Annotated in this window: 121 protein-coding genes and 9 pseudogenes (2 of these 130 cut by a window edge); 65 read left to right on the forward strand and 65 right to left on the reverse strand. The window is 24.2% G+C overall.

The features are described 5' to 3' along the window. Together ACI2WJ_RS02145 and ACI2WJ_RS08105 are read left to right on the forward strand one after the other, a co-directional pair. Positions 1-1,354, forward strand: partial view of an ABC transporter permease gene (locus ACI2WJ_RS02145; RefSeq protein ID WP_400254696.1) — the 3' portion only. The gene continues 1,874 nt to the left of window position 1, outside the view; the window shows 1,354 of its 3,228 coding nt (coding positions 1,875-3,228); its start codon lies off the left edge, out of view; the stop codon is at positions 1,352-1,354. 267 nt (positions 1,355-1,621) lie between these two features. Beyond that, positions 1,622-2,298: pseudogene (locus tag ACI2WJ_RS08105) on the forward strand (ABC transporter ATP-binding protein); the annotation flags it as partial. Positions 2,299-2,303: 5 nt separating this feature from the next. Here the strand turns inward: ACI2WJ_RS08105 and ACI2WJ_RS02160 are convergent. From ACI2WJ_RS02160 to ACI2WJ_RS02180, 5 genes and pseudogenes are all read right to left on the reverse strand, one after another. Then, positions 2,304-3,092 (reverse strand): annotated as a pseudogene (locus ACI2WJ_RS02160) (IS5 family transposase). Positions 3,093-3,347: 255 nt separating this feature from the next. Then, on the reverse strand, positions 3,348-4,448 hold the full coding sequence (locus ACI2WJ_RS02165) for a hypothetical protein (protein ID WP_400254698.1): 1,101 nt from the start codon (positions 4,446-4,448) through the stop codon (positions 3,348-3,350). Positions 4,449-4,732: 284 nt separating this feature from the next. Next, entirely contained in the window at positions 4,733-5,140 is a 408-nt protein-coding gene (gene rpsI, locus ACI2WJ_RS02170; RefSeq protein ID WP_252319874.1) for a 30S ribosomal protein S9, read from the reverse strand. Between the two features lie 6 nt (positions 5,141-5,146). After that, entirely contained in the window at positions 5,147-5,587 is a 441-nt protein-coding gene (gene rplM, locus ACI2WJ_RS02175) for a 50S ribosomal protein L13 (protein ID WP_400254699.1), read from the reverse strand. A 350-nt stretch (positions 5,588-5,937) separates the two neighbouring features. Next, positions 5,938-7,060, reverse strand: a pseudogene (locus ACI2WJ_RS02180) (IS3 family transposase). A 137-nt stretch (positions 7,061-7,197) separates the two neighbouring features. On the opposite strand from ACI2WJ_RS02180, the gene ACI2WJ_RS02185 reads away from it, so the two are divergent. Continuing rightward, on the forward strand, positions 7,198-7,563 hold the full coding sequence (locus ACI2WJ_RS02185) for a BspA family leucine-rich repeat surface protein (RefSeq protein ID WP_400254700.1): 366 nt from the start codon (positions 7,198-7,200) through the stop codon (positions 7,561-7,563). Here ACI2WJ_RS02185 and ACI2WJ_RS02190 read toward each other — a convergent pair. Then, positions 7,546-8,335 (reverse strand): IS5 family transposase gene (locus tag ACI2WJ_RS02190; protein ID WP_400254701.1). Its coding sequence is split into 2 segments (ribosomal slippage): positions 7,546-8,073 and positions 8,075-8,335, totalling 789 coding nucleotides; the frame shifts between segments, so codons are not numbered across the junction. The two genes, ACI2WJ_RS02185 and ACI2WJ_RS02190, sit on opposite strands and share 18 nt — an antisense overlap. Positions 8,336-8,374: 39 nt before the next feature. Between ACI2WJ_RS02190 and ACI2WJ_RS02195 the strand changes: the two genes are divergently transcribed. The 4 genes from ACI2WJ_RS02195 (at position 8,375) to ACI2WJ_RS02210 (ending at position 11,877) form a co-directional block, all read left to right on the forward strand. Then, positions 8,375-8,899: a BspA family leucine-rich repeat surface protein gene (locus tag ACI2WJ_RS02195; RefSeq protein WP_400255231.1), complete on the forward strand. Its 525-nt coding sequence runs from the start codon at positions 8,375-8,377 to the stop codon at positions 8,897-8,899. Between the two features lie 334 nt (positions 8,900-9,233). Continuing rightward, positions 9,234-9,845, forward strand: a complete 612-nt coding sequence (gene rpsD / locus ACI2WJ_RS02200; protein WP_400254702.1) for a 30S ribosomal protein S4 — start codon at positions 9,234-9,236, stop codon at positions 9,843-9,845. Positions 9,846-10,080: 235 nt separating this feature from the next. After that, on the forward strand, positions 10,081-10,422 hold the full coding sequence (locus ACI2WJ_RS02205) for a hypothetical protein (RefSeq protein ID WP_338958972.1): 342 nt from the start codon (positions 10,081-10,083) through the stop codon (positions 10,420-10,422). A 216-nt stretch (positions 10,423-10,638) separates the two neighbouring features. After that, complete coding sequence (locus ACI2WJ_RS02210) at positions 10,639-11,877, forward strand: IS256 family transposase (RefSeq protein ID WP_400255232.1); 1,239 nt, start codon at positions 10,639-10,641, stop codon at positions 11,875-11,877. A gap of 69 nt (positions 11,878-11,946) precedes the next feature. Here the strand turns inward: ACI2WJ_RS02210 and ACI2WJ_RS02215 are convergent, their stop codons facing one another. From ACI2WJ_RS02215 to hprK, 10 genes are all read right to left on the reverse strand, one after another. Continuing rightward, a complete protein-coding gene (locus ACI2WJ_RS02215) occupies positions 11,947-12,474 on the reverse strand; it encodes a hypothetical protein (protein WP_400254703.1) in 528 nt (175 codons plus the stop codon). Positions 12,475-12,720: 246 nt separating this feature from the next. After that, a protein-coding gene (locus ACI2WJ_RS02220) for an IS5 family transposase (RefSeq protein WP_400254448.1) occupies positions 12,721-13,510 on the reverse strand; the annotation gives its coding sequence in 2 pieces (ribosomal slippage) (positions 12,721-13,248 and positions 13,250-13,510; 789 coding nt in all). 37 nt (positions 13,511-13,547) lie between these two features. Further along, positions 13,548-14,606 carry a hypothetical protein gene (locus ACI2WJ_RS02225; protein WP_400254704.1) on the reverse strand — a complete coding sequence of 353 codons (1,059 nt, stop codon included), beginning with the start codon at positions 14,604-14,606 and terminating at the stop codon, positions 13,548-13,550. Between the two features lie 16 nt (positions 14,607-14,622). After that, positions 14,623-16,239, reverse strand: a complete 1,617-nt coding sequence (gene tyrS, locus ACI2WJ_RS02230; RefSeq protein WP_400254705.1) for a tyrosine--tRNA ligase — start codon at positions 16,237-16,239, stop codon at positions 14,623-14,625. An 8-nt stretch (positions 16,240-16,247) separates the two neighbouring features. Then, a complete protein-coding gene (locus tag ACI2WJ_RS02235; RefSeq protein WP_338958961.1) occupies positions 16,248-16,706 on the reverse strand; it encodes a hypothetical protein in 459 nt (152 codons plus the stop codon). A 236-nt stretch (positions 16,707-16,942) separates the two neighbouring features. Then, a complete protein-coding gene (locus ACI2WJ_RS02240) occupies positions 16,943-17,239 on the reverse strand; it encodes a helix-turn-helix domain-containing protein (RefSeq protein WP_252319896.1) in 297 nt (98 codons plus the stop codon). 34 nt (positions 17,240-17,273) lie between these two features. Continuing rightward, the gene (gene whiA, locus ACI2WJ_RS02245) at positions 17,274-18,221 is read right to left on the reverse strand and encodes a DNA-binding protein WhiA (protein WP_338958958.1); all 948 of its coding nucleotides are present in this window, start codon (positions 18,219-18,221) and stop codon (positions 17,274-17,276) included. A 23-nt stretch (positions 18,222-18,244) separates the two neighbouring features. Beyond that, positions 18,245-19,210, reverse strand: coding sequence for a thioredoxin-disulfide reductase (gene trxB / locus ACI2WJ_RS02250; protein ID WP_400254706.1), 966 nt, complete (start codon positions 19,208-19,210; stop codon positions 18,245-18,247). Continuing rightward, complete coding sequence (locus ACI2WJ_RS02255; RefSeq protein WP_400254707.1) at positions 19,194-20,396, reverse strand: prolipoprotein diacylglyceryl transferase; 1,203 nt, start codon at positions 20,394-20,396, stop codon at positions 19,194-19,196. Before ACI2WJ_RS02255 ends, trxB begins: the two co-directional genes overlap by 17 nt. Positions 20,397-20,429: 33 nt before the next feature. After that, positions 20,430-21,185 carry an HPr(Ser) kinase/phosphatase gene (gene hprK, locus ACI2WJ_RS02260; RefSeq protein ID WP_400254708.1) on the reverse strand — a complete coding sequence of 252 codons (756 nt, stop codon included), beginning with the start codon at positions 21,183-21,185 and terminating at the stop codon, positions 20,430-20,432. On the opposite strand from hprK, the gene ACI2WJ_RS02265 reads away from it, so the two are divergent. Further along, a protein-coding gene (locus tag ACI2WJ_RS02265; RefSeq protein WP_400254448.1) for an IS5 family transposase occupies positions 21,167-21,956 on the forward strand; the annotation gives its coding sequence in 2 pieces (ribosomal slippage) (positions 21,167-21,427 and positions 21,429-21,956; 789 coding nt in all). The genes hprK and ACI2WJ_RS02265 overlap by 19 nt on opposite strands. A gap of 92 nt (positions 21,957-22,048) precedes the next feature. On the opposite strand, the gene ACI2WJ_RS02270 is transcribed toward ACI2WJ_RS02265, so the two are convergent. From ACI2WJ_RS02270 to ACI2WJ_RS02280, 3 genes are all read right to left on the reverse strand, one after another. Then, entirely contained in the window at positions 22,049-23,110 is a 1,062-nt protein-coding gene (locus ACI2WJ_RS02270; RefSeq protein WP_400254709.1) for a hypothetical protein, read from the reverse strand. Positions 23,111-23,600: 490 nt separating this feature from the next. Beyond that, positions 23,601-24,839, reverse strand: coding sequence for a rod shape-determining protein (locus tag ACI2WJ_RS02275; RefSeq protein WP_400254710.1), 1,239 nt, complete (start codon positions 24,837-24,839; stop codon positions 23,601-23,603). A gap of 30 nt (positions 24,840-24,869) precedes the next feature. Further along, the gene (locus tag ACI2WJ_RS02280; protein WP_400254711.1) at positions 24,870-26,009 is read right to left on the reverse strand and encodes a rod shape-determining protein; all 1,140 of its coding nucleotides are present in this window, start codon (positions 26,007-26,009) and stop codon (positions 24,870-24,872) included. A 178-nt stretch (positions 26,010-26,187) separates the two neighbouring features. On the opposite strand from ACI2WJ_RS02280, the gene rsmA reads away from it, so the two are divergent. The 3 genes from rsmA to pth all read left to right on the forward strand — a co-directional run bounded on the left by rsmA (position 26,188) and on the right by pth (position 28,889). Then, positions 26,188-27,033, forward strand: coding sequence for a 16S rRNA (adenine(1518)-N(6)/adenine(1519)-N(6))-dimethyltransferase RsmA (gene rsmA / locus ACI2WJ_RS02285; protein ID WP_400254712.1), 846 nt, complete (start codon positions 26,188-26,190; stop codon positions 27,031-27,033). A 263-nt stretch (positions 27,034-27,296) separates the two neighbouring features. After that, positions 27,297-28,304, forward strand: coding sequence for a ribose-phosphate diphosphokinase (locus ACI2WJ_RS02290; RefSeq protein WP_286641660.1), 1,008 nt, complete (start codon positions 27,297-27,299; stop codon positions 28,302-28,304). 21 nt (positions 28,305-28,325) lie between these two features. Further along, positions 28,326-28,889 carry an aminoacyl-tRNA hydrolase gene (pth, locus tag ACI2WJ_RS02295; protein WP_338958416.1) on the forward strand — a complete coding sequence of 188 codons (564 nt, stop codon included), beginning with the start codon at positions 28,326-28,328 and terminating at the stop codon, positions 28,887-28,889. Between the two features lie 19 nt (positions 28,890-28,908). On the opposite strand, the gene ACI2WJ_RS02300 is transcribed toward pth, so the two are convergent. After that, on the reverse strand, positions 28,909-29,166 hold the full coding sequence (locus tag ACI2WJ_RS02300) for a hypothetical protein (RefSeq protein WP_400254713.1): 258 nt from the start codon (positions 29,164-29,166) through the stop codon (positions 28,909-28,911). Positions 29,167-29,285: 119 nt separating this feature from the next. Between ACI2WJ_RS02300 and ACI2WJ_RS02305 the strand changes: the two genes are divergently transcribed. The 5 genes from ACI2WJ_RS02305 (at position 29,286) to metG (ending at position 35,334) form a co-directional block, all read left to right on the forward strand. After that, positions 29,286-30,848 (forward strand): adenylosuccinate synthase, encoded by a 1,563-nt coding sequence (locus ACI2WJ_RS02305; protein ID WP_400254714.1) that lies wholly within the window; start codon positions 29,286-29,288, stop codon positions 30,846-30,848. Positions 30,849-30,850: 2 nt separating this feature from the next. Then, positions 30,851-32,152: an adenylosuccinate lyase gene (gene purB, locus ACI2WJ_RS02310; protein WP_400254715.1), complete on the forward strand. Its 1,302-nt coding sequence runs from the start codon at positions 30,851-30,853 to the stop codon at positions 32,150-32,152. Positions 32,153-32,289: 137 nt separating this feature from the next. After that, positions 32,290-33,045, forward strand: a complete 756-nt coding sequence (locus tag ACI2WJ_RS02315; RefSeq protein WP_400254716.1) for a hypothetical protein — start codon at positions 32,290-32,292, stop codon at positions 33,043-33,045. A gap of 68 nt (positions 33,046-33,113) precedes the next feature. Further along, entirely contained in the window at positions 33,114-33,650 is a 537-nt protein-coding gene (locus ACI2WJ_RS02320; RefSeq protein ID WP_400254717.1) for a hypothetical protein, read from the forward strand. A gap of 100 nt (positions 33,651-33,750) precedes the next feature. Then, on the forward strand, positions 33,751-35,334 hold the full coding sequence (gene metG / locus ACI2WJ_RS02325; protein WP_400254718.1) for a methionine--tRNA ligase: 1,584 nt from the start codon (positions 33,751-33,753) through the stop codon (positions 35,332-35,334). A gap of 562 nt (positions 35,335-35,896) precedes the next feature. On the opposite strand, the gene ACI2WJ_RS02330 is transcribed toward metG, so the two are convergent. The 4 genes from ACI2WJ_RS02330 to ACI2WJ_RS02345 all read right to left on the reverse strand — a co-directional run bounded on the left by ACI2WJ_RS02330 (position 35,897) and on the right by ACI2WJ_RS02345 (position 38,733). Next, positions 35,897-36,418 carry a ferritin-like domain-containing protein gene (locus ACI2WJ_RS02330; protein ID WP_174481292.1) on the reverse strand — a complete coding sequence of 174 codons (522 nt, stop codon included), beginning with the start codon at positions 36,416-36,418 and terminating at the stop codon, positions 35,897-35,899. A 111-nt stretch (positions 36,419-36,529) separates the two neighbouring features. Next, complete coding sequence (locus ACI2WJ_RS02335) at positions 36,530-37,057, reverse strand: hypothetical protein (protein ID WP_400254719.1); 528 nt, start codon at positions 37,055-37,057, stop codon at positions 36,530-36,532. After that, positions 37,032-37,841, reverse strand: a complete 810-nt coding sequence (locus ACI2WJ_RS02340) for an IS3 family transposase (RefSeq protein ID WP_400255233.1) — start codon at positions 37,839-37,841, stop codon at positions 37,032-37,034. Before ACI2WJ_RS02340 ends, ACI2WJ_RS02335 begins: the two co-directional genes overlap by 26 nt. A gap of 102 nt (positions 37,842-37,943) precedes the next feature. After that, positions 37,944-38,733 (reverse strand): IS5 family transposase gene (locus ACI2WJ_RS02345; protein WP_400254677.1). Its coding sequence is split into 2 segments (ribosomal slippage): positions 37,944-38,471 and positions 38,473-38,733, totalling 789 coding nucleotides; the frame shifts between segments, so codons are not numbered across the junction. Between the two features lie 240 nt (positions 38,734-38,973). Between ACI2WJ_RS02345 and ACI2WJ_RS02350 the strand changes: the two genes are divergently transcribed. From ACI2WJ_RS02350 to dnaB, 9 genes are all read left to right on the forward strand, one after another. After that, positions 38,974-39,300, forward strand: a complete 327-nt coding sequence (locus ACI2WJ_RS02350) for a hypothetical protein (protein WP_400254720.1) — start codon at positions 38,974-38,976, stop codon at positions 39,298-39,300. Between the two features lie 22 nt (positions 39,301-39,322). Then, positions 39,323-40,443, forward strand: a protein-coding gene (locus tag ACI2WJ_RS02355; RefSeq protein ID WP_400254721.1) for an IS3 family transposase whose coding sequence is annotated in 2 segments (ribosomal slippage) — positions 39,323-39,566 and positions 39,566-40,443 — 1,122 coding nt in all. Because the reading frame shifts where the segments join, the coding sequence is not laid out codon by codon here. 527 nt (positions 40,444-40,970) lie between these two features. Continuing rightward, positions 40,971-41,441 carry a deoxynucleoside kinase gene (locus ACI2WJ_RS02360; protein WP_400254722.1) on the forward strand — a complete coding sequence of 157 codons (471 nt, stop codon included), beginning with the start codon at positions 40,971-40,973 and terminating at the stop codon, positions 41,439-41,441. Between the two features lie 320 nt (positions 41,442-41,761). Beyond that, a complete protein-coding gene (gene rpsF / locus ACI2WJ_RS02365; RefSeq protein WP_400254723.1) occupies positions 41,762-42,289 on the forward strand; it encodes a 30S ribosomal protein S6 in 528 nt (175 codons plus the stop codon). A gap of 30 nt (positions 42,290-42,319) precedes the next feature. Beyond that, positions 42,320-42,823 (forward strand): single-stranded DNA-binding protein, encoded by a 504-nt coding sequence (locus ACI2WJ_RS02370; RefSeq protein WP_400254724.1) that lies wholly within the window; start codon positions 42,320-42,322, stop codon positions 42,821-42,823. A 12-nt stretch (positions 42,824-42,835) separates the two neighbouring features. Then, complete coding sequence (gene rpsR, locus ACI2WJ_RS02375) at positions 42,836-43,066, forward strand: 30S ribosomal protein S18 (protein ID WP_174481285.1); 231 nt, start codon at positions 42,836-42,838, stop codon at positions 43,064-43,066. 190 nt (positions 43,067-43,256) lie between these two features. After that, on the forward strand, positions 43,257-45,254 hold the full coding sequence (locus tag ACI2WJ_RS02380; RefSeq protein WP_400254725.1) for a DHH family phosphoesterase: 1,998 nt from the start codon (positions 43,257-43,259) through the stop codon (positions 45,252-45,254). Between the two features lie 31 nt (positions 45,255-45,285). Further along, entirely contained in the window at positions 45,286-45,729 is a 444-nt protein-coding gene (gene rplI / locus ACI2WJ_RS02385; protein WP_338980262.1) for a 50S ribosomal protein L9, read from the forward strand. Between the two features lie 2 nt (positions 45,730-45,731). Next, positions 45,732-47,072 (forward strand): replicative DNA helicase, encoded by a 1,341-nt coding sequence (gene dnaB, locus ACI2WJ_RS02390; RefSeq protein WP_252320077.1) that lies wholly within the window; start codon positions 45,732-45,734, stop codon positions 47,070-47,072. A gap of 75 nt (positions 47,073-47,147) precedes the next feature. On the opposite strand, the gene ACI2WJ_RS02395 is transcribed toward dnaB, so the two are convergent. From ACI2WJ_RS02395 to ACI2WJ_RS02405, 3 genes are all read right to left on the reverse strand, one after another. Further along, positions 47,148-47,396 (reverse strand): hypothetical protein, encoded by a 249-nt coding sequence (locus tag ACI2WJ_RS02395; RefSeq protein ID WP_400254726.1) that lies wholly within the window; start codon positions 47,394-47,396, stop codon positions 47,148-47,150. Beyond that, positions 47,386-47,655, reverse strand: coding sequence for an IS3 family transposase (locus ACI2WJ_RS02400; protein ID WP_400254727.1), 270 nt, complete (start codon positions 47,653-47,655; stop codon positions 47,386-47,388). The genes ACI2WJ_RS02395 and ACI2WJ_RS02400 overlap by 11 nt, the downstream gene beginning before the upstream one ends. A 119-nt stretch (positions 47,656-47,774) precedes the next feature. After that, positions 47,775-48,032, reverse strand: a complete 258-nt coding sequence (locus tag ACI2WJ_RS02405; protein ID WP_400254728.1) for a transposase — start codon at positions 48,030-48,032, stop codon at positions 47,775-47,777. Between the two features lie 433 nt (positions 48,033-48,465). Between ACI2WJ_RS02405 and ACI2WJ_RS02410 the strand changes: the two genes are divergently transcribed. Both ACI2WJ_RS02410 and ACI2WJ_RS02415 read left to right on the forward strand, forming a co-directional pair. Then, on the forward strand, positions 48,466-49,050 hold the full coding sequence (locus ACI2WJ_RS02410) for a hypothetical protein (protein ID WP_400254729.1): 585 nt from the start codon (positions 48,466-48,468) through the stop codon (positions 49,048-49,050). Positions 49,051-49,401: 351 nt separating this feature from the next. Next, on the forward strand, positions 49,402-49,971 hold the full coding sequence (locus ACI2WJ_RS02415; protein WP_400254730.1) for a hypothetical protein: 570 nt from the start codon (positions 49,402-49,404) through the stop codon (positions 49,969-49,971). Positions 49,972-50,086: 115 nt separating this feature from the next. On the opposite strand, the gene ACI2WJ_RS02420 is transcribed toward ACI2WJ_RS02415, so the two are convergent. Further along, the gene (locus tag ACI2WJ_RS02420; protein ID WP_400254731.1) at positions 50,087-50,890 is read right to left on the reverse strand and encodes a hypothetical protein; all 804 of its coding nucleotides are present in this window, start codon (positions 50,888-50,890) and stop codon (positions 50,087-50,089) included. A gap of 350 nt (positions 50,891-51,240) precedes the next feature. Between ACI2WJ_RS02420 and ACI2WJ_RS02425 the strand changes: the two genes are divergently transcribed. The 7 genes from ACI2WJ_RS02425 to prmC all read left to right on the forward strand — a co-directional run bounded on the left by ACI2WJ_RS02425 (position 51,241) and on the right by prmC (position 58,548). Continuing rightward, entirely contained in the window at positions 51,241-51,426 is a 186-nt protein-coding gene (locus ACI2WJ_RS02425) for a hypothetical protein (RefSeq protein WP_400254732.1), read from the forward strand. A gap of 577 nt (positions 51,427-52,003) precedes the next feature. Then, on the forward strand, positions 52,004-52,333 hold the full coding sequence (rpmE, locus tag ACI2WJ_RS02430) for a 50S ribosomal protein L31 (RefSeq protein WP_368862541.1): 330 nt from the start codon (positions 52,004-52,006) through the stop codon (positions 52,331-52,333). A 178-nt stretch (positions 52,334-52,511) separates the two neighbouring features. Further along, entirely contained in the window at positions 52,512-54,482 is a 1,971-nt protein-coding gene (locus ACI2WJ_RS02435) for a hypothetical protein (protein WP_338958345.1), read from the forward strand. 14 nt (positions 54,483-54,496) lie between these two features. Further along, a complete protein-coding gene (locus ACI2WJ_RS02440; RefSeq protein WP_400254733.1) occupies positions 54,497-55,522 on the forward strand; it encodes a bifunctional oligoribonuclease/PAP phosphatase NrnA in 1,026 nt (341 codons plus the stop codon). Positions 55,523-55,546: 24 nt separating this feature from the next. After that, positions 55,547-56,137, forward strand: a complete 591-nt coding sequence (locus ACI2WJ_RS02445; RefSeq protein WP_281749194.1) for a thymidine kinase — start codon at positions 55,547-55,549, stop codon at positions 56,135-56,137. A 15-nt stretch (positions 56,138-56,152) separates the two neighbouring features. Then, complete coding sequence (prfA, locus tag ACI2WJ_RS02450) at positions 56,153-57,250, forward strand: peptide chain release factor 1 (RefSeq protein ID WP_338958338.1); 1,098 nt, start codon at positions 56,153-56,155, stop codon at positions 57,248-57,250. A gap of 452 nt (positions 57,251-57,702) precedes the next feature. Continuing rightward, positions 57,703-58,548 (forward strand): peptide chain release factor N(5)-glutamine methyltransferase, encoded by an 846-nt coding sequence (gene prmC, locus ACI2WJ_RS02455; RefSeq protein ID WP_400254734.1) that lies wholly within the window; start codon positions 57,703-57,705, stop codon positions 58,546-58,548. 12 nt (positions 58,549-58,560) lie between these two features. Here the strand turns inward: prmC and ACI2WJ_RS02460 are convergent. Next, positions 58,561-59,681, reverse strand: a protein-coding gene (locus ACI2WJ_RS02460) for an IS3 family transposase (protein WP_400254735.1) whose coding sequence is annotated in 2 segments (ribosomal slippage) — positions 58,561-59,438 and positions 59,438-59,681 — 1,122 coding nt in all. Because the reading frame shifts where the segments join, the coding sequence is not laid out codon by codon here. Positions 59,682-59,805: 124 nt separating this feature from the next. Continuing rightward, positions 59,806-60,024 (reverse strand): annotated as a pseudogene (locus ACI2WJ_RS02465) (transposase); the annotation flags it as partial. 166 nt (positions 60,025-60,190) lie between these two features. On the opposite strand from ACI2WJ_RS02465, the gene ACI2WJ_RS02470 reads away from it, so the two are divergent. Further along, positions 60,191-61,486, forward strand: a complete 1,296-nt coding sequence (locus ACI2WJ_RS02470; protein WP_400254736.1) for a hypothetical protein — start codon at positions 60,191-60,193, stop codon at positions 61,484-61,486. Between the two features lie 140 nt (positions 61,487-61,626). On the opposite strand, the gene ACI2WJ_RS02475 is transcribed toward ACI2WJ_RS02470, so the two are convergent. Next, on the reverse strand, positions 61,627-61,917 hold the full coding sequence (locus ACI2WJ_RS02475; RefSeq protein ID WP_252319341.1) for a hypothetical protein: 291 nt from the start codon (positions 61,915-61,917) through the stop codon (positions 61,627-61,629). A 255-nt stretch (positions 61,918-62,172) separates the two neighbouring features. On the opposite strand from ACI2WJ_RS02475, the gene ACI2WJ_RS02480 reads away from it, so the two are divergent. The 5 genes from ACI2WJ_RS02480 to ACI2WJ_RS02500 all read left to right on the forward strand — a co-directional run bounded on the left by ACI2WJ_RS02480 (position 62,173) and on the right by ACI2WJ_RS02500 (position 65,133). Continuing rightward, a complete protein-coding gene (locus tag ACI2WJ_RS02480) occupies positions 62,173-62,718 on the forward strand; it encodes an L-threonylcarbamoyladenylate synthase (RefSeq protein WP_338958325.1) in 546 nt (181 codons plus the stop codon). 36 nt (positions 62,719-62,754) lie between these two features. Continuing rightward, positions 62,755-63,363, forward strand: a complete 609-nt coding sequence (locus ACI2WJ_RS02485) for a hypothetical protein (RefSeq protein WP_338958323.1) — start codon at positions 62,755-62,757, stop codon at positions 63,361-63,363. Between the two features lie 83 nt (positions 63,364-63,446). Next, entirely contained in the window at positions 63,447-63,695 is a 249-nt protein-coding gene (locus tag ACI2WJ_RS02490) for a hypothetical protein (protein WP_400254737.1), read from the forward strand. Positions 63,696-63,755: 60 nt separating this feature from the next. Continuing rightward, positions 63,756-64,454 carry a hypothetical protein gene (locus ACI2WJ_RS02495; protein WP_400254738.1) on the forward strand — a complete coding sequence of 233 codons (699 nt, stop codon included), beginning with the start codon at positions 63,756-63,758 and terminating at the stop codon, positions 64,452-64,454. A gap of 82 nt (positions 64,455-64,536) precedes the next feature. After that, on the forward strand, positions 64,537-65,133 hold the full coding sequence (locus ACI2WJ_RS02500) for a hypothetical protein (protein WP_400254739.1): 597 nt from the start codon (positions 64,537-64,539) through the stop codon (positions 65,131-65,133). Positions 65,134-65,203: 70 nt separating this feature from the next. Here the strand turns inward: ACI2WJ_RS02500 and ACI2WJ_RS02505 are convergent, their stop codons facing one another. Continuing rightward, on the reverse strand, positions 65,204-65,611 hold the full coding sequence (locus tag ACI2WJ_RS02505; RefSeq protein ID WP_338980295.1) for a hypothetical protein: 408 nt from the start codon (positions 65,609-65,611) through the stop codon (positions 65,204-65,206). Between the two features lie 449 nt (positions 65,612-66,060). Between ACI2WJ_RS02505 and upp the strand changes: the two genes are divergently transcribed. The 10 genes from upp to ACI2WJ_RS02555 are packed head-to-tail and all read left to right on the forward strand — an operon-like array spanning position 66,061 to position 73,744. After that, positions 66,061-66,705, forward strand: a complete 645-nt coding sequence (upp, locus tag ACI2WJ_RS02510; protein ID WP_308699596.1) for a uracil phosphoribosyltransferase — start codon at positions 66,061-66,063, stop codon at positions 66,703-66,705. A 53-nt stretch (positions 66,706-66,758) separates the two neighbouring features. Then, positions 66,759-67,115, forward strand: coding sequence for a hypothetical protein (locus ACI2WJ_RS02515; RefSeq protein ID WP_174480965.1), 357 nt, complete (start codon positions 66,759-66,761; stop codon positions 67,113-67,115). Next, on the forward strand, positions 67,116-67,922 hold the full coding sequence (locus tag ACI2WJ_RS02520) for a F0F1 ATP synthase subunit A (RefSeq protein WP_400254740.1): 807 nt from the start codon (positions 67,116-67,118) through the stop codon (positions 67,920-67,922). It abuts the gene before it with no gap. A gap of 26 nt (positions 67,923-67,948) precedes the next feature. After that, positions 67,949-68,242: an ATP synthase F0 subunit C gene (atpE, locus tag ACI2WJ_RS02525; protein WP_281749185.1), complete on the forward strand. Its 294-nt coding sequence runs from the start codon at positions 67,949-67,951 to the stop codon at positions 68,240-68,242. A 33-nt stretch (positions 68,243-68,275) separates the two neighbouring features. Further along, positions 68,276-68,803: a F0F1 ATP synthase subunit B gene (gene atpF, locus ACI2WJ_RS02530; RefSeq protein ID WP_281749184.1), complete on the forward strand. Its 528-nt coding sequence runs from the start codon at positions 68,276-68,278 to the stop codon at positions 68,801-68,803. 12 nt (positions 68,804-68,815) lie between these two features. Continuing rightward, on the forward strand, positions 68,816-69,358 hold the full coding sequence (locus tag ACI2WJ_RS02535; RefSeq protein WP_400254741.1) for a F0F1 ATP synthase subunit delta: 543 nt from the start codon (positions 68,816-68,818) through the stop codon (positions 69,356-69,358). An 11-nt stretch (positions 69,359-69,369) separates the two neighbouring features. Continuing rightward, a complete protein-coding gene (gene atpA, locus ACI2WJ_RS02540) occupies positions 69,370-70,953 on the forward strand; it encodes a F0F1 ATP synthase subunit alpha (protein ID WP_281749182.1) in 1,584 nt (527 codons plus the stop codon). Between the two features lie 27 nt (positions 70,954-70,980). Continuing rightward, entirely contained in the window at positions 70,981-71,832 is an 852-nt protein-coding gene (atpG, locus tag ACI2WJ_RS02545; protein ID WP_400254742.1) for an ATP synthase F1 subunit gamma, read from the forward strand. Positions 71,833-71,849: 17 nt separating this feature from the next. Next, positions 71,850-73,412: a F0F1 ATP synthase subunit beta gene (gene atpD, locus ACI2WJ_RS02550; RefSeq protein WP_338958299.1), complete on the forward strand. Its 1,563-nt coding sequence runs from the start codon at positions 71,850-71,852 to the stop codon at positions 73,410-73,412. Between the two features lie 14 nt (positions 73,413-73,426). Beyond that, complete coding sequence (locus ACI2WJ_RS02555; protein WP_174480958.1) at positions 73,427-73,744, forward strand: F0F1 ATP synthase subunit epsilon; 318 nt, start codon at positions 73,427-73,429, stop codon at positions 73,742-73,744. Between the two features lie 95 nt (positions 73,745-73,839). Here the strand turns inward: ACI2WJ_RS02555 and ACI2WJ_RS02560 are convergent. Beyond that, positions 73,840-74,630, reverse strand: a pseudogene (locus ACI2WJ_RS02560) (IS5 family transposase). A 585-nt stretch (positions 74,631-75,215) separates the two neighbouring features. On the opposite strand from ACI2WJ_RS02560, the pseudogene ACI2WJ_RS02565 reads away from it, so the two are divergent. The 5 genes and pseudogenes from ACI2WJ_RS02565 (at position 75,216) to ACI2WJ_RS02585 (ending at position 82,236) form a co-directional block, all read left to right on the forward strand. Then, positions 75,216-76,432 (forward strand): annotated as a pseudogene (locus tag ACI2WJ_RS02565) (PTS transporter subunit EIIC). 39 nt (positions 76,433-76,471) lie between these two features. Continuing rightward, a pseudogene (locus ACI2WJ_RS02570) lies at positions 76,472-77,596 on the forward strand (IS3 family transposase). A gap of 40 nt (positions 77,597-77,636) precedes the next feature. After that, complete coding sequence (locus ACI2WJ_RS02575) at positions 77,637-78,173, forward strand: hypothetical protein (RefSeq protein ID WP_400254743.1); 537 nt, start codon at positions 77,637-77,639, stop codon at positions 78,171-78,173. A gap of 334 nt (positions 78,174-78,507) precedes the next feature. Next, complete coding sequence (gene secA / locus ACI2WJ_RS02580; protein WP_400254744.1) at positions 78,508-80,892, forward strand: preprotein translocase subunit SecA; 2,385 nt, start codon at positions 78,508-78,510, stop codon at positions 80,890-80,892. Between the two features lie 103 nt (positions 80,893-80,995). Then, positions 80,996-82,236 (forward strand): annotated as a pseudogene (locus ACI2WJ_RS02585) (IS256 family transposase). 83 nt (positions 82,237-82,319) lie between these two features. Here the strand turns inward: ACI2WJ_RS02585 and ACI2WJ_RS02590 are convergent. The 4 genes from ACI2WJ_RS02590 to ACI2WJ_RS02605 all read right to left on the reverse strand — a co-directional run bounded on the left by ACI2WJ_RS02590 (position 82,320) and on the right by ACI2WJ_RS02605 (position 85,104). Beyond that, positions 82,320-83,330 carry a hypothetical protein gene (locus ACI2WJ_RS02590; protein WP_400254745.1) on the reverse strand — a complete coding sequence of 337 codons (1,011 nt, stop codon included), beginning with the start codon at positions 83,328-83,330 and terminating at the stop codon, positions 82,320-82,322. A gap of 82 nt (positions 83,331-83,412) precedes the next feature. After that, complete coding sequence (locus ACI2WJ_RS02595; protein ID WP_281748502.1) at positions 83,413-83,562, reverse strand: hypothetical protein; 150 nt, start codon at positions 83,560-83,562, stop codon at positions 83,413-83,415. A gap of 514 nt (positions 83,563-84,076) precedes the next feature. Beyond that, positions 84,077-84,985, reverse strand: a complete 909-nt coding sequence (locus tag ACI2WJ_RS02600) for an IS3 family transposase (RefSeq protein WP_400255234.1) — start codon at positions 84,983-84,985, stop codon at positions 84,077-84,079. Next, positions 84,919-85,104, reverse strand: coding sequence for a transposase (locus ACI2WJ_RS02605; RefSeq protein WP_400254746.1), 186 nt, complete (start codon positions 85,102-85,104; stop codon positions 84,919-84,921). Before ACI2WJ_RS02605 ends, ACI2WJ_RS02600 begins: the two co-directional genes overlap by 67 nt. 225 nt (positions 85,105-85,329) lie before the next feature. Between ACI2WJ_RS02605 and ACI2WJ_RS02610 the strand changes: the two genes are divergently transcribed. After that, positions 85,330-85,950: a ribonuclease H family protein gene (locus ACI2WJ_RS02610; RefSeq protein ID WP_339039162.1), complete on the forward strand. Its 621-nt coding sequence runs from the start codon at positions 85,330-85,332 to the stop codon at positions 85,948-85,950. Positions 85,951-86,076: 126 nt separating this feature from the next. Further along, positions 86,077-86,361, forward strand: a complete 285-nt coding sequence (locus ACI2WJ_RS02615; protein WP_400254747.1) for a hypothetical protein — start codon at positions 86,077-86,079, stop codon at positions 86,359-86,361. A gap of 11 nt (positions 86,362-86,372) precedes the next feature. Here the strand turns inward: ACI2WJ_RS02615 and ACI2WJ_RS02620 are convergent, their stop codons facing one another. Next, entirely contained in the window at positions 86,373-88,007 is a 1,635-nt protein-coding gene (locus ACI2WJ_RS02620) for a DEAD/DEAH box helicase (RefSeq protein WP_400254748.1), read from the reverse strand. Between the two features lie 257 nt (positions 88,008-88,264). On the opposite strand from ACI2WJ_RS02620, the gene ACI2WJ_RS02625 reads away from it, so the two are divergent. Both ACI2WJ_RS02625 and ACI2WJ_RS02630 read left to right on the forward strand, forming a co-directional pair. After that, positions 88,265-88,414 (forward strand): hypothetical protein, encoded by a 150-nt coding sequence (locus tag ACI2WJ_RS02625; protein ID WP_338958239.1) that lies wholly within the window; start codon positions 88,265-88,267, stop codon positions 88,412-88,414. Between the two features lie 161 nt (positions 88,415-88,575). Continuing rightward, positions 88,576-89,238: a hypothetical protein gene (locus ACI2WJ_RS02630; protein WP_400254749.1), complete on the forward strand. Its 663-nt coding sequence runs from the start codon at positions 88,576-88,578 to the stop codon at positions 89,236-89,238. A 409-nt stretch (positions 89,239-89,647) separates the two neighbouring features. Here the strand turns inward: ACI2WJ_RS02630 and ACI2WJ_RS02635 are convergent, their stop codons facing one another. From ACI2WJ_RS02635 to pepF, 3 genes are all read right to left on the reverse strand, one after another. Further along, positions 89,648-91,042 (reverse strand): hypothetical protein, encoded by a 1,395-nt coding sequence (locus ACI2WJ_RS02635; protein ID WP_400254750.1) that lies wholly within the window; start codon positions 91,040-91,042, stop codon positions 89,648-89,650. Positions 91,043-91,516: 474 nt separating this feature from the next. Next, on the reverse strand, positions 91,517-92,506 hold the full coding sequence (locus ACI2WJ_RS02640; RefSeq protein ID WP_400254751.1) for a GMP reductase: 990 nt from the start codon (positions 92,504-92,506) through the stop codon (positions 91,517-91,519). A 129-nt stretch (positions 92,507-92,635) separates the two neighbouring features. Continuing rightward, positions 92,636-94,474: an oligoendopeptidase F gene (gene pepF / locus ACI2WJ_RS02645; protein WP_400254752.1), complete on the reverse strand. Its 1,839-nt coding sequence runs from the start codon at positions 94,472-94,474 to the stop codon at positions 92,636-92,638. A gap of 145 nt (positions 94,475-94,619) precedes the next feature. On the opposite strand from pepF, the gene ACI2WJ_RS02650 reads away from it, so the two are divergent. After that, positions 94,620-96,014: a M17 family metallopeptidase gene (locus ACI2WJ_RS02650; RefSeq protein WP_400254753.1), complete on the forward strand. Its 1,395-nt coding sequence runs from the start codon at positions 94,620-94,622 to the stop codon at positions 96,012-96,014. Positions 96,015-96,084: 70 nt separating this feature from the next. Here the strand turns inward: ACI2WJ_RS02650 and ACI2WJ_RS02655 are convergent, their stop codons facing one another. The 3 genes from ACI2WJ_RS02655 to ACI2WJ_RS02665 all read right to left on the reverse strand — a co-directional run bounded on the left by ACI2WJ_RS02655 (position 96,085) and on the right by ACI2WJ_RS02665 (position 98,798). Further along, positions 96,085-97,164, reverse strand: a complete 1,080-nt coding sequence (locus ACI2WJ_RS02655; protein WP_400254754.1) for a hypothetical protein — start codon at positions 97,162-97,164, stop codon at positions 96,085-96,087. After that, positions 97,145-97,678, reverse strand: coding sequence for a hypothetical protein (locus ACI2WJ_RS02660; protein WP_400254755.1), 534 nt, complete (start codon positions 97,676-97,678; stop codon positions 97,145-97,147). Before ACI2WJ_RS02660 ends, ACI2WJ_RS02655 begins: the two co-directional genes overlap by 20 nt. Positions 97,679-98,036: 358 nt before the next feature. Next, positions 98,037-98,798: an Mbov_0401 family ICE element transposase-like protein gene (locus ACI2WJ_RS02665; RefSeq protein WP_400254756.1), complete on the reverse strand. Its 762-nt coding sequence runs from the start codon at positions 98,796-98,798 to the stop codon at positions 98,037-98,039. Between the two features lie 131 nt (positions 98,799-98,929). Between ACI2WJ_RS02665 and ACI2WJ_RS02670 the strand changes: the two are divergent. Then, a pseudogene (locus tag ACI2WJ_RS02670) lies at positions 98,930-99,950 on the forward strand (IS3 family transposase). Here ACI2WJ_RS02670 and ACI2WJ_RS02675 read toward each other — a convergent pair. After that, entirely contained in the window at positions 99,906-102,344 is a 2,439-nt protein-coding gene (locus tag ACI2WJ_RS02675) for a hypothetical protein (protein ID WP_400254757.1), read from the reverse strand. The pseudogene ACI2WJ_RS02670 and the gene ACI2WJ_RS02675 sit on opposite strands and share 45 nt — an antisense overlap. A gap of 128 nt (positions 102,345-102,472) precedes the next feature. Beyond that, the gene (locus ACI2WJ_RS02680; RefSeq protein WP_400254758.1) at positions 102,473-102,916 is read right to left on the reverse strand and encodes a hypothetical protein; all 444 of its coding nucleotides are present in this window, start codon (positions 102,914-102,916) and stop codon (positions 102,473-102,475) included. 170 nt (positions 102,917-103,086) lie between these two features. Here ACI2WJ_RS02680 and ACI2WJ_RS02685 point away from each other — a divergent pair, with 170 nt between their 5' ends. Beyond that, entirely contained in the window at positions 103,087-104,325 is a 1,239-nt protein-coding gene (locus tag ACI2WJ_RS02685) for an IS256 family transposase (RefSeq protein ID WP_400255219.1), read from the forward strand. Between the two features lie 120 nt (positions 104,326-104,445). On the opposite strand, the gene ACI2WJ_RS02690 is transcribed toward ACI2WJ_RS02685, so the two are convergent. The 17 genes from ACI2WJ_RS02690 to ACI2WJ_RS02770 form a co-directional block, all read right to left on the reverse strand. After that, positions 104,446-105,435, reverse strand: a complete 990-nt coding sequence (locus ACI2WJ_RS02690; RefSeq protein WP_400254759.1) for a hypothetical protein — start codon at positions 105,433-105,435, stop codon at positions 104,446-104,448. Between the two features lie 14 nt (positions 105,436-105,449). Further along, complete coding sequence (locus tag ACI2WJ_RS02695; protein WP_400254760.1) at positions 105,450-106,634, reverse strand: hypothetical protein; 1,185 nt, start codon at positions 106,632-106,634, stop codon at positions 105,450-105,452. 18 nt (positions 106,635-106,652) lie between these two features. Beyond that, positions 106,653-107,027, reverse strand: a complete 375-nt coding sequence (locus ACI2WJ_RS02700) for a hypothetical protein (protein ID WP_400254761.1) — start codon at positions 107,025-107,027, stop codon at positions 106,653-106,655. Between the two features lie 16 nt (positions 107,028-107,043). Continuing rightward, the gene (locus ACI2WJ_RS02705) at positions 107,044-107,232 is read right to left on the reverse strand and encodes a hypothetical protein (RefSeq protein ID WP_174480113.1); all 189 of its coding nucleotides are present in this window, start codon (positions 107,230-107,232) and stop codon (positions 107,044-107,046) included. 40 nt (positions 107,233-107,272) lie between these two features. Further along, positions 107,273-107,431 (reverse strand): hypothetical protein, encoded by a 159-nt coding sequence (locus ACI2WJ_RS02710; protein WP_338959470.1) that lies wholly within the window; start codon positions 107,429-107,431, stop codon positions 107,273-107,275. Positions 107,432-107,447: 16 nt separating this feature from the next. After that, positions 107,448-108,263, reverse strand: a complete 816-nt coding sequence (locus ACI2WJ_RS02715) for a hypothetical protein (RefSeq protein WP_400254762.1) — start codon at positions 108,261-108,263, stop codon at positions 107,448-107,450. Between the two features lie 119 nt (positions 108,264-108,382). Continuing rightward, positions 108,383-108,580 (reverse strand): hypothetical protein, encoded by a 198-nt coding sequence (locus ACI2WJ_RS02720; protein WP_400254763.1) that lies wholly within the window; start codon positions 108,578-108,580, stop codon positions 108,383-108,385. Positions 108,581-108,592: 12 nt separating this feature from the next. Next, positions 108,593-108,829, reverse strand: a complete 237-nt coding sequence (locus tag ACI2WJ_RS02725; protein ID WP_400254764.1) for a hypothetical protein — start codon at positions 108,827-108,829, stop codon at positions 108,593-108,595. After that, on the reverse strand, positions 108,829-108,966 hold the full coding sequence (locus tag ACI2WJ_RS02730; protein ID WP_338959467.1) for a hypothetical protein: 138 nt from the start codon (positions 108,964-108,966) through the stop codon (positions 108,829-108,831). The genes ACI2WJ_RS02725 and ACI2WJ_RS02730 overlap by 1 nt, the downstream gene beginning before the upstream one ends. 308 nt (positions 108,967-109,274) lie before the next feature. Continuing rightward, positions 109,275-109,424, reverse strand: coding sequence for a hypothetical protein (locus ACI2WJ_RS02735; protein ID WP_338987125.1), 150 nt, complete (start codon positions 109,422-109,424; stop codon positions 109,275-109,277). Positions 109,425-109,444: 20 nt separating this feature from the next. Next, positions 109,445-109,597: a hypothetical protein gene (locus tag ACI2WJ_RS02740; protein ID WP_400254765.1), complete on the reverse strand. Its 153-nt coding sequence runs from the start codon at positions 109,595-109,597 to the stop codon at positions 109,445-109,447. 3 nt (positions 109,598-109,600) lie between these two features. After that, entirely contained in the window at positions 109,601-109,894 is a 294-nt protein-coding gene (locus ACI2WJ_RS02745; protein WP_339047687.1) for a hypothetical protein, read from the reverse strand. Continuing rightward, positions 109,884-110,321, reverse strand: coding sequence for a hypothetical protein (locus ACI2WJ_RS02750; protein ID WP_400254766.1), 438 nt, complete (start codon positions 110,319-110,321; stop codon positions 109,884-109,886). The genes ACI2WJ_RS02745 and ACI2WJ_RS02750 overlap by 11 nt, the downstream gene beginning before the upstream one ends. Positions 110,322-110,323: 2 nt before the next feature. Beyond that, positions 110,324-110,554 (reverse strand): hypothetical protein, encoded by a 231-nt coding sequence (locus ACI2WJ_RS02755; protein WP_400254767.1) that lies wholly within the window; start codon positions 110,552-110,554, stop codon positions 110,324-110,326. Between the two features lie 134 nt (positions 110,555-110,688). Further along, positions 110,689-110,883, reverse strand: coding sequence for a hypothetical protein (locus ACI2WJ_RS02760; protein ID WP_400254768.1), 195 nt, complete (start codon positions 110,881-110,883; stop codon positions 110,689-110,691). Positions 110,884-110,898: 15 nt separating this feature from the next. After that, a complete protein-coding gene (locus tag ACI2WJ_RS02765) occupies positions 110,899-111,207 on the reverse strand; it encodes a hypothetical protein (RefSeq protein ID WP_400254769.1) in 309 nt (102 codons plus the stop codon). A 2-nt stretch (positions 111,208-111,209) separates the two neighbouring features. After that, a complete protein-coding gene (locus tag ACI2WJ_RS02770; protein ID WP_400254770.1) occupies positions 111,210-111,461 on the reverse strand; it encodes a hypothetical protein in 252 nt (83 codons plus the stop codon). Between the two features lie 675 nt (positions 111,462-112,136). Here ACI2WJ_RS02770 and ACI2WJ_RS02775 point away from each other — a divergent pair. The 3 genes from ACI2WJ_RS02775 to ACI2WJ_RS02785 all read left to right on the forward strand — a co-directional run bounded on the left by ACI2WJ_RS02775 (position 112,137) and on the right by ACI2WJ_RS02785 (position 113,976). Further along, a protein-coding gene (locus tag ACI2WJ_RS02775) for an IS5 family transposase (RefSeq protein ID WP_400254771.1) occupies positions 112,137-112,926 on the forward strand; the annotation gives its coding sequence in 2 pieces (ribosomal slippage) (positions 112,137-112,397 and positions 112,399-112,926; 789 coding nt in all). A gap of 81 nt (positions 112,927-113,007) precedes the next feature. Then, complete coding sequence (locus ACI2WJ_RS02780; protein ID WP_400254772.1) at positions 113,008-113,673, forward strand: ETX/MTX2 family pore-forming toxin; 666 nt, start codon at positions 113,008-113,010, stop codon at positions 113,671-113,673. Between the two features lie 123 nt (positions 113,674-113,796). After that, entirely contained in the window at positions 113,797-113,976 is a 180-nt protein-coding gene (locus ACI2WJ_RS02785; protein ID WP_400254773.1) for a hypothetical protein, read from the forward strand. Between the two features lie 29 nt (positions 113,977-114,005). Here the strand turns inward: ACI2WJ_RS02785 and ACI2WJ_RS02790 are convergent. Together ACI2WJ_RS02790 and trmB are read right to left on the reverse strand one after the other, a co-directional pair. Further along, positions 114,006-114,795, reverse strand: a protein-coding gene (locus ACI2WJ_RS02790; protein WP_400254774.1) for an IS5 family transposase whose coding sequence is annotated in 2 segments (ribosomal slippage) — positions 114,006-114,533 and positions 114,535-114,795 — 789 coding nt in all. Because the reading frame shifts where the segments join, the coding sequence is not laid out codon by codon here. Positions 114,796-114,912: 117 nt separating this feature from the next. Then, on the reverse strand, positions 114,913-115,343 hold the 3' portion of the coding sequence (gene trmB, locus ACI2WJ_RS02795) for a tRNA (guanosine(46)-N7)-methyltransferase TrmB (RefSeq protein ID WP_400254775.1). 226 nt of this gene lie beyond the right edge of the window; 431 of the gene's 657 nt are visible here — the last part of the coding sequence; its start codon lies off the right edge, out of view; its stop codon occupies positions 114,913-114,915.

A 115,343-nucleotide genomic window follows, 5' to 3' on the forward strand; every position in this document is an offset into this window, starting at 1 on the left:
AGCTAAAAAAATTGAAAGTGTTATTATTAATAATAATTTTAAAGATTATTTTATGAATAGCGAAGAAATTAATATCCTTTATCAAAAAACTAAGACTAAATCTGATTGTGAAGATTTTATTAATCCAAAAAAGATACTACCTGAACCATTAATGGAAATTATTTGTCAAAATATTCATCAAATATTTAATTATATTTCAACAAATACAGGTATTAATCCAGAAATAAACCCGTTGCCTGGTATTAGTTTAGGTTTAAATATTTATAATAATAAGTATTATCCAACTATTGAAATAAATTTAAGACCTCCTAATGAATGAAAAGGACATAATCAAGGCCGCATGCTCACAAAAAAAAATAAAGCAACAGGACTTTATAATGATCCATATCAAGATTTAGTTTGAAAAAATTGATTTAACTTTAAAGAAGCAAAAAATCGTGATATTGATCCTATTTTTAATAATTCTCATAATTTACAAGCACAAAAAGTTACTTATACTGATAATCAAGGACAAAATATAACAACTACAGCTTATATTTTACCAGCAGTTATTTCAAAAACATTATCAATTTTAAATGATTATAAAATTGATGATCACTTTTTAATGTTAGCAAGTTGATATAATTATACAATTCCAGTAATTTATCAAGTTAAAGGAATTATTGAAAATAATTTAGACAATTCGAATGTTTATATTAATCTTGATGATTTACGAACATCTATTGGATTAATAAAACCTTCCCCGTCAGAAGATCCAAAACCAATATCAGATTCTTTTAATCATTGATTATCTAAAGAGAGCAATATTTTTCCATTAAATTATATAAATATTTTGCAACCATCTGCAGAATATACTAAAGAACAAATATTAGCAAAAAATTTAGAACCTATTAATAAAATACCTTTTATTAATGATTTAGTTAAAAGATTATTAGTTGAAATATTTGATGGAATTAGAACAATTATAAATATTACAAAAATTTTAACATTATTTGCTGTAGCTTTTGTATTGGTAATTATTGTTAATATGATTTTAGATAATAATTTATTAATTATTGCAATGATGAAATCTTTGGGTTATCGTGTAAATGAAATTAACAGATTGATTATTGGCTCCTATATTATTGCTTTATTGGTTGCTTTTATTTTAGGTACTATTATTTCTTATGTTGTGTGAAATATTATTACTTTAATTATTGCAACTAAAGCAGGCGTTGTTTTTAATGTGGCTGCTAATCTAGTTACAATTTTATCTTGTTTTGGAATGGTATTTTTAATAATGGTTATTGGCTATGCTGTTGGGTTATATTTAATTAAATACAAACCAGTAACAGCTTTATTACAAGGAAGTTAAAATATTTTTTAAGCATTTCTATATAAATAAGATAAAGTAATTGATAAAATGAGTGTGTTATTTATAAAAGCATGGAATTAAAAAGGAAAAATGATTATGAAAAAAGATAATAAGGAAATTAAAAAAGATGATAAAGACATTGGAAGTAAACAAGTAACTAAAAATAAGTTAGAATCTAGTTTTATAAAGAAGTCAGTATCTAAAACCAAAGGTACAATACCACCAGTAACTCATAAATCTCATGATAAACCAGAATCAAAGGAAGAAATAGAAACTAATAAAGCTAAATTACAAGCTTTTAAAGATAATCAAAAAGCAATTAAAAAATTAACAAAAACTCATTCAAAAGAAATTTTAGCAGATAAAATTATATCAATGACTAATAATACTCCTGATACTCAAACTAATGTTATTGAATTATTTGATGTTAAAAAATCTTACTTAACTGGAGACTTAGAATATGAAGTATTAAAAGGAGTTAATTTAAAAATTAAATTAGGTGATTTTGTTGTTATCTTAGGACCATTGGGAAGTGGTAAGACAACATTATTAAATATTATTTCGGGATTGGATAAACCTAATACTGGTGATGTTTTTGTGGCCGGATACAAAATTTATCTTTATTAAAAGATAGTCATTTAACTAAATTTAGACGAGATAATGTTGGTTTTATTTTTCAACAATACAATTTATTAACTAACTTAACTGCTCGTGAAAATGCTGAAGTTGGTGAAAATCTTGCTAAAAATAAAAATATGAGTATTGATGATATTTTTCAAGTTATTGAAATGGATGAACATATGAATAAGTTTCCAAGTCAATTATCAGGTGGACAACAACAAAGAGTATTGATTGGTAGAGCACTAGCAAAAAATCCGACAATTTTATTTTGTGATGAGCCAACAGGAGCACTTGATGAGGAAATGGGGCGTAAGGTGTTAGAACCTGTTTAAAATCTTTTCAATAAAATTGAAATAAAGGCAAGAACAACCATTTGTAAGCTAGTATTTAATTTTTTTTCACAATTTTTTCATAATCTTCTGCATTTTTCTAATCATGCAAAACTTCGTTCTACAACTCATCTTTTTGGTAATACTACAAAGAATGTAATTCATTACGTTTTATAACTTCAACATTTGCATTTATAATTGTTTTAATTTTAGAAGCAAATTTTTCACCAGTATAACCAGCATCTACTAGTATTTTTTGAACTGCAGAAAGATTCTCTTTTTCATTTTCAATCATTATTATAGCACTGTTACGATCTGTTTTTTCTGCTGTGGTTATGTAAATTGCATGTGGTAAACCTTGAGAATCAACAGCAATATGACGCTTTATTCCTGAAATCTTTTTACCAGCATCATAACCTTTGTTTTTAGTAGTATCTGTATTTTTAACACTTTGTGAATCAATTATACAAAAACTAGTTTGTTCTTTTCTACCATTATTGATACGAAATGCCATGACTAATTTTTTTTAAAACTAATTGTAATACACTAGGTTCTTTACCATTATTTTTACTTCAAACTTGAAAATAATAATATACAATTTGTCATTTTGGAAAATCTTTTGGTAACATTCTTCATTGACAACCACTTTTTAATACATATAAAACTGCACAAAATACTTCATATAAATCTAAGCTTCTTGGTTTAGTTCTCTTTTTAGTATTTTCTAAAATTGATTTTATATTTTCAAATTGCTCTTTGCTAACATTACTAGGATAATTTTTACGCATATATACCTCTTATCTTAAAATATATAATCATTTTACCCTATTTCTCTAAAAGATTTTAAACAGGTTCTAATAAGACTATATAAGATTTAATTTATTCCGGATTTTTGACAACCGCCCTTAAGGTGAAATTATTAATAATTACTATGTTCATTAATTTTTATTAATATACTTTATCTTATTAATAATTTAAAAACTAAATATTTTCTAAATATTATAATATTTTTATTATAATGTTTTTTATTTTTTTTAATAATTTTATTTTATTCTTTTAAAAAATAACTTCCCTTGATAATTTTGATTAGTTTTATCACTATAGTTTTTGCTTCCAATATATAAATTATTATCTGCAAGTAATAAACTTACTACCGCACCATAATCTTTATTTCAACCAAATACTTCAGTAAAAGTAATACCACCATCAGATGACTTATATAATCCACCTTTAAAAAATTTATTATCAATAACTTGAACTCTACTTCCAACATATAAATCATTATTAACAACAGCTAAACTTCAAATCTCACCATAATTTTTATTATTTCTTCAACCAATAGTTTCTGTTATTTTTTCTCCTTTAAGAGAAAGTTTAAATAGTCTACTTTCATATAGTTGATTTCTACTTCCAATATATAAATCATTACCAAAAACTATTAAACTCCAAACTTCACCATTATTTTGATTTCATTTTTTTAACAATTCTAATATTCCATTAGGCTTAAATATTAATAAATTTCCAGTATATGTACCAGTTTTAGTACCAATATACAAATCATTATCAATAACCGCTAAACTTCTAACTTCACCATATGTTTCAATTCAATCCTTAATTTCTGATACTTTTTTATTAGATTCAATCATAAATAACTTACCATAACAATCAGAAGTTCTTGTTCCAACATATACATTATTACCCATAGCTACTAAACTATAAACTTCTCCTGTTATTTTTGATATTTGTGTCAAAATATTTTGTTCAGGAGAATATCTAAAAAGTTCATTAGCAAAAGTTGCTACATAAACAGTTCCATCATTAGTAACAACTAAACTAGAAATATAACCATTAATACCACTAATTGGTGTTATTATTTTGTCTTTTGTATTACTTGCATTATCTTTAATTTTATATACACCATTACTAGTTCCGACATATAAATCATTATTTATATTTAATAAAGTTGATATTGCACCATAAGATTCAGGTCAATTAAAAATATTTAATTTTTCTTGATATACCCCCTCATTTTGAACTAATATTTCAGAAATTGCTATAATACCCCCGATTAATCCACCAGCCAAAACTGCCCCACCAACCATTCCTACAATAACTTTTCTTTTTCTTTTAATTTCTTTTGGCATAAATTAAAATCTCTCCTTAATTTTATTAAATTTTTTGTAAATTAATTTTACATTATTATTAAAACAAATTATTGATATTCTTATTTTACACATATATAGTGTTTATAATAAAAACACCTCTAATTTATTTAAAGAAATACAAATTTTAAAAAAAAGAAAGTTATATAAATAAAAAAGTAAATTATAAACAAAAATAATATATAAAATTCTAGTAATACTATAATAATAAAAAAATATTAGATAATAGTAATAAAAAAAGAGTCTCAGACTCTTTTTTTATTATATTAACGTTTTGAAAACTGCGGTGCTTTTCTGGCTGCTTTTAAACCATATTTTTTACGTTCTTTTTTACGTGCATCACGAGTTAATAATCCAAATTGTCTTAATAATACTCGATAATCTTCTGACACCTTAACTAAAACATTAGATAAAGCTAAACGTGCTGCACCAGCTTGACCAGTTCTTCCGCCACCTTCAACTTTGATATTAATTTCAAAGTTTTCTAACGTATTAGTTACTTTTAAAGGTAATAACATATCTTGAACTAAGATTTCTTGTTCTAAATATTTTAAAGGCTCAAAACCATTAATTAATATTTTTGATTGACCAGTATTTTTTAAATGAACACGGGCAGTTGACGTTTTACGTCCGCCTGAACTTGAATAAGTTACGGGTTTATTAGATGTTGTCATAAAAGTCTACTCCTCTTGGCCTAATATTAAAACTTCGGGGTTTTGGGCTTGATGTTGATGTTGATCATGGTTATAAACATGAAGATGTGTAAATTGCTTACGACCTAAGGTAGTATTTGGTAGCATACCTTTAATCGCTATCTCTACTAATTCAGAAGCATCATTAGCAATCATACTTTGTGCATTACGTACACGTAATCCACCAGGATATTGTGAATGGTTATAATACTTCTTATCTTGTAATTTATTACCTGTTAATTTAATTTTGTTTGCATTAATAATAATGATATAATCTCCACAATCTAAATGTGGTGTAAATGAAGGTTTATTTTTACCACGCAATATCATTGCAACTTTAGTTGCAAGACGTCCTAAAATTAAACCACTGGCATCAATAACATATCACTTTTTTTCAATGTTACTGAAATTCATTGTTGTTTGACGCATTTTTTTCTCCTTACAGTGTAATTTTTACCGGGACTACATTGCTTAAAGCATTAATAATTATATAGAAACTTATTTAAAAAAACAAGTATTATCAAATAATTATTTTTACACAAAATTATCGATTACAAAATAAATAATTAAAAGTTATAACTAACTCTTATAAAAATATTTATTTTTTAAAAATATAGTATTATTTTCTAAAAATAATTACATTAAACATTTTTTTATTATATATTATTTTTTTCAATTATAAACTTAAATTAAGACTTATTTAAAATACTTTTTAAATAAGTCTTAATTTAATTCTACAAAAATACAAATTAAAAATGGAATGGCAACCCTTTTTAGGACTATTTTTTGGTAGACATTTTTTCATGATATTTAACTGGAGTTAGGTAGTTTAAAGTACTGTGGATTCGTATGTTGTTGTATCAATTGATATAATCAAATAATTCTAATTTTAATTGGATTAATGATGTAAAATTTTTATCATTAATAAATTCAGTTTTGAAAGTTTTGAAAGTTGCTTCAGCAACAGCATTATCATAAGGACAACCTTTTTTGCTTAAAGAACGGGTAATATTGAATGTTAATAAAAGTTTATCAATAGTTTTATTATTGAATTCATTACCGCGATCACTATGAAATATTTGAATATCTTTTAAACAGCGATTTGATTGCATAAATGCTTGATATACTAATGATGCATCTTTTTTAGTACCTACACACTATGTCCAATAATTTCGCGGTTAAATAGGTCGATTAATAAGCAAATATAGTTTCACTTACCATTAACTTGAACATAAGTTAAATCACTAACAATAACTTCATTTTTAAGCCTATTATTAAAGTTTCTATTCACAAGATTGCTTATTTGGCTATCATTGACTTTGTTATGATGATTTTTAAATGATAATTTAGTGTATTTTGATATTAAATTATGCTGATTCATAATTTCTTTAATTTTTTTGCGTGATAAATAAATTTCTTTATTTTCTAGACTGACTTTTAATCTTCTTGTTCCATAAACTTCTTTATTTTGTTTAAAAGCACTAATAACAGCTTCATCATACATATTATTTTTGATTTTATCTTCTTTTTTCTTTAAATTAAAATAATATGTTGATTTAGAAAGTTTTAAAAAACGACAAATTGGACGAATTTTATATTTAGATTTATTATTTGTAATAATCTCTACTTTCTGCCTATTATTAGTGCTGCTTGCTTTAAAATATCATTCTCCATTCTTAATTGTTTTAATTCTTTATTTGCTTGAATTAATTGTTTTTCTAAATCCGAAAGATTATCTTTAGTTTTAAAACTGCCTGAATTTGTAAATTGCTTAATTCATTTATAAGTAGCTGCTCTTGTAACGTTGTATTCTTTAGCAAGGCAAGATACTGATTTGCCATTTTGATATAAAGATACTATTTGTTTTTTAAATTCATCATTATATGAGTTAATATTGGCCATAATTATATTTCCTTTCTTTTAACTAATTTGTTCACTTGTCTACGTAATTAGTGTCCAATAAAGTGTAACCCATCCAAAATAATTAAGATTTATCAAAACTAAATCATCATTATAAAAATCACTATGTTGTTTTATTAATGAAAATATTATTAAAAACATACAAAACACAACAAGATACAATTTACAAAAATAAAAATGGAGAAGAAATAAAAACTAATATAGAAGATTTGTCAAATATAGAAAGTAAAGAGGTTGTTCAAATTGGTTTTTATAAAAATCAACAAGGTGAAATTCAAGTGGTTAAAATGCCAAGAATAATTGAAAAAGTACCTGACAAACTACCATCAGAAATAACATCATTGCAAGAAATGTTTTCTGGTAGCTCAAAATTCAACCAAGACATTTCAAACTGAGACACTTCAAAAGTGACAAACATGACATCAATGTTTTCTCTTAGAACCTGTTTAAAATCTTTTAGAACCTGTTTAAAATCTTTTCAATAAAATTGAAATAAAGGCAAGAACAACCATTTGTAAGCTAGTATTTAATTTTTTTTCACAATTTTTTCATAATCTTCTGCATTTTTCTAATCATGCAAAACTTCGTTCTACAACTCATCTTTTTGGTAATATTACAAAAGAATGTAATTCATTACGTTTTATAACTTCAACATTTGCATTTATAATTGTTTTAATTTTAGAAGCAAATTTTTCACCAGTATAACCAGCATCTACTAGTATTTTTTGAACTGCAGAAAGATTCTCTTTTTCATTTTCAATCATTATTATAGCACTGTTACGATCTGTTTTTTCTGCTGTGGTTATGTAAATTGCATGTGGTAAACCTTGAGAATCAACAGCAATATGACGCTTTATTCCTGAAATCTTTTTACCAGCATCATAACCTTTGTTTTTAGTAGTATCTGTATTTTTAACACTTTGTGAATCAATTATACAAAAACTAGTTTGTTCTTTTCTACCATTATTGATACGAAATGCCATGACTAATTTTTTTTAAAACTAATTGTAATACACTAGGTTCTTTACCATTATTTTTACTTCAAACTTGAAAATAATAATATACAATTTGTCATTTTGGAAAATCTTTTGGTAACATTCTTCATTGACAACCACTTTTTAATACATATAAAACTGCACAAAATACTTCATATAAATCTAAGCTTCTTGGTTTAGTTCTCTTTTTAGTATTTTCTAAAATTGATTTTATATTTTCAAATTGCTCTTTGCTAACATTACTAGGATAATTTTTACGCATATATACCTCTTATCTTAAAATATATAATCATTTTACCCTATTTCTCTAAAAGATTTTAAACAGGTTCTTACACAATCATTCAATCAAAATATTTCAAAATGAAATGTTTCAAATGTAACAACTATGCATAATATGTTTGGTGGTGCTTCAAAATTCAATCAAGATCTTTCAAAGTGAAATACTTCTAATGTAACAAATATTAGTTACATGTTTTACTATGCAAAATACTTTAATGGAAATATTTCAAACTGAAATACTTCTAAAGTAACAGATATGAGTTACATGTTTTGTAACGCTCTTGAATTTGATAAAGAGCTTTCAACATGAAATGTAGAAAAAGTAACAGACATGCGTAGTATGTTTGCTGGTGCCAAAAAATTTAATCAAAACATTTCCGGTTGAAATGTTTCAAATGTAACAGATATGAATTTTATGTTCTATGACGCAAAAAAATTTAATCAAGATATTTCACAATGAAATGTAGAAAAAGTCATAGAATATATTGACTTTTTCTGGAATTCAGGAATAACTGATGACAAAAAAATACCAAAATTCAATAACTAACTTTTTTAAATTAAATACTAAATTTTATTATATAAATTTAAATTATTTTTTAAAAAAATAATAACTAAAATTTAATGATATTTAATTGCAAAAATGAAAAATAATATTTGACAAATAACATTACTTATCCTATAATTAACAAGCATTCACGAAAGCAGCAAATAAGTATTATTAAGTTGCAAATAGTTTACCCTCAAAGATTATTCTTTTTATTAGTAGAATTTTCTATTAATCTTAATAGTAACCAGTGCTGTTCTGGCGAATTGTAAACTATCTTAATGAGAACTTATTAAAGTCTCTTTGTGTTTGTATACATTCCAAGGAGGTTTTTATTATGTCAAGATATACTGGTCCGGTTTTTAGAAAATCAAGAAGATTAAACTTCTCAATTCTTGAATCTGGTAAAGAATTTGCAAAAGGAAAAAAGCGAACATTCGCTCCTGGACAACACGGTCAAAAAAGAATTAAACTTTCTAACTATGGATTACAATTACAAGAAAAACAAAAAATTCGTTTCACTTATGGTTTAAATGCTCGTCAAATGAAAAATTTATTTGATGAATCAAAAAAAACTCATGGTGTTACTGGTACTAACTTGTTGGTATTCTTAGAATCAAGATTAGATAATATTGTTTTTCGTTTAGGTTTATCTTTAACAAGAAAAGGTGCTCGTCAATTAGTAAATCATGGTCATGTTTTAGTTAATGGTAAAAAAGTTAATATTCCTTCATATCGTGTTAAAATAGGAGATAAAATTACTATTACTGAAAAAGCACAAAAAAATGCAAAAATTATTGAAGCATTAAGCGCTAATGCTTCAACATTACCATTTATTGAATTCAATAAAAAAACATTTATTGGTACATATGTACGTCATCCACTACGTAACGAACTAAATACTGATATTAATGAAGCATTAGTTGTTGAATCATATGGACGTGCTTAAAATTAATAATTAATTTAAAATCTGTTATCAATTGATAACAGATTTATTTTTTAGATGGTAAATATCAATAAAAGCATTTATTATTTTTTTTTATTTTTGAAAAAATAAAATATAAATTAATTATCTATTAATCAATTTCCTTAAAACAAAAGTAACAATTAATTTTCTACAACTACTATGTTAATTAAATTAAATGATATAATGTTAATTATAGATGAGTAAAGGAAGAATAAAAATGATTAAAAATGAAATTTCTGAAAAAATAGTTAGTATTACTTTTGTGATAGCTGTTATGATAACAGCTATTGGCTGATTAGGAATTAGTAAAAACAAAAAGAAATATTTAATTTTATGAATAGCTATAATTCCTTTAATTTTTAGTAACATATTTTCATTTTTTACTAAAAATTATTATGATAATATTTTACTAATATCAGTATTAACGATATCTTATTTAATTTATATAGGTTTTTTAATCATTAGTACTTATCGATTTATTAAGACAAAAGACAAAAAAGAAAGTAATAATAAACAAGTAGAAAATACTATTGATTTAATAAAAAATAAAATATTGTAAAAGTTACCCCAAAGGGTAACTTTTATATGTTCTCTATAAATAATGAACTTAATATAGGTTCATATTACATATTATATAACATTATGAAAACTATTTGAACCATTACCATTATTAGGAATATGGGTAATGTTTAGTAATCTGTGTAACTTACAAAAATAACTATGTTTAATTAATTCTAGTAAATATAATTAAATGACTAGAAAGAGTGAGTTACAGATGGCTAAAAAAGATAACTTTAATAATAATGATCCAATATCAAAAGCAGTAGATTTATTATTAGAAAATACTGAAGATTTAACAACAGTTTTTAAAGAAGGGGGTTTATATAAAGAATTAACAAAACGTTTAGTTGAAAAAATGTTGAATTCTGAGATGCAAAATTATTTAGGATATGAAAAAAATCAACATAGTAATAGTGACAATGCTCGTAATGGTATAAGTTCAAAAAAATTAATAACTCAACAAGGTAAAATTGAGATTGATGTACCACGAGATCGTAATAGTAATTTTACTCCTGTAATAGTGCCAAAAAGACAGAGAAGATTTGATGGTTTTGATCAACAAGTTCTTTCCTTATATGCAAAAGGTATGACATTATCAGATATTAGAATGCAGTTACAAGAGTTATATCAGGGTGCTGATATTAGTGAAAGTATTATTAGTCAAATTACTGATGATGTGATTGATGATGTCAAAGCATGACAAAATAGACCATTAGAAGGCATTTATCCTATTGTTTATTTTGATTGTATAGTAGTTAAAGTACGACAAGATAAACGCATTATTAACAAATCAGTTTATATAGCTTTAGGAGTTGATTTAGAAGGTAAAAAAGATGTTTTAGGTTTATGAATTAGTGAAAATGAAGGTGCTAAATTTTGATTAGCAAATTTAACAGAAATGAAAAATCGTGGCTTAAATGATATTCTTATTGCCTGCAGTGATAATTTAACAGGCATGTCAGAAGCAATACAATCAGTTTATCTTAAAACAGAACATCAATTATGCATAGTTCATCAAATTAGAAATAGTTTGAAATATGTCTCATATAAGCATAGAAAATCTCTAGTTGCAGATTTAAAACCAATTTATACTGCATGTAGTGAAGAACAAGCAATGCAGGCTTTAGAATCCTTTGAAAATAAGTGAAATAAACACTATCCTCAAATTGCTAAATCTTGATATAAAAATTGAGATAATTTAATGGTTTTTATTAGTTATCCTGCAGAAATTAAAAGAGTGATTTATACAACAAATGCTATTGAATCTGCAAATAGTCAATTACGAAAAATTATCAGAAATAAAAAAGTTTTTCCTAATGATATGGCAGTTTTTAAAATATTTTATTTAGCAATTGAAAATATAACAAAAAAATGAACAATGCCCATTCAAAATTGAAATACAGCAATTGCTCATTTTATGATAAAATTTGAAGATAGAATTAATCTAAACTAGTACTTTTTAAAACAAAGATACACAGATTACATAAAAGCCTCCATTTTATGATAAAATTTGAAGATAGAATTAATCTGAACTAGTACTTTGCAAAACAAAGATACACAGATTATTAAAAAGCCTCGGAATATGTTCTTGATTTGCTGCATCAATAAAATTTTGTTGTCTTGTTAATGGACCATTTTCTAAAATTTGATTAATTCTTGTTTGTAAGTCAGGATTATTAGGTTCTTTATATTTATTAGCATTCTTTCATCTTGAATTTGGTGTTTCAATTTCTTCTTTTCTAGTAACTAATTCTTTATATATTTCTTCTAATTTTTTAAACTTTTCTAATTCATCAACATTATTAAGAGCATTTACTATTTCTTTTAATAGTTGGATATTAATTCGATGTTGAAGTGACATATAAAAAGGATTATAAGAAACAGAATATCCTGCTTTACTTTCTGCATTATAAATTTTCTCTTCAACGTCTATATAGTCATTAATATTATTAATTAATTTACCTATATTTATTCTGAAACTGTCAATCATATTTTTCTTATATTCTTTAGGTGTGTTTTCTAATGTTTTTCTTAATAAATCATCTAACATATTCTTTATCTTCCTTTGCTTATTAAAAGCAACTTAATAAAAATCCTAATATAGAAAATATCTATACTAGGAAAGAACATTTATTAAATTACTAGGTAATAATATCATATTTTTTTTAAAACACAAAGAAAAATTACTACTCCAGTTATAAGTAAAAATTAAATTCCTCAACTATTTTTTTATTTTTATTAAAACGGATTATAAATATTTTTTAAATTTTGAATAATATGTTCTCTTAGAACCTGTTTAGAATCTTTTTAATAAAACTGAAATAAATGAAAGAACAACCATTTGTAAACTAGTATTTAGTTTTCTTTCACAATTTTTTCATAATCTTCTGTATTTTTCTAATCAAGCAAAGCTTCGTTCTACAATTCATCTTTTTGGTAATACTACAAAAGTATGTAATTCATTGCGTTTTATCACTTCAACATTTGCATTTATGATTGTTTTGATTTCAGAAGCAAATTTTTCACCAGTATAACCAGCATCTACTATTATTTTTTGAACTGCAGAAAGATTTTCTTTTTCATTTTCAATCATTATTATAGCGCTATTACGATCTGTTTTTTCTGCCGTGGTTATGTAAATTGCATGTGGTAAACCTTGAGAATCAACAACAATATGACGTTTTATGCCTGAAATCTTTTTACCAGCATCATAACCTTTATTTTCAGTAGTATCTGTATTTTTAACACTTTGCGAATCAATTATACAAAAACTAGTTTGTTCTTTGCGATTATTGTTGATACGAACTTTTTTAACTAATTTTTTTTAAAATTAATTGCAATACACTAGGTTCTTTACCATTATTTTTACTTCAAATTTGAAAATAATAATATACAGTTTGTCATTTTGGAAAATTTTTTGGTAACATTCTTCATTGACAACCACTTTTTAATACATATAAAATTGCACAAAATATTTCATATAAATCTAAACTTCTTGGTTTTGTTTTCTTTTTACTATTTTCTAAAATTGATTTTATGTTTTCAAATTGTTCTTTGGTGACATGACTTGGATAATTTTTATGCATATATACCTCTTATTTTAAAATATATAATCATTTTACATTATTTTCGAAAAGATTCTAAACAGGTTCTTACTATTACATCTTTAATTGAATTAGTAAAAGCAGAAATTTTAGGCTTTAAAAGATTATAACGACCCATATTTTTTGGAAGTGTAGTATCTATTCTTGGCATATCTTTTAAATTATTATCAAATACTTGTACTACTTCCGAATATAAATTAAGTATATTAGCATAAGCATTAAAAACTAATACCATATAATTAACATCTAAAAAATTATCAACTCCGTGTTGTTGCAAGAGTTCTATAATTATTTTTTTATTAGCATTGATATCACCTGTTGATTCCATTTCTTTTAGAGCATTAGCAATTTTATCGGTTTCATCTACTCTTAATATACCTATCATTTTTAACTTTTCAACAGTACTGTAACATTCCTCATAAGTTGTATTATTTTTTAATTCATTTATACTCTGCTTTAATGTTTCACTATTTTGATATAAATCAATAACAGTGTTAATGTCTGTTACATTAACATTTAAAAAAGGAAGATTATTATCAATACTACTAAATATTTTATGAGTAACAGAAGTTGTTGATATTTCATTTTTAATAACACCATAACTTAATAATTTATTACCGAAAACACTAGTACCCATCATAATTATTATGATACTACCTAAAATACTCATTCTAATAAAATTAATTAAAATTCCCGCTGTAGCATTTATTGCTTTGTGTTCAATTTTATTTTTATTAAAAAGTACAAAATATAAAATAATATAGATTATTCAAAATAAAATATTAATACCAATAATTCAAACAATAGCATATATCAAAAATCCAATATTATCAGTTAATAAATTCTTAAATGAAGCAAAACTACCGCTAAGGTCACTAAACCATGGTGATACCATATTTTTAAAAGAATCTATTAACATTGGTTTAAATGCCAACATTAAACCAATACTAAGTAAATTACCAGCGCTAATAAATGTTAATGCTCTTCCCCCAATAAAAAAGCCAGTAACAATACCAAAAATAATAATAGCAAAAATAATAATATCCCATAATAATGGAGAAACATTAATAAATATCATTTTTAAATACCCTTCCTTATTTATGAACAACTATAAAATAATGACGCTTACCTTTTTTAATAACTGTTACTTGATTATTAATTGCGTTTTTTTTACTAATAAGAAAATTTATATTGGTAATTTTTTCACCATTAACAACAATTGAACCTTGAATAATTAGTTCTCTTGCTATTCTTTTTGAATTACAAATTTGATTATTAACTAAAAAATCAATTATTTGTTCATTATGATTAAGATTAAAATGTGGTACATCTTTTAAAACCTGTAAAATCTCAGATGATTTCATTTGATGAATCCGGTCGTGGAAAAAAGCATTAGTAATATTAATAGCACTAAAATATCCATTTAATTTATGAATAAATACTGTTAATAAAGCTGCTAAAATCTTTTGTCCATAATGTTGCTTAACATCACTGTTATGAATTACTAAAATTTTTGCTATTTGTTCTTCACTAAATAAAGTTAAAGAATTAAAAAAAGTAGGCAAATCTTTATCTTCTTGATTAAATAAAAATTGATATAACTCATAAGGCGAAGTTTTTTCACTATTTAAAAATATAGCACCTTTTTCGCTTTTACCAAATTTTTCACCATTAGATTTAGTTAATAAATTAATAGTAATACCGGCAGCATGATGTTCATCACCTTTTTGTTTTCTAATTAAATCTAAACCGGAAGTAATATTTCCTCATTGATCACTACCACCAGATTGAATATAACATTGCTCTTTTTCATATAAATGATAAAAATCATACGCTTGTAATACCATATAAGAAAATTCAGTATAAGAAATTCCAAAATTTAAACGATTAGCAATCATTTCTTTGCCTAACATTTGATTAACATTAAAATGCTTACCAATATCACACAAAAAAGTTGTAATTGTTAGTGGGCCTAATCATGTTTGATTATTAATAATTTTAATTGGTTTAATTTTATTGTTTAATGTTCCCAATGGTAATTTTAAAAATGTAATTCAAGTTTCTACATAACTATCACAATAATTTAACAATTGTTTAAAGGAAAGATTATTTAAATCACTTTTCATAGTAATTCACTTTTGATCAAAATTACAAATTTCATATAAAGTTTTTAGTAATGATGCTGATAATCCTAATTCTTCTCAAGGTAAGGGCAATGTTTTTAAAATACTACTTAAAGTCTGTTGATATTGATTATTTGGATTAATACTTTTAATAATCATCTCTAATGTTTCATATTCTTTATCATTTAATAAATTACATGTTTTAATTAATTCTAATGATGTTAAATTATCAATATTTTCATAACTTAATAATGTCACTAACTGCTCTTTTATTTTTCTAACATTAGTTTGTAACACATTTTCATCTAATAAATTACGTTCTTTATTTTTACCACTTGGATCACCAATCATTGCCGTTGTACCACCAATAACAGCAATTGGTTGAAAACCAAATATAGCAAAACGATGCAATAAAATAATTTGTAGTAAATTACCCAAATGTAATGAATCATTACTTGGATCAAAACCACAATATATTCCTTTTCCTAATTTTCCTGCATTAATTACTTTATCTATGCTACTAATATCTTTTAAGATATTACGTCATTTTAATTCGTCAATAATATTGGATTTTATTATATTATTCATAGCATCTCCTATTTATTTTCATCTAAAATATCATCAACTAACAAATCAATAGTTGTAATAACTGTATCGTTATTATTACTTGCATTATTGTAATTAATAGATGTAGTTTCTTTAAATATTTTATCGCGAAATTCTAGATAGCGCGATGGTAAACTATCATATATTTGTTGTTGTTCTCTATTTTTTTTAATTTGTGCAATTCTAGTATTATCAAGATTACTAGAATTATTATACGCTACTTCTTTTTCACGAAAAATATTTTCTTTAGTTTTTTTATCAACATATTGCTCAATAGTGCTAGAACTGCTATCAGCTTTTTTAATATTAATTGGAATCGTAGTTATTTTTTGATGATTAAGACCAAATATAGGTGAAATAATACTACTTAACTGATAAGGTTCTTTTTTAGCATTATCAACATTAGTAGTAACATTTTCAATTTCAACTTCTGTATTTTCTATTGTCATAATAACTCCTTAATGATAATCAATAATTAAATTATAACATTTTAATGATTAATTATTCCTAATATAAAGTGAATAATTTTCATAATCTTCATTAAGATAAAAAAATTACTAGTGAATATCAATTAATTTTATAAAAAGTACTAATACTTTTCTCAAATTTATTTTTAATAAAAAATAAAATAATAAAAAAGTAGTACTTATTTATAAAGTACTACTAAAAGTGTATGAAATTGATTTTATTCAACACTAAATGTGTCATATAAATTTGAAGTATCAATATTATCAAACCCTACAGCAAAAAACTCACTAATAGATGAATCCAACCCATTAATTATTTTTAAGATTGCAACTAAAGATACGTTTCTTGTTCCTCTTTCAGCATCAGAAATATAATTACGATGTAGGCCGCTTGCTTCTCCAAGTTTCTCTTGTGAAAATTTTCTACCTTTTTGATTACGTAAAGTTTTCATTCGTTTTCCAAAAGCATTCAATAAATCTTGACGACCTTTGCTTAAAATTTCTTTCTTTTTCATTGTATGGCCTCCTCTTATACTTTTTATTATTAACTTACAATGTTTCTTGATACTTTTTCTTAATTTCGCGAATTAAATGATTAACCCCAGACTTAGTAATGACAAAACCAGTTTCTTGATAGTAAAGTTCACCCAATTCTGAAAGTGATGCTTCAGGATTTTTTAATCTTAAATTTGAAATAATTTGAGCTTTTAATGACAACGCTTTGAAAAGTTTTTTATCCTTTAAAACAGAAATCATTATAACTTGCTGGTCTCCAGCATTTAAAATTTTTTGTTGATTAGAAATATCAATATTATTAAAACGATTAATATTATTAAATAATTCTCGTGAAATGCGTTTATCTTCAAAAGCGAAAACTGCTTGTGGACAATCAATTATTTTTAAAAAGTCAGAAATTACATTAGATTTTTTTAGATAAAGCACCGTTTTATTACGACGTTTTATTGTTTTAAAGTTTAATTTAAAAATTTGTAATAAAATATTTTTAATTTTTTTAGCCAACATATCATTATGAAATTGTAATTCCAAATGGTAGTTAGGTGTTGAAGGAGAATTGATACTGCCAACTACAAGGAAGATTCCTGCGATATACGCTCTTATACAATGCTCTTTTATTATATGCTGGTGCATAGCTTCTTTCTCAATAAAAAGATATTTATCTTGAAGCATTAAATCATTAATAATAAAATCAATTTTATTATTAATACGAATATTATACACCTTTGGACGCTCAAATTTATTTAAAACATCCACCATAACTATCAATTTTACATCTTTATATTGATTTTTTAAAAATTTATATATTAACCTAGTGGTTTTGTTATGAAAACTATGAATAATAATCTCATTATTTATTTTATCTGAATTTGTAATCTTACCATTAATAAGCGAATATGCTGATAGCAAAGATTTCTGACAACAATTTTTAAAACTTTTTTGACAGATTTCATCTTTTACACTTGTTGTAAATGATATCATTACTATCACCTCAATTGTACACTTTATTCATTAAAATTATCAATAAAATTTATTAAATATTGTGCTGCAATCGCTCCATCGTTAACAGCAGTTACTATTTGTCTTAAATTTTTAGCAATTACATCACCAGCTGCATATAATCCTGGGATTTTAGTTTGACACTTATCATTAACTATAATATAACCATTGCTATCACAAATATCTAAATCTTTAACAAATTTTGTAACAGGATCAGAACCAATATAAGGAAATAAGGCATCAATAGTAATTTCACTAATTTCCTTAGTTTTAATATTTTGAATTTCTAATTTACCTACTTTTTTCTTATCCTCAGTACCTAATACTTTTAATACAACATGATCAGTTATTAAATTAATATTTTCATTATTTTTAACTTTATTAACGGTTTTATCATCAGCACGAAATTGATCACGACGATGAATAAGATTAACTTTATTAGTAAATCTTGTTAAATATAAAGATTCTTCACAAGCAGCATAACCACCACCAACTACACTAATAATTTTATTCTTAAATAAAGCACCATCACAAACAGCACAATAAGAAACACCACGATTAGCATATTCTTCTTCACCAGGAACACCAATTTTACGTTCTAATGAACCAGTAGCTATAATTACTCCTTTAGCAATAAGAACATCACCACTACTTAAAAGGACTGTTTTAATTTTATGATTTTCACTATCTGTAATTTTAATAACCTCATCAGTAACAAATTCAACTTGTAGTTTCTCAACTTGCTTTTGCATTTTTTCTGATAATTCAGGCCCTAAAATATAATCATAACCTGGATAATTTTCAATTTCAGAAGTTTTAATCATTTTTCCACCAACAATATATTTTTCAATAATCACAGTTTTAAGATTTGCTCTTTGTGCATAAATAGCAGCTGTCATTCCTGCTGGACCACCACCAATAACTACTAAATCATAATCATATTTATTTTCTTTATTAGTATGATTTTTCATAAAATCATTCTCCTTTACGAAATCTTGATGGTGCAATAATTTGTGCAAATATTACTAAAATAACACCTAAAATAATTCACATTCCAGAAACTATCATTGAAGTTGAAACATTGGCTATTTTCATAATGTCTCTATTATCACGAAGTGGTTCTAAAATCATTCTAATAATACCATAAAAGACAAAGTATAAACTACCTGATACTCCTGCATACGTTACTCGATAATTATTAGGATTATACATAGTATTTAAAGATTTAGAATGTGGTTGCATATTATATTTAATCTTTAAATATCATTTTTTTATCTTTGATTTAACTTTTGAATGTGTTTTAACATCTTTTCAAGGTATTTTTTCAACACTTTTAACACTATTCTTATTGGGTGTAAAATCAAAATATGCTTGTTTTCAACTTTCATATTTAAATTTACGATATCCATGAATTTTTTTAATAACCGTTCAAGGTTTTAAAAAATCTTTTCCAACAATTGGATTAGTCTTTAAAGGCGAAATAAATTGCGAAGAATCTAATTTTCATGGTTTTTTACTAAATATTTGTCCTGTTTTTGGTACAAAAAACGTTAAAAAGAATCAACCAAATAATGAAGATAATGACTCATATAAAAATAAAGGTTGACGATAAACAGCAACAGGATCTCGATTATCGCTATTAAAACCATAATGTAAATGATTATTTATTCATGTTGGTAATCAACTGAAAGGATGACCAACATCAGTTCCTAGTAATTCTTGATTAAAAAAATTACCTCATCTACCAATCGCTTGACCTAATAAAATATTTGGAACAATACAATCAATAAAAACTCACATTGAAATTTGTAACTGTTTTGAAGTACGATAAAAAATAAAGAACCCTACTATCATTCCAACTGTAACGCCTCCTTCAATTGCCATACCACCTCTTCAAACGGCAACTACATCAAGTGCATTTTCAATTGTGCTAGTATTATTAAGAACATATCATGCTCTTGCTCCTATTAATCCTGCTAATGCAATAACTAATGTTCCTCATTCTAAAGTTTTAGTTGGAATATTACGACGATATAATTTTATTCATGAAGCAATGACAGCAGTTAAAAAACCTATTGCCATTAATACTGAATAAATATGAATTCCCGTTCCCGGAATATCGGTAATTAAACTATTGTATCCATCATCATTAATCATATTTTTTTCCTTTTTGATAATTTAATAATTAAATTATTTCTTTTTTGTTAAATTTCTAATTATTTGTTTTTGAAAACTAGCAGTAGCGTCTTGACCTTCATCTTTTAACTTTAAACTAATAACTGCTGCTTCAATTAAATCAGCTAAATTTCTTCCTGGACTAACAGGAATAATTATTTTAGGCACTTTAATTTCAAAAAAAACATCAAAGTTATTATGATCACCAAGTCGATCAACTTTAGTTCAACCATCATTTTCAATTCTAATTAAATTAATAATTAAATTTACTTGACTCTCATGCATTATAACATGATATCCATACATTTTGGTAATATCTAGGATACCTATTCCTCTAATTTCAATTAAATTTTTAATAATCGGATTAACTTTTCCTACAATTTTATTGTTGACTTTTAAAATATCAATACTATCATCGCCAACAAATAAGTGCCCATTACGTAATAAATCTAATGTTGTTTCTGATTTACCAATACCACTTTCACCTGTAATTAGGACACCATAACCAAAAATATTTACTAGAGTACCATGTAAACGTTTAGATTCAGATAAACGTTCAACAATATACGTAGAAACTGTTGCTGCAAATTCAGAAGTAAAAAATAATACTTCAATAATTGGAACTTTTGAATTAATCGCTTTAGCACAGTCACATAATTCTTTTTTAAATTTAAAATTAGGTGTTAGAACCTGTTTAGAATCTTTTCGAAAATAATGTAAAATGATTATATATTTTAAAATAAGAGGTATATATGCATAAAAATTATCCAAGTCATGTCACCAAAGAACAATTTGAAAACATAAAATCAATTTTAGAAAATAGTAAAAAGAAAACTAAACCAAGAAGTTTAGATTTATATGAAATATTTTGTGCAATTTTATATGTATTAAAAAGTGGTTGTCAATGAAGAATGTTACCAAAAAATTTTCCAAAATGACAAACTGTATATTATTATTTTCAAATTTGAAGTAAAAATAATGGTAAAGAACCTAGTGTATTGCAATTAATTTTAAAAAAAATTAGTTAAAAAAGTTCGTATCAACAATAATCGCAAAGAACAAACTAGTTTTTGTATAATTGATTCGCAAAGTGTTAAAAATACAGATACTACTGAAAATAAAGGTTATGATGCTGGTAAAAAGATTTCAGGCATAAAACGTCATATTGTTGTTGATTCTCAAGGTTTACCACATGCAATTTACATAACCACGGCAGAAAAAACAGATCGTAATAGCGCTATAATAATGATTGAAAATGAAAAAGAAAATCTTTCTGCAGTTCAAAAAATAATAGTAGATGCTGGTTATACTGGTGAAAAATTTGCTTCTGAAATCAAAACAATCATAAATGCAAATGTTGAAGTGATAAAACGCAATGAATTACATACTTTTGTAGTATTACCAAAAAGATGAATTGTAGAACGAAGCTTTGCTTGATTAGAAAAATACAGAAGATTATGAAAAAATTGTGAAAGAAAACTAAATACTAGTTTACAAATGGTTGTTCTTTCATTTATTTCAGTTTTATTAAAAAGATTCTAAACAGGTTCTAAGAATTTTAAAAACAGAAGAATTAAAAAAGTTTATTAATTAAAATATTTTATGGAAAAATTTATAAATAAGTTGGTAATTTTTTAAAAAAAATCATTTAATAATTCTCAATTTCACCCTTGTCTAGATTGCGGCGTTAATAATCATTCAGCAAAGGCTTCGGCAAAAAATTCACCTTTTTTATAGGGTTTCGCTTGGCTTCAAAATATACGACCATAATTACTTTGCACAATAATCATTGGGAATACTAATCTTTTTTGATAATCGCTATTACTAATATTAACTTTATCATTTAAGTAATCCATTAATAATTGACTACAATCAGAAATTGGCGGCCTCATCACGTGATTTTGTGTTCTTCAAACAGATGAATAATCATTATTAATTTTAAAAATATTTTTATTAAGTAAACAATTTTCGATTTTATTATTTTTAGGTCAATTTCAATTGTTATTAAACGTACTACGTTCAGCATCCGTTAATGATAAAAAATTATCGAAAGCATGACCATATTCATGAGTACTAACACTAATTATGTTATTAGTTGCTCATCAACCCGCTTGATAGTTTGCGATAATTTCTTTAATATTAACAAAATCTGGACCATAAATTTGACGTTGACTATTAATTAGATAAGAATATTGATTATAAGCAACGACGTTTTTATTTGATATTGGTGTTTGAGTAACACTTTGCATTAAACATAAAATGTTATTTTTACCATATACTCCTGCCATAATATTATAAAAACGTAATTGTTCTTTTTTTGCTGTTTCAGTAGCAAGTTGACTTAAACCAACATCTTTATATAATTTTTCTCAATCAACATTATTGTTTTGAGTTCCTAGTCGTGTATTAGTTAAATCATGTGCTAATTGATTAAAATCAAGAAAAGGTAATGGTTTACTAGCAGTATCATAAAAACTATTAAATTCATTATTTGCCATTTGACTAGCTGGGTTTTTAATTTTTCGTTCATTCTCTTTAATAAAACTAGTCATTTCTGATGATCAACGATAACGTAATAAACTAAGATAATAATCACGATTATAATTAGCTTGGCAACTTCAAACAATAATTCAAGCAAGTAAACCAGTAACCAATAAAACTATGAAAATTATAAAAAATTTACGATATTTTTTCATAAAATCTCCTTTTAAAAAAATTATTATTAATAATTTCAAATTCCTTATTTAAATTAATAATTACAGAAAGAAAAAAAATATTAATTGGTACCTTCTAGGCATTTCATATTTTTGTTTGCTTTTTTTGAAACTGATAACTAAATCATTACCATTATTTTCATTTCATTTTGATACTTGTATTGGCAAGGATTGTATTTATTGTTTGGTTTCACTACATGCCATAATAGTTAAACTTGTTCTTAATTAAAATTAGTGTCCCTAAAATAGTTAGTAATCTTTTCATATCTTAGTTTAATACTCTTATAATCTTTAAATCTTTTAAGATGTATTAATAATTTTATATGATTTTTATGATATTTTTTTGAAATAGTTAATGATGTATTTTAAGCGTGATTATTAATTTTTTATTTTATATAGTAATTTATTATTTATATAGGTAAAAAATGCACTTCTATAAATTTTAAAAGTGCATTTTATTTAAACTTATTTTTTATCCTAAATCTTCGTCTTTTGTTAGAATTTCGCGGTTAGGATTTTGTTCAGCTATTAATTGTTTGTAAATTGTATCACGATATTTTACACAACCATCAATAACATTATCTAAAGGATTTTGAGCAACACGTACTTCAAAGATATCTCCCTCATATTTTTGACGAATTGGTTTTGTACCTTTTTCAGCTTTAACTTCGATGAAATATTCCTTAGCCAATTCTTCTTTAATAAATTCATCAATTTTTTTAATGTAAGCTCCACCACCACAAATTGTGATTCCCTTACCTTTTTTCTTTAAGTCACTAACACTACCAGCAGCTTTTTCCCCAGAAGTTCTTAGTACTCTACGAATTGATGGAATAACATGTTCTCTAAATTGAACTTGCATTACATTTTCACGAATTTCTTCTGGTGTAATTTCAATAGTTTTAGAAATTGACATTGTTTCTCCTGGTTGAGAGTCTAATCTAGGTAATGAAACACCTGAAATAGTGTATGGTTTTTCATCTTGATATTTAAGAAGTGAACCGATGTTCTTTTTAACATCTTCTGCTTCTTTAGTACCAATTTTTAAAGCATGCTTTTTAGCTATGTATTCTTGAATTTTTTGTGTTAAATAGTCTCCAGCACAATGTGTTGTATATGAATATAGGATTGAATCGTTGCTAAGTACTGCAATATCAGTACTTCCCCCACCAATATCAACACACATAATTGCAGTTCCAAAAATATCTTGGCCTGAACCTAATGCTGCCATTTTAACTTCTTCTTGAACAAATCCACGAAGTGCTCCTAAACGATGAACTATATTTTCTAGTGCTTCTCTTTGTACTGAATTAATTTCACTTGGTGTTGCCATTAAAACAATTAAATTACGGTTTTTATCAGCTTGTTTTGAATCTTTAATTTCAAGTCTAAAATCTTGAAAAATTTTAGCAAGGATACGTTGTAAAGCATCTGGATCAGCAATATTACCATCACGAACTGGACGCTTAATAACAACATTTTCATTTGTTTTATCAATTAAAGATTTAGCTTCTTCACCATAAAGAATAACATTTTTTTCATAGTCTTCAGCAAGATAAGTTGGAGCATCATATGTAAGTCCAATGTTAACATACCTTGCTTTAAAGTTTTCTGTTCCGACATCTAAAGCTAATCATTGGTAGTCATTAATAGACTTAATATTACTTTTTTTATTTAAGTTTTCTTTGGGTTTTTTATCAAATAATCCCATTTTTTTTCCTCCTTCTACACACCTGGAATTTTAATTACTTGGTCTAATGAATCCTTTTTCATATACATCTTGTTTATGAGTTTCATAGGCTTGAGTTCCTCTAATTACACACTCTCTTGGATTATTAGCAGATACCACATGTTCTAAATTTAGTCGTTTTTTTAGATAAGTTGTAATATTTTCAAGCAAAGCACCCCCACCAGTGATAGTTAAACCGTCTTTCATAATCATTTCTGAAAAGGCAGGTCCAGCTTTATCGATAATGTCACTACATAGTGCAACAATTGGTTCAAAGGCTTCGGTAACTACTCTAGCTACTTCTTGCTTAGGAACTGTAATTTGTTCAGGTTTTTTAGTTTTAGTACTTTTTCCATGGATAGTAATTTTATTTTCACTATCTTTTTCACCATCTATTCAAATACCAGCACTAATTTTTGTTTTTTCAGCCTCCATTGAGCTAAGAGATATATAGTGCATTTTCTCAAAATGTTCTTTAATATTACGTTCAATAGCATTTCCAGCAATTGGAATTGAATCTTGAACAATAACTTCTCCACTTGATAAAATGGCACAGTCAGAAGTTCCACCACCAATATCAAGAATAAATACTCCTGAAGCATCTCAAAGTGCTTCCCCAGCACCAATAGCTGCCAATTTTACTTCAGGAACAATAACAACTTTTTCAGCTTTCATTACGCTTTCATTACTTTCATTATATCTCTTGGGAAATTTATCGCTATAAATTGGAATTTTAGCTACTTTTTTTCCTTGTAGAATTTCACGTAAAACAGTTCTATCTAATTTATAAACATTAGATGGAATAGCTACAAGCGCTACTGAATTTTCTCAAATTTTTTCAGCTTTCACATCAATAATTTGTGTAAAAATTTCAGTTAATAAAGCAATCAAAGCATTATTGTCACTAATAACACCATTAGCCATTGGTTCTCTGAAAATTTTATTCGCTGGAGTTTTTTCTTTCATTAATAAAGCGGCTTCACCAATGAATACTTCTCCGTTTTCTGTATCAAATACAATTGCTGATGGTTGACTATAAACAACCCTTCCATTAACTCTGACAATTAAATTTCTTGTTCCTAAATCTAGAGAAACAATATTAACGTCTTGGTTATTGTGTCCGTCATTAGCAACCTCTATTTTTGTTGCCATATAAAAATCATCTCCTTTTCCCACTCAAATTAATATTTATTTATTAAGTTGATATATGTTAATATTACCACATGTAGATTTGCTAGTAGTAAATTTAGCATATATGATTAGTTGGCTAACTATTTGTTTAATTATTACTAGTATATAATTAACTAAAAATGTGAATTGGAGAATAATAATGGAAAATCCAAAAAAAATATTGAAAAAATACGACTTACATGCAGTTAAAAAGTTTGGACAAAACTTTTTAATTAATAATAATATAATTGATAAAATTGTTAAAACTAGTAATTTTAAAGATGAAGATGGCATTGTTGAAATTGGAGCGGGCATTGGTCATTTAACCAATAAATTACTCAGCACTGCGCAAAAAGTTGTAACAATTGAAATTGACAAAAAATTAATTCCTGTTTTAGAAAAAGAGTTAAATGAATACAAAAATTTAAAAATTATAAATGATGATTTTTTAAATTTAGATTTAAAAAAAATCATTAATGAAGAATTTGCAATAAATCAAAAAATTCATGTAATTGCAAATTTGCCTTATTATATTACTTCACAAATTGTTTTAAAATTATTAGAAAATATTGAATTATTTGATTCATTTACATTAATGATGCAAAAAGAAGTTGCACAAAGATTTTGTGCTAAACCTAAAACTAAAGTATATAATAATCTTTCAGTTATGTGTCAATTTTATTGTGATGTTAAAATTATTTTTGATGTTAGTCCTAATAATTTTACTCCGATACCTAATGTCACAAGTAGTGTTGTTTATTTTAAAGTAAATCCTAAATTTCAACTTGATGAACCACAATTATTTTGAAAATTTGTAAGAAGTTGCTTTGTTAATAAGAGAAAAACATTAGTTAACAATTTGGGTATTTATTTAAATAGCAAAGAAAAAGCCGTTAATTTAATTAACGACTTATCTTGAACATTAACAATAAGATCTGAAGAATTAACATTTTCAATATTTTATCAGTTATTTACTATTATTAATAATAAATACCTTTCAGAATAATTATTAAAATTAATGATATTAGAATGTGGATAATAAGTATATAAAACACCTCAGCAATAATCCTTGTTTATTAATAAACATATTTTTAAATATTTATTATCCATTAACTATTATAATGATTTTATTTTTTCTTGCAAAAGATATAACTTTTTATTAATTATTTTTAATTAATAGTCTTTAAATTTAATATACTTAAATTGTAATAAACATTGTATAATGAAATTATAATTATAATTTTTTAGAAACATGTAAAGGAGGATTTAATGAATAATGTAGAAAACATTGTAGTTTTTGGTTTAAGTGCTAGTCAAAAATTTACACAAGAAGTTTGTAAAAAACTTAATATTGAACCTGGAAAAGCAGAAATTAGTCGTTTTGCTGATGGTGAATTTAACATTCAATCTATAACATCAGTACGAGGGAAAGTGGTATATATTATCCAATCAACTTCGCCGCCAACTAATGATAATTTAATGGAATTATTAATTTTTGTTGATGCTTTAGTTCGTGCATCTGCTGCTAAAATTCATGTAGTAATTCCTTATTTTGGTTATGCTCGTCAAGATCGAAAACAAGGTGGTAGACAACCTATTACTTGTAAACTTGTTGCAAATTTATTAACTGTTGCGGGTGTTGATCGTGTTATTACTGTTGATTTACATTCACCACAAGAACAAGGATTTTTTGATGTTCCTGTTGATGATTTACGAGCAACTCAAGATTTAGCATCTTATTTAATTGAAGAAAATTTAACTAATTTAGTTGTTGTATCTCCAGATCATGGTGGTGTTACTCGTGCTCGAAGATTAGGTAATTATTTAAGTGTACCTTTGGCAATTATTGATAAAAGAAGAACAACTCCTAATCAAAGTCAAGTTAAGTTTGTACTAGGAGATGTTAAAGAAAAGAATGCTATTATTATTGATGATATGATTGATACAGGTGGTACTATTATTAATGCAGCAAAAGCTATTAAAGAACATGGTGCAAAATCAGTTTATATTTTAGCTACTCATGGTATTTTTAGTGGGCAAGCTTCAAAAAATTTGAAACAAGCTGTTATTGATGGAATTATTAAGGAAGTTGTTATTACTAATACTATTGAAATTTCTGAAGAAAAAAAATTTAATGGCTTAAAAATTATTTCAATTGCTGATTTTATTGCAAAAATGATTGATGCTTCAATTAATAATAAATCATTAACAAAAGTTTATGATGATAAAACAAATGAATTAATAAAAAAAATTAATAATAAAAATAGTAAAAAATAATAAAGAGGAAATTTAAAGTAGATGAAATTAGTTATTGGATTAGGAAACCCAGGTAAAGAGTATGAATTGACACGTCATAATATTGGTTTTATTATTATTAATATGATTTGTGAAACATTACAATTAAAAATTAATCAAACTAAATTTAATGGTCAATATGTTAAAACTGTTGTTAATGGCACTGATGTTATTTTTTTAAAACCATTAACTTTTATGAACTTATCAGGTTTTTGTGTTTCAAATTTTATGAATTATTTTAAAATTAAAATTGAAAATGTGTTAATTATTCACGATGAAGTTGATTTAAATTTTGGTCAATTTCAATACAAACAAAAATTTAGTGCTGCTGGTCATAATGGAATTAAAAGTATTTTTAATCAAATTGGTAGTAAAGATTTTCAAAGATTAAGAATTGGTGTTGGTAAAAATCCTAATTTTAACACGGCTGATTGAGTTTTGAGTAAGTTTAGTAATGATGAGTTAAAGAATATAAACGATCATAAACAATTTTTTGTAGAAAGCATTAGTAGTTGAATTACTGATAGTAAATTTGAAAATATTATGAATAAATATAATAAAAAATAATTAATATATTATAAAAATATTAAAAAATATTTTCATTTTTATGTTTTCTACATAAGTAAACATAAAGTTGTGTTTCTTTTTCTTTTTTAATTTTTTCTAATTCTTTTTTTATTTCTTCAATTAATAAAATATCATTTTGTGTTTGCTGATATTGATTTATTTCATTTATTTTTTCAAGTTTTGCTTCTAGTAATTTCTGCTTACAAATAGGACAAAGTTTATCAAAATCATCATTATTATCATTTTGAAAACTGTCATTATCAAAATTTCATTTCATTTTTTAAGTTTCCTTTACTAGTTTATTTTTAATAACAATATTTTGATAATCATTATTAAATAATTATATAATTAATTTATAAATTTATAAATACTTTTTTTGAGTATAAAGGAGACAATATGAAAGCAAAAAAAAATATAATCAAACCAACAATAGAAAAGGCAAAAACTAAAGTTGAACAACTTAATAAAACTATTAAACCAAAAGTTAAAGATGTAAAAAAAGCAACTAAAGTAAAAACGCAATCAATAAAAACTGACACTCTTAAGCCAATCGTTAATAAGATGAAAGTAGATTTTGAAAAGTCAAAACATATAATAAAAGAAGAAAATCAAAAAATTACTAATAAAATTGTTAATACTAAAAATATTTTAATATCAAAAATTGATCAACCAAAACCATTTAAAACTACTGCTATTATTGGTTGTCAATGAGGTGATGAAGGAAAAGGCAAAATAACTGACTATTATAGTCAAAATTCTGATGTTATTGTTCGTTGAAGTGGTGGTGATAATGCCGGACATACAATTGTTTTTGATCATCAAAAATATAAATTAAGTATTATTCCTTCTGGTATCTTTAATAAAGATTCATATTGTGTTATTGCTAATGGTTGTGTTGTTAATCCAGAAAAATTAGTTTCTGAAATTGAATATTTAAAAGCTGCTGGTTTTAGTTGTCAAAATTTACGAATTTCTGATCGTGCTCATATTATTTTACCTTATCATTTAGCATTTGATGAATATGAAGAAAAAATTAAGGGTGATAAAGCTATTGGCACTACTAAAAAAGGAATTGGACCTTGTTATGCTGATAAAGTTAATCGGATTGGAATTCGAATGGGCGATTTATTAGATAAGGAACGACTATTAGAATTGATTACTGATAATTTGTTAATTAAAAATAAAATATTAAAAAATGTTTATGTATATGAAAAAGAATTTAATGCGCAAACAATATATAATCGTTTATTAGAATTATTACCATACTTTAAAGATTTAATTATTGATACTGGTCAATTTTTAAATGAACAATTAGTTAGAAATAAAAAGATATTATTTGAAGGAGCACAAGGTACTTTATTAGATTTAGATCATGGTACATATCCTTTTGTAACATCTTCTAATCCAAGTGCTAGTTCAATTGCTATTGGTTCAGGTATTTCTTTAAAAGCAATTAATGAAATTATTGGTGTAACTAAAGCATACAGTACAAGAGTTGGTGCTGGTGCGTTTTCTAGTGAAGTTTTTGGTAAATTAGCAGATTATATTCGTATGACTGGTAATGAATATGGCACAGTTTCAAAAAGACCAAGAAGAATTGGATGATTTGATGCAGTTATTGCTAAGTATAGTGCACAAATTAATGGATTTACTAGTTTAGCTATTATGTTGTTAGACGTGCTTACTGGTATTGAAACATTAAGCATTTGTACGCATTATACTTTAAATGGCGAAATAATTAGATACATACCTTCTCAAATTAATAACTTTAATAAATGTCAACCACATTTTATTACTATGCCTGGCTGAAATGAAGATATTACTAATATTACTAGTTATGATGAATTACCAGAAAATGCTAAAAATTATTTAAAAAAAATTAGTGAGTTGGTGGGTGTTTCAATTAGAATATTTTCTGTTGGTCCAGATCGTAAACAAACTATATTTATTAAGGAGTAAAAATGATTGAACGTTACGAAACAAAAGCAATGACTAATATTTGAAATATGAAAAATCGTTTAAACTTATGAATGAATTTTCAAATTGATGTTTGTGAATCATTACAACATTTAAATATAATTCCTTTTAAAGATTTTCAATTAATTAAAAAAAATGCTAAGTTAGATATTGAATTAATGAATAAATTAGAATTAGAAACTAAACATGATGTAGTTGCGTTTACTAGAATGTTAAGTGCTAACTTAAAAACTGAAAGTCGTTGAATTCATTATGGTTTAACTTCAACTGATATGGTTGATAGTGTCCAAAATCTACAAATAAAATTTTCAAATGAAATTATTGAAAAAGCTTTAATTACTTTACAATTTAAATTAAAAGAGTTAGCGTTTAAATATAAAAATCAATTAGTAATTGGTCGCAGTCATGGTATTTTTGGTGAACCAACTTCATTAGGATTAAAATTTGCTTTATGATACGATGAAATAAATAGACAATTAGTAAGGTTGGAGTTGGCAAGAAAACAAGTTGAAGTTATTAAAATTACGGGTGCTATGGGTAATTTTGTTCATATTTCGCCAAAAGTTAGTGAATTTATTGCCAAAAAATGAAAAATGGAAGTTGACAGTTGTGCTACGCAGGTAGTACAACGTGATCGTTTGATTTTTTTAATTACACAATTAAGTTCAATTGCTACAACAATTGAAAAAATAGCTTTAGAAATTCGTTTGAGTCAACGTAGCGAAGTTAATGAACTTTTAGAGGGATTTTCTATTTCACAAAAAGGTTCAAGTTCAATGCCACATAAAAAAAATCCAATTGGTTCTGAAAATATTTGTGGTTTAGCAAGATTAGTTCGAAGTTATAATAGTATAGTATATGAGAATAATTTAATATGGTATGAACGTGATATCTCTCATAGTTCTAATGAACGCATTATGTTACCTGATATTTATCATATATTAGATTTTATTTTTAATAGAATGACAAATATTTTAGATAATTTAGTAATTAATACTAGTGCCATGGCAAATAATATTGCTAAAGCTAATGAACTTTATTTTTCACAAGTAGTTTTATTGGCTATTATTAAAAATAATCCAAAAATAACACGTGAAATTGCTTATGATTTTATTCAAAAATGCACTTTAGAAGCACAAAATAAAATGATTAATTTTAAAGATGTATTAATAAAGAATAATATTAATCAATATTTAACTAGTGAACAGTTAAATGAATGTTGTAATAATAATATTTTTTTAATAAATGTTGATTATATTTTTAAAAAAGTTTTTAAAGATAAATAATGTTTAATATTAAATTTAATTAGCATTTAATTTATTAATTTTTGTTTTTTTATTTTATCTAATAATCAATAAAAATAAAAGATTAAGAAAATATTGTAATTAGTCATTAGATTATATAAGTTTAAGGAGTGAAAATTATGAAGAAATACAAAATCGATAATAGTTTTCCTTTTATAGTTCAAGATTTTAATTTTATTACAAGCTATGATAGTGAAGAACACTTTTATGATGTTTTAGATGATCGATACTTAAAAGATAATGGAGAAATAGATATTAATTTATTAAAAAAGAAAATTAATAAAATAAAAATAATATTATATTATATTAATAATAAGAAATATAAATGTGAAAAAACATTGCAGTCAAATATTAAAAAACAATCTATATTTCTTTCTTATAATATAAATAGTATTAAAAAGTTAGAAATTTTCGAAAAACAAAAAACAAGTAAAATTTTTAAATTTAAGAATAAATTAGTTAAGTTTTTAACTTTTGGTTATTATAATTTTGAAAAAAAACGAATTAACAAAATAGTATGTGAAAAAGTTAATATAAGTAATCAAAAAGAAGAATTGAAAAAGGTTGGATTAAAAATTTTAAAACTTAATAATATTTTAGAAAAAATAGAAAAAGAAAAAAGAAGACAATGAGAAAAAAATGATCTTTTGAGACATTGATATGATTTTGCAAGTTCAAGAAAATTACAAAATCAACCATTAATGAGTAACGGTAATCAGTATTTACCAGTAAATAATTATGATAATGAAAAAAGTAGTGTTATTTCACACGTAAATAGTGATTATCAGTTTTACTTAAACGTTGATATAGATGCTGTTAACTCTGATAATGGTTTTAATGAAAATCAATATCAACAAAAATGTTCGATTTTATAAAAAAATAAAAATTAATAAAATAAAAATAATATTATATTAATAATAAGAAATATAAATGTGAAAAAACATTGCAGTCAAATATTAAAAAACAATCTATATTTCTTTCTTATAATATAAATAGTATTAAAAAGTTAGAAATTTTCGAAAAACAAAAAACAAGTAAAATTTTTAAATTTAAGAATAAATTAGTTAAGTTTTTAACTTTTGGTTATTATAATTTTGAAAAAAAACGAATTAATAAAATAGTATGTGAAAAAGTTAATATAAGTAATCAAAAAGAAGAATTGAAAAAGGTTGGATTAAAAATTTTAAAACTTAATAATATTTTAGAAAAAATAGAAAAAGAAAAAAGAAGACAATGAGAAAAAAATGATCTTTTGAGACATTGATATGATTTTGCAAGTTCAAGAAAATTACAAAATCAACCATTAATGAGTAACGGTAATCAGTATTTACCAGTAAATAATTATGATAATGAAAAAAGTAGTGTTATTTCACACGTAAATAGTGATTATCAGTTTTACTTAAACGTTGATATAGATGCTGTTAACTCTGATAATGGTTTTAATGAAAATCAATATCAACAAAAATGTTCGATTTTATAAAAAAATAAAAATTAATAAAATATTATTAATTTAAATAAGTATTACAATAAATAATACTATTTTAATGTAAAATTATAATTATTAAATTTAGGAGCAAATAATGACAAAAAAATTTTATATTACTACCCCTATTTATTATCCTAGTGCTAAATTACACTTGGGACATGCTTATACAACAATTATTGCTGATGTTTTAGCTCGCTATAAGAAAATGCAAGGTTATGAAGTATTCTTTTTAACTGGAAGTGATGAACATGGTCAAAAAATTGCTAAAAAGGCGGATGAAAATAAACAAACTCCACAAAAATTTGTTGATGATATTGTTGTTGGGTTTAAGAATTTATGAAAAAACTTAAATATTGATTATGATAAATTTATTAGAACAACTAATAAAAATCATATTTTAAGTGTTCATAAAATATTTAGCAAATTATTAAAACAAAATGATATTTATTTGGGAAAATATGAAGGGTCATATTGTATTTCTTGTGAAGAATTTTTGACAGATAGTCAAATTAATAAAATTAATAATACATGTAAAATATGTCAAGGTAATATTACTACTTTATCAGAACCATCATATTTTTTAAAATTGGAAAAATATACTAAACAATTATTAAAATATTATGATGAACATCCATTATTTTTATGACCACTTAATCGTAAAACGGAAATGATTAATAATTTTATTACGCCAGGTTTAGAAAATTTAAGTGTTACTAGAACGAGTTTTACTTGAGGGGTACCAGTATTAGAAGATCCAAAACATGTTATTTATGTTTGAATTGATGCATTAAGTAATTATTTAACAGGATTAGGTTATTTACAAGATGATGACATTAATTTTAAAAAATTTTGACTAGATTCAAATTGTGAAATTGTGAATTTAGTTGGTAAAGAAATTAGTCGTTTTCATATGATTTATTGGCCAATTTTATTAATGGCATTAAACTTGAGACAGCCAAATCGAATTTTGGCCCACGGTTGAATTACTAATGAAGAAGGAAAAATGTCAAAATCAAAAGGTAATGTTATTGATCCTTTAGTATTAGTAAATCGTTATGGTGCAGATGGATTACGGTTTTTTTTAATGAAAGAAATTATTATTGGTCATGATGCAAAATATAGTCATGAATTATTTTTAAATTGTTATAACTCTTATCTTGTTAATGATTTAGGTAATTTGCTTTCGCGAACAGTTACAATGATCATTAAATATTGTGATGGTAAAATTCCCAAAGTTAATTTAAATAAGTTACAACCAGAAGCAATAGAAATAATTAAAATTATTAAAAGTACTATTAATGATTTTAATATTGAAATGGATGAGTATCAAATTCATGAAGCAATTAATGTCGTTTTTAAATTAATAACTAGTGGTAATAAATTAATTGATTTAACAAAACCATGAGATTTACATAAAAATAATAAAACTATTGAATTACATAATATTTTAAATTTATTAGCAAATATTTTAATTATTAGTAGTGCTTTATTAAGTCCAATTTTGGTTAATAGTTCATTAAAAATTCATGAACAATTGGGTGTCTTAAAAATTACTAAACCAATAGTCAATATCAACTTGAATGAAGTTTTTAATAAATCTGTTAATAAAAAAGAGTTATTATTTCCAAGATTAAATATTGAAGATGAATTATCATTTTTAAACAATGCATTTAAATAAAATATAAGAGTTATTAAAAAAATGCCAGTTATAGATAATAAATATCCAATTCATTTTGTATGAATTGGAGAAATACCAATTACTGTAAGAAATAATAGAAAATGCAATTAGAGAAAAAAAGGAAAAAAAATAGGAGTCTTTAAGAACAATTAATCAATCAAAATTAGTAAGTATTGAAATCCAAACCGAAATAAATGAAGAAAATGAGAAACCTAGTTGACAAGATCAAAAAATTGAAGAACAAAAAATTAAAAATAAATTTAATGAAGAAGAAATAAAATTAACATCTTTAAATGAAGTATGAAAATTAATAAGTACTGAAATTCCAGAGTTACAGCAACCTTTATCAGAACAATCAAAAAATGCAAGCAAACAAAAATGAGAGAATAGGGGCTTAATAGAATCTCAATTACCTTTGGAAACAAAAGCAGAAATATTAACTGCAGTTTAAACTATCAAGTAGAAGAAAAACAAAAAAATACAACAAATTTTTATAAAAAAAATAAAAAATGTATAATTTTTTTATACATTTTTGGTGAAAATTAAGAATTAAATATGAAATTTATTCGGGTTCATAAAATGGAACAATAACTTTTAAAGTATCTGGCTCTTCAGTTTTTAGTAAACGTTTGTCAATTTTATAAAGGTTACTATTAGACATTGCAATTCAATCCAATAAGTCTTTTTCATAAGCAATTTCTTCATAGAAATCAATTAAGAATCAGTCATAAAATTTTGCAGTTAAATTATCATTATTTTCACGAGCACTTTTAACAAGTTTATTAGTAAAATCAAGTAATTCTTCTTTAGTAGATTTTAATTTTTTTAATGCTTCTTCAATGTTTTTTGTAGTAAAAGTTGGAACTTTAATGTCTTTAATTTCAACTTGAGCATCTTGATCCATTAAATAGTTACAAATTTTACGAATATGAACAACAGCATCAGCTGCTTCTACTTGGAAGAAGCGTGCAAACCCAGGATATCCTTTTTGATTTGCATCATTACTTAATTTAAAACTAAGCATTTGATATTTTAGATGTTCACTAATATAATCATTTAGATCATCGTTAATCTTTTTAATCATTAAATACACCTTCTTTCTTGGTTTTATATGTATTATACTACTTTAATACTATATATATTAAAATAAATTAAGAATAAAAATATTGTTAATTAATTGTTTGTGTTACATTTTTTATGAAGTAAGTTCAGTGAATAGTTCAAGACCAATTTGCTCATTTGCTCATTTATTTGGATGAACATAATCAAAGAAAAAATTATTATTAATAGTTTCTGGAGTTGTTCCATCAATATATCTTGGATTTAAATTTAAAGCTAAACCGGGAATTGATCATTTTATTGATTCATTAGTAATATTTTTTCCTATTTCTTGTGCTTCAGATAATAAATCACTAAAATTAGTTTCTAAGTCAAACGGTCTGATATTAATATTAGAATTATTTTTCATTAATTCAGTAATTTTATCATTTCATTTGTTATTATATTTATTTGATAAGTGGTTTGCTACTTCTTTAACAGATTGTTTTTCATTAACATATTTTGGAATATTACTAATGTTAGGCACATTGGCAATTATTAAATTTTGAGCACCAGCATTAATTAATGTATCAACAGTTTCAAACTCAGTTGTTATTGCATTATTAATAATTGACTTGGAATGGCAACCCTTTTTAGGACTATTTTTTGGTAGACATTTTTTCATGATATTTAACTGGAGTTAGGTAGTTTAAAGTGCTGTGGATTCGTATGTTGTTGTATCAATTGATATAATCAAATAATTCTAATTTTAATTGGATTAATGATGTAAAATTTTTATCATTAATAAATTCAGTTTTGAAAGTTTTGAAAGTTGCTTCAGCAACAGCATTATCATAAGGACAACCTTTTTTGCTTAAAGAACGGGTAATATTGAATGCTAATAAAAGTTTATCAATAGTTTTATTATTGAATTTATTACCGCGATCACTATGAAATATTTGAATATCTTTTAAACAGCGATTTGATTGCATAAATGCTTGATATACTAATGATGCATCTTTTTTAGTACCTACACTATGTCCAATAATTTTGCGGTTAAATAGGTCGATTAATAAGCAAATATAGTTTCACTTACCATTAACTTGAACATAAGTTAAATCACTAACAATAACTTCATTTTTAAGCCTATTATTAAAGTTTCTATTCACAAGATTGCTTATTTGGCTATCATTGACTTTGTTATGATGATTTTTAAATGATAATTTAGTGTATTTTGATATTAAATTATGCTGATTCATAATTTCTTTAATTTTTTTGCGTGATAAATAAATTTCTTTATTTTCTAGACTGACTTTTAATCTTCTTGTTCCATAAACTTCTTTATTTTGTTTAAAAGCACTAATAACAGCTTCATCATACATATTATTTTTGATTTTATCTTCTTTTTTCTTTAAATTAAAATAATATGTTGATTTAGAAAGTTTTAAAAAACGACAAATTGGACGAATTTTATATTTAGATTTTGTATGGGAACCTTATTTACAGCTTATATTGAAAATGAAATGACTAGTGATAGATTTAATAGTTTTTGAGAATTTCTTAGAACCTGTTTAAAATCTTTTCAATAAAATTGAAATAAAGGCAAGAACAACCATTTGTAAGCTAGTATTTAATTTTTTTTCACAATTTTTTCATAATCTTCTGCATTTTTCTAATCATGCAAAACTTCGTTCTACAACTCATCTTTTTGGTAATACTACAAAAGAATGTAATTCATTACGTTTTATAACTTCAACATTTGCATTTATAATTGTTTTAATTTTAGAAGCAAATTTTTCACCAGTATAACCAGCATCTATTAGTATTTTTTGAACTGCAGAAAGATTCTCTTTTTCATTTTCAATCATTATTATAGCACTGTTACGATCTGTTTTTTCTGCTGTGGTTATGTAAATTGCATGTGGTAAACCTTGAGAATCAACAGCAATATGACGCTTTATTCCTGAAATCTTTTTACCAGCATCATAACCTTTGTTTTTAGTAGTATCTGTATTTTTAACACTTTGTGAATCAATTATACAAAAACTAGTTTGTTCTTTTCTACCATTATTGATACGAAATGCCATGACTAATTTTTTTTAAAACTAATTGTAATACACTAGGTTCTTTACCATTATTTTTACTTCAAACTTGAAAATAATAATATACAATTTGTCATTTTGGAAAATCTTTTGGTAACATTCTTCATTGACAACCACTTTTTAATACATATAAAACTGCACAAAATACTTCATATAAATCTAAGCTTCTTGGTTTAGTTCTCTTTTTAGTATTTTCTAAAATTGATTTTATATTTTCAAATTGCTCTTTGCTAACATTACTAGGATAATTTTTACGCATATATACCTCTTATCTTAAAATATATAATCATTTTACCCTATTTCTCTAAAAGATTTTAAACAGGTTCTTAAACAATTTAAAAATTATCTTTCTTGAGGTTTAGCAAGTATAGGGTTTGGTATTATTTTAGACAAAACTGCTTTTTCATATTTTGATGCTGTTATTATTGATATTAAAGAATTAATAACAGATGAAAAAATATTTACAAATGAAGAATTAGTTGCAGAAAAAATAAAAGAATTGGAAGAAAAAATTAAAAAATTTCAAGACAAAGAAATTGAAAATCGTGAAGAAATTAAATTATTTAAAGAGAATATCTGGAAAGAAATTGCTGTTTCTAAAGATTGCTCAAAGTGTAAAGTAAATGATGAAAATTTTTATACTAATAATTTTCTTAAAGAAGATTTTAATCACAATATAAAATATATTAATAATTTTGTATACTCAAATGAATTTGAAAGACAAAAAATAAATGATGATAATCAGTTTTTAAAAAGTAGTTCTAAATCAAAATGGATGGGTTACACTTTATTGGACACTAATTACGTAGACAAGTGAACAAATTAGTTAAAAGAAAGGAAATATAATTATGGCCAATATTAACTCATATAATGATGAATTTAAAAAACAAATAGTATCTTTATATCAAAATGGCAAATCAGTATCTTGCCTTGCTAAAGAATACAACGTTACAAGAGCAGCTACTTATAAATGAATTAAGCAATTTACAAATTCAGGCAGTTTTAAAACTAAAGATAATCTTTCGGATTTAGAAAAACAATTAATTCAAGCAAATAAAGAATTAAAACAATTAAGAATGGAGAATGATATTTTAAAGCAAGCAGCACTAATAATAGGCAGAAAGTAGAGATTATTACAAATAATAAATCTAAATATAAAATTCGTCCAATTTGTCGTTTTTTAAAACTTTCTAAATCAACATATTATTTTAATTTAAAGAAAAAAGAAGATAAAATCAAAAATAATATGTATGATGAAGCTGTTATTAGTGCTTTTAAACAAAATAAAGAAGTTTATGGAACAAGAAGATTAAAAGTCAGTCTAGAAAATAAAGAAATTTATTTATCACGCAAAAAAATTAAAGAAATTATGAATCAGCATAATTTAATATCAAAATACACTAAATTATCATTTAAAAATCATCATAACAAAGTCAATGATAGCCAAATAAGCAATCTTGTGAATAGAAACTTTAATAATAGGCTTAAAAATGAAGTTATTGTTAGTGATTTAACTTATGTTCAAGTTAATGGTAAGTGAAACTATATTTGCTTATTAATCGACCTATTTAACCGCGAAATTATTGGACATAGTGTAGGTACTAAAAAAGATGCATCATTAGTATATCAAGCATTTATGCAATCAAATCGCTGTTTAAAAGATATTCAAATATTTCATAGTGATCGCGGTAATAAATTCAATAATAAAACTATTGATAAACTTTTATTAGCATTCAATATTACCCGTTCTTTAAGCAAAAAAGGTTGTCCTTATGATAATGCTGTTGCTGAAGCAACTTTCAAAACTTTCAAAACTGAATTTATTAATGATAAAAATTTTACATCATTAATCCAATTAAAATTAGAATTATTTGATTATATCAATTGATACAACAACATACGAATCCACAGCACTTTAAACTACCTAACTCCAGTTAAATATCATGAAAAAATGTCTACCAAAAAATAGTCCTAAAAAGGGTTGCCATTCCAAAATCAGCAAAATTATAAATAAAAAATGATGTATACTGTGATTGTAATTTGTATGAATCAAGAATGGAAAGGGAAATAGTTCTTGTATATTTAAATTAAATAAGCGGCAAGCAAGTTTGAAAGAAAATATAATAGTTAATGTGATTACTGTTTATATTAATGTAATTTAGTTTGTAGTTTACTTCTCTTTTATTTTTAAAATTTAGTTTATAAATATATCAATTTGATTTATTTGATAACTCTTTAGGTATTAAAAAGTAGTAGTATTGGTATCAATAAATTCTATGTTATGATAAATATAGTTATTAAAGGGTATATAGAATCAAGAAAGTGTATTATCAATAATTTCAAAAATGTAATTGATATTATGTTAATCTTTGAAAATATAAGCAACGAGTTTTAGTAAAAGTAAAATTTAATTTATTAAATGTTTTTTTATTTGGAGGGAAAAAATTTATATATTAAGATAAATTAATTGTAATCATATATTATGGGAGACAAAAAATGAAAATTGTATTATCTGGTGTAGTTGGTGTTGGTAAGAGCACTATTAGTAGAGAATTAGCAAAATTATTAAAATATAAAATTATGGACGAGCCAGTTACTAGTAATCCCTATTTAGATGATTTTTATCAAAATCCTTTAGAATATGCTTTTAAAATGCAAGTATTTATGTTGATGGCACGAAGTAAACAATTAAAAGAAGCACAAAATTTTAACAATGTTATTTTTGATCGCAGTATTTTAGAAGATCCTATTTTCGTTGAAGTATTAAAAGCTCAAAACAATATGAATGATAGAGATTATGAAGTGTATTTAAATTTTTATAATAATGTTATTATTTCATCACTTTATTTTGATCCACAAATTAAACCTGATTTAATTGTCTATTTAAAAGCAAATCTTGAAAACACAATTGAACGCATAAACCTTCGTGGTCGTGAATCAGAAAAACATGTACCTCATGAATACTAAAGTTTATTAAATAAAAAATATGAACAGTGATATGAAAAAGAAAAAAATAACTTTAATTTTTTAGTAATTGACACTAATGATTTAACTCCTAAGGAAATAGTGCAAAAAATAATTGATTATATAAAATAAAATTTCTTATTGAAATCAAATTTTTATTTAGTCATTTTTTCTCATGTTATATTAATAATTATTGTTATTTTTCCTTTACTTTAAAGGTAATTACGTTATAATATTGTATGAGTCAAATATTTAAAAATCAAACTTAATATATTTACTCCTTGCTCATCAGAGCCATATGCCCAAAAGGAGGTCTTCGAACATTGGAAGATTTAAAACAAAAGCATAATTATGAAATTATGTACATCGTTGATGATCAAAATCAAGAAAAAGCACAATTAATTAAAAAAGAATTTTGTGAAATTTTAACTAAAAATGCTGGAAAAATTACTAAAGAACAAGATTCTATTCGTCAATTTGCTTATCCTATTAACAAAAAAGTTAAGGGTCATTATTTTATTATTGAAGTGCTAACTTCACCAGAAAATATTGCTAACTTTAATCGTGTAGCTTTAAATAAACAAAGACAATTAGACGTAATGCGTTTTTTGGTTATTAATTTAGATAGTGAAAAAATTAATAAGTTTAAACCAAAACGCCAAGTAGAATCTAGTTCTTTCTCTCGACCAACAAGACCAGGAAATCGTCCTTCTTATAATCGTGATGAAAATGGTGAAAGAAAACCAAGACCAATCGCTGGTACTGAGTCATCTTATCGTACAAAAACTAATTACCAAAATTCAAAAACAAATACTAATAATAATGTATCGAATACTGAACAAAAAGATTAATAAAATCTAAGTTAAAAGTGAGGATAAAAAATGAATATTGTTACATTAATTGGTAGAATCACTCGTGATTTAAAGTTACATCAAACTTCAACAGGAAAACCTTTTACTTTTTTTACACTTGCAGTTAATAATATTCAAAATCAAGCTGATTATATTTCATGTATGGCTTGAAATAAAGTTGCTGAAAATATGACTAATTATTTAGTTAAAGGTTCTTTAATTTCAGTTTCAGGAAGACTGTCAGTAAGAAAATCAACAGATCAGAATGGAAAAGAACTATATATTACTGAAGTGGTTGCACAAACTGTTACTTTTTTAGATAATCGTAAAAAAGATAGTAGTGGTAATAACACTAATATTAATTATTCAAAACCAAGAGATGAGAATAAAATTCATTTAGATGATTCTTTTAAAAGTCCTAATTATAGTACTGATATTGCCTTTACTAATATTAATCAGCTTCAAGAAAAAGAAGCGGCTATTCAAAATATAGAATTTGATGAAGAAGATATCATTTGAGATTTAAATAATTAAAGGAGGATAATTATGAACACTGGTAAACCAAGAAATTTTACAAGAAGAAAATCTTGTTTTATTACTAAAAATAATATTACTTATATTGATTATAAAGATATTGAATTACTAAGTAAATTTATGGGTAATAATAACAAAATTTTGCCAGCAAGAACAACAGGTACTAATCCAAAGTATCAACGTTTAATTGCTAAAAATATAAAACGTGCCCAAATCATGGGATTATTAAGATATTCAAGATAAAAAAATTGAGTAAGATTTGTAAACTTACTCAATTTTTATTTATTTTTTTATCTTAAAAATATTTTATTTTAAATAATAGTTTAAAATTAAAATAAAAAGACCTTAATAGTATTATATTATATAAAAGATAATGGCTGTTTTTAATATTAGTGTTATAGTATAATTAATAATATTAGAAGGAAGTGACAAAGTGTTCAAATCGTTAAGAAATTATCATTTAATAATGATTGTTTGATTAGTAGTTGAAATTTTAATTGGTTTGACTTATTTTATTGTTAATATTGAGACAGCAGAACAAGTGGTCACTATTACTGTAATTTTAAGTTTAGTTTTAGGTAATTTTATTATTGTTTGTCTTTATATTTTTCTATTTAGTTTATGAATTCGTCATCGTTATATTAACACAGCTGAAATCATAAAATTAAATAATGCACAAGCTTTAACTTTTGGTAGTGTTGGTATGATTGTTTTAGATAGTGATTTATCAATTATGTGAGTAAGTGAATTTTTAGAAGATAAAGGTTTAGGTAGACTAATTGGAAAATCAATTGTTAAACTATCAAGAGATTTAGAACAATTAATTAGTAATAATATTACTCAAATTACACTTAAAATTGAAGATATGCTTTATGATGCTATTTATTTAGTACAAACTAGAACAATTTTGTTACAAGAAACAACTAAATATCATTTCTTATATAATAAATTGCAGCAAGAAAAATTAGTTTTTGGTGTAATTAGTATTGATAATTTTTATAATTCTTTACAAAAATTAAGAGTTGAGAATCAAATTCGTGTTGAAGCATTTATTAAAACTGAATTAAATGATTTTGCTAATAATTATTCAGGTTTATTATTAGGTAATATTGAAGATGGTTACAATATTTTACTTTATCAAAATGAATTTAATAAAGCAAGAAATGATAACTTTCCACTTATTAAAAATATTCGAGAAGGTGTTAAAAAATTTAAAGCAGATATTACGTTATCTGCTGGTTTCTCTTATGGTAATGCTATTAGTAAAGATCTATATGATTTGGCTATTGAAAGTAAAGAATTAGCAGTTTATCGTGGTGGTGATCAAGTAGTTATTCGTGAATTTGGTGGTAATACAGTTTTTATTGGAGGTACTATTGAAGCAAAACAATCAGAATCTAAAATTAATATTAGAATGTTTGCACAATCATTATATAATGAAATAAAATTAGCAGAAAACATTTTAGTTATGGGACATGCGGCTGCTGATTTTGATAGTATTTCTTCAGGAACAGCTATTATTGAAATTGCTAAAAGCTTAAATAAAAGTGCTCATTATGTTATTAATCAAAATGAAGTTGATGAAAAAACATTAAAAATTCTTCATGAACTTGTTCCTGAAAGTTATATTAGTCGTAATTTTATTACAGGTAAACAAGCACTTAAATTTTTTCATGCAAATACTTTATTAATTGTTGTTGATACTCATAATCCACAACGTGTTGATAGTCCTGATTTATTAAGTAAAGCTGTAAAAATTATTGTTATTGATCATCATCGTGTTTCTGATGAATCAATTAGTAGCACCATTACTTCTTATATTGATGCAGGAACTTCTTCAACAGCTGAAGCAATGACAGAAATTATTTATTATAATGATTTTAATAATATTGAATCAGAATTTTTATGAAATATAATGTTTGCAGGTATTTTAATTGATACTAATAATTTCCAAGTAAGAACAACAAGAAGAACTTTTGAAGCCTGTGGATTATTAACTGATTGAGGAGCTTCTCCTTCTAAAGTTAAAGGATTATTGAAAAATAGTTTAAATGAACTAATTGATAAATTTTCTTTAATTAGTCACGCCCAAGAAATTAAAAAAGGATTTTTAGTTGCTGTTGGTGATGAAAACTTAGAAGTACATACTTCATATTTAGCCCAAATTTCAGAAATGTTGTTAGACTTACGTGATTGTAAAGCATCATTTACTATTGCTTATGATCGTCAAGGACGTGCTTGTTTATCAGCACGAAGCAACGGTGAAATAAATGTTCAAATTATTTGTGAAAACTTAGGTGGTGGTGGTCACTTTAGTGCTGCTGCTGTCCAAAGTAGTAAATTGGGAATTAGAGCATTGTATGATGAATTGGTAAAATTAATTGAAAGTGGCGTATATCAAAGTGAGAGTGCTACTACTGAAAGGTATTAAAATTATTAAAATAGAAAGTGAGATGTTTACAATGAAAGTTGTCCTTTTAACGGATGTTAAAAATTATGGTAAAAAAGGTGAAGTTGTTAATGTTAGTGATGGTTATGGTAAAAATTATTTATTACCAAGAAAATTAGCTGTAATTGCTACAACAGAAGCATTAAAAATTAATCAAAAAGTAATTGAAAATAAAAAAATACAACGAGAAATGGAATTAGAAGATTTACAAAAAATTAAAGAACAATTAGATTTAATTACTTTACAATTTAAATTAAAAAGTAATAATGGTAAAGTTTCTGGTGCTATTTCTTCAAAACAAATTTGTGAACAACTAGTGCAAAAATATAACATTAAAATTGATAAACATAAATTTGTTAAATTTAATCCTATTAATGAATTAGGTATAACTAACATTAATATTAAATTAGATGTTACAATTATTGCACAATTAAAGGTTGAAGTTTTAGGAGAATAATTATGTCTAACAATGGTCAATATATAAATAATGCAGAAGTTAATGTTTTAAGTGCGATGATTCAATCATCACCAGCATGTGAAAGTGCATTAAATTTATTGGCACCACATGATTTTACAATTAATTCTAATCAAATTATTTTTAAAACAATTACCAATCTTTATAAAAATAATTCTGGTATTGATATAACAACTATTGCCGAAGAATTAGTTAAGCAAAATAATTTGGATAAAATTGGTGGAATTGAATATTTATCTTCTTTAGTGGCTCAATATATTACTGATGCTAATTTAAAAGAACACATTGATATTTTGATTGAAAGAACTACTAAACGACAATTAGAAAATGCTTTAAAAAATATAGGTAAAGAGTTACAAAGTGAAAAGTCAATTAATGAAGTTTTAATTGCTGCTGAAGCTCAAATTGTACAAGTAAGTAGTGAACGTAATCATGAAGAGATGTTGCCAATTAGTGAACACATTGATGATGTGGTAACTAAAATTGAACAACTACAAAAATCAACAGTTAATATTACTGGTACAAGTTCAGGTATTAACAATTTGGATATGATTACTAGTGGTTTTCAGCGAGGTGACTTAATTATTTTAGCAGCTAGACCTTCAATGGGTAAAACCGCCTTAGCACTTAATTTTGCTTTAAATGCTGCTAATGAACAAGATAATAAAAACGATGTTGTTGTTATTTTTTCATTAGAAATGCCAAAAGATCAATTAATTACAAGAATGATTTCTTGTCAAGGACATTTTGATGCTAATCGTTTACGTAATAAGTCTAAATTTACACAGGCTGATTGAAATCGTATTAGTGCTACTGCTGAGCAATTGAAACAAAAAAGAATTATTATTGATGATACACCTGGTTTAAGAGTTTTAGAGTTGCAAACTAAATTAAGAAAATTAAGTCGTGAAAATAGCATTAAATTAGTAATTATTGATTATTTACAGTTATTAACTGGTAGAGATAGTGAATCACGTCAACAAGAAGTTTCAAATATTTCTCGTAGTTTAAAAATTTTGGCAAGAGAATTAAGAGTACCAATTGTTTGTTTATCACAATTATCAAGAATGGTGGAGAGACGTGAAGAAAAACGTCCTTTAATGTCTGATTTACGTGAGTCAGGGGCTATTGAACAAGATGCTGATGTAATTATGTTTTTATATCGTGATGATTATTATAAGGAAAAAAATAGTGAAGAAACAACAAGTTCACAAGAAAGTAATCTTGCTGAAATTCTTATTTCTAAACATCGAAACGGCCCAACAGGAAAAGTAGTAACTGTTTTTATTCCAAAATGAGGTAAGTTTGAAAATTATACAGGATAAAAATAATAAAAAACCTAAAATTTAATTTTAGGTTTTTTTTAAAAGAAGTTAATAAATTAAATTAATTAGTTTTTATTATCCTTCTGGATTTAAACTTTTAAATAGTTTTCCTTTATTATCACTAATTTTAGTTCCAACGTAAACAATACCATTGACATTTAATAAACTATGTACTTCGCCACCACTGCTACTTCAACTAAAAATACCAATTGCTACTGTATAGACAACTTTAAATAATCTTCCTTTACCATCAGTAGTTCTTGTTCCAACAAAGATTGTATTATTGTCATTAACTAGACTTAAAACTTCGCCATTAGTAATCACTAACAATAACTTCATTTTTAAGCCTATTATTAAAGTTTCTATTCACAAGATTGCTTATTTGGCTATCATTGACTTTGTTATGATGATTTTTAAATGATAATTTAGTGTATTTTGATATTAAATTATGCTGATTCATAATTTTTTTAATTTTTTTGTGTGATAAATAAATTTCTTTATTTTCTAGACTGACTTTTAATCTTCTTGTTCCATAAACTTCTTTATTTTGTTTAAAAGCACTAATAACAGCTTCATCATACATATTATTTTTGATTTTATCTTCTTTTTTCTTTAAATTAAAATAATATGTTGATTTAGAAAGTTTTAAAAAACGACAAATTGGACGAATTTTATATTTAGATTTATTATTTGTAATAATCTCTACTTTCTGCCTATTATTAGTGCTGCTTGCTTTAAAATATCATTCTCCATTCTTAATTGTTTTAATTCTTTATTTGCTTGAATTAATTGTTTTTCTAAATCCGAAAGATTATCTTTAGTTTTAAAACTGCCTGAATTTGTAAATTGCTTAATTCATTTATAAGTAGCTGCTCTTGTAACGTTGTATTCTTTAGCAAGGCAAGATACTGATTTGCCATTTTGATATAAAGATACTATTTGTTTTTTTAAATTCATCATTATATGAGTTAATATTGGCCATAATTATTTTTCCTTTCTTTTAACTAATTTGTTCACTTGTCTACGTAATTAGTGTCCAATAAAGTGTAACCCATCCAGTTACCATTCCAGATTTTTAATAGAAATAACTGTCTTAGTAATGTTTTTGAGTCAAAAAAACAACAAATTAAAAATGAAGTAGAACAATGTGAAGACAATTATATTTTGAATGTTAATGAAGAAGAGTATACAAATTATTTATATGATAAATTTTCGTTAGATGAAATTACATTAAGTTTTGATACTGCAGAATCCGATGTTGAAGAAGCAATAGTTAATGGTCAAGATTTTTTTGGTCATCATTATCAAACAAAGAAACCAATAATTAAATTTAAAAAAAATTCCTGTTTTTGGAAGTTATGAACTTTTATCTTATTCTCCAAGTTCTTTTATTATGGCTTGAGGTCTTTTTTCTAATAAAAATATAAACTTGAGTTCCAATTGTTTATCATTTGAAATTATTTCGTACCAAGATGATAATATAGAAAGTGTTAATCATGAATATAATCAAATGGAAAAAGTCATTAAGGATAATACAGGAAGTATTAACAGAGATCTTAAAGAATTTAATGTTAATTTAAAACCATATATTAGTAATGTTTTTAAAAATAGAAAAGAAGTTTTATTAAAAAGACAAAAAGATTTTACTAGACTTAAAATACCACTAAAACAAAATAAAAATATGTCAGAGACTTTCTCTATACCTATTTCCAAACCTAGAAAAAGAATAGAAATTCCTAAAATAGTAACTAAAATCCATATTAGTGAATCAACTCCAATAATAGATGTTAGAGTTTATGAAGAAATACTTAAAATTATTAATGATTGTGGAAAAGAATTTGAAAGATTAAAAAATTCTTATCAACAAAATCAAGAAGAAGACTTTCGCAATAACATATTATTTGTTATTAACAGTCATTTTAATGGAACAGCACTGGCGAAACTTTTAATGTTTCTGGAAAAACAGATATATTATTAAGATATGATAATTCTAATGTTTTTATTGCAGAATGTAAAATATGAAATGGCATATCTCATTTTAAAAAAGCTATTGATCAATTAATTGGTTATTTAACTTGACGAGATACCAAAACAGCTTTAATAATTTTTGTTCGAAAAAGTAATGTCAAAAATGTTATAGAAACTATTAAATTACAAATTAATGAACATAAAAAATTTAAAAAATTTATTAATGAAAAAGACCAATCTTGAATTAATTATGAATTTTATTTAGATGATACAAAAAATACAACTTTTAATATAGCTGTTATGATTTATCAAATATAATTATAAATTGGATTAGTTTTATGTCTTTTAGGGGGTGATAAAATTGCCATTTAATTTAAGTACATATAATAAATTAATTGAAACTGCCGATGATTTTTTTGAAGCAGCAGTGAGATGTGGTTTTAATGATTCAGATAAATTAAAAAAATATCCATTGATAGTCCCAAATTTTACTAATAGAGCATTTGCTTGTGAATTATATCTTAAAGCGACATTATATTTTACTAAAAATGAAATACCAAAAGAACATAAAATAGATAATTTATTTTTAAAACTAGACGAAAGAGATAAAAAAAGAATATATGATATTTGACGAACTATTGAGGGACAGGATATATCAGATTGTGATTATGCTGAATCTATGTTTTATGATAATTTAGAAGATAATAGTGATGTGTTTACTAGATTTCGTTATGTACATGAATGAGTAAGATCATCAATATCTTTAGAAAGCGGTTTTATGGAAAAACAAATGCACTTGCATAGTTCAAGTACAAGTGGACTATTTGGAAGTCCTCAAGTCTATGATGGGTTTTTAGAGCAAATTGCAAAATCAATCAAAAAATATAATAATGAATTAATTAAATTAAAATTAATAAAAAGAAAACATTAAAAGTTATTAGAAAAAATAATCTAATTTAAATAATTTTTAAAGTGCTTATGGCACTTTTTATTTTAAAAGAGAATTAAAAAGAAATTATAAATCCTAAAATAATATAATAATTATTTTATTTGAAAGGTCATAAATTTTTTGGTATTAAATTAATTATTTTAGCAATAAAAAGTGAAAGTAACGATTGAATAAAAAGATAAAATAAACACTTTTTATAAGAATAACTTACAATAAATTCATTATGTTTTGGGTCGTTCCTAAAAGTTTTTTTATTTTTTATATTAAAATTTTCAATTTCATCAAGAACCTTTTTATTCTCACTAATATAGTTTTTTAAATGATTTAAAGTAGGAATATTAATATTATTTTTAATTATTGTTTGTAAATAATGTAAAGTATATTCTTTTTCTTTTTTGTTAACTATTACTTGATTTATTTTTTTAAGAAATCTTTCATTTAATGAGTATATATTATTAGCATAATTAACTATTTGTTCATTTTTGTTTCCAAATTCTAACTCTCTTACATTTGTTTTATTTGATTTTAAATTACTTAGAAAAGCATTTATTTCTATTCATTCATTAAATAAATGTTTAATTAAATCCCTATTTAAAAGTTGAAAATTAAGTTTTTTATAGTGTTGATCAAGAAAATCTTCTTCTACATAATTAAGACCTAACTTTTTGTTAAAATTTCTTACATTTTGAGCTATACCACTAATTTCTGAGTCAATAATACTTCTTAAATTCATAGTATTGGTATCTTGAAAATTTATTTCATTAAAAAATTTATAAAATTGATTAACAATAATATTTTCAATTAAATAATCAGAATTTCAATTATTAATAGAGTTTTTTTTATTTTCAAAAGTTAGTAAAATTGCAATTATGTAATCTTCAAGTTTATTTAAATTTAACACTTTATCTCGCCTTACTTTCAACTATAAATTAATTATTACAAATAATAAGGTTAAATAGAACCTTATTTTATTTCTTATTAAGAAAAGAAGGATTAATATGCAAAATTTAATCCCAAAAGCCATTTGTCGAACTCGTTTAAAATTCTTTCGTAATATATCAATTATTGAATTCATATTGGAAATAGTATGAATTATTTTAGTTACAGCAATCTTTTTAACTCTACCATTCCAATGATATATTCGAATTTCAATATTTCTTTTTGGTTCATTTTTAGTAGCATCTTTAATTTGTCCAATGATGGGACATTTAAGAGGCTAAGAAGTTATTTTATTATGAATCAAATATTTAATTGTTTTCAGAAAATACCAAGAAAAAACAAAACACTAGCTTACTAGTTCCTTATGATTATGCAGTAAAAGAACATTTTATTAAAACTCAATTATTAAGTGACTATGAGTATTATGTTGCAGGATTTGAAGTTAAAGGTTTTAATTTAAGTTTATTAAATCCAAAAACACAAATGTTAAAAATCTAGGATTTACAAGATACTTTCAAATATTGTGATTTTCAATTACGATGATGAAAACTGATTTACCAATAAATTTTAGTGAAACAATAATGTATTACCAGGAACAATTAAAAGAACATGAAGATAATTAAATAATTACAAGCACAAATTGAAGGTTTACAATCTCAGTAAATTAATAGTGATAATTTTATTAAAACAAGAAAAGCATTCTTTTTCTTTGTTTATGAACTATTAGTGAACTTGAAAGCTATTGTCAACAAGTAGTTAGTAAGGTACAACGTAATGGTTTTGGTTGTAATCAATTAACTAACTTTCAATTAGTTAATATTATTAATTTGATTTATAATTCTTATAGTAAACCTATTACTATAAAATAATTTAAACATTATAAAAATAATTTAGAAAATATTTTATCATTTAAAGATTTTACTCTAGTTAATTGAATTAGAACACATTTTTACAATATAATCTATCAAAATAAAAACTCTATCTATCATTAATATTTATTTGCTTTTTTATATTGTTAATGATATTATTTTTAAGTACTTTTTATTAATAGTAATTTTATAAGTGAGGTGAAACCATGGCAAAAGCAAGCATCCATCCAGAGTATTTTCAAACTAAAGTAACATGTATAACATGTAGCAATAATTTTATAAGTGGTTCAACTAAGGGTAAAGAAATCCGTGTTGATACATGTTCAAGTTGTCATCCATTTTATACTGGAAAACAATCATTTGTTTCAGCAAAAGGAAGAGTTGAACGCTTTAATACAAAAGCAAGCAAACAAGTTGAAACAAAATCAAAAACTGTTGAAATAAACAAAGCAAAACCACAAAATACTAAAACTATTGTATTAGAAACAGCAAAAGATGTTCTAAAACTAACTGATACTAAACAAGTTAAAAAATAATTTTAATTAAACTAGAAACTAATAATAGTTTCTTTTTTTTATACTTTAAAAATAAAATTATTTACAGACATATTTACCATTAATTAAGTTAAAATATTGTATGTATACAACCCAATAAATATAGAATATAATTTTAATAGTATATGAAATAAAAAACTTTAAGGTAGGGAATGGTTTTATGGAAAAATCATCTGATTTTAATAAATTGGTAATAAGTAAAGGTATTAGATATAATACTGAGCAAACTAGTAACTTTAATTTTAGTATTATTAATTTATCCGTTGAAAAAGCCGTAAAAGATTGAAGTTTTGAAGGAAAATATCCTAGTTGCTTGGCAATTTTTAGTAATGATGAAGATAATATTGAAAAATTAATTAATGCTCTAGCAGGTTCTTCTGCTATTATGGAGGGTAAAATTTTAATTGATGATATTGATGTTACTTATAATAGTATTGGTTTTGAACGAAAAATGGCTTATGTTAGTATGCATTTACAGAGTTGAAATAAATTATTTAGTATTCAACGTAACTTAGCAAGAACAGCAATTACTAATAAACCCTTTTTACAAGAAATAAGCAATATTAATCAAAAAATTAAGACTGATATTGAAAACTTAAAAAATACAGGTTTAAATTTAGACAGTGGTTATTTTAAAGAAAAATTAATTAATATTATTAAAAATTTTATTAATGAAACACAAAGCACTCGTAATAATTTTATTAAAGAATATCAATATCAAATTAATCATTTTCATAAAAACTTTGCTCAAGAGAAATTTAATTTTGCTGGAAGTGAAAAATTAACAGATATTCTAATTAAAAAATTTACTGCCGAAGAAAAAAATATTATTGCAAATAATAACTTATTATTTTTACAATCTTTGCAAGATCGTATTTCTAGTTTGGAAAGTTTAGTGGGACCATGTTTTTGTGGATGTAATCCACCAAAAGAAAGAAAATGAGAATTTCAACTACGAGAAATTAGTTTTGTTATTAAAGAAATAAATAATTATTTAAATAGAGAGATTAGTACTACTAGAAGTGAAATTAGAACTACGTTAAAAACTTGTAACAATCATAATCAAAATTTTAATAGCGAACTTAATCATTTAGTTTCATATCAACAAATTAAATGTACTCGTAGTCAAATTGATCAAATTTTAGACCAGTGAATTGACTTAGCAGAAGTACAAAGAATTAAATTTAATATGAAACAAGATTTTGTGGCAATGCAACTTTTACCAGATGAAATGCATTTACTTTTAAAAAATATTAAAGATGAAATTAAAATTTATCATGATAAAATTTTAAAAAATCCACAGTTACAAGATAAAGAAACATATCAACAACAATTACAAACTTTATATTCACAGTTAATTGATGTCCGTGATTTAATTAGTGAAAATATTGTTATGATATTTAAACATTTAGAACTAAGTCATTTATTGTCACTACGTTTAACACAATTAACAATAGTAGAGCGACAAATAATAAAAATCATTCAACAATTAATTGTACCTACTAAAATTTTAATTTTGCATAACCCATTTGAACTTTTAAATGTTGATAATAAAGAACAATTAGCAAATTGAATTAAAAAATTACAAAAATTTTTGAAAATAATTATTATTTTTACAACTAATAATCAAGTTGATATTAATTTATTAGCGACTAATGTTACTGTTATTGAAAATGAAATAATTATTCAACAAGGAAATGTTAGTGAAATCACTGATAAACCATTATCTTTAAATTTATTGAAAGAAATAAATGAACAGCATATTAATATTGCAAAGGGAGAATGAAATGCTCATAATTTATATTTTTATAATGTAAATTTAGGTAAGTTTGATGTTAAAACTGCTTCTACTATTGCTTTTAAATCAAATGCCATTTTGTTTAGTGCAAAGAAACCACGATTTACTTTTTTAAAAAATTCAATTATTATTAATGGTGTTATTAAAAATATTACTAAAGTTGATGATAAAAAAGCATATTTATTGGTTGAAACTACTAAATCAGAACAATTTGAAGTTTTAACAAATAATAATGATAATTTAGAAGTGGGAACTGTTGGTTGAATTAGTATTACTAAAAATTCAATTTTTGTTTTTGATGATGAAACAAAGCAATTAATTGGTACATGATAGAAAGGATATATAATATGAATAAGTTTAAAAAAGAAGCACAAGCAATTTATGAATTAATAAAAATCAGTAATCCAATTATTATTCATCGTCATATTAATCCTGATGGAGATGCTTTGGGTTCACAATGAGGATTAAAAAAAATTATTGAAGATAATTTTCAAAATAAAAAAGTACTTGTTCCAGGCGAAACAAATGAACATATGGCATCATTATTTCCACAACCAACTTTTGTTAAAAAAGAAGATTATGAAAATGCACTAGTAATAGTCACTGATACAGCTAATCGCGAACGAATTAGTGGTCAATTTTGAGAAGAAGGAAAAAAGATAATTAAAATTGATCATCATCCAATTGTTGATAAATATGGTGATATTGATTTAATTGAAGAAAAGACTTCTGCTGCTTGCCAAGTAGTGGCAAAATGAGCACAAGTATTGAATTTAAAAGTTTCTGCTTTAGCAGCTAGAAATTTATTTCTTGGTTTAGTTACCGATTCTGGTAGATTTTTGTATCGCTCTGTTAATGAAGAAACTTTTCAGGTTGCTAGTTTTTTAGTTAAACAAAATTTTAATTTATTAGACTTATATCAAAGTTTATATATTCAAAATTTAAAAATCGCAAGATTGAAAGGATATATATTATCAAATTTTAAAATTACTGATAATGGTGTTGCTTATATAATATTTAACGATAAAATAATTACTGACTTACAAACAAAAATTATTAGTCAAAATAAAATATTAAATATTAAAGGCGAAGTTGTTTTAACTAGAGAAGATTTAACTAGCCAAGTTAATGTAATGTCAAATATTGATGGTATTAAAATTTGATTAATTGCTGCTTATGATCAAATGAATAGTAAAATTAAAGTTAGTGTTCGTAGTGCAAGATGAATAATTAATGATGCTATTGCAAAGTTTGGTGGTGGTGGTCATCAGACAGCAGCTGGTGCATATTTACAAAATATTAATGAAGTTGAAAAATTGATTGATAGTTTAGATAAAATTGCTAGTAAATCACCAGAATTAACAAACAATTAAAATTAGAGATGGAGTTGGATATAAATGTATAGTCGTTATAATGAGGGATGAATTGAAGTAATTACTGGTTGTATGTTTGCTGGAAAAACCGAAGAGTTTATGCGACGTATAAATCGTTTACAGTATGCTAAACGCAAAGTGCTAGTTTTTAAACCCAAGGTTGATATTCGTTATGATGCTAAAAAAGTAGTAAGTCATAAAGGAGTATCTATCACAGCGATAGTAATTGATGATCCAATGCAAATATTAAAACATGTAGATAAAGAAATAGAAGCAGTTGCAATTGATGAAGTACAATTTTTTAAACCATCAATTATTGAAGTGATTAAAACATTAGCAAATCAAAATAAGCAAGTTATTGTTGCGGGTTTAGATCAAGATTTTCGTGGTGAACCATTTCCTGTTACTAAAGAATTATTAGCTTTAGCAGAATTTGTAACTAAATTAGATGCTGTTTGTGTAAAATGTGGTAAAGCAGCAACAAGAACACAACGTATTATTAATGGCCGGGAAGCTAGATATGATGATGAAATTATTTTAATTGGTGCGCAAGAACAATATGAAGCTCGATGTCGTAGTCATCATCGTGTCTTAACAAATAATCAGAATAGATAAATCAGGTGTGATATTATGAATGAAAAAACATTAGAACAGTTAATGCAACTTACTAAAAAATATAGTGAAATTGAAAAGCAATTAGAAAATCCCGAATTAATTCCTCGTGATAAATACACTGAATTAACAAAAGAACATAGTAGATTAGAACCAATTATTGAACAATATTGAAAATATGAAAAAATTAACAAAGAAATTATTGAAGCAAAAAAGGCATTAGCAACCGAACAGGATCAAGAACTTTGTGAAATGCTTAAAACAGATATTAAAGCAAATGAAATTGAATTAGAAAAAGCAGAAAATGAATTAAAACTAACACTAATTCCTAAAGATATAAATGATGATAAAAATGTTATTATTGAAATTAGAGGAGCTGTTGGTGGCGATGAAGCAAATATTTTTGCTGGTGATTTATATCGTATGTATAGTAAGTATTGTGAAATTCAACGATGAAAAATTGAAACTATTGAAGCAAAAGAAGCAATAAATGGTGGATTTAGTTATATTGCTTTTATGATTAAAGGTAAACATGTATTTGCTAAATTAAAGTTTGAAGCTGGTGGACATCGTGTTCAGAGAGTTCCAAAAACCGAATCACAAGGACGAGTTCATACTTCAATTGCAACGGTTGCTGTATTGCCAGAAGTTAATGAAGTTGAAATTAAAATAAATAATTCTGATTTAAGAATTGATACTTATCGTTCTAGTGGTGCTGGTGGTCAACATGTTAATACTACCGATTCAGCAATTAGAATTACTCATATTCCAACAGGTGTTGTTGTAACTTCACAGGACGGACGAAGTCAACATGATAATAAAGATAAAGCAATGCGGGTATTAAGAGCTAAACTTTATGAAAAAAAAGTTGAAGAAGAACAGGGAAGAATTGGTAATTTAAGAAAAACAGCTGTTGGTAGCGGTGATCGTTCAGAAAAAATTAGAACATACAATTATCCACAAAATAGAGTAACCGATCATCGAATTGGATTATCTTTATTAAAGTTAGATCGTATTATGGAAGGTAATATTGATGAAATTATTATTGCTTTAATTAGTAGTGAACAAAAAGAAAAATTAGAAAATATTGATGAAAATATTACAGTATTAAAGTAAAAAAGGAAGAAATTATTATGGATTTTAAGATTTTAGACTCTAGAACAAAAATTTTGTTTTTAATTAATATCAGTTATTTTTTTATATGCGGCATTAGGAACGTTTATTACATTAACTTTTAGTAGTGGTATTATTCACATTTTATTTTTAGTTTTAACATTATGATTTGCTAGTGCATCTAGTTTAATTTTTCATTATTTATTATGAAAAAATTTAGAATTTTTACGAAATATTAATGGTAATAATATTAATAATTTTGGTTTTATTATTAGTATTTGTAGTTACATTATTCTTTTTCCAATTATTTGTTTATTAATAACAATTAGTTTTTTATTTATTTTTAGTATTATTGTTTTAATTCTCGTTGTTAATAATTTAATAAAAAAAACTTCAAGAAATAATAATTCATCTGTTAATTTTCAATAAAATATTTATTTTTGGAGTATAAATTAATGACTTATAGAGATTATCTTTTATTAGCAAAAAAAAATAATAAAAAAAATGAACAAATTAATAAGATAATTTTATTAAAGTTTATTAATAAAGATTTATCTTGATTATATACAAATCTTAGTCAAACAATAGCAATAGATTTTTTAGAATCATATTTACAACTAGTTAAAAAATTTGTTGCTGGCTATCCTTTACAATATATTATTGGTTATCAATGATTTCTTGATCATAAGTTTGTTGTTGATAATAGAGTATTAATTCCTCGTAATGAAACCGAAGAACTAGTTAAAAATGTTTTTGTCTATGCGCAAAACATTTTTAATAATGATAATTTAAAAGTATTAGATTTAGGGACAGGCAGTGGTGCTATTGCTATTAGTTTAGCGTTAAAGAAACCTAATTGAAATATAGTAGCAAGTGATATTAGCAAAGATGCATTAACTATTGCTAAGATTAATAATGATAATTTTAACCTAAAAAATATTAATTTTGTTGAAAGCGATATATTTACAAATCTTAAAAATCATAAATTTAATATTATTGTTTCAAATCCACCATATATTGATGAGACAGCAAATACTTTTTCAAAACATAATTTACAATATGAACCAAAATTAGCTTTATTTGCTGATCATAAAGGATTATATTTTTATGAAGTAATTTTTCAACAATGTCATGCAGTTTTAGAAAAATCTTTTTTATTAGCATTTGAATTTGGTTTTGATCAAAAAGAAGCACTAACTATTCTTATTAAAAAGTATTTACCACAATATAATTACAAATTTATTAAAGATATTAATAATAAATGAAGAATGCTATTTATTTGGCAAGCATTGGAATGGTAACCCTTTTTAGGACTATTTTTTGGTAGACATTTTTTCATGATATTTAACTGGAGTTAGGTAGTTTAAAGTGCTGTGGATTCGTATGTTGTTGTATCAATTGATATAATCAAATAATTCTAATTTTAATTGGATTAATGATGTAAAATTTTTATCATTAATAAATTTAGTTTTGAAAGTTTTGAAAGTTGCTTCAGCAACAGCATTATCATAAGGACAACCTTTTTTGCTTAAAGAACGGGTAATATTGAATGCTAATAAAAGTTTATCAATAGTTTTATTATTGAATTCATTACCGCGATCACTATGAAATATTTGAATATCTTTTAAACAGCGATTTGATTGCATAAATGCTTGATATACTAATGATGCATCTTTTTTAGTACCTACACTATGTCCAATAATTTCGCGGTTAAATAGGTCGATTAATAAGCAAATATAGTTTCACTTACCATTAACTTGAACATAAGTTAAATCACTAACAATAACTTCATTTTTAAGCCTATTATTAAAGTTTCTATTCACAAGATTGCTTATTTGGCTATCATTGACTTTGTTATGATGATTTTTAAATGATAATTTAGTGTATTTTGGTATTAAATTATGCTGATTCATAATTTCTTTAATTTTTTTGCGTGATAAATAAATTTTTTTATTTTCTAGACTGACTTTTAATCTTCTTGTTCCATAAACTTCTTTATTTTGTTTAAAAGCACTAATAACAGCTTCATCATACATATTATTTTTGATTTTATCTTCTTTTTTCTTTAAATTAAAATAATATGTTGATTTAGAAAGTTTTAAAAAACGACAAATTGGACGAATTTTATATTTAGATTTATTATTTGTAATAATCTCTACTTTCTGCCTATTATTAGTGCTGCTTGCTTTAAAATATCATTCTCCATTCTTAATTGTTTTAATTCTTTATTTGCTTGAATTAATTGTTTTTCTAAATCCGAAAGATTATCTTTAGTTTTAAAACTGCCTGAATTTGTAAATTGCTTAATTCATTTATAAGTAGCTGCTCTTGTAACGTTGTATTCTTTAGCAAGGCAAGATACTGATTTGCCATTTTGATATAAAGATACTATTTGTTTTTTAAATTCATCATTATATGAGTTAATATTGGCCATAATTATATTTCCTTTCTTTTAACTAATTTGTTCACTTGTCTACGTAATTAGTGTCCAATAAAGTGTAACCCATCCAAACTAGTTTGTTCTTTTCTACCATTATTGATACGAAATGCCATGACTATTTTTTTAAAACTAATTGTAATACACTAGGTTCTTTACCATTATTTTTACTTCAAACTTGAAAATAATAATATACAATTTGTCATTTTGGAAAATCTTTTGGTAACATTCTTCATTGACAACCACTTTTTAATACATATAAAACTGCACAAAATACTTCATATAAATCTAAGCTTCTTGGTTTAGTTCTCTTTTTAGTATTTTCTAAAATTGATTTTATATTTTCAAATTGCTATTTGCTAACATTACTAGGATAATTTTTACGCATATATACCTCTTATCTTAAAATATATAATCATTTTACCCTATTTCTCTAAAAGATTTTAAACAGGTTCTTAACTAATGATAAAGTCCTAACCTATATATACAAAAAAATAGAAATTATAATGATCAATATTGGTTATAAAAAATATTATGATGATCAACTAATATGATTTTTAACAATTCATGTACGAAAAATTAAACTTAATTTTTTTCTTGAAAAAGATGAACAAATTGAATTTAATTTAAACTTAAGTATAAAAAAAGAAGTCGAACATTTTAGATTAATAATTGCTAAAGAGTTTGCTATCGATTTTGATAAGTTTGAAACCAATTATTTTAATTTCATTTGTTTACTTAATATTAAAGTTGACAGTCAATTATTTTCAAATATAACTTCAGAAATTAGTAACATTACTCAAAAAATATTTTCTTTTATTACTTATGAATATCAGGTGTCTTTATATTCAAATACTTTTAAAAGTAATTTGAATAGTTTTCTTAGTGATAATTGATTTAAATTACAATTTAATTATTATAGTGATATTAGTTTTGCCTTGGATGATACTTTTAAAATAGAAAGTGACTACCAATGAGGGCAACAACTCCTTTTTATTATAAATTCGCAATTAAAAAATAATTATTTTCCCAATCTTAATCTTTTACAAAATAAATTTTTAATGATTACTTTTCATAAAAGTTTTATAGCAAATGAGAACTGAAACATTCCCTTATATATATTCTTAATTGATGACTCCTATGCTAATAAAATTCAAATAACTTCATTTATAAAAGTAAATTTCCCTAATATTTTAATTATTTCCCTAAAAAATAACTTAAGTAATAATTTTAAACTTCATTTACTAAATCAAAAACCTTGTATATTAATTGAAAAGGTAAATATCTATAGTAATTATAATTTAGATAAATATAAGAATATTTCTGTCATTAATATTAATGAAAATTCATGAAATTATGAATTAGAAAAAAATATTAATGAAAAAATAAAATGAGTAATGTTAAAAAGAATTCAATATTCAATTGTGGTATTTAATTTTTATATCCAAGAAAAATTTTATAGTATTAAATCTATTTTGTGAGCATTTCAAAAAACATTTATCAAAAAATATAATTTAAATTTAGAATTTTTAGATATTGATGAATGTTCTATAATTAAAAGTCATATTTATGAAAAAATATTATTAATAAATCAATTAGTACCTATCCCTAATTACGAGTTCCCTATTATCCTTTTATATATAAAAAACCCTTTGATATTTCAAAACAAATTTAAAATTCATTTTATTTTCATTTTATTTACTAGTAAAAACAATACTCAAAATTATAATTGAATCAATTTGTGACTTTCTTTATTTAAGAAAATGATTAATACTAATATTAAAAGTATTAGTCATATATAAAAAATAATACAATCAATCATGACAATTTAATGTTAATTTCCCTTACATTTTTATATAAAAAACAAATATAAAATCATTTTTTTTTAATAAATTTAATAATGATTATTTAACATCACCAGAAAGATAAATTTTAACTTTCATTATATTTTTGGTAAATGAGAATTAAATTTAATATAATCTATTTCTGCATCTTTAAATTGAGTTTCTAATTTTATAATTTCTTTTTTTATAGTGCTATCTAATTCTTTATTGGGAAAAATCATTTTTGTAAAATCATTATTATTAAATTTTTTATCAATTGTTTTTTCAATGATATTTTGAATACAAATTGTTTCTATTATAAATGGTTTATTATCATTATCTTCAATTTCTTTTCTTATTTTTTCAATTTCTTCATTAGTATGTTGTATTCCTATTTTTCTTTTGGGCATATTTTTTGATTCTCCTTCTATATTTAATTTAATAAAAATCTAATATAAATATTAATCTATATTAAATTAAGATGTTTATTAAACCATTAATGAATGATTTTCCAATCTTTAATTAGTAATTTTAAGGTTTATTTTAAATTACAAATATCATTTATAAGTTTTTTATTCATTATTTTGAAACAACTATTATATTTAAAATAATAGGTGTATAATTTAGTTAAAATTTATAGTGGTGTTTTCAATAGTGGTGTTTTCATGATAACTTTACAGCAAAATAAAATTAAAGAAATTAGTCAAATCATTGCTAATGGCGAAGTGGTTGCTTTACCAACAGATACAATTTATGGTCTTGTTTGTAAATTTAATGATGACAAAGCTATTAATAAAATTTATCAAATAAAAAAACGTGATTATACTAAAGAACTGCCAATTTTAGTTGCTAGTTGAGAACAAGCTAAAAGCATTGGTATAATTAGCGATCAATTACAGTCATTTTTAATAAATAATTTTAGTGCTGGTAAAGTTACTGTTATAGTTTTAAAACAACCTAGTTTAAACACATCATATTGAATAAATAAAAAGACAATAGCAATTAGAGTTAGTGCTTCACATTTTATTCAAAAATTAATTAAATTAACAGGGCCTTTAGTAGCTACAAGTTGTAATTTAAGTAATGAACAACCAATTAATGATTATCATAATATAAACTTGCCTAACTTAAGGTATAGAGTAGCAGGTGAGATTTTAACAAATAAACCATCAACTATTTTTAACAGTTTTAATGATAAAATTATTAGATAATAATTAGATAACAGTATTAAAAAAGGAGATAATACTATGAATTGATGAATAATTTTAATTATTATTGCATGCACAACAATATTGATTTTATTAATTGCACTAATTTTATTAATTAAAAAAAATAAACAAAAGAAAATATTAAAAATTACTAAAGATATAAATACTTTATATAAATACTTAAAATTAAAAAAAATAAATACTAAAGAATTACCAGTTTCAATAGAAAAAATTAAAGAAGATATTTATTATAGTGACAAAGTCATTTTGGGAAAGTATGAAGATCTTAATAAGATTTCTGGCCAAAATATTCTTTTAAAAACTGAATATAGTGATGCCAAAAAATTATTTTTACGTTATAAAATTAAAGACATTAATCTTATCAAATCATCAGATTTTATACCTTTAAATCAAATAGACTTGTTAATTTCACGAAATAATCTTTATTTTATTGATTCTTTTGAACTACAAATAATACCATTAGTTAATGTTAAAAGTATTACATTTTTTTGAGAAAAAAATAATTATATAAAAAATAAACAAAAATATATTGGTATTGAAATTAATTTTCAAAATAAACGTTTATTTTTTCTTTTTAATAAATATGAAGAAGCAATTAGTTTTGCTGTTCATGTTATTAGTTTATAACAATTATTATTTAATAATTAAAAATTTTGCTTTTTTTGTGAAAATGATATAATTATACAAAATATATTATTAGGAGCAAAATTATGGCAAAAAAACACTTTAAATTTAATACTTGAAAGTTTATTCAATTTACTGGCTTTTTTTTAATTACTTTAGGAATTATATTTTCTTTTTCTTCTTTTAAAATTAGCCTATTGTTATATTTTGGTTTAGTATCAGTATTAATAGGTTCTATTAATATTTTAATTTACTATATTTTTATTGGAACAAATAGTTATAAAAAATATTCAAGAAAACAAAATAATAATAAGTTAATAATCAAAAATAATTAAGAAATATAAAGTTAAAACTAAGAAGATTAGTTTTTTCGAGAGAATAATAGGTGAAAAACTATGAGAAAAATATTAAAAGTATTTAAAACGATGTTTTTAACGAGCATTATTTCTTTACCACTTATTGCATGTGATAAGGTAAATGATGCAAATCAAAAATATGTTGATATTAGTAATATTAATATGGAAGTTACTAATGCTCCTGTTGAATTAAATAAAGATATTTATAATACAGCTTTAATTAAATTTAAAACTAAAGTACAAACTGAAATTAATAAATTAGTTCCAGAAGGAAAAAAACCAGAAAATGGAACCGATTATAAAATAACAATTGTTAATCATAATGATATGTATGCTAAAATTGATAAATTTGAATCACTTGCTGTTAATGTATCTGCTTCAAATAATAGTAATTTTTTAAAAGGTAGTTTTATTGCTTGTGTAAAATTAGTATCAAAAGCTAAAGACATTAGTAATGTTAATATTGATAAGCAAGAAGAAAAAATTAAAATTAATACCACTACTTTTGGTGAAGCAATTGCTTTACGTTGTTTATCATTAATTGAAAGTAAAATTAATGCTATTGTTGCAACAGCAAAACAAGATAGTGACTATATTGTTAATGTAGAAGGTCATACTTTATCAGAATCTATTAAAACATTTGATGATGTTCATATTAATGTTAATGCTATTGAAGATGATTATCATTTTTTATTACATGGTAGTTTTAGTTTTGTCTTAGCTTTTGTTAAAGATTAATTTATATTATTTTGGGTAATAAAAAAGAAAACTTGATTTTCATTATTATCATAAAAATAAAGTAGTATAGTATGGGGTAAGCATGTCAGAAGTAGAAAAATTATTAACAATGAATTATGAAAATGTTTGTAATTTTTTAAAAAATAAATATGGATGTATTTCAAAAAAATATTTTTCAGATGCAACAATGTCTAAGAAATCACAAGGAATAACAAGGGGAAAAGAAGGTTTATATATTCATCATATTGATGAAGATAAAGCAATTTTGTTATCTACTCCCAAATGAGCTCAAAAGTCACCATTTTCATATCAATATGCTGATCGATTAGTTTATTGTAATTTACTAGAACATTTGGTTTTGCATATTAAAATTTTTGAATATCCTCATCCAAATAAACATAATTTTATGGAAGTTGGTGTTGGTGGAATTTATGCTTTTATTGTTCCTGAATTAAATGATATTTATAGTGGTATTCAATATAAAGAACAATTAAAACAGAAAGTTACTGAAGTTGTTTTACCATTAAAAGGAGATTATTTTAAATGTATTAAAAAATTAGTAGAACTTGGGTTTTCTTATCCTTTGCTTACTTCTTTTAATCATCAATTTGGTACATGAAATAATAGAAATAATAATAGGTTATATGAAGAAATGAAAAAAATGGGTGTTAAACAGTAACTTTTTTTTATTGTTATTTAATCATAAATAAAAAATGTTAGTAAATTACCAACATTTATTTTTATTAAGTTTATGAAAAAGTTAATTGACAATGATTTTGATTAATTATTGGTAATTGTTCACCATTAATACTTGTTATATCGTTATTTCTTAATAATGGAGTTCTTTCAGATATTTGTTGTTCGTTATTACTTTCAACATTAATATCAGAAATATTTGTTGGAAAACATTTATCATAAATATTTGAAATGGAAGTGCTAATTCCATATCCTAGTTTAGAACCTAAAAATGCTCCAATAAAAGTTGAATCTGTTATACTAACCATTATTCCAAAGAGTGCCATTCCTGCTTCTGGATCATATAAAGCTTCCTTATTTTTTGAAATTAAATCATAATAAAAATAACTTATGCCACTTAGCGCTGCACTACCACCTAATATTCCACCTGTATATGTAAAGTATTTTTGAATTTTTTTCATTTTTTCTCCTTTCAAAATAAAAAAACTATTTATTTTAAAATTAAAATAATAGTTTAAAAACTTGTATGAAGTTTTATCTTTTAATTTTAACATAAGATTTTTTTTGATAAAAATAAGACAAAAATTACTATTAATAGTTTATTGTAAATATATAATTTTCTATATCAATAAAAGAAATTTATTGAATTTATATTTTAGATTATAATTTTTTAAAATAAAAACAAAGTTATTAAAATAAAATTTATAAATTATATTTTTATTTAGTTAATTTTGAACTATAAGAATGTTATTAACAATTAAAAAAATAATTTTTGAATAAATCTTTTATCTTTTTTCGTTATTTTTATTGTTATTTTATTGATTTATAAATTAAAAGGCGTAAAATTTCATATTAGTATATATTTTAAATTATTGAAAATATACGCATTAAAGATAAAGGAGTGTTTTTAGTGGAAAGTAGTAAAAATCTGTTTATTGTTAATCATCCTTTAATACAAGATAAATTAACAAGAATTAGAAATCACTTAACCCAAAAAAAAGATTTCAAAGAGAATTTAAGCGAAATTGCAACGTTAATGGCTTATGAAGTATTTAAAGATATTCCTCTTGATGAAATTGAAGTTGAAACACCCATTACTAAAGTTATTGGTAAAACATTAACCAAGACAATCATTCTTTCTCCAATTTTAAGAGCAGGATTAGGGATGACAAATGGATTTGAGTATGTAGTACCTAATGCAATTATTAGTCATGTTGGTCTTTATCGTGATGAAGAAACTTTAAAACCACAAAAATATTTTTTTAAATATCCCAAAAATATTAAAAATATAAGTGATGCATTAGTATTTATCTTAGATCCAATGCTTGCTACTGGTGGTACTGCTGACGCTGCTATTAAAGAATTAAAAAAAGTAGGTTTTAAAAATATTACTTTAGTTTCCATTGTAGGAGCACCAGTAGCTATTAAGAAAATTAATCATAATCATCCTGATGTTAAGATTTTTTTAGCAGCGTTGGATAAAGAATTAAATGATGATGGTTATATTGTACCTGGATTGGGTGATGCTGGTGATCGAATTTTTGGAACTAAATAAATATTTTAATGAAAAAAATTAGAAATAACCTTTTTCTTTCAATACTTTTTACAATGTTATGCTATTGATTATTAATTAATGTAGGATTAATTATAACTGTTATAATTAATACAAACCATTGGTTATTAATTGCTGGATTTAATATTGGTTTTATAGGAAGTATGATTGGGTTATGCTTTTTATATTTATCGTCAAAATGATTAACCAGCGGAATACATTTAAAACAAACCTTAGCATATTTTGGATTCTTATTAAGAATGTTAATTTATGGTTCAATTATAGTTTTGAATATTTTCTTTAACTTTGCTAATATTTTTACTATAATTGCCGGAATGTCAATATTAATGGTTGCTACTATTACTGCAACATTATGTGTATATCAAAAAAATAACTTAAAAGAAGGAATTTAAATGGAAACTTTAGCTGGATTGGAAAGTTGGAATTATTTACAAATTATGCCACAATTGGTAACAATTTTGATAACAACAGTCTTTATCAGTGTTATTAGTTATATTTATTATTATAAAGTAAAACGAATGAAGCCTGATGAAGATCCAAGAGGTATTGTTTTAGTTGTTGAATTAATAATTAAATCAGTTGAAAAAATTGTTGTTGATGTTCTTGGTGTAAAGTATAAAAACCTGACAGTTTATTTGTTATATGTAATGGGTTATATTTTAATTGGTAATTGATTATCGATTATTGGTCTTGAACCACAGTCATCAATGTATACTGTTACTTTATCAATGGCATTAGTTACTTTTATTGGAATATATTATATTGCTATTAAATTTCAGAAACTTTTATTTTTTAAAAAATTTATTATTAACCCTCTAGAATTAATTACTCAATTTGCACCTTTGATTTCTTTATCTTTTCGTTTATTTGGTAATATTTTAGGTGGAAGTATTATTTTGGCAATGCTTTATGGGGTAACTGCTAATATTTGAAGTAATATCCCAATTATTGGTCAGATGAATTTATTAATTGGTGTAATTGGACCATTCTTACATATTTATTTTGATTTATTTGCTGGAAGTATTCAAGCCTTAATTTTTGGCACCTTAACTCTTGTTTATTGGAAGTTACAAATGGAGGAAGGAAGTTCTTATAAGGGAGAACTTACTATTAAATTACCAAAAAAACTTCGTAAACAACAAGCAATAAATCATGAAGAAGAAATTTATACCGAACGTTCAATTATGGAAAAAAAATAAAACACAAAAAGGAGAATTTATTTATTATGGAATTATTAACAACAGTAATGACACATGTCTTTCATTTTTTTAATCATTTAGCAGCTGATCCTAATGGATTGATGAATTTAAAGTTTGTTGGAGCTGGAATTTCAACTATTTCTTGTGCAGGAAGTGGAATTGGTCAAGGTTTTGCTGCTGGTAAAGCTGTTGAAGCGGTTGCTCGTAATCCTGAAGTAGAATCTAAAATTAGAACACAATTTGTTATTGGTGCAGCTATTGCCGAATCAGGTGCTATTTATGGATTAGTTGTTTCTCTAATTTTAATATTTGTAGCATAAGGTATTAAAAAATATTAAAAAGTAGGTGATTTTATGAATTTTAATTTCAATGATTTAGTATCAGGTGATGATATTGTTAATCAATTATTTCCCAATCTTCCTGTTTTTATTGCTCATATTTTTGCAACATTAATTTTATTAATGGTACTTTGAAGATGAGTTTATGCTCCGTTTCGTAAGGCTTTACATTCGCGACATTTAGTAATTAAAGAAAAACTTGATGATGCTGCTTGCAAGCAATCATTAGCTAATCAAGATCGTGGTGAAGCTAGTCAAATATTAAAAGCTGCTAAAATTGAAGCTCAGGAAATTATTGCTAATGCACAAAATGATGGTTACAATAAGCGTAAACAAATTATTGATAAAGCGCAAGAAGAGAGTATGCGTATTACTAATCAATCAAATCGTGATTTAGTTCGTGCTCGTAAAGAGGCAGAAGCAAAGATTAACGAAGAAATCAAAGTAGTAGCATTAGAAGCAGCTAAAAAAATTATTGGTGCTGAAATGAATGCTAAAAAACATGAACAATTAATTACTGATTTTATTAAGAATTTGGAATAGTGGTGAAGTTAAATGATAGATGAAGGATTAGCTAATCAATGAAGTAATGGTCTTTTGCAATTAGCAAGAGAAATAAAAAAAATTACTCAATTTGCTGAAGAAAGTAATAAATTAATTGATATTTTTACTACTTATCCAGAATTTATTGATATTACTAGTAGTAGTAATATAACTATTGAAACACGTAAACAAATTATTAGTGAAACTTTTAAAAATCATATTGAACCATATATGTTAAATTTTTTCTTTTTGTTGATTGATGAACATCATTTCCAGTGTGTTCGTTTCATTTTAAAAGAATTTCGCAAATTATGTAATGAATATCAAGATGTAAACTATGGCATTATTTATTCAGTAATAGAACTTTCAAACCAACAAATAAATCAAATAAAATTGAAAATTGAGAAAGTCATTAAACATAAGATTAAAGTCGTTAACAAGATTGATAAATCATTAATTGGCGGTATTAAAGTTAAAGTACGGAATCAAGTTTTTGATGGTTCCGTTAAAGGTCAAATTGATCAATTAAAACAAGAATTATTAAGTCATGAATAGAGGTAAAACAAATGTCCTTAAATGTTAATCAAATTTCAGAAATTATAAAAAGCCAAATTAAAAATTATGGTAAAAAAATTAGTGCTAATGAGGAAGGCATTGTTGTTACTGTCGGTGATGGAATTGCGCTAATTCATGGTTTAGATAAGGCTGTTAATGGTGAATTAGTATTTTTTCCTAAAAGTAATATTTATGGTATGGTTTTGAGTTTAGAAGAAACTGCTGTTGGTGTTACTTTAATGGGGGATGACACAGGTATCAAAGAAGGAGATATTGTTAGTAGAACAGGTAATGTTGTTGAAACACCAGTTGGTAATATGCTTTTAGGAAGAGTTGTTAATGCACTAGGGCAAAAGATTGATGGTAAAGGTCCAATTAAAACTACGAAAACTAGACCGATTGAAAGAATAGCGCTGGGTGTGATGACTAGAAAATCTGTATCAGAACCTTTAGCAACAGGATTATTATCAATTGATGCAATGATTCCGATTGGCAAAGGTCAAAGAGAGTTAATAATTGGTGATCGTCAAACTGGAAAAACAACGATTGCTATTGATACTATTATTAATCAAAAGGGTAAAAATGTCTTTTGTGTTTATGTTGCTATTGGTCAAAAAGCTTCAACTGTTGCTCAAATTGTTGATAAATTAACACAACTAGGGGCAATGGAGTATACAACTATTGTTGCTGCTACTGCTAGTGAAGTTGCTCCTTTGCAATATATTGCTCCTTATACAGGAGTAACTATTGCCGAAGAATGAATGGAAGAAGGTAAAGATGTCTTAATTGTTTATGATGATTTGAGTAAACATGCAGTGGCCTATCGTGCTATTTCCTTATTATTAAGACGACCACCAGGAAGAGAAGCTTATCCAGGAGATGTTTTTTATCTTCATTCACGTTTATTAGAGCGTGCAGCTAAATTAAATGAAAAACATGGTGGTGGGAGTATTACTGCCTTACCTATTATTGAAACACAAGCCGGTGATATTTCTGCATATATTCCTACTAATGTTATTTCAATTACTGATGGTCAAATTTTTTTAATGTCAGAATTATTTAATGCCGGAATTCGTCCAGCAGTTGATGTAGGTTTATCAGTTTCACGGGTAGGTTCATCAGCACAAATTAAAGCAATAAAACAAGCAGGTGGAACATTAAAATTAGAATTAGCACAATTTCGTGAATTACAAGCTTTTTCACAATTTGGTTCTGATTTAGATGAAAATACTAGAGCTGTTATTGAACATGGTAAACGTGCCATTGAAATTTTAAAACAAAAACAAAATGAACCATTAAATCAAATTGATCAAGCAATTATTTTATTAGCAATTAAAAATAAGGCAATTAAATGATTACCAGTAGAAATGATGGATTCTTTTAAAAAGGAAGTAATAACTTATTTTCAAAAACAACAACGAAAAAGTTATTTAAAGTTACAGCAAGATCAAGCATTTAGTGAAGAGTTACAAGTGAGCATTAGTCAAGGCATTATGCAGGTTGTTTATAATTTGACTAATAAGCTAAATGACTATAATCCTAAAATATATGGTAGTCTTGAAGAATGGGAAACACTAATTAAAACATTCAAATAATGTATTAGGAAGGTAAGGTGAAATATCATGGCTCAAAGCATGGAACAAATTAGACAAAAAATTAAATCTGTTAATACTAGTTATAAAATTACTAAAGCAATGCAACTAGTATCAACAGCTAAATTAAAAAAAGTAGGTAAAAGAATTGAGATGATTAAACCTTATTATTCTGAAGTTTATGATACATTCAATCAACTAATACCTAAATTAAGTAATTCAATTTATTTAAAAACAAAGGATCAAGTTATTAATAAAACAATATGAGTTGTTTTTAATTCTAATTTAGGATTATGTGGTGGTTTTAATAATAATTTAAATAAATTAGTACTAGAACAATATCAACCACAAGATGAAATAGTTGTTATTGGTAGTAAAGGAGTTTCATACTTTACTAATCATCATTGTAAAATTATGCAATTTTATACTGAAATTAACATTCAATCATCATATAATGAGTCGCAAGAGATATCTTTGTTGTTACTTTCTAAGTTTAATAATAAAGAAACTGATGCTATTAAAATTGCATATACAAAATATGTAAATACGGTAACAACAATTCCAACAATTATTGATTTATTACCAATTGTTTCTATTAAAACTAATCAAGAAAGTAATTTAATTCAAACTGATTTTGAACCAGACGCTAATACTGTTATTAATAGTGCTATTCCTTTATATGTTAGTGCCATTGTTTATGGTGCATTAGTAGAATCACAAGTGTCAGAGCAAGCATTACGAAGATTAGCAATGGAAAATGCTTCAAATAATGCCAAAGAAATGAAAGATAAATTATTAGTAAGTTATAATCGTGCCCGTCAAGGTGCTATTACCCAAGAAATTTCAGAAATTATTGGTGGCGCTGATGCCCAATCATCATAATAAAGGAGTAAACTAAAATGAAAAATGCAACTAGTAAAAAATCTATAACAATTAAAGAAAAAAATGTTAGTGATAAAAATTCTTTAAAAAAAGATAACACTAAAGTTATTGCTAAAGTAAAAGCAAAAGTGACTAAAAAAGTAGTTAATAGCAAAGAAAGTGTTAAAACTAGTAAACAATTACCAACTAAACGAAATATTGGAAAAATTGTTCAAATTTCAGGTCCAGTTATTGATATTCGTTTTAATGATAATAGTTTACCTAATTTAAATAATGCTATTAGTATTGATAATAATGGTCAAAAATTAATTGTTGAAGTTGCAAAACATATTGGTGATGATAGTGTTCGTTGTATTTCAATGGGTCCAACTGAAGGATTACTACGTGGTCTTGAAGCAGTTGATTTAGGAATACCAATTAGTGTTCCTGTTGGTGAAGAAGTTTTGGGTAGACTTTTTAATGTATTGGGTGAAGTCATTGATGATGGTAAAGAACTTAAAACTAAATTAAAATATCCTATTCATCGTACACCTCCTAGTTTTGATGAATTACAATCAAAATCTGAAATTTTAGAAACAGGAATTAAAGTTATTGATTTATTAGCACCTTATGCTAAAGGTGGAAAAATTGGTTTATTCGGTGGAGCTGGAGTTGGTAAAACAGTTTTAATTCAAGAATTAATTAATAACATAGCTAAAGAACATGGTGGTATTTCTGTCTTTTCAGGAGTTGGCGAAAGAACACGTGAGGGTAATGATTTATATTATGAAATGCAAGAGTCAGGTGTTATTAGTAAAACTGCTTTAGTGTTTGGTCAAATGTCAGAACCACCAGGTGCTAGAATGCGTGTTGCATTAACTGGTTTAACAATTGCTGAATACTTCCGTGATGAAAAACAACAAGATGTATTATTATTTATTGATAATATATTTCGTTTTACACAAGCTGGTAGTGAAGTATCAGCTTTATTAGGAAGAATGCCTTCAGCAGTAGGGTACCAACCAACATTATCGACAGAAATGGGTGCTTTACAAGAACGTATTGTATCAACAACACGTGGTTCTATTACATCTGTACAAGCAGTATATGTACCAGCTGATGATTTAACTGATCCAGCTCCTGCGACAACATTTACTCACTTGGATGCCAAAATTGTTTTAGATCGTAATATTGCTGCTTTAGGGCTTTATCCTGCTGTTCATCCTTTACAATCTTCATCAAGAATGTTAGATCCTGCTATTGTTGGTCAGGAGCATTATGATGTTGCGCAAAGAGTTATTGAAACAATTCAACGTTTTTCTGAATTAGAACCAATCATTGGTATTTTAGGAATGGATGAGTTGAGTGAAGAAGATAAAAAAATAGTAGCTAGAGCAAGAAGAATTCGTAATTTTTGTTCACAACCATTTCATGTTGCTGAAAAATTTTCGGGTTTAAATGGTATTTATATTCCGATTAGTAAAACTGTTAATAGTTTTAAACAAATTTTAGATGGTGAATGTGATGATTTACCAGAGCAAGCGTTTTTATATGTAGGAACTATTGAACAAGCAATTGAAAAGGCAAAGAAATTGAGATAATTGAAGGTGATAGTATGGCATTAAATCTTAAAATTATTACTCCTGATGGTATTTTTTTCGATGGAGAAGTACAGTGAGTTAATGTTAAAACAACTGAAGGCTATGTTGGTATTCTTGAATGGCATACACCTTTGATTGCTAATATTCAAATATCGAAAATGTCATTTAAAATTAAAGAAAAAATTCGTAATTTAACGATTTCTGGTGGACTTTTGGTAACTGATTTACATATGGTTCGTATTATTAGTGATAAAGTTGAATATACATCAATTTTAAAAGAGCAAGAAACAAAGGTATTTGATGAGCGTATTAAAAGGGTTAGTGGAGGTTAATAAATATGCATGATTCACATTTAATAAAATGAATAATTGAAATAAGTATTTATCTTTTTAGTTTTATTGCTAGCGGATTTGCTGTAAGAACCTGTTTAAAATCTTTTCAATAAAATTGAAATAAAGGTAAGAACAACCATTTGTAAGCTAGTATTTAATTTTTTTTTCACAATTTTTTCATAATCTTCTGCATTTTTCTAATCATGCAAAACTTCGTTCTACAACTCATCTTTTTGGTAATACTACAAAAGAATGTAATTCATTACGTTTTATAACTTCAACATTTGCATTTATAATTGTTTTAATTTTAGAAGCAAATTTTTCACCAGTATAACCAGCATCTACTAGTATTTTTTGAACTGCAGAAAGATTCTCTTTTTCATTTTCAATCATTATTATAGCACTGTTACGATCTGTTTTTTCTGCTGTGGTTATGTAAATTGCATGTGGTAAACCTTGAGAATCAACAGCAATATGACGCTTTATTCCTGAAATCTTTTTACCAGCATCATAACCTTTGTTTTTAGTAGTATCTGTATTTTTAACACTTTGTGAATCAATTATACAAAAACTAGTTTGTTCTTTTCTACCATTATTGATACGAAATGCCATGACTAATTTTTTTTAAAACTAATTGTAATACACTAGGTTCTTTACCATTATTTTTACTTCAAACTTGAAAATAATAATATACAATTTGTCATTTTGGAAAATCTTTTGGTAACATTCTTCATTGACAACCACTTTTTAATACATATAAAACTGCACAAAATACTTCATATAAATCTAAGCTTCTTGGTTTAGTTCTCTTTTTAGTATTTTCTAAAATTGATTTTATATTTTCAAATTGCTCTTTGCTAACATTACTAAGATAATTTTTACGCATATATACCTCTTATCTTAAAATATATAATCATTTTACCCTATTTCTCTAAAAGATTTTAAACAGGTTCTAAAAGCAATTCCTTTTAATAAATTTCTTGATCATAAAAGAATAAAAGAATCATGAATTTTATATATGTTAACAACTTTAGTTTTTACTTATTGTATTGGTACGTTAATTATTAAATTTATTGGTTTAGATATTTGGTTTAATTTAAATTAATACTTAAAATTAAAAAAAATAGTAAGTGTTTTAAAATATTTACTATTTTTTTAATTACAATATATTATTAAAATTTATAGTAGTTATTGATAATACCTATATATATTATAAAATTTCTCCGAAATTACTATTATAGTAGTAAAAAAATCGTTTTTATTTATTTTATTGTTGTTTTTACTATTATATATATATAATATTTTTATCTGTATAGAATAAAATTCTCATCTGTATAGAACAATATAGGATGGAGGTGAGAAAATGAGTAAATTTTTTCATAGTAAACAAACAACTCCTGAGGATAAGAAAAATCCTAGTTTTACTTTTAAAGGAACTTTTAATAAATTAGGTGGCAAAATGTTTGGTAAAATGCAAAACTTATCAAGAGCCATTGTTTTACCAATAGCCACATTACCAATAGCTGGCTTATTGTTAGGAATTGGTGGTGGAGTTGCTAGTGCTTTAAAGCAATTACCTAATCATGATAGTCTTGTTGGTATTATTAATATTTTTTCAATTATGCAATCAGCTGGAAACGTTGTTTTTGCTAATTTAGGATTGATTTTTGCTATTTCTATTGCTTTTGGTTTTGCAAAAGCTAGTAAAGGTGTAGCTGCTCTTTCTGGATTTATTACTTTTATTGTTATGACTTCAGTTATTAGTGGCATGTTTTTTTGAAATCCTAAAACAGGAATGTTGGGATTTGATCCATGAGGTTTAGGTGAAGGTGCAAAGATTACTCCAGAAAGTGGTAAATCTTCTGGTTTATTTTCTTCTGTCTTAGGATTATTTCCTACGTTTGATACTTCAGTTTTAGGTGGCATTCTTGTTGGTTGATTAGTATCAGTTGTTCATAATCATTCATACAATATTCGTATGCCAAGAGTATTAGCTTTTTTGGTGGTGAACGTTTTGTGCCAATTTTAGCTGTTTTTGTTGGAATAGGAATGGGATTAGCTTTTTTCTTTATTTGACCAATGTTATTAATTGCTTTTAGAGAAATTGGTAATGGCTTAGCAGCTGGTATGAATACAGGTCAACTTACTGATGGACAGTTAACTGGTGATAATTTTCATCCAACAGTTGGTGGAGCATTTATTGCAATGTTTTTTGGAATTATTGAACGTTTATTAATACCAACAGGATTGCATCACGTTCAATATGCACCTTTCTGATATACTGGAATTGGTGGTACGTGAACTAATGGATCTGACACATTTGTAGGAGCGTACAATATTTTCTTTGGACAATTTGCTTCTAATGCAGTAGGACACATGAATCAAACACCAGGAACAATGTTTATGAGTGGGTGATTTGCATATATGCAATATGGTTATCCATTTGCAGCGCTTGCTATGTGAATGTTAGCACGACCAGAAAATAAAAAAATGGTTGGTGGTATTTTAGGATCTGCTGCTCTAACTTCTTTCTTAACAGGAGTTACAGAACCATTGTTGTTTTCATTCTTATTTGTAGCACCATTATGTTTTGTTTTCCATGCATTTATGGCAGGAATTAGTTTTATGATGGCGTATTTATTAAATATAGTTTGGATGGGTTACACTTATTGGACACTAATTACGTAGACAAGTGAACAAATTAGTTAAAAGAAAGGAAATATAATTATGGCCAATATTAACTCATATAATGATGAATTTAAAAAACAAATAGTATCTTTATATCAAAATGGCAAATCAGTATCTTGCCTTGCTAAAGAATACAACGTTACAAGAGCAGCTACTTATAAATGAATTAAGCAATTTACAAATTCAGGCAGTTTTAAAACTAAAGATAATCTTTCGGATTTAGAAAAACAATTAATTCAAGCAAATAAAGAATTAAAACAATTAAGAATGGAGAATGATATTTTAAAGCAAGCAGCACTAATAATAGGCAGAAAGTAGAGATTATTACAAATAATAAATCTAAATATAAAATTCGTCCAATTTGTCGTTTTTTAAAACTTTCTAAATCAACATATTATTTTAATTTAAAGAAAAAAGAAGATAAAATCAAAAATAATATGTATGATGAAGCTGTTATTAGTGTTTTTAAACAAAATAAAGAAGTTTATGGAACAAGAAGATTAAAAGTCAGTCTAGAAAATAAAGAAATTTATTTATCACGCAAAAAAATTAAAGAAATTATGAATCAGCATAATTTAATATCAAAATACACTAAATTATCATTTAAAAATCATCATAACAAAGTCAATGATAGCCAAATAAGCAATCTTGTGAATAGAAACTTTAATAATAGGCTTAAAAATGAAGTTATTGTTAGTGATTTAACTTATGTTCAAGTTAATGGTAAGTGAAACTATATTTGCTTATTAATCGACCTATTTAACCGCGAAATTATTGGACATAGTGTGTGTAGGTACTAAAAAAGATGCATCATTAGTATATCAAGCATTTATGCAATCAAATCGCTGTTTAAAAGATATTCAAATATTTCATAGTGATCGCGGTAATGAATTCAATAATAAAACTATTGATAAACTTTTATTAGCATTCAATATTACCCGTTCTTTAAGCAAAAAAGGTTGTCCTTATGATAATGCTGTTGCTGAAGCAACTTTCAAAACTTTCAAAACTGAATTTATTAATGATAAAAATTTTACATCATTAATCCAATTAAAATTAGAATTATTTGATTATATCAATTGATACAACAACATACGAATCCACAGCACTTTAAACTACCTAACTCCAGTTAAATATCATGAAAAAATGTCTACCAAAAAATAGTCCTAAAAAGGGTTGCCATTCCAAACAAATTCAATCTTTTATGTTATCACAAATTCAATCATTGACAGAAAATCAAATTTCATTTTTTACACCTTTGCAAATTCAATCTTTTAAACCAGAACAAGTTTCATTTTTTACAAAAGAGCAAATTTCTTGATTTACAGAAAAGCAAATTTCATCATTTACAGAACAACAAATTCCATACTTTACAAAAGAGCAGATTCAAGAGTTGACAATGGAACAGATTCAATCTTTAATAGGCCAACAAATTCAATCGTTTACAAAGGAGCAAATTCCAATTTTTACAGATATGCAAATTCAATGGTTTAGAGCTGACCAACGTAAATTTTTTAAAGTAATAAGAATTCCAATTATTAATAAACTAAAAACTAGTTCATTAATAATTAAAGAAAATCAAATTTTTGTAGAAGAGAAAATTAGAAAAAAAAGTAATCAATGAAGTTTTAAAAAAATTTGATTTTTAGTTATTAGTTTTTTTTCACAACAACTTCAATATTTAGTTTATTTTATATTTTTAAAAAAAATAAAAATCAACTTAGAAAAAAAATCAAATTAAAAAAAGAAGATAATTTTAATGAAAATAGTTTAAATAAAATGTTAGAATCTAAAATTAATTTTATTGAACTTACAAAATCAGAAATTAACAAGGAATCTTTTAATAAAAGTAATATTAAATCATATAATAATCAAGTTTTTTATAGTAATTAAAATAATTATAGTAAATTATTTTTTCTAACTTCGAAGAGAAAGAAAAAAATATAATATAAATACAATTTTTTTTGGGTACTAAGTTTTCTAAGTTTTTTTATGTTAAAATAATAAAGATTTTATTACTTTACAAGTAATAATAAGTATAAGTAATAATAAAGAAAAAAATGGTGATTTACTTTATGTGAGATCGTAAAATTTTACGAAAAATTAATAAACAAGTTAAGGCAATAATTAGCCTTGATGAAACAATGAGAAAAATTAAAGATGAAGAATTAGCAAATAAAACAGTTGAATTCAGAACCAGATTGGCAGAAGGTGAGACTTTAGATGATATTTTAGTTGAAGCTTTTGCGACAATTAGAGAAGCAGCACGAAGAATTAGTGGATTACATCCATATCCTGTTCAATTAATTGGTGGTATTGTTCTTCATAATGGTGATGTTGCTGAAATGCGAACTGGTGAAGGAAAAACTTTAACTGCTGTGATGCCAATTTATCTAAATGCTTTAAGTAGTAAAGGTGTTCATGTTATTACTGTTAATGAATATTTGGTGGCAAGAGATGCTGAATTAAATCGACCAATTTTAGAATTTTTGGGAATTACTATTGGCGTTAGTCTTCGTGATCATTCTACTAATCAAAAACGTGAAGCGTATTTAAAAGATGTTACATATACAACTAATTCGGAATTAGGCTTTGATTATTTGCGTGATAATATGGTTAAGGTTTATCCAGAAAAAGTTCAACGTCAGCTTAATTATGCTATCATTGATGAGGCGGACTCTGTTTTAATTGATGAATCAAGAACACCTTTAATTATTTCTGGTGGTTCAAAAAATCGTACTCCTTTATATCAAGCATCAGATGTTTTTGCAAAAACTTTAATACCTGAAGATTATAAAATTGATTGAGAATCACGTCAAATTGCATTAACAGTAACGGGTGTTAATAAAGCTCAAAAACAGTTTAATTTAAAAAATTTATTTGATATTGATAACTCGGAATTATTTCATCATATTCAAAATGCACTTCGTGCTAATCATGTTTTCAAATTAGATGTAGAATATGTTGTTAAAGATGGTGAAATTGTGCTAGTTGATCAGTTTACTGGTAGATTAATGCCTGGTAGAGTATATAGTGATGGACTTCATCAAGCTTTACAGGCTAAAGAAAATGTTACAATTCAACAAGAAACAACAACAGTAGCTACTATTACTTATCAAAACTTTTTCCGTTTATATAATAAATTAAGTGGTATGACAGGAACTGCTAAAACCGAAGAAGAAGAATTTGTAAAAATTTATAATATGAGAGTAATTAAGATTCCTACTAATAAACCAATTATTCGAGAAGATAAACCCGATCATGTTTTTGCTTCATTAAATGCTAAATTTAAATCTTTAATTGCAGAAGTTAAAGAACGACATACTAAAGGACAACCAATTTTGATTGGTACTGCTAATGTTGATGTATCAGAACGAATTGCTAATATGTTAACTTTGGAAGGAATTAAGCATGAGATTTTAAATGCTAAAAATCATGCTCGTGAAGCTGATATTATTGCTAGAGCTGGTGAAAAAGGATCAATTACTTTAGCAACTAATATGGCAGGACGTGGAACTGATATTAAACTTGGTAAGGGTGTTATTGAACTTGGTGGCCTTGCTGTATTAGGTACCGAAAGAAACGAAGCACGAAGAATTGATAATCAATTACGTGGAAGAGCCGGAAGACAAGGTGATCCTGGATTTTCACGATTTTATGTTTCAATTGAAGATGATTTGATGTTACGTTTTGGTGGTGAAAAATTAAAAAAAGCTTTTGCAAGTTTAGGTGAAGACTATATTAGATCAAAAATGTTAACTAGATCAATTACTAGAGCACAACAAAAAATTGAAGGTATGAATTTTGATGCACGAAAAAACTTATTAGATTATGATAATGTTATTGCTCAGCATCGTGAAGCTACATATCATCAACGTGATAATATTTTACTTGCTGATGATTTATTAGATTTAATCAAAAATATGCACAGAACAGTAGCACGTGATTTACTAAATATTTTTAATAAAGTTGTTGGTAGAGAACAGTTTATTGATTATGATGAATTAGTTAAAGGTATTGAAAATAAATTAATTAAGCCTAATGATTTAATAGCAGAAAAGTTAAATCGATTAAGTACTGAAGAAAATATTGATTTAATTGTTGAAAAATCTTATAATTTTTATCTTGAAAAAAGAGAAAAGTTAAATGATGTTATTATAAAACAAATTGAAAATAGTGTTATTTTACAAACTTTTGATCAATATTGAATTAATCACATTGATGCTTTAAGTAAACTGCGTGCAGGAATCCATTTGCGTGGTTATGCGCAGTTAAATCCCTTACAAGCTTATATTGAGGAAGCTTCAAAATTATTTAATCGTATGAAAATCGATGTTGCTCATCAAGTTATTATTATGTTACATAGCATTGATCCAGAACAACATCAGGTCCGTGGTGGTCAAGATGTATTGGATACAGTATTAGCAAGTAATGTTGAAACTAAAACTAAAATTGGATAATCAATCTTTGGTAATGTTTAGTAATCTGTGTAACTTACAAAAATAACTATGTTTAATTAATTCTAGTAAATATAATTAAATGACTAGAAAGAGTGAGTTACAGATGGCTAAAAAAGATAACTTTAATAATAATGATCCAATATCAAAAGCAGTAGATTTATTATTAGAAAATACTGAAGATTTAACAACAGTTTTTAAAGAAGGGGGTTTATATAAAGAATTAACAAAACGTTTAGTTGAAAAAATGTTGAATTCTGAGATGCAAAATTATTTAGGATATGAAAAAAATCAACATAGTAATAGTGACAATGCTCGTAATGGTATAAGTTCAAAAAAATTAATAACTCAACAAGGTAAAATTGAGATTGATGTACCACGAGATCGTAATAGTAATTTTACTCCTGTAATAGTGCCAAAAAGACAGAGAAGATTTGATGGTTTTGATCAACAAGTTCTTTCCTTATATGCAAAAGGTATGACATTATCAGATATTAGAATGCAGTTACAAGAGTTATATCAGGGTGCTGATATTAGTGAAAGTATTATTAGTCACAAATTACTGATGATGTGATTGATGATGTCAAAGCATGACAAAATAGACCATTAGAAGGCATTTATCCTATTGTTTATTTTGATTGTATAGTAGTTAAAGTACGACAAGATAAACGCATTATTAACAAATCAGTTTATATAGCTTTAGGAGTTGATTTAGAAGGTAAAAAAGATGTTTTAGGTTTATGAATTAGTGAAAATGAAGGTGCTAAATTTTGATTAGCAAATTTAACAGAAATGAAAAATCGTGGCTTAAATGATATTCTTATTGCCTGCAGTGATAATTTAACAGGCATGTCAGAAGCAATACAATCAGTTTATCTTAAAACAGAACATCAATTATGCATAGTTCATCAAATTAGAAATAGTTTGAAATATGTCTCATATAAGCATAGAAAATCTCTAGTTGCAGATTTAAAACCAATTTATACTGCATGTAGTGAAGAACAAGCAATGCAGGCTTTAGAATCCTTTGAAAATAAGTGAAATAAACACTATCCTCAAATTGCTAAATCTTGATATAAAAATTGAGATAATTTAATGGTTTTTATTAGTTATCCTGCAGAAATTAAAAGAGTGATTTATACAACAAATTCTATTGAATCTGTAAATAGTCAATTACGAAAAATTATCAGAAATAAAAAAGTTTTTCCTAATGATATGGCAGTTTTTAAAATATTTTATTTAGCAATTGAAAATATAACAAAAAAATGAACAATGCCCATTCAAAATTGAAATACAGCAATTGCTCATTTTATGATAAAATTTGAAGATAGAATTAATCTAAACTAGTACTTTGTAAAACAAAGATACACAGATTACATAAAAGCCTCCAATCTTTATTTAAAAAACTAAGTATTAAAATACTTAGTTTTTTAAATATGTTTTTTTATTCTATTTGATTTTTTTTCTTTATGTTTTCATGACTTCTTTTTAAATATGTTTTTATTTTTTTTACTGTCATAAGTGACTGAAGTTGTTCAATGGGGGAAATTATTACCTTTAGTAACAACATTACTATTATTCATGGGTACTAAATTTTTAATATAATTAGTTCCATCTGCTGTGGTGGGGCGTTCATAAACAATAGTTCAATTTAAACTTTCAATTGGATCATTAAGCTTCGGTTGTGCAATAAAATTATGTCAAAACATTAAGGCACCCGCATAATCTCGACGGTATAATTGTGGATTAAAATTATTAATAATTTTTCCTTTATTTCATACTTCTTCAATTTGTTGTGGTGTTCATATTGTTTCTTCTTCATTATTTGTTGAAGAAGTTATGTTTTGATTAATTTCATTTTGTGAATATAGTGCTTTTGCTTCTAGTAACATATATTTCTTTTTTCTACTTTTTTTAATAAAGCATATACAAGAAATTATTAAAACTATAAAATAAAAAAATTCTAATCCTCATGGAATAATGAAAAATAGTTTTTTCCGAATAGTTATCGTAGAAGAAAATTTATAAAAAGCAACATATCCGCCAAAGGAAAAAAATAAAATTGATCCAATAATAAAAAATAATGATATTCATAACATAATTCTAGTTAATATTAAGGAAATAAAATCATTATTTTTTAAAAAAATAAAAGGAAAGGCAACAACACCTAAAATTATGAAACCAAAACCCAATACTGCAATTGTCAGAGTTGGAAAAGTTAAATTGAATTTAAAAAATTTCTTAGTGATTAAATTATCAATAAGGATTAATAAATCAGTAGTTTCTCTTTTAAAGAAAATAATTCATAAAACTCAACTAATTAGTAAAGTTACACTTGTTAATCATGAAAAAATTATAATCATTCAATTATTATAATAGTTAATACTTTTCTTTGTTGAATAATTATCATCAACAGTTTCTTTAAATATCTTTTTTTTCATTTTTAAAAACCTTATAATATTTTATTGTTAATCAATTCTATTAATTTTTCTTTTTTCATAATATCTCTCCAAAACTAACTTATTATTTTTGTGTATATTTTGTTACTGTATTATTGAATGCTTGTTGATAACATTTACCACTGCAATATATAAATTTATCACGATATAAAGAGTCAAATGTATATTCTTTCTCACATGATGAAATATAGCATTTAGTTGTAATAATTGGCATAATCTAATTAACCCCCTTTAAATTTATATTATACATTTTACATGATTTCTGTTTTATCATTTTATTAATTATTTTTTTATATTTTAAGTGTTTTATATATTAAAATTTATATTATTTTAAATAGTGCAATAGATTTAGTTAATAAGTTATTAGTATACAATTTTATGAAAAAAGTGTTAAAAAATAATTAAAAGTATGTAAAATATATTTATTTTCTTAAACTTAAGAAGTTATTGGTAAAAATTGAGGAGGATTAATTTAATAATAAAAAATAGTTTCAATTTAAAAATAGTTTAGTTATCGGTGAACATTTTGCAAGTACATTGATAACTTTTTATTTAATTTAAATTTAAAGATAATTGTAATGCTTTGTTTTTTTATAACTTATTGTTTATTTATTTTTTTAAAAAATACTAAAATATATTTATCTTCTTAAATTTTAAGAAGTTATTGGAGAAAACTTGGAGGGTGATTAATTATGAAATCATTATTGGAATGGCAACCCTTTTTAGGACTATTTTTTGGTAGACATTTTTTCATGATATTTAACTGGAGTTAGGTAGTTTAAAGTGCTGTGGATTCGTATGTTGTTGTATCAATTGATATAATCAAATAATTCTAATTTTAATTGGATTAATGATGTAAAATTTTTATCATTAATAAATTCAGTTTTGAAAGTTTTGAAAGTTGCTTCAGCAACAGCATTATCATAAGGACAACCTTTTTTGCTTAAAGAACGGGTAATATTGAATGCTAATAAAAGTTTATCAATAGTTTTATTATTGAATTCATTACCGCGATCACTATGAAATATTTGAATATCTTTTAAACAGCGATTTGATTGCATAAATGCTTGATATACTAATGATGCATCTTTTTTAGTACCTACACTATGTCCAATAATTTTGCGGTTAAATAGGTCGATTAATAAGCAAATATAGTTTCACTTACCATTAACTTGAACATAAGTTAAATCACTAACAATAACTTCATTTTTAAGCCTATTATTAAAGTTTCTATTCACAAGATTGCTTATTTGGCTATCATTGACTTTGTTATGATGATTTTTAAATGATAATTTAGTGTATTTTGATATTAAATTATGCTGATTCATAATTTCTTTAATTTTTTTGCGTGATAAATAAATTTCTTTATTTTCTAGACTGACTTTTAATCTTCTTGTTCCATAAACTTCTTTATTTTGTTTAAAAGCACTAATAACAGCTTCATCATACATATTAGTTTTGATTTTATCTTCTTTTTTCTTTAAATTAAAATAATATGTTGATTTAGAAAGTTTTAAAAAACGACAAATTTGACGAATTTTATATTTAGATTTATTATTTGTAATAATCTCTACTTTCTGCCTATTATTAGTGCTGCTTGCTTTAAAATATCATTCTCCATTCTTAATTGTTTTAATTCTTTATTTGTTTGAATTAATTGTTTTTCTAAATCCGAAAGATTATCTTTAGTTTTAAAACTGCCTGAATTTGTAAATTGCTTAATTCATTTATAAGTAGCTGCTCTTGTAACTGACATGGATGATTTGCTAAAAATTCAGGATTTGAAAATGATCCTAACAAATGACCCAAATTTAAAAATTAAAATTTTAAAATAATAAATATTTTTTTGTGCCATTTTATTTAATTAGTAAAGTCACTTGCTAATTAGCATTAGCAATATTTTTGCTTTTAGTTGTAATTTTAATTAGATAAAATTTAATATTATTGTAAAATTAAAATAAACAATAGAGGAGTCATAATTATGGCAAGTAAATTTTATGCAGTAAAAAAAGGTAGAGTCATTGGAATATTTGAAAACTGGAATGAATGTGAAACACAAATTAGAGGTTATGCTGGTGCTCAGTATAAAAAATTTGCAACTAAAAAAGAAGCTCAAGATTATTTAGATGATAAAATTCAAATAAAATCTGAAAATCACTATAAATATGAAGTAATAGCATATACTGATGGTAGTTTTAAAGAAGAAATTAATCAATTTTCTTATGGACTTGTTTTCTTAAATAATGGCAAAAAAGATATATTTTATGAAAAATTTGATGATGAAAATTGAGCAAAATTAAGAAATGTTGCTGGAGAAATAATGGGTGCACAAAAGGCAATGCAGTTAGCTTTGGAAAATAATATAAAATCAATTTTAATTTGTCATGATTATGTTGGAATTAGTAAATGATGTACTGGTGAATGAAAAACTACTAAAGTAGAAACAAAGGCATATAAAGCATTTTATGATAAAATAGCAAAAGATGTTAATGTTTATTTTAAATGAGTTAAAGGTCATAGTGGTAATATATATAATGATGAAGCAGATGCTCTTGCTTGAAAAGCATTTAATTTAAAAAAAATGTCTAAACCAATAATTTAAATGTTAAAAAGGTGGTAAATAACATGATTAATAAAAAAATAATATTAGCAACTTGTTTAGGAAATATTATTGGAGGTAGTTTGTTTACTCTTTCTGATCTATATCAAAAAAGAGAACAAAATATTCTTGAATTTGATATTATTTCAAGCTATAACAGTGCTTTCAGGATGTTTTACTGGTGCTCTTTTTGGTTTTATTTCAGGTCTTTTTTGTTGTTTAAATGATGAAGAAGATAATGGTGATTATAGAGAATTTTTTGAAAGTCAACAAATCATTGATAACACTCATTCTTTTCAATCTTCAAACGAATTTGCGCCTTTATTGCAAGAATATATTCTTGAAATTAATGATGAACAATTCATTCCTAATAATAATGCAGATCTTGTTTTTAATCCTCGTTTAGTTTATTAAACATAATAAAATTATTCAAAAAATTTAATACCTTGATCATTAATTATTTTATTAATATCAATTTTATTATTAAGGATGTCTCTAATTTTTAAATCGATAGTATTAGCACAATATAAATTAATAATTTCTCTAGTTTTATTATCGTTTAATTGAGTTGGAAAAAAGCGACTTTCAGCTTGCTCATTTTCGGTTGGGTTTAATTCACGATCTAGAAAAATCATAACATCACCTTTATCTAATGTGATACCAACATTAGTAGATTTAATATTACATAAAATAATTTTAACTTTTTTACTTTGAAAATCACTAATAGTTTTAAGCCTTTGTTCATGATTTACTTTACCAGTAATTAATTGATGATTTAATTTATGTTTATCTAAAATGTTACTTAAAATGTTAATTCCTTTATCACTAAAACTACTATAAATAATAATTGAATCATTTTCATTATCATGTAAGTAGTCTAGTAGTCAATTAAATTTTGCTCCTAATTCTTTCATTCCCTCATTAATAGGTGTTGAACAAATAGTTCTTAATTTCGTAAATATTTGTAAAAAAGTTATTTTAGATTTTTTATTATAAAATAATTCTTGTTTCATAGTTTCAAGAGTATCATAATAAATTGCGGTTTGTGCTTTGGGCATAGTTAAAATTAAATCATTTTTAATAATTTTTGGCATTTCATTACGTACATCAATTTGTTTGCGCATAATTGATATTTTTTTAACTAAATAATCAAATTCTGCTGCTAGTTGTGGTTTAACATTTGGTTTTGGTATATTAATAGTTACAAAATTGGTAATACGTTTTCTAATTATTCCAAAATAACGAGCAACAAAATCTCAATAATCAATATTTTTATATAGTTTATTATCAATAATTTTTAATATACCAAAAATATCACTAGGATGATTATTGGCAGGGGTACCAGTTAAACAAAAAACTGATGATACTTTATTTGCAACTTCCAAAATTGTTGAACTTTGTGCAGTTTTATAGTTTCTTAAAAAATGTGCTTCATCAATAACTAATGTAAAATCAAATTTAGTTAATAATTTATTTTTTATATCATTTTTAAAAGTGTTTTTAGAAACTACTAAAATACAATTATTACTATTTTTAAATTGATTATATTTTTCTGTTCGCACTTTAGTAATAGTATCTTTAATAGTAATACAATTATAGGTAGTTCATTTTTTAATTTCAGGAACCCATGTTAATAAAATAGTTGACTTAGGAACAACAAATAATATTTTATTAGTTTTCATTTCTGATAATGCTGTTAAAATAGTTGGTGTTTTCCCAGTACGCATTTCATTAAATAAGCCAAATCTTTTATTTGCTTTTAAAATTGCAACATCAACACGTTGATAATGTCTTAGTTTAGGATTACCTGGATAATCATTTAAGTTTTTTTCTTGTTGGATTTTTTTTCATGATATTAGTGAGTGTTCATATATTTTTTTTAATTTATCATTATTATTTGTATATTTAAGTAGTATTTCAAGAGCAAACGGAGTATTAAATATTTTAAATTCATTGGTATTATTGATATCAATAATACCTAGTGCATTTAAAATTTCTTTTTTATTTTTTTTCACTTTAATTGTAATATGTTCATTATTAAAACTTATGATTTCTAACATTATTTAACCTACTTTAGTGTTTGTATATGATATTAAATATTATAATAAAATTAATATAAATTAAAAAATAATTTATTTTTAAAAGAATTATAAGTTATTGAATTGTATATAGAAAATAGTATTAATGTATATATCATGTAAATTTATTATATTTATATACAATGTAAAAGAAAAACTAAATATAGTTTTCAATCTATTATTTTTTTAAGAAAGTAATGATTTTTTTTATATTAAATAAAAAAGAAAGGAAGAAGTTAGTGATAGAAACAATTAGAAAGGAATCAAAAATTTTTAAAGAAGAAATCAAAAAAATAGATAGTGTAATAAAAACAAAACAAAATAATAGTTTTAAAGATTGAAAAACAAAAATTAGAAAAAGAAAGAAAAAAACATTTTGAACAAATTAAAAAAATAGACAAGATTATAAATATTAATGAACTTTATGAAATACAAAAACAAATAGAAAAAAATAGAGAAGAAATATTAAAATTAAAAAATCAATTACCAAATAAACAATTACAAACAACATATATGATAAAAAAATGAAAAGAAAACATAGTGGCATTAGATGAAGAGATATCCAAAGAAAATGATACGAGAAGAGAAATTAGATAGTGAAATAAGAGTATTGGAAGTTGAAGGAACAAATATAGAACAGCAAATTGAAAATTTTAATGCTCATGATTTAAATAAAAAATTAATTTTATCAAAGTTAAAATTAAAAACAGCAAGATTAACTGTTAAGTTAGAAAGAAGAACATACAAAACAAAAAGAATATTTTGTAAAATTGCTAGAAATGAACTTGAAATAGCAAATAAATTTTTTTCAATAAAACAAGAAAATTGATGATTATGTCCAAATCTAAAATCAGAAAAAGAGGTTTTAGATGCAAGATTAAAAATAAGATTAAAATTGAAGATGGAAAATATTTGTGATTTAAATCGTAGTATGAGTAGAAGAAATTTAGATATTGCAAAAATAGATAAAAAAATTGCAAAATTAAATTTTAGTATAAATAAAAAAAATATTGAAATTAATGGTTGTCTTGCAGTAGTAAGACAAATTTATAATTCACAAAGTATAAAAACACAAATAAAAATATTATTAAAATCTCCTTTTATTTGATTGAATAAACAATTTCAAAAATATAAATATGAATTAACGTTAAATCAATATCAAGCTCAATTAGAAAAATTAGAAAAAGAAATCCAAAAAATTAGAAACAGATAAAGGAGGGCGAAATTTTTCTAATAAATTTTGAGTTATTATTAGTTGTGGTCGTTTTAATAATAATAGAAGCAATGAAATTAAACAACAAAAAAAGGCAAAATTATATGAAATTAAACAAAAGATTTCTGGATTAAGAAATCAAGCAACTATGCAATCTCAACCTTCAACATCTAGACATGCTGTATCTTGAAATGAAATGGATCCTAATCGCTGTTTCAATGAAATTGGATATAACGATGATAGGGGGTTTACTTCTTCGTTTTAATATATTAAATAATTGTAATAATAAAAAAGTGAATTATTAATTCACTTTTTTATTATTATATAATGTATTTTTTCAGTTAATATTTTTAACTAAAATGTGTTATTTTTTTATATTTCATCAAAAGAGAAGTTAATGACTTTACTTTTACATAACTTGGATAGATGGTTGATTTGAATCTGGATGATCTATCGGTTCGCTTTCATTTATTAAGTTTGCATTAAATGGTTGAAAATTAAATTGTTTTATTAATTTTTTAAAACTATAATTTTGTGCTTGTTGATTAGCAAATCTTTCAATTCCTTTTATACTATTGGTTGCTATTTCTTTTGCAATTGAAATTTTTGTTCAAAATCAATCAAAATAAGAAAAAGAAAAAGAAGTAAGAGTATTTTCAAGAATTACTGTCAATAGTGTTAGTGGAAGTGCTTTTTTAATATTTTCTAAATTTATTTCTTTTTCTTCGCCATAAAGACCAGTTAATATATTTTTAAAAATTGATACAAAAAGAAGCATACTAACAGTACTACCATATTTAATAATTTTTGAAAAGTTTTGATTTTTTAAATTTTGTCATAATTTTTCAATGCAAGGTTGAGCAATTTTATCAAAAATTAATTCTTCAATTAAAATACTAGTAAAAAAGATACTTATTCTTTCTATAAAAGATATGAAGTTGAAATTTTCTTCACTAACATGTAAATATAAAAATTGATCTCAAATACTAATACCACCAATTACTAAAGAAAAAGATAAGTATTTTCATTTATTTTTTAAAGAAATAAGTTTGTAATTTAAATAAGATAAATTCATTACTATAACACCACTAATACCACTCATTAATACATCTCAAAAATTATGATAAAGATTTTCAGGTAACTTTTCTTTATGAAAATAATTTTTAGCTTCAAATAATAATACTGATCCGAAAGCAAAATTTAAAAAAATTGTATTAGGTAAAAACATATATTTTGAACTTAAAAATTTTTTAAAAAAATTAGGTTTTTCTTTATTTATTGGTAAAAAAGTAGTTAAATCCAAGTCATTTAAATTATTATTGTATTCTCTTTCTTCTTCATTATTGTATATTTTATATTTTGTTTCAATTTTATTATTTTCATTTAAATTTGATAATTCTAAAATAACTGCACCATCATTTAATATAATTTCTTTCATTAAATATAATTGAGTATTAATATTTGCTATTTTTTCATTTAAAACATCACCTGTTATAAATTTCGTATTATATTCTCAATTACCATTAATATCTAATCTTTTTTGTGTTTTTCCACCATAACGATCATCAGTATCCCTTCAATCATTGCTAAAATTAACAATAGTATGTACTGAATCACCATCAAATAATAAATTGTTTAAATTATTATTTTCTCTTGCATTTGTTATTTGAACATCATTTAAAGTTATAATACTTTCAGTACTAGATGAATCATTATGATTTATTGATATATGTGAATTATTAATTCCATTATAATTAATATGTTCATTTATTTTTAATAAAGGTAATTTTTCTGTATTAATCATTTTTTCATCCCTTTCAAAATAAAAAAACCATTTACTTTAAAATGAAAGTAAATGGATTAAAAAACTTATATTAATTTTTATATTTATTATAAAGAAATAAAACGTATTTCACAATATATTTTTATCTAGTATTTTAAATAAAGTTTATTTAATTTATTTTTTATTAAAAATATAATTGAATATAAACTAAAAAGAAAAAAATATGGAAGAAGCTAAAAAAGCAAAACTATTAAAAATGATATCATAAAGAAATATAATCAAAATAAATATAAAATAATGATAAAAAATCAGAAAAAAAGTTTTAGACAAAGTAGTTTAAATATTAAAAATAATTTAATTATTAGATTCTTTAATATCATTAAACAATTATCACAGTGAATTCAATTATCATCATAGGCAGTTTGATTTGCTTCTATTTTAATAAAAAACAATTCTGGGTACCCAGAATTGTTTTTAAAGAAAAATTAAAAGTTATTAACGATCATCACCATTATTAATAGTACCTTTAACAATAACATAATCACATTTTGTTAATGCAGATAAATCTTTACCACCAGCATAAGAAATAGCAGATTGTAAATCTTCTTCCATTTCTTTATAAGTATCAGCAATTGAACCTTTATATGGAACAAGTATTTTTTTACCTTCAATATTTTTTGCTTCCGCTTTGTTAAAAATACTTGCTGATCCAAAATATTCTTTGTAAGATTGACCATTTATTGTAACAATTTTGCCAGGTGATTCATCATAACCCGCTAAAATACTTCCTGCCATAATCATAGTGGCACCAAAAGCTATTGCTTTAGCAATATCACCATTACATCTAATACCACCATCTGCAATTAATGGTTTAGTGGTGCTATTGGCAACATCTTGTAAAGCATTTAATTGTCAACCACCTGTACCAAATCCAGTTTTTAGTTTAGTAATACAAGCTTTTCCTGGACCAACACCAAATTTAATTGCATCAGCGCCTCATTTTTCTAAATCTTTAACAGCGGTTTTTGTCATAACGTTACCAGCAATAATAAAAGGTTTAGTATTTGTTTTAGCAAAAGTAGTTTTTATAAATTTAATCATTTCTTCCATAACATTACTATGACCATGAGCAATATCAATAGTAATAAATTCCGGAATTAGATTCAGTTTGATTAATTGTTCAAGTAACTCTTTATCCTCTTTTTTAACACCAATGCTAATTGAAGCATATAACTTTTGTTCGTGCATACTTTTAATAAATTTAATTTGATCGATATTAAAACGGTGCATTACATAAAAGTAATTATTTTTAGCCAATCAAATACATAATTCTTGGTTAATGACAGCACTCATATTTGCTGGAATAATTGGAATTTTAAAAGTAAAACCATTTAGTTTAACACTGGTATCACATTCTTTTCGTGATTTAACTATTCCTTTATTTGCAATTAGATTTATATCTTCAAAATCAAATTTCACATTCATTTTTTATTTATTCTCCTTAGTCTTTACTAATTGTAATAGTCAAAATATGTACATATTATTTTATAACGTTTTAAATAAAATGCTAAAGGACTAAAACACCATTAGTATTATATATTATTTTTTTGCAATTTAATTATCTTTATTATTAATTAAGTCTGATAATTGATTAATCATTTTCTTTAAATTAGTAATTAATGGGTTATAAACATCAATTTGTGTTAAATCAACACCCGCATCTTTTAAAATATCTAATGGATATTTGCTGCCACCGGCTTTTAAAAAGTTAAGTAAATTTTCTTTTTTGCCGTTTTTAACATCTTCATAAAGTTTATAAGAAACGGTAATTGAAGTAGCATATTTATAAACATAATAAGGTGAGTGGAAAAAATGAAGAATTCGTGGTCATGAGTATCCTTTTGCTTTTTCTTCGTATTTATCTAATGCTTTTTGTCCATATTTATTAGCTGTATTTTCAAATAAATCAGCCAAAATATCGGCGTTTAATGGCACTTCTTTTTCTACTAATTTATGTGCTTCTCATTCAAATTCAGCAAATTGAATTTGACGAAAAAAAGTACCAATTACAGTTTCAATATGAGTTTGTAGTAAGTAAATGCGTTCTTGATTATTTGAGGCTTTATTATATAAATAATCAAAGGCTAGATGTTCATTAACTGTTGAAGCAACTTCAGCTAAAATAATTGGATAGTCAGCATTTGGATATTTTTGATATTTTTCTGAAAATAGGGTGTGAACAGAATGACCTAATTCATGAGCTAGTGTATTAAGTGAATTAATAGTATCATCTCAATTCATTAAAATAATGGGTTCTACGCCATTACCACCCGTTGAATAAGCACCAGTTCGTTTATTTGTGTCTTCATAATAGTCAATTCTACCTGGTAATAATGCTAAGTTTAATTGCTCTAAATATTCATCACCTAAGATACTTAAAATTTCTTTGACTGAATTAATACCTTCTTCAACACTGAATTTTTTGGTTGGTATTGTTGTCATTTTTAAACTAGTATCGGTACTATAAAATTTTTTAAATTTAAAAAATTTACGTTTTAAATTATAAAATTCTTCTACTAAAATAGCGTGTTTCTGTCCTGTTTTTATTAAATTTTCATATAGCATTAATGGTACATCATCACTTAATAGACTATATTCTAAAGTAGTTAAATGTTTTTTATTATCTTTTTCTTTATCGTTGTTACGAATTTTTATTTCTTCAACAGCTACTTCTAAAATGCTTTCATAAACTTGTGCTAATGAATGTTTTTTATTTTTAATATCTTCATAAAATTTTTTTGAAATATCAATTCTTAATTGTTGATCTTTTACTGGATTACTATTTTCTAAAATGTCTAAATATAAAGTTTGTGTTAATTCTTGTTCTTTATTTTGATAATTAAACATTGTTTTTTGTTTATCAGCATAAACCAAACTATCATATAAACCACCAGCAGCACTTCTTGATTTGCTAACTTTGCTTAGTAAAGTTTCATCGTGCTCACTTAAAATAAATTTTTCAAATTTAAAGAAAACTTCCATATCATGTTTATATATCATTAATGAGGGGTCATTATTAATTCAGTTTTTAATAGTTTGTAAACCAATAGTTTTGATTTCTGGTTCAATTCATGCTAACTTTTCCGATAACTTACTTTGTTGAGTCGCAAATAAACTAGATAATTGTTGCAATTCTAAGTTAGTTTGATCTAAATCTCCATAATGTAAATATTGCACAACTTTAGACCCTAACATTGATATTTCTTTGCTAATTGCTAAATATTTTTTAAAGTTATCAATATTATTTAATTTTCCTTTAAAAGTTAAAAGTTGATTGGCAAATTTATCAAACTCAGGTAAAGCTTTTTTTCAAGAGTCATTATTAATAAATAAATGCTTAAAATCTCAGCAGTACTTTTTTTTATCTTTTTCATTTAATTCAGAACGCTTCATAGTTTTTGCTCCATTCTATGGTAATATTACAATACAATAATAATACAATAATATTGTTTAACTTATCTATTTTTGTTGTAATTTTTGAAAATATTAATTCAGATATATTGTAATTATTTTAATATTACCATTTAGGAGTGAAAATATGGATAAAAATATTCTACTTAATGTTAGTAGTAAACTTGAATTAAAATTAAAATTAACAGCGGTATTTGCTGATAAAGTTCCTCATGAATTGATTGCTAAAGAAAAAAATAAATTAACATTAATTTCTGAAGATAAAACTTATTACCTATATTTAGGTGATAGTAAGGGCTTAACTCGTAATGATGTTTATAATTTTTTTGTAAATTTTAGTAGTAATAATAGTCAAGATTTGGATATTGATGTCAAATCTTTTGTTACGAGTAATTTAGATGAAAGTATACTTTTACAAACTATATATGAAGCATTATGATTCGGTACTTTTAAAGAATATACTTTAAAAAGTAAAAACAATGAAGAAAAAAAAGTTAAATATAATGTTGTTTCAACAGCAAAATTCCCTAACTATACTTCACAACAACAAATCGAAATTCAAGGAGAAAGTATTAATTTAGCACGTAATTTCCAAGATATGCCACCTAATTTGTTATATCCCGAAGTTTTTGCAAAAAAAATTCAAGATGCAGCAAAAGGTATTAAAAATTTATCAGTAAAGGTTTTAGGGCAAAAAGAAATAACAGAACTAAATATGAATTTATTATTAGCAGTTAATGCTGGAAGTAATTTTGATGCTCGTGTTGTTGTTTTAGAATATAAAGGTGATCCACAGCATGCCGATGATATTTTAGGATTAGTTGGTAAAGGAATTACTTTTGATAGTGGTGGTTATTCACTAAAACCTTCTTCAGCAATGAAAGGTATGAAATTTGATATGTCGGGTGCAGCTAGTGTATGTAATGCTGCCATTGCTGCTGCTAAATTACAATTAAAAATAAACTTTGTAGCTGTTGCTTGTTTAACAGAAAATAAGATTGGTAGTCATGCTACTTTAGTAGAAACAGTCTTTACTTCAATGAATGGTAAAACTGTAGAAATTAATAATACCGATGCCGAAGGAAGGTTGGTATTAGCAGATGGTATGACATATGCTTTACGTAAAGGAAAAGCAAATCGTATTATTGAATTATCAACTTTAACTGGTGCAATGCTAGTTGCATTAGGTAGTTATATGACTGGTGTTTTTGCTACTGATGATAAATTATTTAATGATTTTGATTTATCATCACAACAAACTAATGAAGAAATTTGAAGAATGCCAATTCATCAACAAAATATTTTAAATATGCGTTCATCTAAAATAGCTGATTTAAGTAATCTTTCTAAAGATCCATATGGTGGTTCATCAAATGCTGCTGCATTTTTAAAAGAATTTAGTGAAGATAAACCATTTTTACATTTAGATATTGCGGGAACTGCTTATAAAAATGATCGTGGTATGGGTGTATTAATTAAAACATTAGTTCAATATATGAAAAATTATAGTACAAGTAAATAAAGTTATAAAAAGGAATAATCATAACAATTATTCCTTTTTTATTTTATAAAAAAGTTATTTAACAATATTTTTAGTTAATTGGTATTGAAATAATATTTGATTCTATTTTTTGTAGTGTTTTTAATAATGGTGGTAGTTGAGAATTATTAATTTTATTAATATTTAATCGATTACTTGTATCAATAGTATCATTTAATTTAATATTTATTTTTTCTAAGATTTTAATGTTTTTATCAAATTTTTCATAATAATTTTTGACTAATTTTTCTAAATTTTCTTCAGTAATATTTGAATTTAATTGGAAAATTGAATTGTTTGAGTAAACAGACTGATAATATTTTTTAGGAAAATTACATATATAACTTAATGCTTGACAAGTATATGTATTTTTAAATTTTTCTCAACAAAAATCAGTAATATTAAGTTTAAATGAAAAACCAATTTGGGCTATTATTGCAACTATTATATTTTCTTTAGTTATTAGTAGTTTTAAATCTTTTATAAAATCTATTTTTTTGTTAGCACTTATTTGAGCAGTAATAATATCAAAATAACTATCAAGTGTCATTGAAGATACTATTGATATTAATCAAGTAAATAAATATTTAATATTTTTACAAATATTGCTATTGTAGTTATTATTAGGATTTAAAGTTTGTATTTCTAAAATATTTTGTATTTCATTTAAATTAAATTCTAGTTTAATAAAATTTAAATCATATCATCTTTTTAAAGCAGTTATTTTTTCATATTCTAATTCAATATCAGCTTCACTAATAGTAGGTTTATTAATAATTTTTTTAATGCATTGTCATAATAATGAGTGTTTAATATTTTTTAATCCATTTTCAAATAGATTAAATTTTAATTTAAAAATTATTAATGCTAAAAAGGACACAATAATAGTTTCAAGAGCAGTAAAAGTTTTAACAAAGGATGTTGGATTTAAAGGTAAATCATTGGCTATATCGTTTTTTATAATACTTATAGAACTAGCAAAAGCTACTCCGCTAGTGAAAACTGCGAAAGTAGCAATAATTTTTATTAATTCATTAGTAATTATTGAATATGCTTTAAGATTGTTATTAATGTTTTCTTCAATGGTTAATATAATATCATTTTCAGTATTATTATTTAAAAGAGTTTTCAAACTTTGTAACTAATTGTTGACATAAGTTTGAAAACTCTTTTATTTGTGTTACTAATGTATTTTTATTTGCTTCAAGAACATTAATTTTAGTTTTTATTTCCTCAAAATTGAGGTTAGATGTTTCAATAGTATTAGTAAATACTTTATCTTTTATTTTATTTCATATTTTATAAAATAAAGTTTTTTCTAATTGACTATTACCGAAATTTGTTAAACATTTCTTTAGAAATGAAACAAAGAGTGAAACAGTAGTATTGCCAAGTACTTCTCATTTAATTAAAGTAGTAAATGCCTTTTTAAAATCTATATCCTCATTACTATTTACTTGAGTGCTAATAATGTTTAAACTAGCAATTATAATAATAGCTGATGATATTCATAGTGACCCCAAAACTAAATGTTTAATTTCTTGGTAAAATCCATTAGTTCAATTTTTAATAGTTTGTCTTCATGTGCTAGTATTATTTGATAGTGGTAATAAAGGTGTGGTTTCAGTTATTAATGATAATGGCATTAGTATTCTCCTTAATTACTTAAAATATTTGTTTTTCTTTTTAATCTTTATAATAAATTCAAATAAAATCAATAATATTTTATTAGAAATATTACTTTTCTAATCTAATAAATATTGGGACGGTAACAAAAACGGAGGATATAATTACTTTTTAAACATTTCTTTAAAATTTTAGACAAGAAATAATTGTAATTATATGCAATTGTAAATACATCTTACTACTAAATTAAATGAATTACAATTAAAATACAAATATTGAAAAAATCAATAATAAAATTTAATATTTATACACAACAAAAATTCTTATTAACTTTTAATTTAATAAGTTTTTAAAATTTTAATAAAAAAATAAATTAAATTATGTTTTTAAATTTATTTGATTACATTTAAAAATAACCATTTTAATATAAATATTTATGTTATAAGTTCTATTACCAAGCATTTCTTTTAAAATATGTCAAATATTACCTTCTGTAAAACAACCTATATTTCACTTTGCACCTTGATTTTCAATACCTTGTTTATTATTTTTAAAATATTGTTTTTTTAATTTTTTATGGTTTTTTAATATTTCATTCATATATTTTATTAACTCATCATATTGACCATTTTCAATAAAATTTCTACAAATCTTATATTCATCTCAATATTTTCCTTTATTTCCAGCGATTATTCCAACATATAATTTTTTAACTAAATGGAATTTATCTAAAACAAAATTTGCACCTAAATAATCAGCAACTTCTTTAATTCATCCTGCACTATCTCCACAAATAATAATTTTTGCTTGGTCAAAATTTTCAAAAAATCTATTTCCTTGTTCTTTAATAAATTCAGCAGTTTTTTTAACTCCAATTGCTGTTTTTGTTGGTCTTATTATTACATCTGCTCTTTTATTAACTAATTTATGATTAACATTATCTGTACAAAATAATACTAAACGCATTGAATATTTACCAGAATTGCGTTTAAATTTTCAAAATTTTCGATGTCCATCATCAATACTAATATAAATAAATTGATTTGGTTCTAATTTTATTTTAGGAACATCTAATTTATTAACTTGATATTCTTGAAATAATCTACTAATACTTGTTGTACTAAATTTTGTTTGCTTCATAGTATGTAAAATATCATGATATCTTTTTCCATCAGCAAAATATTCAATAATAGTTTGGATGGGTTACACTTTATTGGACACTAATTACGTAGACAAGTGAACAAATTAGTTAAAAGAAAGGAAATATAATTATGGCCAATATTAACTCATATAATGATGAATTTAAAAAACAAATAGTATCTTTATATCAAAATGGCAAATCAGTATCTTACCTTGCTAAAGAATACAACGTTACAAGAGCAGCTACTTATAAATGAATTAAGCAATTTACAAATTCAGGCAGTTTTAAAACTAAAGATAATCTTTCGGATTTAGAAAAACAATTAATTCAAGCAAATAAAGAATTAAAACAATTAAGAATGGAGAATGATATTTTAAAGCAAGCAGCACTAATAATAGGCAGAAAGTAGAGATTATTACAAATAATAAATCTAAATATAAAATTCGTCCAATTTGTCGTTTTTTAAAACTTTCTAAATCAACATATTATTTTAATTTAAAGAAAAAAGAAGATAAAATCAAAAAAAATATGTATGATGAAGCTGTTATTAGTGCTTTTAAATTTAATATCAAAATACACTAAATTATCATTTAAAAATCATCATAACAAAGTCAATGATAGCCAAATAAGCAATCTTGTGATTAGAAACTTTAATAATAGGCTTAAAAATGAAGTTATTGTTAGTGATTTAACTTATGTTCAAGTTAATGGTAAGTGAAACTATATTTGCTTATTAATCGACCTATTTAACCGCGAAATTATTGGACATAGTGTTTGTAGGTACTAAAAAAGATGCATCATTAGTATATCAAGCATTTATGCAATCAAATCGCTGTTTAAAAGATATTCAAATATTTCATAGTGATCGCGGTAATGAATTCAATAATAAAACTATTGATAAACTTTTATTAGCATTCAATATTACCCGTTCTTTAAGCAAAAAAGGTTGTCCTTATGATAATGCTGTTGCTGAAGCAACTTTCAAAACTTTCAAAACTGAATTTATTAATGATAAAAATTTTACATCATTAATCCAATTAAAATTAGAATTATTTGATTATATCAATTGATACAACAACATACGAATCCACAGCACTTTAAACTACCTAACTCCAGTTAAATATCATGAAAAAATGTCTACCAAAAAATAGTCCTAAAAAGGGTTGCCATTCCAATATTCTATAATGTGTTTTATCTTTAAATATATATTTTATATAATTTTGATTATTATTATTTTTATCTGTTATAATTTCTCCTACTTCTTTTCATTGTGGAATACTTGGTGTATTTTTTAATTCAATATCAAAAGTATTTTCTGATAATTCATTAATTTTTAAAGTATTAGAATTAATTTTTAAAGGTTGAATCATATCAATTGTATTAGGAGAATTAATTTCTAATGTATTACTAATAATTTGATAAACATTCCTATCTGCTTGTTCTAATACTTCTAAACTAATAATTGCTCCACCATTACCACCATTTAAAGTTAAACTTCAATCTGTATTATCAAAATTAATATTTAATGTACTATCACTATTACCAATTTTTCCCGAAGCAATTCTTCAATTACCAGTACCTATTAATTGAGGTGATTTAAAAAATATAACTTGTTGATAACCTTTATTTAAAGGATTTTCTTCTGTAACTTCTCATGTAACAAATACTCTATAAATATATTGATTAAAAGGTGCAGTTGGTATATGTCATTTCTTATCATTAACTCTATTACCTATTCCTTTTCATTTAATAATTTTAAAATCTGCTAATTTTTTATCTATCTCAGTTTTATTATAATAATCAGATAAATTAGGTATTTTTTCTTTTAATTCATTAATAGCACCAGCAACAGTTTTATTAGTAGTTTCTAAATTAGGAATTTCTTGACCAACAGCATTTATTTGAAATGCAATCGGAAATTGTGCTTTTGTATCTTCTAATTTTTTATCTACTTCTGTTTTTATGTAATAATTATCTAAATTAGGTATTTTATCATCTATATATTTTTTATTTGGAATATCTAAATCATCAGTTATAACTGGATTATTTCTATAAATTAAAGTTTTACCACCAACATTAGTTTTAATAACTTCATTAACTAATCTTGTAGTATTCTCTTTATCATCTTTATTATTAAATATTCTATTTTCATCAACTGAACTACCACCAGAAGCACTAATTTTATTATTTTCATCAATAGTTATATTAGTACCAGCAATTAATTTATCTTGTTTTTTATCTAATAAATTATTAGTTTCTAGTTTTGTATAGTAATCACGTTCAGTACTATCTTCTACTATAAATTCAGTTGGTGTACCTTTTCCAATATATTGATATATTTTAGAAATAAATCCTGAGTAATATGTTCCAGGTGTAGCACTTGCACGAATTTTATAATTACTGCAAGTTAAATATAATCTAATATTATTAATTTCATCTGAATAAAAAGTATCTAATAGAGTATATGATTTTATTGCAGATTCTTTATCTAATTTAAATATAGATTTTCTAGTATATTTATATTTATAAATATCACTTTCATAAATATAACCTCATATTACTAATATTTCTTTATTTAAATTATCAGTTGAAAGTTCATTTGATATTTCTTTTCATAATGGACTAGTTTCAATATTAAATCAGTTATTTTTAATATCATCAATATTTTGTTTATTAATCTCAATTTTATTTTCTAATAATTTGATATTATTATCAACTTTAGTTTCTAATAATTTAATAGTATTTTCATTTGTAGTAATTCGTTTTTGTTGTTTAGCAGAAAAATCACAAGTTGGTGCATGTGTATAATCACCAATTTGTGGATTATTTTGTAATGCTTCGGGGGGTAATGTACCAATTTCATCAGGTCAATCTAAAATCATTGTTTCAGTTTCTTTATCATAATCAGTTGCAACATAACCTTTATTAATAAATTTACTAACAGGACCTCTATATATTTCATTTTCATTATCATCAACTAAATCATCATATAATTTAATTTGTTTTGATAATGTAAATTCTTTTTGTTCTTTTATTAATTCATCAACTTGATTTCTAGTATAAAATGCTTTTAAGTCAATTTTTTCAACATCTATTTCATCATCATTATAACTTGAAAATATTTGTTTTAATTCTGTTAATCTTGCTCATATTTTCATTCTACTAGGTGCTAAATCTCAAACATTAATTGTAGGAGTACTATTTGCACTAAATTGACTACCATTATTAAATTGAATAGTAGCATCAACATTAAATTCAATTGGTGTACGATTAAATACTCAATGTTCAACCATTACATAAACCATATCTCTTAATGTTTCTTTAATTAACTCATCTTTAAAACTATCAAAAGGAAATTTAGATAAAATAAAATCAAGATAAGCATTAATATCATTTTGAGCACGAATAGCAAAAGTTTTAAATCAATCATTAACATTAGGTCATGTTTGTATGTATTGCTGTGGCGTTTCTGTAATTTTTCCAGTTAATGGATATCAGTTATTATAATTTTCAAGACTGACATCAGTTCAAAGTTTATTAATCATAATTTATCATTCCTTAAAAAATGCTTGTTTATAATGATGAGTATGTTTTTTTGTTTTTTTATGTGTTATATGTTCAATTTCTTTTTGTATTTTATTTTTGCCTTTTTTTAATTTTTTCTTACTTTTTGCTACAACTTGACTAGACTATATGCAAACTTTTCTAAATGATGTAATAATCCAGTACCAAATAAAGTATTTACTGAAAATTTTAAACCAACATTTTTAAATGATTTGTTAATATTTTCAATAGGATTATTAATAACATTTACTACTTTATGATAAGTTCTTATTATTCTAAATATTTCTCTATATACTTTAAAACTATCTTTAATTACTTGTTGAACAACTGGCGGAGCAAATGCTATTGCTTTTAATCATTTATTATGATTTACTCCATAACCAATGTATCAACCACTATATCAACGATATCAATGAAATGGATGTATTTGAGTAACAAAAGTTTTTGCTTTAAGAATACTATCAACAACTGTAATTGGTTTATATTTAGGATTACGATGATAAATAGTAATTGCACATTTATCTAATGATAAAGGTTGAATTTTACAACCCATAAATACTGGTGAATTTAATGGAATTAATTGTGCGTGTTTAATTGCTCTTTTTTCTGCACTAGTAAATAAAAATCAGGGTAATGTTTAGTAATCTGTGTAACTTACAAAAATAACTATGTTTAATTAATTCTAGTAAATATAATTAAATGACTAGAAAGAGTGAGTTACAGATGGCTAAAAAAGATAACTTTAATAATAATGATCCAATATCAAAAGCAGTAGATTTATTATTAGAAAATACTGAAGATTTAACAACAGTTTTTAAAGAAGGGGGTTTATATAAAGAATTAACAAAACGTTTAGTTGAAAAAATGTTGAATTCTGAGATGCAAAATTATTTAGGATATGAAAAAAATCAACATAGTAATAGTGACAATGCTCGTAATGGTATAAGTTCAAAAAAATTAATAACTCAACAAGGTAAAATTGAGATTGATGTACCACGAGATCGTAATAGTAATTTTACTCCTGTAATAGTGCCAAAAAGACAGAGAAGATTTGATGGTTTTGATCAACAAGTTCTTTCCTTATATGCAAAAGGTATGACATTATCAGATATTAGAATGCAGTTACAAGAGTTATATCAGGGTGCTGATATTAGTGAAAGTATTATTAGTCAAATTACTGATGATGTGATTGATGATGTCAAAGCATGACAAAATAGACCATTAGAAGGCATTTATCCTATTGTTTATTTTGATTGTATAGTAGTTAAAGTACGACAAGATAAACGCATTATTAACAAATCAGTTTATATAGCTTTAGGAGTTGATTTAGAAGGTAAAAAAGATGTTTTAGGTTTATGAATTAGTGAAAATGAAGGTGCTAAATTTTGATTAGCAAATTTAACAGAAATGAAAAATCGTGGCTTAAATGATATTCTTATTGCCTGCAGTGATAATTTAACAGGCATGTCAGAAGCAATACAATCAGTTTATCTTAAAACAGAACATCAATTATGCATAGTTCATCAAATTAGAAATAGTTTGAAATATGTCTCATATAAGCATAGAAAATCTCTAGTTGCAGATTTAAAACCAATTTATACTGCATGTAGTGAAGAACAAGCAATGCAGGCTTTAGAATCCTTTGAAAATAAGTGAAATAAACACTATCCTCAAATTGCTAAATCTTGATATAAAAATTGAGATAATTTAATGGTTTTTATTAGTTATCCTGCAGAAATTAAAAGAGTGATTTATACAACAAATGCTATTGAATCTGTAAATAGTCAATTACGAAAAATTATCAGAAATAAAAAAGTTTTTCCTAATGATATGGCAGTTTTTAAAATATTTTATTTAGCAATTGAAAATATAACAAAAAAATGAACAATGCCCATTCAAAATTGAAATACAGCAATTGCTCATTTTATGATAAAATTTGAAGATAGAATTAATCTAAACTAGTACTTTGTAAAACAAAGATACACAGATTACATAAAAGCCTCTAAATCAGTTGTTTTTTCTTTTAATTTATTAATTTTTTCAAATGCATGTTTTTCTAACTTTTCAAATTTTTCTTGTAATTTATATATACTTTGTCGTATTTTTTCAAAATTTATTTAAACCTTTTTTTAAATAAAATCTAATATCAAAATATTTAAAACTTTGATTTGCTTTTAAAACAAGTTGATGAATAACATTATTTTTAAAATTAAATTTAATAGCATTAGCACGAATTTTTTGTAAATCTAAAATTAAAGTTTTTCCATATCTATTTTCTGAATGTATTGTATGAACTAAATTTAATCAATCATGTTGGTTCATAGATAGTACTTTTTTTAAATCAGTATTAAATTTTTTTAAAAAGTTATTTGCTTTTTCAATATCTTTAATTTTAAATTTAGGAGTTAATTGTGGACTTAATTTTATTAATGTATTTTGTAATAATAAATAATCTTTTAATTCTTGTGCTTCTAATTTTTGAAAATTATTTTTATATTGTCTTTCAGCAACATAACCTAAATCTCGTAATACTGTTTCACGATTAGGACTAAAACTATAATTCATTAAATAACGTTTATTACCAATAATTTTATCTGTTAAAATTTCTTTTCCACTTACTTGACTAATAACTTCTTGTAAATTTTTGGCTTCTTTAATACCAACTTGTTCTAATGTTTTAGTTTCTTGTGCTAGTTTAATAAATTTAGTAGTACGATAACCACGACTAATTTTATTAAGTCCAGCAAATGCAGGTAATAAATTTAAGAAAGTATTTAATTTTGTTACATTTCCTTTTAAATAATCATAAACTTGATTAATAGTAAAATCAGTTGTAGCATAAATACCAAAATTAATAGTACTTGCAATAAAATCACTTGCACCTAATCCAAGGGCTACACTTTCACTTAATCCACCAGTAAAAGGAGCAAGTGCTACTGCTATAACTTGTACACCAATTATTTCTAAAATTTTTCATCAAAAACTTTTATTTTCTTGTTGGTTACTTGTTCTAGTATGTTTTGGTTTATTTATGTTTAAAAGTATTGCTGTACTAGTTGTACCAATTGGCATGATATTAATTTCCTTTATTTAAGAGTTATTTTAATTGGATTTGTTGAACCTTTATAATTTAAGTCATTAACATTTGCAGTAATAGTTATATATAAGTCACCTGCTTTTTGTTTTTGATTACTTACATTAGTTTTTCCTTGTGCATCACTAAAATATTTAATAGTTGGATTTGTTAAATTTGGATTTAATGATTTAAGTTCATTAGTACTTTTTATTTCTGTATTTAATTCATTGTTATTGTTATTAACATTTGCAGTAATATTTGTTGTTAAAACTGTAATTTTAGTTTTTAAATCAGTTTTTTCTGTTTTAATAACTCCACATAACATTCAACGTGATGTTGTTTCATTATTAGAAATATATGGGATTGCTTCTCCAACAACTTCACCAGCAACTTTATATGCTCTTCCTGCTTTATCATCTTTAATAAAATCTACATAAATAACTGTATTTTCTATCATGTATCTTTTCATTGCTCTTGGTGTTGCTAAAATAAAGGTCATTAATTGTTGTTCATTTTTATCATTAGTAAAAATCATATAGTCATCAAGAACGATTTCACATAATACGCCTTTTACATATAAATTATTTCCATTTAAACGTAATTGTTGTGCCAACTGATTATCGGTAATTAAACCTTTATTATCTGCTAAATAAACTAAACTATCATAAAGACCATTAGTAATAAAAAATTTACTATTTGCAATGTTTCTAAATTGAAACAAAGTATTTCAAGCAGATAACATTGATTTTAAATAGCCTACTGGTGTTGTATCTTCAATATCGATTTTAGTAGCAAATTTTGCAATTGGTTGTGTATCATCAATTGCCAATTTATCTGCTAAATCATTTGCAACTTCATATTGCATACTATCTAATAAATTTTGTGCATTATTTGCTTTTAAATCTACATCTGCAATAATTTCTCCTGCAAGATATTTTTTAGTTATTTTTTTACTAATTTTATCTGTATCAACATATGGTAATTCATATCTTTTACTTTTATCATCTCAAGCAATAATTTTTACTTCTGGTTTTTTTGGTTTTTTAACAATAAACTCAATATTTACTGAGTCAACAATTTCAGTAGGGAAAAAGTTTGCCCATGGACTATTTGAAATTTTAAAAAATTCTATAAATTCTGGTGCTTCTACTAATCTCTCTGTATTGTCTAAATTTTGATTAAATGGTACTGACATTTTATTTCTTCCTTTCGTTTATAAATAATTTTTCTTTTTATAATTAATTAAAAAATTTTCTTTATCATTTGTTTTATTATTAATAATTATTTGTTTATTGCCACCTGTATTAATTGTTTCTTTAAATACTGGTTGTTCTTTAATCATTTTTTTAATAGTTTCTTCAATTTTTGAATTTTCTATATTACTTGTTTTAAATTTTAAAAAATCATAAAATTCAGTTTTAACTTGATATTTTTTAAATATATTAATTATTTCTTTTTCTTTAATTTCTTGATTAAGTTTATTTAACTTATTTTCTGCTTCATTAACTTTATTTTCTATTTCTTGTTGAACATTATTTTCAGTTAAAGGTTCAGTTGTTTGTTGAACATTATCTTCATTTTCTAACATTTACATCACCACTTTATTATTTATTTTCTTTATTAATCTTTTCATTTAATTTTGCTAATTTTTTTTGATGTTTTATAATTTTGTTATTTGCTCTAACATGTTTTGGAGTTGTGATAAATCTTTTTAATAAAACAATAATTTCTCTGCAAATTAATGTTCCAACACTTGTTCCAATAATTATTAATTCATGTAAAAATTCTTTCATCTCAATATTTTCCTTTCAACTATTTATTGTTTATTTTTGATTATTCATCAAATTCACCTTTATTAATTCTTTCAATCATACATTTTGTATCCATTAAAAGATTTGCAATTAAACGTTCATTCAATCGTATGTCTTCTAAATCTTTTTCATGTTGTTTTAATTTATCATTGTAATATTCTAGTAATTTTTCTTTATTCATAAATTATTCACCTCCTTTATAAACTCATGTGATTATAATCTCAATTTAATGAAGCATTATCTAAAATTACATCACTCATATTAGTTCCATATTGACTATTTGTTTCACTATTAATAGTAAATCTATTATCATTAATTAATCTTGCAGTTTCATTATTAAATGGTGTTTCTTGCATTTCTTCATTATGATGTGTAGTTTCCATAGGTAATAAATTATGGATTATTTCACTTGCACCAGCAATTATGGTAGGTATTGCATAAGCATTATTAAAATCATTATTAATACCCATAGCAACACCACTTGATATTAAACATCCACCAGTAGTCATATTACAAATCTTTCTTATTGTTTCAAATTTATTAGGTATTAACTCAGTTAGTCCACTAATAAGATTTGAAATACCATAAGCATTTAAACTAATATATGTATCTCAATCCATTAATGACTGATTATCTTTTTTATCTAATAATAATCATGGTGGACCTTCTGTTGTAGTTGTAGTAGTTACTGGAATTGGTGTTGTTGGAATAATAGGATTAATATTATTTTCTGTTCATTTACTATAATTTGCTAAACCAATTGTTCCTAAACCTAATAAGATTTTTTTAGAACTATTAATTAATTTAGTTTTAGTATTTGGTCTTTGATTTAAATTTCATACATCTAAACCTAATTTTTTACCAAATAATAAACTATTAATACTACCTAATATTGAATTGTTTATTACTTGACCATAATAAGCGTTTGTACCAATCATTGCGCAAATTGGACTTATACCAATTCTAATTAATTTAGTTAAAGTATAATTTGATTGTGTATTTTCGTTTGGCATTTTATTCTCCTTTATTTGTTTTTATCAGTTCTCTTATAACATCTAATAAGGAATCTACTACATAAGAATTTAATTCAAATTCATAATTTCTAATTTTAATTTTTTCCTTTTGCATTTTTTTATTCTCCTTTAATTTGTTTTAAATCATTTAATAGTTTTATAAATTTATTCATGTATTCTGAATAATAATCAATCATTAAATAATTATCATTTCAATTAAACATTACACATGTGTCACTTGTACAAAATTCAACATTATCAATAAAAAATAATTTTTCATCTACATTTCATTTAATTAAAAATTCTCGTTTAGTCATGATTATTCTCCTTTAATTTTCTAATTTTTTAATTGTTACTTTAATTCAACCTTGATAAACATCATTATCACCAACTATTAATGCAACATTACTTTCGGGGTCAGAAACAATTATATGTTTTGATTTAACATTTGGGTATTGTCTTAAAATAATTGCTCTAATATCATTACTTGTATGAATTTCTTTTGGAAATGGTGATAATATTTCAATTTCATCTTTATTTTCAAATAAAGTAGGCAATATTATCATTAGTCAAATTCACCTTTTTCTATTTTTTCAATTAATAAATTTAAAATATTTTTGTCAAAATCAGAGTTTGTATAATTAATTTTTTTAGTTCATTTAATTATATCTTTCATATATTTAAGTATTTTTTCTTTATTCATTATCAAAATCACCATTTTCTATTAGTTTATTTAAGATAAATAATGTTACATCCGTTCTCCGTGCTGGCTCTAATTCAATTAAATCATTAATATATTTAATTAATTTTTCTTTATTAATACAATTTTTATGTCTTGATTTATGTCTTGATTTATTAATTTCATCAACTTTAATTCTATGTTCTTTACAATATACTCTTCCATATTAATCAAATTGCTCTTCTGTCATATTTTCACATTGTATTTGTTCAAAGTGTTCATCATCTGGTAGTATTAAACTAGTAAATTTAGTAATTTGAGTAAATGTACATCTATTCATTATTATCAACTCAACTTTCATTTAATCATAAAAATATTTCATGTAAAACTAAGATTGAATCTGCTTTATCTTTATACTTAAACATTAAATCTGTTATATATTTACGTAATACACTTTTATTTACTCTATTTTCTTTTTTCATTATTTATTCTCCTTATTTGATTATTTTTTTTCTAAATTTTTTGCAATTGAATTTAATAATTTTAAAACTTTATATTCATTTTTTAATTCTTTAATAATAAATATTAAAAATATTATTAGTGTTATAATTGTTATTAATATTGGTACTATTAATAAAATTTTTCATAATATCATTTTTTACTCTTTTCATTTTTTAAATCATTTAACATTAATTGAACAAAATGCACGATTTTTAGGAATATTTAAAGTATTAAAAATTTGACCAGTTACTAAAATTTCATCATTTTTGTTTAATAAAATACAGCGTCTATAAAATTTTGGGTTGTTAAAAATTAAAGTAACATAGTTTAAACCATTTCACTGACCTCGAACACTATAATATAATTCTTTATTACCTTTTTCGTAATATTTTGCTTCAATAGTGTTGCTCAGTTTTACTGTTAATTTGACATAATTGGCTTTATCTTTCATTTTTATAATTCCTTAAATAGTATTGAATATGCTTATATGCATCTTGTTCATGTTTTGTTAATTTTATATTTCCTTTATAATTTGTTATTTTATTTTTATTTTTTGGGTGGTTTTCTAGATAATCTCAGTTAAAAACATCTTGTACTAATACCATTAAAGCACCAATAATTTTAGGAGTTGCTAATGGATTAGTTAATAATTGTTTTGAACTTAAAAAGAAATTTTCTACAATAACTAATATTTTTTTATCAATAAATTTTTCTTTAATTAATTGAAATTTTTCTTTATACATATTTTTAGTTCATAAAACAGTTAATATATTAAATGTTTCATTAAAAACAATATTATTAGTTTCATTTGAATATATAACAATTCCATTATTACCAATACCAGCGGGGTCAATACCAATAATTAAGTCATATTGCATTATTAATCAAATTCTCCACTATTGATTTTTTGAATTAATGAATAATATATTGCATCATTATTTGCACTTCTATATCCATCACTTTCAATTTTATTTTCTAAATATGTAATGAATTTTGCTTTATCAATAAAGTTATCAATTTTTTTTCATAAACCGTTATATAATCTGTCATTATTTTGTTTAAGTAGTTCTATTTCTAATTTTAATGAATTAATTTCTTGTTCTTTATTCATATTTATACCTCCTACTTAACCTAATATTTAAAATACAGTCATAACAAATTGCTTTACTATTTTTATCTCTTAGAAAATATTTTCTTGTTTTTATATCATTAGTATTAAAGAATAAATAATCTAATTTATTTTGTTTACATGTTCAACAAAAATACTTTTTCATTATGAGTTGAAATTTCTTTATAAGAAGTAACTATATAATTAATTGATAAATCATTATGATTATATGGATTATTTATTTTAAAACCTTTTCTGTTTTCTTCTCATGTAATGTTATATTTAAAACAAGGATTAGTAATTTTAGTTTTGTTATCTGTTATTTCACCCATAAATCAACTATTATGCTATCCATAAAATGTTAGTGGTTCAAGTTTTATATCATTAAGATAATATTCTTTTAGAGTAATTGGTTTATTAACAGTTATTTTTTGTTCAGAAATATATGGTTCTAATAATTTTATTAATTCATTACCACTTAATTCTCTTTTAATATTTTCTAAATTAAAAACTCAATATGTGTAACTGTTATCAACAATAAAAGAATTATTTTTAATCATTCATTTTGGAAGTGATAATTTATATTCAACATAATCAATAAGAATAGATTGTGGTTTATTTTTAATAATTTGTTCTTTTTTAAATTCTATTTGCATAATTAATCACTTCTACATCAATCACAAACATATCCATATTGGTTTGTATAATCTAAATGTTCAGCAATATCATAATCATCTTCAAATTTTCTAATATCGTGTTGTTCTGATTCTAATTCTGTTTTAAAGCGATAAAGCATTTGGATTTTGTCATCTTGATATAATTCATTACATTCAACACATCTTTTTCTTCTTTTTTTAATTTTATTACAAACCTTTCTTATTGCTTCATAATCAAGAATTTCTAATGCCATAATAATCCTTTCCTAATATGTTCTGTTGCTTCTAGCATAAAGAACATATATTTTGATTTTTAGATTATTAATACTATTCGTTTTATTCATTCGAGTAATTCTGGGCTCAAAAATAAATTATGAATTTTTTTTACAAGTTTGAAATTTATTTTCTCGCCCAAAAAAATTTTTCAAAAAAAATAAAAAATAAAACCAACACTTGCTCACTGGGGAGTGGCAAGGTTGGTTAAATAAAGAATAGAATTAATACAATAGGTCCCTACAACAGGTCTATATATACTAGTTTCCAATTCGCTCCCACCCCAAGAATTACCATTAATGGTTAGTATATTTTATTAGGTATCACTCCACTTTTTATTTATCCATGCAAGTCCACATGCTAGCTACTATTTTTAACAACTGTGTTGTAGTTCACTTTTTTAGTTTCCTAACACGTGTTGATAATAGTGCTAAAGATTGTTATTAAAAATTTTAAAATTTTACAATTACAAAAAAAGACAAGATTATTTCTTGTCTTTTTCCTTGTTGATAATTTTAATTTAACTTACAAAATGTATATTTTATTTTTTTTAAATACGTCGAATATAAAATATAAATTTAATGTTTTAAGAACCTGTTTAGAATCTTTTCGAAAATAATGTAAAATGATTATATATTTTAAAATAAGAGGTATATATGCATAAAAATTATCCAAGTCATGTCACCAAAGAACAATTTGAAAACATAAAATCAATTTTAGAAAATAGTAAAAAGAAAACAAAACCAAGAAGTTTAGATTTATATGAAATATTTTGTGCAATTTTATATGTATTAAAAAGTGGTTGTCAATGAAGAATGTTACCAAAAAATTTTCCAAAATGACAAACTGTATATTATTATTTTCAAATTTGAAGTAAAAATAATGGTAAAGAACCTAGTGTATTGCAATTAATTTTAAAAAAAATTAGTTAAAAAAGTTCGTATCAACAATAATCGCAAAGAACAAACTAGTTTTTGTATAATTGATTCGCAAAGTGTTAAAAATACAGATACTACTAAAAACAAAGGTTATGATGCTGGTAAAAAGATTTCAGGCATAAAACGTCATATTGCTGTTGATTCTCAAGGTTTACCACATGCAATTTACATAACCACGGCAGAAAAAACAGATCGTAATAGCGCTATAATAATGATTGAAAATGAAAAAGAAAATCTTTCTGCAGTTCAAAAAATAATAGTAGATGCTGGTTATACTGGTGAAAAATTTGCTTCTGAAATCAAAACAATCATAAATGCAAATGTTGAAGTGATAAAACGCAATGAATTACATACTTTTGTAGTATTACCAAAAAGATGAATTGTAGAACGAAGCTTTACTTGATTAGAAAAATACAGAAGATTATGAAAAAATTGTGAAAGAAAACTAAATACTAGCTTACAAATGGTTGTTCTTTCATTTATTTCAGTTTTATTAAAAAGATTCTAAACAGGTTCTAAGAAAAGAGAGTAATTTTATCTAATTTTCATTATTTTTCAAATAATTCATTTTTGGAAATAAGTTACTAATATGATAATAAATTATTTCGTAACTTTGACAACCGCCCGGAAATTATTATCATTAATGTCTATTTTAGGATTTTCAACAGTAACAGTAACAAATGTAGTTGCTTGTACTTCTGCTGATACTTCTATAAAACATGAAACAAAAAAGAATGGACTTACTTGATATCCACCAGATAATATGGAAAATATTATTAAAGATATTAATAATACAATTATTTCAAAAAATGGATGAGTAGCAGATGGTAATTATGAAATACCAATTTCCATGAAGGATTTGATTCAAAAAGAATATGATAAATATTTTACTGGCAAAGAAGGTACTTTAAAACCAATAAAGACTGTTGCTAAAGATGAAAATATAGTAGATTCTTTTCAAGACATTTATACTAATAGTTCTAATACCGAACAAATTTATCAAACTCAATCACAATCTAAAACTATTACTAATACTAATACTTTTTCTTGAAAAACATTAGAAAAAATTGGAGTTAAAGTTAAAGCTGAATTTAAAATTCCTTGAGTTGGTAAAAGTGATGTTGAAACTAGTGCTGAATTTGGTTCAGAGCAACAAGGAACTAAAACTACTACTGATAGTGAAACATTAACTAATCCAAGTCAATCATTTAAATTAAAATCACATTCAATAGGAACAGTTTTATATACTATTTAGCAAGGAACATATCATAATGAAGGAAAAATTAGTTATCCAGTAAATTTAACTGATACTATTAGTTTTTCATATTATTGATCACAAACGGGTCAATGAAGTAAAAGTGACTATACTATTAAAGATTTGATTAAACTTTTAGTTGATAATGGTTATAAAGAACAACTTAAAATTGGTTCTAACACTTATTCAATTATTTCAACAGATAATCCTGATAACCCAAAAACTGTTTTTTTAAATTTACCTATTTCTTGAGATTCACAGGGTGGAAAATTAAATGTAACATTTGATGAAAAATCTTTATAGTTTAATATCAATATAATCTTAGAACCTGTTTAAAATCTTTTCAATAAAATTGAAATAAAGGCAAGAACAACCATTTGTAAGCTAGTATTTAATTTTTTTTCACAATTTTTTCATAATCTTCTGCATTTTTCTAATCATGCAAAACTTCGTTCTACAACTCATCTTTTTGGTAATACTACAAAAGAATGTAATTCATTACGTTTTATAACTTCAACATTTGCATTTATGATTGTTTTAATTTTAGAAGCAAATTTTTCACCAGTATAACCAGCATCTACTAGTATTTTTTGAACTGCAGAAAGATTTTCTTTTTCATTTTCAATCATTATTATAGCACTGTTACGATCTGTTTTTTCTGCTGTGGTTATGTAAATTGCATGTGGTAAACCTTGAGAATCAACAGCAATATGACGCTTTATTCCTGAAATCTTTTTACCAGCATCATAACCTTTGTTTTTAGTAGTATCTGTATTTTTAACACTTTGTGAATCAATTATACAAAAACTATTTTGTTCTTTTCTACCATTATTGATACGAAATGCCATGACTAATTTTTTTTAAAACTAATTGTAATACACTAGGTTCTTTACCATTATTTTTACTTCAAACTTGAAAATAATAATATACAATTTGTCATTTTGGAAAATCTTTTGGTAACATTCTTCATTGACAACCACTTTTTAATACATATAAAACTGCACAAAATACTTCATATAAATCTAAGCTTCTTGGTTTTGTTTTCTTTTTAGTATTTTCTAAAATTGATTTTATATTTTCAAATTGCTCTTTGCTAACATTACTAGGATAATTTTTACGCATATATACCTCTTATCTTAAAATATATAATCATTTTACCCTATTTCTCTAAAAGATTTTAAACAGGTTCTTAGTTAATCATTAACTTTTTTTAATAAAATTGAAGTTTAAACTTCAATTTTATTTTTTTTGTATTAATAAATAATTAATATTTTTATTTTGTTTAATGAATTTTTCTTCATATTCAGTTTTAATAAATGCTTCATCATTTTTTATTATATTATTATCTTGATGTAGATTAATTGTATATTCTAATAAATTTCATTTATTTTTTTGAAATTCCAAAAGTGAATAATTAAATAAATTATTATTATCTGTTTTAAAGTGAAGTTGTCCATTTTTTATTAAAATTTTTTTGTATATTTCTAAAAATTTTTGGTATGTTAATCTTCTTTTAAAATGTCTTTTTTTAGGTCATGGATCAGAAAAATTTAAATAAATTTTATTAATTTCATTATTGGCAAAAAGTTCTTTTAAATTTATGGCATCTTCTATAATTATTTTTAAATTACATAATTTATTTTCAATTATTTTTTTTAATAGTATAGTTA

Source organism: Spiroplasma endosymbiont of Cleonymus obscurus (assembly GCF_964273375.1).
GTDB lineage: Bacteria > Bacillota_I > Bacilli_A > Mycoplasmatales > VBWQ01 > Spiroplasma_E.